The 89,219-nt window shown below is 36.3% G+C and carries 87 protein-coding genes and 1 pseudogene; 22 read left to right on the plus strand and 66 right to left on the minus strand.

The genetic code is table 11. The annotated features are described in order from the left end of the window. Nucleotides 1–199: 199 nt before the first annotated feature. Complete coding sequence (locus tag NR125_RS20465) at nucleotides 200–724, plus strand: DinB family protein (protein ID WP_256816031.1); 525 nt, start codon at nucleotides 200–202, stop codon at nucleotides 722–724. Between the two features lie 559 nt (nucleotides 725–1,283). Here NR125_RS20465 and NR125_RS20470 read toward each other — a convergent pair. Together NR125_RS20470 and NR125_RS20475 are read right to left on the minus strand one after the other, a co-directional pair. Continuing rightward, nucleotides 1,284–1,430: a hypothetical protein gene (locus NR125_RS20470; protein WP_256816032.1), complete on the minus strand. Its 147-nt coding sequence runs from the start codon at nucleotides 1,428–1,430 to the stop codon at nucleotides 1,284–1,286. A gap of 49 nt (nucleotides 1,431–1,479) precedes the next feature. After that, nucleotides 1,480–2,055 carry an HNH endonuclease gene (locus NR125_RS20475; RefSeq protein ID WP_256816033.1) on the minus strand — a complete coding sequence of 192 codons (576 nt, stop codon included), beginning with the start codon at nucleotides 2,053–2,055 and terminating at the stop codon, nucleotides 1,480–1,482. A 461-nt stretch (nucleotides 2,056–2,516) separates the two neighbouring features. Here NR125_RS20475 and NR125_RS20480 point away from each other — a divergent pair, with 461 nt between their 5' ends. The 13 genes from NR125_RS20480 (at nucleotide 2,517) to NR125_RS20540 (ending at nucleotide 13,487) form a co-directional block, all read left to right on the plus strand. Beyond that, nucleotides 2,517–3,317, plus strand: coding sequence for a tyrosine-type recombinase/integrase (locus tag NR125_RS20480; protein WP_256816034.1), 801 nt, complete (start codon nucleotides 2,517–2,519; stop codon nucleotides 3,315–3,317). A 367-nt stretch (nucleotides 3,318–3,684) separates the two neighbouring features. Continuing rightward, complete coding sequence (locus NR125_RS20485) at nucleotides 3,685–4,299, plus strand: tyrosine-type recombinase/integrase (RefSeq protein WP_256816035.1); 615 nt, start codon at nucleotides 3,685–3,687, stop codon at nucleotides 4,297–4,299. Between the two features lie 18 nt (nucleotides 4,300–4,317). Continuing rightward, a complete protein-coding gene (locus NR125_RS20490; protein WP_256816036.1) occupies nucleotides 4,318–5,211 on the plus strand; it encodes a tyrosine-type recombinase/integrase in 894 nt (297 codons plus the stop codon). A gap of 6 nt (nucleotides 5,212–5,217) precedes the next feature. Further along, nucleotides 5,218–6,051, plus strand: coding sequence for a site-specific tyrosine recombinase/integron integrase (gene xerA, locus NR125_RS20495; protein WP_256816037.1), 834 nt, complete (start codon nucleotides 5,218–5,220; stop codon nucleotides 6,049–6,051). Nucleotides 6,052–6,071: 20 nt separating this feature from the next. Further along, the gene (locus NR125_RS20500) at nucleotides 6,072–6,953 is read left to right on the plus strand and encodes a tyrosine-type recombinase/integrase (RefSeq protein WP_256816038.1); all 882 of its coding nucleotides are present in this window, start codon (nucleotides 6,072–6,074) and stop codon (nucleotides 6,951–6,953) included. 110 nt (nucleotides 6,954–7,063) lie between these two features. Next, nucleotides 7,064–7,600 (plus strand): tyrosine-type recombinase/integrase, encoded by a 537-nt coding sequence (locus tag NR125_RS20505; protein WP_483863890.1) that lies wholly within the window; start codon nucleotides 7,064–7,066, stop codon nucleotides 7,598–7,600. Continuing rightward, nucleotides 7,597–7,803, plus strand: a complete 207-nt coding sequence (locus NR125_RS20510; protein ID WP_256816040.1) for a site-specific integrase — start codon at nucleotides 7,597–7,599, stop codon at nucleotides 7,801–7,803. Before NR125_RS20505 ends, NR125_RS20510 begins: the two co-directional genes overlap by 4 nt. Nucleotides 7,804–7,933: 130 nt before the next feature. Continuing rightward, nucleotides 7,934–8,461 carry a Pycsar system effector family protein gene (locus tag NR125_RS20515; RefSeq protein WP_035333191.1) on the plus strand — a complete coding sequence of 176 codons (528 nt, stop codon included), beginning with the start codon at nucleotides 7,934–7,936 and terminating at the stop codon, nucleotides 8,459–8,461. 13 nt (nucleotides 8,462–8,474) lie between these two features. Then, nucleotides 8,475–9,212 carry an adenylate/guanylate cyclase domain-containing protein gene (locus NR125_RS20520; RefSeq protein ID WP_035333189.1) on the plus strand — a complete coding sequence of 246 codons (738 nt, stop codon included), beginning with the start codon at nucleotides 8,475–8,477 and terminating at the stop codon, nucleotides 9,210–9,212. A 259-nt stretch (nucleotides 9,213–9,471) separates the two neighbouring features. Continuing rightward, a complete protein-coding gene (locus NR125_RS20525) occupies nucleotides 9,472–10,395 on the plus strand; it encodes a hypothetical protein (RefSeq protein ID WP_256816041.1) in 924 nt (307 codons plus the stop codon). 86 nt (nucleotides 10,396–10,481) lie between these two features. After that, on the plus strand, nucleotides 10,482–11,564 hold the full coding sequence (gene xerS, locus NR125_RS20530) for a tyrosine recombinase XerS (protein ID WP_256816042.1): 1,083 nt from the start codon (nucleotides 10,482–10,484) through the stop codon (nucleotides 11,562–11,564). A 544-nt stretch (nucleotides 11,565–12,108) separates the two neighbouring features. Beyond that, the gene (locus tag NR125_RS20535; protein ID WP_256816043.1) at nucleotides 12,109–12,765 is read left to right on the plus strand and encodes a hypothetical protein; all 657 of its coding nucleotides are present in this window, start codon (nucleotides 12,109–12,111) and stop codon (nucleotides 12,763–12,765) included. Nucleotides 12,766–12,821: 56 nt separating this feature from the next. Further along, nucleotides 12,822–13,487, plus strand: coding sequence for a hypothetical protein (locus NR125_RS20540; protein WP_256816044.1), 666 nt, complete (start codon nucleotides 12,822–12,824; stop codon nucleotides 13,485–13,487). A 312-nt stretch (nucleotides 13,488–13,799) separates the two neighbouring features. Here NR125_RS20540 and NR125_RS20545 read toward each other — a convergent pair whose 3' ends face one another. Genes NR125_RS20545 through NR125_RS20555 form a run of 3 tightly spaced genes read right to left on the minus strand, consistent with a single transcriptional unit; the run spans nucleotide 13,800 to nucleotide 15,580 of the window. After that, entirely contained in the window at nucleotides 13,800–14,579 is a 780-nt protein-coding gene (locus NR125_RS20545; protein ID WP_256816045.1) for a hypothetical protein, read from the minus strand. 36 nt (nucleotides 14,580–14,615) lie between these two features. Next, the gene (locus tag NR125_RS20550; protein WP_256816046.1) at nucleotides 14,616–14,891 is read right to left on the minus strand and encodes a hypothetical protein; all 276 of its coding nucleotides are present in this window, start codon (nucleotides 14,889–14,891) and stop codon (nucleotides 14,616–14,618) included. Between the two features lie 29 nt (nucleotides 14,892–14,920). Then, the gene (locus NR125_RS20555; protein ID WP_256816047.1) at nucleotides 14,921–15,580 is read right to left on the minus strand and encodes a hypothetical protein; all 660 of its coding nucleotides are present in this window, start codon (nucleotides 15,578–15,580) and stop codon (nucleotides 14,921–14,923) included. A 235-nt stretch (nucleotides 15,581–15,815) separates the two neighbouring features. Between NR125_RS20555 and NR125_RS20560 the strand changes: the two genes are divergently transcribed. Next, nucleotides 15,816–16,166, plus strand: coding sequence for a glyoxalase superfamily protein (locus NR125_RS20560; RefSeq protein ID WP_256816048.1), 351 nt, complete (start codon nucleotides 15,816–15,818; stop codon nucleotides 16,164–16,166). Between the two features lie 154 nt (nucleotides 16,167–16,320). On the opposite strand, the gene NR125_RS20565 is transcribed toward NR125_RS20560, so the two are convergent. Then, nucleotides 16,321–17,145, minus strand: a complete 825-nt coding sequence (locus tag NR125_RS20565) for a hypothetical protein (RefSeq protein ID WP_256816049.1) — start codon at nucleotides 17,143–17,145, stop codon at nucleotides 16,321–16,323. Between the two features lie 423 nt (nucleotides 17,146–17,568). On the opposite strand from NR125_RS20565, the gene NR125_RS20570 reads away from it, so the two are divergent. Then, nucleotides 17,569–17,835, plus strand: a complete 267-nt coding sequence (locus tag NR125_RS20570; protein WP_256816050.1) for a hypothetical protein — start codon at nucleotides 17,569–17,571, stop codon at nucleotides 17,833–17,835. A gap of 183 nt (nucleotides 17,836–18,018) precedes the next feature. Here NR125_RS20570 and NR125_RS20575 read toward each other — a convergent pair whose 3' ends face one another. The 5 genes from NR125_RS20575 to NR125_RS20595 form a co-directional block, all read right to left on the minus strand. Further along, on the minus strand, nucleotides 18,019–19,101 hold the full coding sequence (locus tag NR125_RS20575) for an NAD/NADP-dependent octopine/nopaline dehydrogenase family protein (protein WP_256816051.1): 1,083 nt from the start codon (nucleotides 19,099–19,101) through the stop codon (nucleotides 18,019–18,021). Nucleotides 19,102–19,105: 4 nt separating this feature from the next. After that, nucleotides 19,106–21,058 (minus strand): TRAP transporter permease, encoded by a 1,953-nt coding sequence (locus NR125_RS20580; RefSeq protein ID WP_256816052.1) that lies wholly within the window; start codon nucleotides 21,056–21,058, stop codon nucleotides 19,106–19,108. Between the two features lie 195 nt (nucleotides 21,059–21,253). Beyond that, nucleotides 21,254–22,279, minus strand: coding sequence for a TAXI family TRAP transporter solute-binding subunit (locus NR125_RS20585; RefSeq protein ID WP_256816053.1), 1,026 nt, complete (start codon nucleotides 22,277–22,279; stop codon nucleotides 21,254–21,256). Nucleotides 22,280–22,380: 101 nt separating this feature from the next. Further along, nucleotides 22,381–23,853, minus strand: a complete 1,473-nt coding sequence (gene argH, locus NR125_RS20590; RefSeq protein ID WP_256816054.1) for an argininosuccinate lyase — start codon at nucleotides 23,851–23,853, stop codon at nucleotides 22,381–22,383. A 44-nt stretch (nucleotides 23,854–23,897) separates the two neighbouring features. After that, complete coding sequence (locus NR125_RS20595) at nucleotides 23,898–24,617, minus strand: GntR family transcriptional regulator (RefSeq protein WP_071158707.1); 720 nt, start codon at nucleotides 24,615–24,617, stop codon at nucleotides 23,898–23,900. Between the two features lie 459 nt (nucleotides 24,618–25,076). Here NR125_RS20595 and NR125_RS20600 point away from each other — a divergent pair, with 459 nt between their 5' ends. From NR125_RS20600 to NR125_RS20610, 3 genes are all read left to right on the plus strand, one after another. Further along, nucleotides 25,077–25,298: a hypothetical protein gene (locus NR125_RS20600; RefSeq protein ID WP_071158709.1), complete on the plus strand. Its 222-nt coding sequence runs from the start codon at nucleotides 25,077–25,079 to the stop codon at nucleotides 25,296–25,298. Nucleotides 25,299–26,487: 1,189 nt separating this feature from the next. Further along, on the plus strand, nucleotides 26,488–26,733 hold the full coding sequence (locus tag NR125_RS20605; RefSeq protein ID WP_256816055.1) for a hypothetical protein: 246 nt from the start codon (nucleotides 26,488–26,490) through the stop codon (nucleotides 26,731–26,733). Between the two features lie 254 nt (nucleotides 26,734–26,987). Beyond that, complete coding sequence (locus NR125_RS20610) at nucleotides 26,988–27,659, plus strand: SOS response-associated peptidase (protein ID WP_071158713.1); 672 nt, start codon at nucleotides 26,988–26,990, stop codon at nucleotides 27,657–27,659. 56 nt (nucleotides 27,660–27,715) lie between these two features. On the opposite strand, the gene NR125_RS20615 is transcribed toward NR125_RS20610, so the two are convergent. The 9 genes from NR125_RS20615 to NR125_RS20655 form a co-directional block, all read right to left on the minus strand. After that, nucleotides 27,716–28,696: a 2-hydroxyacid dehydrogenase gene (locus NR125_RS20615; RefSeq protein ID WP_071158715.1), complete on the minus strand. Its 981-nt coding sequence runs from the start codon at nucleotides 28,694–28,696 to the stop codon at nucleotides 27,716–27,718. Between the two features lie 75 nt (nucleotides 28,697–28,771). Next, on the minus strand, nucleotides 28,772–30,091 hold the full coding sequence (locus tag NR125_RS20620; RefSeq protein ID WP_071158717.1) for a TRAP transporter large permease: 1,320 nt from the start codon (nucleotides 30,089–30,091) through the stop codon (nucleotides 28,772–28,774). Further along, entirely contained in the window at nucleotides 30,069–30,584 is a 516-nt protein-coding gene (locus tag NR125_RS20625) for a TRAP transporter small permease (protein ID WP_071158719.1), read from the minus strand. The genes NR125_RS20620 and NR125_RS20625 overlap by 23 nt, the downstream gene beginning before the upstream one ends. Nucleotides 30,585–30,724: 140 nt before the next feature. Continuing rightward, nucleotides 30,725–31,738 carry a TRAP transporter substrate-binding protein gene (locus NR125_RS20630; protein ID WP_256816056.1) on the minus strand — a complete coding sequence of 338 codons (1,014 nt, stop codon included), beginning with the start codon at nucleotides 31,736–31,738 and terminating at the stop codon, nucleotides 30,725–30,727. A 37-nt stretch (nucleotides 31,739–31,775) separates the two neighbouring features. After that, complete coding sequence (locus NR125_RS20635; protein WP_254786606.1) at nucleotides 31,776–33,275, minus strand: aldehyde dehydrogenase family protein; 1,500 nt, start codon at nucleotides 33,273–33,275, stop codon at nucleotides 31,776–31,778. 29 nt (nucleotides 33,276–33,304) lie between these two features. Further along, on the minus strand, nucleotides 33,305–34,489 hold the full coding sequence (locus NR125_RS20640) for an iron-containing alcohol dehydrogenase (protein ID WP_071158723.1): 1,185 nt from the start codon (nucleotides 34,487–34,489) through the stop codon (nucleotides 33,305–33,307). Continuing rightward, a complete protein-coding gene (locus NR125_RS20645) occupies nucleotides 34,489–35,577 on the minus strand; it encodes an Ldh family oxidoreductase (RefSeq protein WP_071158725.1) in 1,089 nt (362 codons plus the stop codon). The genes NR125_RS20640 and NR125_RS20645 overlap by 1 nt, the downstream gene beginning before the upstream one ends. Next, nucleotides 35,555–36,241, minus strand: a complete 687-nt coding sequence (locus NR125_RS20650; protein ID WP_071158831.1) for an RraA family protein — start codon at nucleotides 36,239–36,241, stop codon at nucleotides 35,555–35,557. The genes NR125_RS20645 and NR125_RS20650 overlap by 23 nt, the downstream gene beginning before the upstream one ends. A gap of 1 nt (nucleotide 36,242) precedes the next feature. Beyond that, nucleotides 36,243–37,274 carry a LacI family DNA-binding transcriptional regulator gene (locus NR125_RS20655; protein WP_071158727.1) on the minus strand — a complete coding sequence of 344 codons (1,032 nt, stop codon included), beginning with the start codon at nucleotides 37,272–37,274 and terminating at the stop codon, nucleotides 36,243–36,245. A gap of 603 nt (nucleotides 37,275–37,877) precedes the next feature. On the opposite strand from NR125_RS20655, the gene NR125_RS20660 reads away from it, so the two are divergent. Then, the gene (locus NR125_RS20660; protein ID WP_254786607.1) at nucleotides 37,878–37,973 is read left to right on the plus strand and encodes a putative holin-like toxin; all 96 of its coding nucleotides are present in this window, start codon (nucleotides 37,878–37,880) and stop codon (nucleotides 37,971–37,973) included. Nucleotides 37,974–38,184: 211 nt separating this feature from the next. On the opposite strand, the gene NR125_RS20665 is transcribed toward NR125_RS20660, so the two are convergent. From NR125_RS20665 to NR125_RS20685, 5 genes are all read right to left on the minus strand, one after another. After that, nucleotides 38,185–39,192: a hypothetical protein gene (locus NR125_RS20665; RefSeq protein ID WP_256816057.1), complete on the minus strand. Its 1,008-nt coding sequence runs from the start codon at nucleotides 39,190–39,192 to the stop codon at nucleotides 38,185–38,187. Further along, nucleotides 39,174–40,637 (minus strand): competence protein CoiA, encoded by a 1,464-nt coding sequence (locus tag NR125_RS20670; protein WP_071158729.1) that lies wholly within the window; start codon nucleotides 40,635–40,637, stop codon nucleotides 39,174–39,176. The genes NR125_RS20665 and NR125_RS20670 overlap by 19 nt, the downstream gene beginning before the upstream one ends. A 45-nt stretch (nucleotides 40,638–40,682) precedes the next feature. Beyond that, the gene (istB, locus tag NR125_RS20675) at nucleotides 40,683–41,447 is read right to left on the minus strand and encodes an IS21-like element IS643 family helper ATPase IstB (protein ID WP_071158835.1); all 765 of its coding nucleotides are present in this window, start codon (nucleotides 41,445–41,447) and stop codon (nucleotides 40,683–40,685) included. Next, nucleotides 41,447–42,991, minus strand: a complete 1,545-nt coding sequence (gene istA, locus NR125_RS20680; protein ID WP_256816086.1) for an IS21 family transposase — start codon at nucleotides 42,989–42,991, stop codon at nucleotides 41,447–41,449. Before istA ends, istB begins: the two co-directional genes overlap by 1 nt. A 150-nt stretch (nucleotides 42,992–43,141) precedes the next feature. Further along, the gene (locus NR125_RS20685) at nucleotides 43,142–43,507 is read right to left on the minus strand and encodes a YhjD family protein (protein WP_071158731.1); all 366 of its coding nucleotides are present in this window, start codon (nucleotides 43,505–43,507) and stop codon (nucleotides 43,142–43,144) included. 146 nt (nucleotides 43,508–43,653) lie between these two features. On the opposite strand from NR125_RS20685, the gene NR125_RS20690 reads away from it, so the two are divergent. Continuing rightward, a complete protein-coding gene (locus NR125_RS20690; RefSeq protein ID WP_135148234.1) occupies nucleotides 43,654–43,986 on the plus strand; it encodes a YolD-like family protein in 333 nt (110 codons plus the stop codon). A 1,031-nt stretch (nucleotides 43,987–45,017) separates the two neighbouring features. Here the strand turns inward: NR125_RS20690 and NR125_RS20695 are convergent. The 33 genes from NR125_RS20695 to NR125_RS20855 all read right to left on the minus strand — a co-directional run bounded on the left by NR125_RS20695 (nucleotide 45,018) and on the right by NR125_RS20855 (nucleotide 78,068). Further along, nucleotides 45,018–45,449: a hypothetical protein gene (locus NR125_RS20695; RefSeq protein WP_139266871.1), complete on the minus strand. Its 432-nt coding sequence runs from the start codon at nucleotides 45,447–45,449 to the stop codon at nucleotides 45,018–45,020. Further along, the gene (locus tag NR125_RS20700; protein WP_071158739.1) at nucleotides 45,442–46,047 is read right to left on the minus strand and encodes a TlpA family protein disulfide reductase; all 606 of its coding nucleotides are present in this window, start codon (nucleotides 46,045–46,047) and stop codon (nucleotides 45,442–45,444) included. The genes NR125_RS20695 and NR125_RS20700 overlap by 8 nt, the downstream gene beginning before the upstream one ends. A 1-nt stretch (nucleotide 46,048) precedes the next feature. After that, nucleotides 46,049–46,582, minus strand: coding sequence for a MauE/DoxX family redox-associated membrane protein (locus NR125_RS20705; protein ID WP_071158741.1), 534 nt, complete (start codon nucleotides 46,580–46,582; stop codon nucleotides 46,049–46,051). Continuing rightward, a complete protein-coding gene (locus NR125_RS20710) occupies nucleotides 46,583–46,804 on the minus strand; it encodes a twin-arginine translocase TatA/TatE family subunit (protein ID WP_071158743.1) in 222 nt (73 codons plus the stop codon). Continuing rightward, nucleotides 46,804–47,580 carry a twin-arginine translocase subunit TatC gene (tatC, locus tag NR125_RS20715; RefSeq protein WP_071158745.1) on the minus strand — a complete coding sequence of 259 codons (777 nt, stop codon included), beginning with the start codon at nucleotides 47,578–47,580 and terminating at the stop codon, nucleotides 46,804–46,806. The genes NR125_RS20710 and tatC overlap by 1 nt, the downstream gene beginning before the upstream one ends. 585 nt (nucleotides 47,581–48,165) lie before the next feature. After that, the gene (locus NR125_RS20720; protein WP_256816058.1) at nucleotides 48,166–48,651 is read right to left on the minus strand and encodes a DUF4871 domain-containing protein; all 486 of its coding nucleotides are present in this window, start codon (nucleotides 48,649–48,651) and stop codon (nucleotides 48,166–48,168) included. A gap of 686 nt (nucleotides 48,652–49,337) precedes the next feature. After that, nucleotides 49,338–50,231: a phospholipase D-like domain-containing protein gene (locus NR125_RS20725; RefSeq protein ID WP_256816059.1), complete on the minus strand. Its 894-nt coding sequence runs from the start codon at nucleotides 50,229–50,231 to the stop codon at nucleotides 49,338–49,340. A gap of 103 nt (nucleotides 50,232–50,334) precedes the next feature. Beyond that, nucleotides 50,335–50,676, minus strand: a complete 342-nt coding sequence (locus NR125_RS20730; RefSeq protein ID WP_256816060.1) for a hypothetical protein — start codon at nucleotides 50,674–50,676, stop codon at nucleotides 50,335–50,337. A 74-nt stretch (nucleotides 50,677–50,750) separates the two neighbouring features. Then, the gene (locus NR125_RS20735) at nucleotides 50,751–50,942 is read right to left on the minus strand and encodes a hypothetical protein (protein ID WP_071158758.1); all 192 of its coding nucleotides are present in this window, start codon (nucleotides 50,940–50,942) and stop codon (nucleotides 50,751–50,753) included. Between the two features lie 157 nt (nucleotides 50,943–51,099). After that, nucleotides 51,100–51,660 (minus strand): hypothetical protein, encoded by a 561-nt coding sequence (locus NR125_RS20740; protein ID WP_071158760.1) that lies wholly within the window; start codon nucleotides 51,658–51,660, stop codon nucleotides 51,100–51,102. A gap of 50 nt (nucleotides 51,661–51,710) precedes the next feature. Beyond that, a complete protein-coding gene (locus NR125_RS20745) occupies nucleotides 51,711–52,037 on the minus strand; it encodes a hypothetical protein (RefSeq protein WP_139266872.1) in 327 nt (108 codons plus the stop codon). Beyond that, on the minus strand, nucleotides 52,012–52,491 hold the full coding sequence (locus tag NR125_RS20750; RefSeq protein WP_139266873.1) for a hypothetical protein: 480 nt from the start codon (nucleotides 52,489–52,491) through the stop codon (nucleotides 52,012–52,014). The genes NR125_RS20745 and NR125_RS20750 overlap by 26 nt, the downstream gene beginning before the upstream one ends. Nucleotides 52,492–52,583: 92 nt before the next feature. After that, nucleotides 52,584–53,189 carry a hypothetical protein gene (locus NR125_RS20755; RefSeq protein WP_071158766.1) on the minus strand — a complete coding sequence of 202 codons (606 nt, stop codon included), beginning with the start codon at nucleotides 53,187–53,189 and terminating at the stop codon, nucleotides 52,584–52,586. A gap of 176 nt (nucleotides 53,190–53,365) precedes the next feature. Next, complete coding sequence (locus NR125_RS20760) at nucleotides 53,366–53,860, minus strand: hypothetical protein (RefSeq protein ID WP_071158768.1); 495 nt, start codon at nucleotides 53,858–53,860, stop codon at nucleotides 53,366–53,368. Then, a complete protein-coding gene (locus tag NR125_RS20765) occupies nucleotides 53,861–54,481 on the minus strand; it encodes a hypothetical protein (protein ID WP_256816061.1) in 621 nt (206 codons plus the stop codon). Between the two features lie 87 nt (nucleotides 54,482–54,568). Next, nucleotides 54,569–55,093: a hypothetical protein gene (locus tag NR125_RS20770; RefSeq protein ID WP_256816062.1), complete on the minus strand. Its 525-nt coding sequence runs from the start codon at nucleotides 55,091–55,093 to the stop codon at nucleotides 54,569–54,571. Nucleotides 55,094–55,134: 41 nt separating this feature from the next. Continuing rightward, the gene (locus NR125_RS20775) at nucleotides 55,135–57,345 is read right to left on the minus strand and encodes a peptidoglycan DD-metalloendopeptidase family protein (protein WP_256816063.1); all 2,211 of its coding nucleotides are present in this window, start codon (nucleotides 57,343–57,345) and stop codon (nucleotides 55,135–55,137) included. Between the two features lie 15 nt (nucleotides 57,346–57,360). Then, nucleotides 57,361–59,349: a type IV secretion system protein gene (locus NR125_RS20780; protein WP_256816064.1), complete on the minus strand. Its 1,989-nt coding sequence runs from the start codon at nucleotides 59,347–59,349 to the stop codon at nucleotides 57,361–57,363. A gap of 42 nt (nucleotides 59,350–59,391) precedes the next feature. Further along, nucleotides 59,392–61,917, minus strand: a complete 2,526-nt coding sequence (locus NR125_RS20785) for a hypothetical protein (protein ID WP_256816065.1) — start codon at nucleotides 61,915–61,917, stop codon at nucleotides 59,392–59,394. Nucleotides 61,918–61,929: 12 nt separating this feature from the next. Next, entirely contained in the window at nucleotides 61,930–63,882 is a 1,953-nt protein-coding gene (locus NR125_RS20790; protein ID WP_256816066.1) for a VirB4 family type IV secretion system protein, read from the minus strand. Next, nucleotides 63,836–64,762 carry a hypothetical protein gene (locus NR125_RS20795; RefSeq protein WP_256816067.1) on the minus strand — a complete coding sequence of 309 codons (927 nt, stop codon included), beginning with the start codon at nucleotides 64,760–64,762 and terminating at the stop codon, nucleotides 63,836–63,838. Before NR125_RS20795 ends, NR125_RS20790 begins: the two co-directional genes overlap by 47 nt. Nucleotides 64,763–64,776: 14 nt before the next feature. Beyond that, complete coding sequence (locus NR125_RS20800) at nucleotides 64,777–65,082, minus strand: PrgI family mobile element protein (protein WP_035332896.1); 306 nt, start codon at nucleotides 65,080–65,082, stop codon at nucleotides 64,777–64,779. A gap of 49 nt (nucleotides 65,083–65,131) precedes the next feature. Beyond that, entirely contained in the window at nucleotides 65,132–65,437 is a 306-nt protein-coding gene (locus NR125_RS20805) for a hypothetical protein (RefSeq protein ID WP_256816068.1), read from the minus strand. Between the two features lie 144 nt (nucleotides 65,438–65,581). Further along, complete coding sequence (locus NR125_RS20810; RefSeq protein WP_256816069.1) at nucleotides 65,582–66,001, minus strand: hypothetical protein; 420 nt, start codon at nucleotides 65,999–66,001, stop codon at nucleotides 65,582–65,584. Between the two features lie 33 nt (nucleotides 66,002–66,034). Then, entirely contained in the window at nucleotides 66,035–66,436 is a 402-nt protein-coding gene (locus tag NR125_RS20815) for a hypothetical protein (RefSeq protein WP_256816070.1), read from the minus strand. Nucleotides 66,437–66,723: 287 nt separating this feature from the next. After that, nucleotides 66,724–67,542, minus strand: coding sequence for a hypothetical protein (locus NR125_RS20820; RefSeq protein ID WP_256816071.1), 819 nt, complete (start codon nucleotides 67,540–67,542; stop codon nucleotides 66,724–66,726). Between the two features lie 275 nt (nucleotides 67,543–67,817). Further along, nucleotides 67,818–68,870, minus strand: a complete 1,053-nt coding sequence (locus NR125_RS20825) for a hypothetical protein (RefSeq protein WP_256816072.1) — start codon at nucleotides 68,868–68,870, stop codon at nucleotides 67,818–67,820. Nucleotides 68,871–68,896: 26 nt separating this feature from the next. Then, entirely contained in the window at nucleotides 68,897–70,603 is a 1,707-nt protein-coding gene (locus tag NR125_RS20830; protein ID WP_256816073.1) for an SNF2-related protein, read from the minus strand. Nucleotides 70,604–70,827: 224 nt separating this feature from the next. Then, complete coding sequence (ltrA, locus tag NR125_RS20835) at nucleotides 70,828–72,810, minus strand: group II intron reverse transcriptase/maturase (RefSeq protein WP_256816074.1); 1,983 nt, start codon at nucleotides 72,808–72,810, stop codon at nucleotides 70,828–70,830. 656 nt (nucleotides 72,811–73,466) lie between these two features. Further along, on the minus strand, nucleotides 73,467–74,027 hold the full coding sequence (locus NR125_RS20840; RefSeq protein ID WP_256816075.1) for a hypothetical protein: 561 nt from the start codon (nucleotides 74,025–74,027) through the stop codon (nucleotides 73,467–73,469). A 29-nt stretch (nucleotides 74,028–74,056) separates the two neighbouring features. Then, nucleotides 74,057–74,956, minus strand: a complete 900-nt coding sequence (locus NR125_RS20845) for a hypothetical protein (protein ID WP_256816076.1) — start codon at nucleotides 74,954–74,956, stop codon at nucleotides 74,057–74,059. 190 nt (nucleotides 74,957–75,146) lie between these two features. After that, on the minus strand, nucleotides 75,147–76,994 hold the full coding sequence (ltrA, locus tag NR125_RS20850) for a group II intron reverse transcriptase/maturase (protein ID WP_372675476.1): 1,848 nt from the start codon (nucleotides 76,992–76,994) through the stop codon (nucleotides 75,147–75,149). A gap of 906 nt (nucleotides 76,995–77,900) precedes the next feature. After that, nucleotides 77,901–78,068 carry a hypothetical protein gene (locus NR125_RS20855; RefSeq protein ID WP_160169279.1) on the minus strand — a complete coding sequence of 56 codons (168 nt, stop codon included), beginning with the start codon at nucleotides 78,066–78,068 and terminating at the stop codon, nucleotides 77,901–77,903. Between the two features lie 438 nt (nucleotides 78,069–78,506). Here NR125_RS20855 and NR125_RS20860 point away from each other — a divergent pair, with 438 nt between their 5' ends. Then, nucleotides 78,507–79,106 (plus strand): restriction endonuclease, encoded by a 600-nt coding sequence (locus NR125_RS20860; protein ID WP_256816078.1) that lies wholly within the window; start codon nucleotides 78,507–78,509, stop codon nucleotides 79,104–79,106. Nucleotides 79,107–79,476: 370 nt separating this feature from the next. On the opposite strand, the gene holB is transcribed toward NR125_RS20860, so the two are convergent. The 8 genes and pseudogenes from holB to NR125_RS20900 form a co-directional block, all read right to left on the minus strand. Further along, nucleotides 79,477–80,451 carry a DNA polymerase III subunit delta' gene (gene holB, locus NR125_RS20865; protein ID WP_256816079.1) on the minus strand — a complete coding sequence of 325 codons (975 nt, stop codon included), beginning with the start codon at nucleotides 80,449–80,451 and terminating at the stop codon, nucleotides 79,477–79,479. Then, nucleotides 80,451–80,693 carry a hypothetical protein gene (locus tag NR125_RS20870; RefSeq protein ID WP_256816080.1) on the minus strand — a complete coding sequence of 81 codons (243 nt, stop codon included), beginning with the start codon at nucleotides 80,691–80,693 and terminating at the stop codon, nucleotides 80,451–80,453. Before NR125_RS20870 ends, holB begins: the two co-directional genes overlap by 1 nt. A 295-nt stretch (nucleotides 80,694–80,988) precedes the next feature. Next, nucleotides 80,989–82,749 carry a hypothetical protein gene (locus tag NR125_RS20875; RefSeq protein ID WP_483863891.1) on the minus strand — a complete coding sequence of 587 codons (1,761 nt, stop codon included), beginning with the start codon at nucleotides 82,747–82,749 and terminating at the stop codon, nucleotides 80,989–80,991. Between the two features lie 45 nt (nucleotides 82,750–82,794). Beyond that, nucleotides 82,795–84,582, minus strand: a complete 1,788-nt coding sequence (gene ltrA, locus NR125_RS20880; protein ID WP_256816082.1) for a group II intron reverse transcriptase/maturase — start codon at nucleotides 84,580–84,582, stop codon at nucleotides 82,795–82,797. Nucleotides 84,583–85,280: 698 nt separating this feature from the next. Then, nucleotides 85,281–85,667: pseudogene (locus NR125_RS20885) on the minus strand (AAA family ATPase); the annotation flags it as partial. Between the two features lie 106 nt (nucleotides 85,668–85,773). Further along, complete coding sequence (locus tag NR125_RS20890; protein ID WP_256816083.1) at nucleotides 85,774–86,193, minus strand: hypothetical protein; 420 nt, start codon at nucleotides 86,191–86,193, stop codon at nucleotides 85,774–85,776. 92 nt (nucleotides 86,194–86,285) lie between these two features. Further along, nucleotides 86,286–88,094 (minus strand): reverse transcriptase domain-containing protein, encoded by a 1,809-nt coding sequence (locus NR125_RS20895; protein WP_256816084.1) that lies wholly within the window; start codon nucleotides 88,092–88,094, stop codon nucleotides 86,286–86,288. A 638-nt stretch (nucleotides 88,095–88,732) separates the two neighbouring features. Further along, nucleotides 88,733–89,219, minus strand: a 487-nt coding sequence (locus NR125_RS20900) for a ThiF family adenylyltransferase (protein WP_256816085.1), incomplete at its 5' end; no start/stop codon positions are given.

Genomic DNA, 89,219 nt, shown 5'->3' on the forward strand with positions numbered 1-89,219 from the left:
TAAGACCAAATAAAAAATGGTCAACCAGAAATATCTGGTGACCTTATAATACGAAAGTGGCAGTTTAGTAGAACAATCGCCATTAGCTTTTTTCAACAATCGGGCCAGATTGTGGAATACGGAAAGAATATTTTTATTTAAAAGAAGCAAACATCCATTTCTAATAGAATGTAAGTATTTTAAATAGAGGAGGTTGATCTTGTTGGAGAGAAGAGCTTTACTGGTATCTTCATTACCAGAATATGAAAAAGAGATTGGCCGATTGCTATGGTGTTTAGAGGATGTTCGACGTACTCTTATAACTGAATTAACTGGAATCAGCCAAAGCTTAATTGACAAAAAATTAGGCGAAAGACAATCAATTGGGACCCTTTTGTATCACATTGCATTGATCGAGGCAGATTGGTTATATGTAGAAGTACTTGGAACCGATTGGGATCCTGAAATTAGCGCATTATTTCCTTTAGAACATCGAACTAACGGCAATTTAACTCACTTTGAGGGAGAAAGTATAGAGGAACATTTATATCGCATTAATAAGGTACGTGAAGAATTTCTTTCCCACTTTCGTTCAATGGACCTAACCGATTGGCGTAATCCGAGAGTACTTGAACATTATGACGTCACACCTGAGTGGGTTGTTTACCATTTGATTGAACATGAATCGCATCATAGAGGTCAAATTTTTCAAATGCTTCGGGAATTACGAAATGATAAGTGTTAAAGAGAGGGAACTTATAATTCCTCTTGAATTAACGGACTGGCTTTAAATAATTATAAAATTAATAAATGATGTGCTTTATTCCACATTAAATCGGTAATTCAAGTTGTGTAGTTATTTCATTAAAGGGCGCTTTCTTGAGTAAGAAGGCGTTTTTTTATATGCTCCTAAACAAAATATTGTGAATATTTTCACTTAAACTATAGGGTGCTTTAGTTTAACAAGGGTATAAAATGAAATTTTTAAGATGAATAAAACAGTCGCTTAAATCAAACAAGCGCTGTATTAAGTTCGACTAATCATTAGAGATGCAATACAACGGTAAAACGATAGATCGACTGGAATAGAATAATAAGATTGAATGAAATTTAATACAAATTCCTATAATAAAAATGAGAATCTTGGTTATTTTAAGGTCCTCAATCTAGTGCCTGGTGACTTAAAGGGCAGCTGGAACTCTTATAGAAGTAATCCTACTTACATTGTGGCGATGCAGGGATTGCTTCTTTTTTATTAAGGCAAGTAGCTCCTTTAGGCATTTATTCTAATACCAAGAAATTTTTTAATTATTGGTGATTTTTAAGTTTTTGATGTCCTCCCACATCTTCTTCGCCACTTCTCTAGCCCTCTCAGGATTATTCCAGTGAATATGTTCAAAATCTTTAAGAGCAGGGATGAGGATTTGTCTATTAGGTTCTATGCAATTCATTATTAACATTGCTCATAAGTTTCTCCCACCTTCATTTAATTGTTTATTTCTAGTGTCTAATTGATAGGACATTCCTCGTAGCAACAAACCATTCCTTTAAATTACGGTTATTTAGAAAAGCAGGATGTTCAGCAATCATTTTTATAAACCAACTTAATTTCCCATCCCAATTTTCATTAATGGATGGTGTATATAACTTCCAGTCTAGTTCCTCTAAAGTAAAATTAGACTTTGCACTATTTCTTTTCATTGATGTGGTAACTAAATTCTCTATATTGTTGGTTCCGCCTCTTGTCACCGGCACAATATGATCAATTGTCGGGAATAAATCCCAATAGGCAGGGTGACATTCACTGAACCTCCAGTTAGGGTGAAAGGGAAACTCACTTGGATAGATTTCCGACAATAACCTTAATACAGGCGGAAATATCATCCTTTCACCACTATAGCGATCAATAAAATGATCACGGAGAAAAATAGTTAGCATATCTGCTTTTGTATATGTTCTTTTTACATATTCAATTTTCTCAAAAGGATAGTGGTAATTAATTATTTCTGCACCTGCAGATTTATCCCCTGAGTCAATTGATTCACAAACACGCGAGAGTATACTTGCTCTGTCCAAAGTTGTCACGCTCCTTCTATTATAATTTTATCATCTGTAGACCTGATACCCATTAATAACTTATCCACACTAATAGAAATGAAATAAACATCTTTCTTTTTGGAACGAGGTAAAGTAATTAAGCCAGGCTTTACTAGCGCCTCAATTAAATTCTCATACTCTTTTTCTATAAAAAAATTTTTGTTATAAGTATAAAAACTTAAATACTAGTAAACAATGATATTAACAATAACTTAAGACTTAGAGGAAATTAAAAGGGGAGAAATTAATAGCAAATAAACTTCAGAAAAAATATTGAAGAAGCAATCATGAAGCTTATCCTGGTTCAACAAGAATTGATCTGATAGGTATTTTTTAAACTTGAAGCTGGTAATCAAAGGTGAAGAAACAGACATTAAGTACCATCATTGTATTTGTGAAAAAATTATAACCATGTACACAATTATAAGGAGGATAAAAAAATGAATTCAGAAACATGTAGGAAACAATTTGCACTGGATAACCTAGCTTGGTTAGATCTAAAGACTGTGAAAAATTATAATCTGGCCGTGAAACAATTATTCGAACACACAGGAAAGCCTATAGAGGAGATCAGCAAACAAGATATCTCGTCCTGGATTGCTAGCTTGGAGGAAAAAGAGTGTAAACCTTTGACCATTCGTGGAAAGCTGCAAGGAGTAAAAATGTTCTTTAAGTACTGTCTAAAAGAGGGCTTCGTCTCAGCTGATCCTGCTTCAGCAATTCGGCTTCAGCCTGTGAAGGAAACCCCACCTTCATATTTAACTAAGGAAGAAATCTCACAACTTAGGCAATTAGTAGATGCACGGTTACCTGTAGAGCGAGCCATTGTAGAAGTCTTATTTGCTACCGGCATGAGGATCAGCGAACTGCTCTCCATAAAAAAGGAAGATATCAATTGGTCTGAGCGAACTATTAGCATTCCTCAAGGGAAGCGAAGGGAAGGACGAGTTGTTCTTTTCACACAGACTTGTGAGTCTCATCTAAAAGCATATTTAGAAAGCCGAACAGACGATAGTCCTTATGTGATAGTGAATTCCGGACATAAAATCGGGCCAATGAACATTCGCTTTATTGGGGCTTTGTTTAAAGCGTATTCAAAGAAATTGGGATTTCGTGTAACGCCTAATATCCTGCGCTATACTTTTGCTGCATCACTTGCTCAAAAAGGTGTGCCCATTGAAAGCATCCAGTATCTTCTTGGTCATAAGAATCTGCAGACGAATATACTTATTTCTGATTAGAGAGCCTAGCCCAGGAAAAATACATTTTGAAACACACGAGAGGAGAAATAATAGATTGAAAACCTCAACTAATTATTGGGAAAGCGACCATAATGCTATTTCCTCGAAAACTAAAACGATCATTAATAAATATTTACTATCTTTAAAGCTTAGGAATTTTGCAGAATCAACAGTGATTAAACACCGAAGGATCCTGGAGCGATTCTTCACGGAATGTACTGTTCCATTGGAAGATATAACATCACGTGATGTTTGGATATGGCTTATTGGGTTTTCTTCAGACAAGAAACCAAGAACTATTCGCTAGTTTCTCTCTGTCCTTACTTCATTCTGTAAGTTCTGTCAGGATGAAGGATACTTATATAGGATGGTTATCAAAAAACACTGGTGGCCAAAAATCCATGAGCCAAAGCGAAATTACCTTAATAAACAGGAATACTCCCGTGTTATACAGGCAGCAGAAACACACTCTCTCCAAGACCGTTTCCTCATTCACTTCCTTTTTTCTTCAGGGTGCCGGGGTCTAGAGATTTCAAATTTAAATATTAAAAATGTCAATCTTGAAAACAGAATTGTGGAGTTGAAGGGGAAAGTAAGCAAGAAACGGTATGTTCGTTTTTCGGAAGAGTGTGCCTCTGTATTAGGAGAATATCTGAAAACAAGGTCGGGTGATTCATCAGAACCGCTTTTTATAAACAAATATGGCAAACGGCTTCAATTGAATGGAATTTATAATGTGACAAAAAAACTTGGACATATGGCTGGGCTTTTGCAGGTGCTTACTCCGAGTTGCTGCCGACGTACTTATCTTCGATATGCAGTAGAAGAGGGATTATCCGACCTAAATATACCATTAACGTATGAATTTCAGACCCTTTATGTCGGGCCTCGCTATGTATCAGATTCCTATCTGAGAAGCAGTGGGATCTTATCAGAATTTAAAACCGCATTTAAATGTATTACTAAATCCTTGTCAGAATAGAAAGGAGGATTTAGCAGGTTGGAAAATTCAGCAAAATATTGGCAGAGCAGTCATGCTGGCATCCCCATCAAATCTAGAACAATCATAAATGAGTATTTATTAAGCTTAAAGCTAGCGAAAAAAGCAGAATCAACCGTCATTAAATATCGAAGGATACTGGAGAATTTTTTTAGTTCATGTACTGTTCCTTTGGAATCGATTACATCAGATGATGTTCAGAAGTGGCTTAATGAATTTACACCAGGTAAAAAGCCAAAAACGGTCGATCTGTTTCTTTCTGCTCTTTCTTCTTTTTTTCAATTCTGCCTGAATGAAGAGCATCTGGAATACATGGTTATTAAAAAGAGATGGCGGCCAAAGATTCCAAAGGCTTTACCAAGGTATCTTACGGAACAGGAGTATGCTCGTGTAAAAATAGCTGCGGAGGACCTAAACCTCCGTGACCGTTCGCTTATTCTCTTTCTTTTTACTTCAGGCTGCCGGAGTTCAGAAGCTTCTAAGTTAAACATACAGGATATTAATATGGATCAACGAACAGCAATAGTAAGAGGAAAAGGGGGAAAAATACGAAAAATCCACTTTTCGGAAGAGTGTGCTCTGATATTAATGGATTATTTAAGAACGCGTTCAGGTATTAAGGAAGAGCCGCTGTTTATGAACAAGTTTGGTCAGCGGTTAACTAAAAGCGGAATTTATAGGATAACTATTAAACTTGGTAAAATGGCAGGACTTGCACAGTCGCTGCATCCTCACTGCTGCCGGCATACTTTTGCTACTTACATGCTGGCAAGAGGAGCTGAACTGCAGTTTATTGCAGATGAATTGGGACATACCGATTTGAATACGACACGTGTTTATGCGCGTATTCCGACAGAAGAAATGATTTTAGCCTATCAGAACAAAATGGAGTAATTGCCCATGAATGAGGAAATAAAGCAGTCTTTTTTTAATGATAATTGTAATAGGTTTAGTGCCGAGACCATAAGAAGCTACAAAATTGCTCTTAAACAGTTCTTCCTATTCTCTGGAAAGAATTATACGGAGGTAAAAGCAGCGGATGTCCGTTCATGGCTCGCTTCCTTGGAAGAGAAAGGGCTAAAACCTCGATCCGTTCGCATGAAACTAAGTGCTGTAAAATCATTTTACCACTATTGCATGGAAGAAAAGAAAATCAGGAAAAATCCAATGAGGGCAATTGATAACCCGAAAAAAGAAGACTCTATTCCTTATTACTTAAACAGGAGACAATTGGCCATGCTTCAGGAATTGACAAGGCATGATCCTAGAGACCGGGCAATAGTTGAAACCTTATATGCAACTGGGGTGAGAGTCAGCGAGCTTTTAGAGATTAAGCATGAAGATATCAAATGGGAGAACCGGCAGATTTGGATTCGAAAGGGAAAGGGAAATAAAGAGCGCTTTGTCCTCTTCACACATGAATGTGCTGAGCGGCTTAAAGCGTATCTTGGCTGTCAAAAGAAAGAAAGCCCATACTTATTTCCAAACAATAGAGGCGGACACTTAAGCCGGGTTTTTGTTGAAAAAAGGTTTCAGGAATTTTCAGCGTTATTAGGGTTTAAAGTAGTGCCTCATACAATGCGCCATACCTTTGCAGCCCATTTGGCAGAAAAGAAAATGAAGCCTGCTTATATTCAGGATCTGCTGGGACATGACAATATTAACTCAACACGCATTTATACTAAGTTAATGGATCACGCCCGCAAAAAGCAGTACGACAGTTATCAAATATAGTGATGAAAGAGGAAAGAAAAATGGATAATTACTGGGAGTTAAAGAAGCAGCTGCCAAATGCCGAAAACCAGGAGGCTGTTCGAGAATTTTTGCTGAATTTAAAAATAGCCAACCGCAGCCGATTGACAGTTATGCGTTACCGCTGGTTTTTAGAGCGGTTTTTTGGAGATATGCATGAGTCGTATACTAAAATTACTTCTGACTGTATTCTAGAATGGTTTAACAAAAAGGAAGGGAATCTAAAAGAAGCAACACTCAGGTTTCGTTTTAGTATACTGGCATCTTTTTATAATTTTTGTATAAAGGAATACAATCTAGAGCGTTCTCCTATTAAAAGACGCTGGTTTCCCCGTCTTCCTCAACCCGTTCCGAAGTACCTGGGAAAAGAGGAAATTGCTAAAACACGCCAGCAGATTGAAAAGAATACACTGCGAAATCAAGTGCTTGTTGAATTCATGCTTGCCTCTGGATGCAGGGTTGCTGAAGTTCATCAGCTTGACCGCAGGGAAGTGGATCTTGAAAATCGTACTGCCCGCATCATGGGGAAAGGAAAAAAAGTAAGACAGGTACATTTTACCGACAGATGTGCTCTTCTTCTTGAGAAGTATCTTATTACCCGTAAGGACGATTCTTCCGCTCTCTTTGTCACGAGTACGGGAAGGAGACTTAGTATCCGTATGATGCAGCAGGTGATGAACAATATAGGGAAGGAAATGGGAATGGTTGGAACATTGCATCCTCACCGATTGCGCCATACTTTTGCAACGGAATTTATGGCAAAAGGCGCAGAGTTATCTTTCATAGGAGCTGAACTGGGACACAGTGATTTAAAAACCACTCAAATTTATGCAAGGCTCCCAAAGAAAGAGATTATTTCATTATACCGAAAGTATATGGGATAGGGAGGAGAAATGGGATGAACTCGGATGTCTGTATTCAAAAATTTATCGCAGACTTTTCATTTCGCTTAACAGGGGGGACACTTCGCGTCTACCAAATAGCGGTGGAGCAAATGCTTGCCTTCTGCGGGAAACCTTTTGATGCCATCACCAAAAAAGATATTCGCAGCTGGCTGAATTCATTAGATAAGAGTGGTTATAAATCGTCCACATTGAGAAATAAACTATTTGGCCTGAACCTGTTTTATAAGTACTGTTTGGAAGAAGAGATAATGACTTATAATCCTGTTGCATCCATTACTTTCCCAGATTTAGAAGAAGGGATTCCTCACTACCTTGAACTGAGTCAGTTAACCCAGCTAAGAGAACTTGTGAAAGGCAGCTTACAAGAAAGAGCCATCATTGAAACGTTGTATGCAACAGGAGTTCGGATACAGGAATTAGTGGATATAAAAATGGAGGATATTGATTGGTCTGAACGAATAATCCATATCCCTAATGGGAAACGTAAAAAAGGCCGTATCGTAGCATTTACTAGACCTTGTAAAGAACATATGAAAGCTTATTTGCCGGAACGGAATGATGAACTTCCATTTTTTTTCAAAATTACTCCAAGACAGATAAAGCTTCCAAACGTACGATTAACATGAGATTTGAACACTATGCTAAACACTTTAAATTTCCTATCACGCCACATACATTAAGACACACCTTCGCTGCTCATTTAGCGATGAGGGGAATGCCTTTAGAAGGCATTCAAGGGCTTTTAGGTCATGATGATCCGAACCAAACGGAGCTTTATGCCAGGTTATATAGCCATGCCCGCAAACATATGTACGATGAATGGAGTTGAATGGGCAATTTGGAGAAGCGGATTTATGCGTAAAATACCTATTTTACGAATTATTATATTAGACTATCGAATGAACGTTTGGTAATATTAAAATATGGTAAAATTACCAAATTAATGGATGGAGATTAAAATGGACAAATACCAATTAGCTCAGTATAACCATCAGAATATTCAAGAACTAATTAGATTTATTGACCAGAAAGCTGGAGCAATACTTGTTATTTATGGATTCATAATAACCGCATACATAGAATTTGCTAAAGATTTGAAATTTATAAATCCATTTGAGTTAAATGGATTTAAAGTTTTTATTTCTTTGCTAACCTTTTTGTCCTCTGCTAGTTTAATATCTCTTTTAATATATCAAATTTATATTATTCTCTTTGAGATTATCAGAGCAAAAAAGGCAGAAAACTATACGCAGGAAGAATCATCAGTGCTTTATTTTGATCATATATCAAAAATAAGCAAGGAATCGTTTATAACATTGTACAAAGACCTACCTATTAATAAATCTGATGAAGAATTATTGGCTCAAGTTTACGAGTGTTCATGCATTATGAGTTCTAAATCGGAGAAATTGAATTCAGCCATTATTTATTTATTTATCTCCATATTATGTCTTCTGTTTTTTATTTTTTTAACAACACTTTTATAGGAGCGTGCTATTAGTGGGTTTGAAAGATGATATTATCAAAAAAGTAGAGGAAATTATAGATACTAAATTTGAAATTGAAGAAGTTGATTATATTCCAGATATAGAAAACAGCAAATTAACTTTCGGGAATAAGGGTTTAAAATTTACAGCCACCGTACTTCATATAGATATGCGGGGTTCGACAAAAATACTTAATGATCATAACAGAAGTACAGTTGCAAAGATTCATATGGCTTATTTTCACACAATAGTAAAAATTGCAAGTAGTCTTGGTGGTGCGGTAAGGAGTTTTAATGGGGATAGTATGTTAGTTTTCTTCCCAGGTAAAACAAATATTACTAACGCTGTCCAAGCTGCTATGGAAATGAAGTATATGATAAGTGATAGCAGCGGGATTAATTCAACTTTAGCAAAATACTCCGCTATTGATTTTGGTATAGGTATAGACTATGGAGAAGTCCTATGCACGAAAATTGGTGTTTCTGGAAATCCGAATAATAAAGGTTTGTTCTGGGCAGGAAATGCTGTAAATAAATCAGTAAAAATAAGTGATTTAGCAAAAAATCCTAACCATGTTTATCTATCAAAAATTGTTTATGACAATATTTCAGATCATTTAAAATTTGTTGAAGAAGAATTCTTTCCTGGTTATACACGTACTAAGGAAATATGGACTCAATCCACATTTACTTATAATGGAACATACGACTATCAAAATTGCTACTATACTACTTATCATGTAGAAGTTTAAATAGACTGCTAGTCATTATTCGTAAAAATTGTATTATACAAACATTGCTCATTTTTTAAGTAGGATTATTAAACCTGACAATTGAGTCAGGTTTTCTTTTTGAGTAAAAAAGACACCAATGGTTGGATTACTTATTTTCATGATTGTGATAAGGAGATGGGAGAGGAGTAGCTAAAAATAAATTATTTCCACTCCAACATATGTTCACATAATATTAATTCTGTGAACATATGTTATAATAGAGTATGAGGTGAATATATTGAGTGATAAAATCCAATTAAACATGCTGGAAAATGGCTTTGACTTTATCTTAAAATCCTTTGATGATTTAGAAAATGATGAATTAAAATATACAGCAATACATTTGTTTTCAGGCCTTCTGCTAATTCTCAAAGAGCGGCTTTATCATATTGACGAAAAACTTATATTTGAGAAACCTAATAAATTTAATAAACAGAGTTTAAAAAATGGGAACTTTCAATCCGTAAATTATACTTCGCTCCTGGAGCGGTTATCAGATCATAGTGCCTCTATTTCAGAAGAATTCAAGTCTGAATTAGAATGGTTAAGATCTGAAAGAAATAAAATGGAACATTTTCAAGTCAATGTCCGTGTGGACGCATTAAAATCGCATATAGTAAATATTCTTGTTCATTTTATTCCATATATTAAAACTGAGCTGGTACATAATGATCTCTTAGATGAATACGATGAAAAGCTGCAGCTTATTATTAGTTACCTTCATCAATACGAAGAGTATGTGCAGGTAAAATTGACTACCATTGAAAAAGATGAAGGAATTAAAAAGAAAATTTTTGATGGTTTGGAATGCCCTCTCTGCAGTCAGAAAACAGTTTTTATTGATGGCGGTGAAGCTTATTGCTACTTCTGTGAGACAAAATTCAATGATTTTACAGAAACATACATCAATGAAAATTTTAACCTATATGAAATCATAAAGGATGGTGGAACAGACCCTTGTAACGAATGCCCAGATTGCAGCTCTGAATCAATGATATATTTAGATCAAAGCATCTCTTATATTTGTTTATCCTGCGGTGTTTTATACAGCCATGAACAATTAGAACCTTGTGCAAGATGTGAAGTCAATCTGGCTTACTCTAATGACCCTCACGAAGCGGCATTTTGTGACTATTGCTTAGACTTTTTCAAATCTAATTAACCATAAAATAATTATGTAAACATGTTCACAGGAAAGCATTTCTGTGAACATTTGTCGATTTTTGTCGAATTGATTGGAGGTTTCATATGTCTGCAAATAAAGATAAGCAGCAACAAGATTTAGACAGGAAAATTGAAGGTCTTCCCTATTTTGCTATTAAATATTTTGAAACCTATAGAGGAACACTTCAGGAAAATACTGTAAATTCCTATATAAGTGATATTAAAGAGTTTCTTTTCTGGCTTAGCCGTGAGGGTTTTGCCCCTTCTGAAGATATTAGAGATATGGATGTTACGGTTTTAAATGATTTACACCTTGAAGATGTCTCTGACTATAAGAATTACCTTCTATCTCAAAAAAACAAAGATGATCAACCTCTCGCTGTGACAACTGTAAATCGCAAGTTATCCGCTTTAAAGTCTTTATTTAATTACTTAATTAAGTCCTCAGATAGGAAAACAAGGAAACCATACATCGAAAGAAATGTTATGGCACAGCTGCCTTTATTAAAGGATGGAAATACTGAAGATACCCGTGTGGAAAGTATTCAGAATAACATTCTAATTGAAGAGGAAATTAGCTTATTTAGGAAGTTTGTTTATGACGGCTTTAGTGAATCAGATGAAGCGAAGGATAATAAAAGAATATTAAGCAGATGGCGTCAAAATCGGGAACGTGATACTGCTATCATTTCATTACTATTGGGTACTGGATTAAGAATTGCTGAATTAGAGGGTATTACACTTAAGGACCTGGATACTAAAGCCAGGAAGATTAAAGTCATTCGGAAAGGTGGAGAAAAAAGATCTGTCTCTTACTCCAAAGTTGCCCATAAAGATCTTATGAACTATTTGGAAATTAGATCTCAACGATACGGGGCCACAAAGGATGAAACTGCCCTTTTCCTCGTTTTGTATAGAGACCAGGCTAAATCGATGACAAAGAGGGCTATGCAAAAGATGATCGAGAAATACGCTGAGGCATTTGGAAAACCTCAGGTAACAGCTCACAAACTGCGCCATAGCTTTGCAACGAATCACATAAAAAAGGTTAATAGTATCCCGATCCTTCAAAAAATACTTAATCATAAAGATCCAGCTACAACTATGATATATAGCAAGGTATTTGAGAGTGAAATTCAGGAAAGTATCGACAAAGCGGACAGTTAAGCAATCTATTAACAAGGAAGAATTATTCTTCCTCTATTCCCCTTTTCTTCCAATATTTAAGAAAGTAAATTCATGAGTCACTTTTACATCAGGACGGACCCTAAAACTACAATATCAGCTAGAGAGTTAAAGAAATTACCAAATCAGTTAAGGGTGATTATCAGTTCAAACTTTATTAGACAACTATTAACTAAACACAGTGCGTGCAATAATTCATTATAAAAGCTGAAAAACCCTTGCTCGAAAATATTTAGATTAATTCGTCTTTTATTTGTGTTTAATGCTTTAAGGCAATATCTAGAGCAGATTTATTACTTTGTATAATTTTCATCTATCTTTCATCTAATCACAAAGTTTCTATAGCCAGGAGGATAAATCTTAAATAATGACAAATCCTATGGCTTTAGAACCCTGAAAATATTATTTCCCCTCTCCTCTAGATAAAACTTATTTCAGAAACCTCCGATTATATGACTTTTACACTATACAACCCTTTAAATAAAGGTATAATATACCTAAAAAGTAAAGTATTTCGGAGGTTTATATGTTACAAAGAATGTCTTTTACTATCTCTGGTATTTATTCTCTTTCTGTACTTACAAAGATAAAATTGATATATATAGACGAAGAAGTTAGGATCTTAGCAAGCGGACTTAATTTGGGGACACTTACTGAATCGGACAAAAATCAGTTTCTCCCGCTTTTTAATAATGTAAGAATGATTGAAGGAGTATGCCACCATATAGAGCATATTAAAACCTATAATAATAACACTAAAACAATTCATGTAATCTTTTCGGAAGCTAATCACGAGCATTTAAAGTATATAGCTGCCGGCATGGTACAACATCGTCAGCAACAAGAAGCGGAGTTAAAGAGCCAAGCTGAAGAAAAACGCATACTGGAAGAATCACGTCTCAGGAGAAAACAAGAAGAAAAAGAGCAGAGGATTAAGGAAATAAAAGAAAGAAATAAAAACCATTTACAAATGATGCTAAACAACAAAAGAAATCCCATTGGTAGCTCTAATAACCTATTGGAAATCTTTCTTCCTAAACAAGTACCTCAATCACACAGATTAACCCATTGTTTCGATTGTAAAAGAGAATTAGATTCCCACCATGACATAAAGTGTACCTCATGTCGTTGGCTGCTTTGTCCCTGCGGTGCTTGTGGCTGCACATATAAATTAATGTATTAAATACTTTTTACCATATGGAAATAGGAATGTACCAAAACATACTAAGGAGTCAACCAATGTACACAGATGAAAAATTAAAAATTAATACAGAAGTTGCTCTTAAACAAGCTATTAATTTTACCGTTTGGGAAACCATTAAGTTACTACCATTTTTATGTGGAATAGTATTTTTCATTTATACTTCATATTCTCCAATAATGTTCACATTAAATGAAAAGAAATTTTTATGGACAGGTTTATTTATTTTTATTATTTATAGAACCATAAGCAACTTTAACTTTTTAAAAAAATCCCTAGATCATTATACTTTCGTATCAGAACTAAAAAAAAACCCTTATCCTAGAAGTGAATTAATTACCGTTATAAACTCATACAAGACCATAGCTGACAAGCTAAAACTTTATATTGATATCTTAAAATCTTTCTCACCTGTTCCTATAATAGTATTTATTCTAGGGCTATTATTAAATAATAAGAACTTTTCCTCATTAACAGCAATACAAAGTTTTATAAAAAAATTGAGTCCCAGCAATTCCCTAGATTCCATATATACAATTTTCACCATCCTAGTTGTAGTTCTATATTTTTGGAGTCTTTTTGCTACATATTTTAAGTACAAAGCAGTTCAAGATAGATTATTAGTTGTCCAAAATGCATATGACGAAATAAAAGAGAAAAACGAAGAAACTAAATTATATCAAGAACTTAAAAGTAGAAAATAGCCAATTTACCTAAATTGATATGAAAAGATTAAGTTATAGTACTAATAAGCAGCCATATTATCAAAATAGCATAACCATATAAAATCGCTTCATTTACTCTCTATAATGAAAAAACCCCTCCCTTATATTGCAACCGAGGGGTTTCTCTATGTACAATAATTTAAGGAGGTGAAAAAAAATGGAAAAAGGACCAAGTCAACCACCAATTTCAAGGCCAAGCAGTGTTCCGCCTGATAAGATAAATCATTCTGCTGATAAGCCTTCTTATACCAGTAGCCCATCAAGACCCGTCACTCCTAAGAAGTGATTTCATCAAACTGAAGATGAGTGATCATCGGTGATTACACTAGTAGAGCAATCATCGGTGATTCCATTTGGGAATCTCTCATTAAATAGACTTTGAGCTTCAATAGCTTTTTCCTTTTTATAAATATTAATTATTATTCCGCTTTCTGTGTCAACATATGTAAATTCTATTTCAACGTCATAGTATTCCATTACTTTCCCCCAATGTTCCACTGCTTTTAAACCCATAGCTTTTTTTTCTTCATGCGCCCGCGGTACTTTAATCAATTGGCCAATGATAGATTCTCCATCTTTTTTATATTCTATTACTTGCGCATCATTGCCTAAAAACATGGAATCCCATACAGTTGAATGTAATCCTAAAGGAGCAACATTGTTATTTATTCTTATCTCATTCACCTGATCAATCATTTTTTTGTATCCATATTTAGATATAAGTTTCCCAAGGAAAAAACTAATTATTATTGTGCTTAAAAGGTAGAACAATATAAACCAAATACTACCGGAAAGAACGGTTAAATCTTCCAAACTATCTATGTATTTCCAATTCCTTTTTAATACAGAAACATTAAAACTTGGATGAATTTTCTTCCAATGTGATGCCAACGCTAACAAATTATATATTACTAAGACTACACACAGTATAGGAATCCAGAGTAATATACTTATCGCGGTAACTTCAGTATTATTGCGCTTAGCACTTGAATTAACACCAAATAAATTAATCCAAAAATATGTTAGTAACCCCGGGATGGTAAATAGTATTAGTGAAATTACTTGCTTCATTAAATTAACTCCCTTTAATATATACTTTTCCAATAGTTAAGTTAATCGACCGTTATCCCAATTGTATGTAGTATTTATATATTCACAATCACGAATATGTGCCCTCGTTTTTCCTAATTCACCTGATTCCTTTTTAATAACATGGCCATAGACTCCCTCACCCCTGGCAGCAACCTCGGTAACATAAAACAAGACCTCTTTATCTGCTAAATGTTTCCCTTTGTCCCCAGCTGTTCTGGAAGAGCATCTCCTTACATTCATTACAACTGACCCGGCAGTGGTACTATTTTTTATTCTACATACACTACACATTGCTATCCGCTCCCTAATGAATGGACTGATTAGTTATCCCAGTAATTATCATTGTCTAAATCGCGATCAGATCCTCCAGAATCATAATCCCACATGTTGTCATTATCCAGGTCTCTGTCGGAACCTCCGGATTGATAATCCCACATATTATCGTTATCTATGTCTCTATCGGATCCTCCGGATTGATAATCCCACATGTTATCGTTATCTATGTCTCTATCGGATCCTCCAGATTGATAATCCCAAATGTTGTCATTATCTAAGTCACGGTCTGTTCCCCCAGTTTGATAATCCCATGATCCATCATTATCGAGATCACGATCTAAACCGCCTCTTGAATTGTAATAGTATCTACCGGCAGAAGAATCATCCTGAGTAGATGAATCTTCTGTAGTGAAGTCGTCGTAGGATTCAGAGGATTCAATATCTTCATTTCCATAATCTCTCTCGTAATCAAATTCAAATTCTTCTTCTATTGTTTCTATATCCTCTTCAATCAATTCCTCAGTAATTAACCCATCCTCCTCCTGACTTTCATACTCTTCATAGTAGGAATCAGCCTTTACTCCTCCCTCTTCATAGGATGCCTCATCTAAATTGTCGCTTACATTTTTATTGCTCACTGGTTCACTTGAGCTGCAGCCAGATAAAAGAATAGCAGCAAACGATAAAAATACTAATTTATACACGATTTAACACCTTATTTCCATTTTTTACTTTCATTATAACTTTTAAAGTAGATAGTTAGTAAATACTTTTATTATTTGGTTTCATCTATTTGATCACCCGGTCCTCGTCTTTGAACATTAATTCGTTGTTCCAAACCGCTCATAACATTTTTTTGATAATTTCATCTTGATTTCACATGTTTAGTATATTATTTCTTAGAAAGTCTAATATAAATGAAAGGTAGCTGAATTTAACATGATCACACCAATATTTCGTATTTTTGAGGTAGAGAAAGCTGAAGCATTTTATATTGATTATTTAGGCTTTAAACTGGATTGGACGCATCAGTTTGAAGAAAACATGCCAAAATACATTCAGATATCCTTAAAGAATGCTGTACTACACTTATCCGAACATCACGGAGATTCCACTCCCGGGAGTGCCATTCGAATAAAAATCAGTAATATAAAAAAATATATCTCTACATTGTTAGAAAAAGAGTATGCAAGCGTTAAACCAGATTTGGAAAATACCCCTTGGGACACAATTGAATTTACTATCATTGATCCTTTCTCAAATAAAATTACTTTTTTTGAGGAGATCTAATTAGTCCTGCAGCGCCACATTCAATTGTTTTCTTCTCTTAGTCGATATTCGAGTATGTAAAGAGAAACGCCCCGCACCTATCCGTGATGAATATTGTACTAAGAAGAACCTGGAAACATATTTAAAGCCCCTCTCGAGCGAGAAGGGCTTTTTGTTACTCTGTTATTGAAATGCGAAGTCCACCATATGTATCATAATCATATGTGACCTGAACAGTTAATAATGTATTATGATCATTTGTTATCCAATAAGCACTAAGATTATAACCTCCAGTATCATTCAACCAATCGGTATCTAAACTAACCGGATCTCCATAATAAGGGATTATCTTTTCATACATTGTAACAAAATATGCTTCTAACAAGTTCAAATCATCAACCGATTCCATAATATCATGATAAACATTGACGGCGACCAGTGCATTATTTTCAAATACATGTATAACCATGCCAGTATAACCAAGAATATTCACGTTCTGGTATACCAATCTATCAGAAGTCTCTTCAGAGAGGATACCCGAAGACTGCTCTTTAACTTGTTGTTTACTCATTCCAAGAGTAACTTTGCCTAAGATTGGAGAATATATTTTTTTGCTTTGTGAAGGATGTTTACCGTTGATACAAGCTACTGCATCCAACTTTGTTTTGCTCGGAGTCTCATATTTCACCTTTTCATTACGATCAACGTAAAACCCTCCACCAACACTAAGCATACCAGGCTTAAAAGCATAGATCCTATATGATTCCCCAGCTTTTAAAGTACGCTCAAAGGTTCTTTTATCTCCCTCTAATTTAAACAAAGAAGTATTTTTTACGATTGTTAGTCTTCCTATTTGTCCTAATTTTAACTCTGCTCCATCCCACCAAATTTTACTTTGACCAGAATATTTACTGCATGGGCTAGAAGAAGCTTCTGTTTCACTTGTGCCTGTGAAGGTAAATAGACCTAAGGATAATATTACTACGAGCAACTTTTTCATTAAGTATCCCCCTACATTAAAATAGTAACTAAAGACTAGTATAATGGTAAATTCTACTAATAGATAGTTTTTTACATAATGTTTTCATATTTTTATCAATTTTCTAATTTCTTTTGAGCTAATGAATCAAAGCACTCCATACCTAGTACTGAATACTTCCCGGAAATGATCTTTCCCAAATGTAATCATCGCTTATGCTTGGATTTTTTTTCTTTTGGATTAAGCCCTTTTTCTCCTACCGTTTCTTTCACCTCCATTTAAATTTACTCTGACGCTCTATATGCAAAGAAGTGAAAACAGCTTAATAAAAAGAACTCATTGATACTATTAATGAGCAAGATCTAACACGAATACTTGAATAGGACCTTATGTTTTATGATAGAATACTGAAATACCAAAAAAATAAAAAATGAGTGAGGATTTATGAACGTCGTCATTGAAATAACACTTAATATAGAGGGAAATAGAGGTTCAAGCCGGGGGAGTTTTTTTGTCAAAGATCGTGACTTTAAGGATGATCCAAACTTTGCGGTTGCGGTAGTCTCCTATGAATGGATCCAACAGCTAAAAAGGGAAACTGGCCAAAGAGAAACAATAATCGAAAAAGTTACCTGGAATGAAGTGAATGATATTACAGATATAGTGAAGGAAATCCAACCTCTTTTACCTGAGGATAATTTACCTTTTTAGCTCCCCAAAGGGGAATTATTATAATCACAAAATTGATACAAGGTTCTAAGTATATATTCAATAAAAAACCTTCTTACCAAATTGTCTAAGACTTGCAATTATAAACGACCAAATCTAAAATGATTTGGTCGTTTTATTTGTAACCCACTAAATTAAATAGGAATTTTATAAATATTCAGTAATTTAATTATATGCTTTCTTATTTCCTTTCAGATATTCAACAATCTCTTCTGGTGTTTTATTGTTTAAACCTAAATCAGTTAATTGTAAGGCATTCGCTCGTAAATCCTCTTTTCTAATTAAGGATGCCAAATCAATGAGTAAATTGGATGCAGGAGTTTCTACACCTAATTTTTCACCCAGCTTGACAAATGGATGTAATCCATAAGGAATATCTTCATAAATATACCGATAATTCATCGTGGTCGGTGCTTTACCAGTCTTATAAGCTGGATTGTTTTGAATTGCATCGTATATATTATCTTCATCAATATCATAGAATCTGTTAAGAAGCTCTGGACAAGTAGATAGATTTATATTTAATTTTTTGCCGATTTCTAATCGTTCATTTTCAATTGCTTCAATTACATTTACAACAGACGGGGTTGCACCATCTGGATAAAAGAAGAAATCTCCCTCTGATTCTATTCTGCCAGTATTTAATAACAATATAGGTACATGAAATTGAGGATTCACGTTGTTTAAGGTAGTAGTTAGTACACTGTCAGCTGCAACTAATTGCGGATAAACTTCTTTTAGTCTTTCCTTTACGATTGGAGCGTCAGTTGCTGGGAGAGTGGCAAATTCTAAATTCTCCTTTATCTTTCTGATACGAACATGCCCTGGTTCAATATAGCGGCAAGTATAGATAAGGGATTCCGTCTCAGCAACATAAACTTTTTTATTCATTCCGACTTCGTTAAATATATTTCTAAACTCCAGAGCTCCCCAATAGCCTGGGAATATCATGATAATCTGATTGTCTTTAAGATACGGTGCAATAGAACGAGCAACACTCTTATGTGCAGTTCCAGTAGTTGTCACCATTATTATCTCAGAGTCACTCATAGCAAATTCCAAATCTGTTGTTGCAGTTACGGAAGCAAACCCTTCAAATACGCCCTCTGCCTTAATACCACCATTTTCTTTAATTTTAGCAATTAAATCTGTTTGAATATCATATAATACAACTTCATGATTTAGATGGGTAAGATGCGCAGCCATACTTTGACCGCCATTTCCTGCTCCAATAATAGTAAATTTCATTTTTTTATCCCTCTATTTCGTTTATTTTTTTTGATACTTTTTGATCCTCTTTTTTTGAACTAAAATTCAATTGAACTATTATACCAGCTAAAATTAATCCTACACCTACTGTATCCGTTATTAACCCTGGAACAATAAGAGTTAAGGAGGCTGCAATGAGCAAAATTCTAACGAAAATATTTGCAGACTTACCTATAAACCAACCCTCTACACCGGAGGCTAACACAAATGCCCCAATTAATGCAGTTAAAGTAGAAACAAGAATTTGAATCGGTGTACCTTGTAATAAAATAGCTGGCCCATAGACGAAGACAAATGGAATAATAAATGCTACAATCCCAATTTTCATAGCTGTAAATGCAACTTGCATTGGTTTCGCATCCGCTATACCTGCAGCCGCATATGCTGCCAGTGCTACAGGAGGTGTAAAGGCTGACAAACAAGCAAAATAGAATACAAACATATGTGCACTTAAAGGAGATACGCCCATCTGAATTAAAGCTGGGGCAACAACTGCAGCTGTAATTAAATATGCGGCTGTAGTAGGAAGTCCCATTCCCAATATAATCGTTGCACACATGGTCATAACCAAGGCTAATGCTAAATTATCTCCAGCTATTGATAAAATCAGTGAGGCAAATTTTAGCCCCGCACCTGTTAAATTTAATACTCCGATGACGAGCCCTGCAGTTGCACAAGCCGCAATCATTCCTAGAGCAGACCGGGCACCATCAACTAAACAGTTAATGAGTTTTGAAAAAGTCATCCTTGTATGTTTTTTTACAAAAGATACAATAATTGTCGATGCAATTGCCCAAATTGCAGCTTTGATCGGACTTGTCTTTAAAACAGTCATTGTAAAAATTAGAACCAACAATGGAATAAATAAATGACCTTCTTTTATCAGAACATTTTTTATGTTAGGAAGTTCATTTTTAGGTAAACCCTTTAAGCCTAATTTTGCCGCCTGTAAATCAATCATAATCATGACTGTGAAAAAGTATAATAATGCGGGTACTATAGAAGCATAAACGATATTAAGATAGGAAGTTCCTAACAATTGAGCCATAATAAAAGCAGCCGATCCTAATATAGGAGGCATAATTTGGCCGCCAGTTGACGCTACAGATTCAACCGCACCTGCGTAACGTGATGGATAGCCTATTTTCTTCATCAATGGGATAGTAAAAACCCCTGTTGAAACTACATTGGCCACTGAGTTTCCAGATACCGAACCAAATAAAGCACTCGAAACAACAGCTGCTTTGGCTGGTCCTCCCCTTTTTCCACCAGTTGCACCAATTGCAAAGTCTATGAAAAACCTACTTCCCCCCGTCACTCCTAAAAAAGATCCAAATAGTATAAATAAGAATACAAAAGTTGCGGATGCACCGATTGGCACACTAAAGATTGCATCCATACTATTTAAATAACTTAATATACGATCCCAGCTATACCCCCTGTGTCCAAGATCACCAGGAATATACTTTCCATAATGTGCATACAGGATAAAAATTAAAGCTAGGATCGGGAGTATTAATCCCGTTGTTCTTCTGGTAATTTCCAAAACAGCACCGATTAAAATTATGCTAACTAACAAATCCAAGGCCGTAGGGGCGACACCTATTCTATAAATTAATTCATCCATTTCAATGATGAGGTAAGAACCTGCAAATAAAACTAGCAATATTAAAATATAATCAATAATGGTTGCTAATAAACTTTTATAGGCAGACCTCTTCATTGGGTAAATCATTAAAATCAATATAGTGCCTAGTCCTAAGTGGACCGTGTATAAAACCCATGGTGTAATTGGATAAAATCCTAATACAAAAAGGTGAAATAACGACATAAATACTGCTATAAGGGTGAAAAGCTTTAACTCTATCCCACTAAGGGCTTTCCTTAACCCAGAATTCTCTTGAATCTCCAAATCAGTTATTTTTTCTTCAGACACAGCGAACCTCCCGATACCAGATTCCTTTAGATTGAAATTTCATCCGCATATTTTGTAGAAACATATTATTTGTTAGAAAATTAAGGATTATATATAATTATCATGGGGACTTCTAGGCAATTTTTTTATTTACCCAGAAGTCTCCTTATGGAAAATTGATGGACTCCCTTAACTTCTCTCTAAAGTAAGGAATTTCTATTGTGCTTCAGGAGGCATAAGGTGATCAGGAATTTCAATCCCAACTTCCTTGTAGTATTTAACTGCACCTGGATGGTACGGGATAGTACTATACTTAACATTTTCAACCAGCGTTTCTTTTGCACTTGGGTCCACTGCTAATAAGTCTTCATGTTTTTCAAATGTTGTTTTTACCAGGTTATACACTAAATCCTCTGGCAATTCAGATGATGCAATTGCAATGTTCCAAAAGCCTGGCAGTAAAATATCTTCTTCTTGGTGCTTATAAGTGCCATTCGGAATAGTTGCCTCAGACCAATAAGGATACTTTTCTAGTGCCTTTTTCATTTCATCTTCAGTTAAACCAATGTGCTGAACTTCGTGCGTAGTTTCAAGATCAAGCATGAAAGGCCCCGGTACTCCTGTGACCGCAAAACCAGCATCGATAGTTCCATCACGTAAACCATCAACTGCAGTATTAGTTGGTATTGCATTAACCCTAGCCGGCTCTGATCCTAATACCTCTAAAAGCCCATTTCCTGCTTCAGCACTAGTACTTCCTGGAGCACCGGTACTAACATTTTTACCATCAAAGTCGCTAATGCTAGTAATACCACTATCTTTTAAACTGTACATATGCATGACACTAGCATACATTGGAAAAATCGAACGAATCTTAGTATATTTTTTATCTGCCCAACCTTCTCCATTATAGGCTTCGCCTCCAAGCCAAGCGGTCACAAAGCCTAAATCCATCTCTCCATTTTCAATTAATTGAATATTTGCATTTGGACCACCTGTAACTTCTACAGCAATGTCAGTACCGGGGACATTCTTTCCGATAATATCGGCCCAGCCGCCTCCCCATACATAGTAAGTACCACCTTGACTAGAAGTACCTAAGAGCAATCTATGTTCTTCTGCTTTTTCCTTATCAGTACTTCCGCTATCATTAGTTTCCGAAGTGCTACTTTGAGAACAACCTACAAGAGCAAGAGTTAAAGCAGCAATTAGAATAAATAACTTTGACAAAGTCCTTTTCATATAATTTTCTCCCCCTATCAATATTTTTTTAACTCAATCCTTTCCTTAATAATCTCTAAACCTATTAAATCTTGACTCCCCCTTTAGCTAGGTAATAATTTTCAAACCTGAACTTGTGACAATTGTTGCTTTTTATATTGAAAAATATCTTGATGCTCATTTAACCATTCTTTATCTTGCTTAAATACTTCATTTAATTTTTGTAGCTGTTTTTTAACTTCCTCAGGCGCTGGGCCACCACTTGTATTCTTCGATTCGACATTATTTATCGGATCTAAAGCCTTTTGAATCCCGTCTTTAGATAAAATTATTTCTCTTCCTAATACTAATTTTGATATATCCTTAACGATCTCTGGGTTTATTTTAGAAACTGGTATTTTTTTATCTATCATTTCACTTACTAGGTACCCTACAACCTGATGTGCTTCTCTAAATGAAATATTTGCCTCGCGAACGATTGTATTAGCAAGCTCAGTAACTGTTGAAAAGTTCTCTAATGAGCGAATATACATTTTTTCTTCATTAAATTTTAATGTCTTGATTGTCGCAGTCATAAGGTGAAGACAAGAATCTACCTCATAAAAAGCATCCCAAAGATATTTAAAGCTTTCAGTGACATCACGACTATGTCCATAAGAAGTGTTCTTTAAACAACTAGTTGCTGATACTAAGGCAGCAATTATATGTCCTGATTTTGCCTTGATATGCTCTAATGTAATTGGATTTTTCTTCTGTGGCATGATGCTGCTGCTAGCAGCTACCGAATCCCCTACTTCAACAATTCCAAATTCATCAGTTGACCATATGTATAGGTCATGACTAAAACGACTTAAGTTGTTCATAAATATATTCATGGCTGAAAGTGCTTCTAAAACGTAATCTCTAGACGCTACACCATCAATTGAGTTAGCCATTGCGTTGTTAAATCCTAGTAGTTGAGAAGTTTCTCTGCGGTCAATATTAAAAGATGTTGATGCCATTGCTCCGGCACCTAATGGGGAGATGTTGGTCTGGTTGAAGGATTGTATAAATCGTTTAAAGTCTCTTTCTAATGCAGAAAGAATAGCCGACAGATAATGAGCAAGTGTTACTGGCTCAGCAGGTTGCATATGAGTATAACCTGTCAAAACGGTATAAAGCGTGTTTTCGGCTATCTTAATAATTTCTTCTCTAAGCTTAATTATCTGCTCACAAATGCTCAAAAGATTATCTCTGCTGTTCATTCTTGCCAAGGTGGCATATAAATCATTTCTACTTCGGCCGGTATGAAGTTGACCACCAACTTCGACACCTACTATCTTTATGAGAGCAGCTTCTATATTAAAATATAACTCCTCTAATTTAGGGTCTAATTCTAAACTAGAGGCACCCTTTTGATTTATCTCATCAAGCGCCTCCATGATTTTCTGCCCATCCTCACGTGTAACAATTCCTTTGGAAATTAACATTACTAAATGTCCTTTATTAATATCCATAATATTAGTAAAGGATCTCTTTTGCTCAGCCTCTAAAGCGGGCAAAAGAAGATAATTAATTACCTCTTCTGAAAGATCCACTTTTAATCTTTCTCTCAAAAAAATCACTCCTTTGAATTTAATATCTAAGAAACAATTTAATCTCAGAGTTGAATTTCTGAACTAAATTGGACTTTACATCTGTCTCCCCTAATAATACTAGTAAATAAAATAACTGGGTTTCCTTGAGGGGTCATTAATAACTTTGTTATCTTTAAAGCAGGTTGATTTTGTTCTACTTCTAACACTTTTGCCTCAAAAGAATCTATCAGCACAGGCTCAATAGAATTCTGATATTTTGTCATTATAATTCCATATTTTTCAGTTATTAGATCAATAAGCTTTCCTTCGAGATTATTATCAAGCAAATCTGGAATAAGCCCTACAGGGATATAAGATTTCTCAATTGCAGCAGGCTCATCATTAAAAAATCTTAAGCGAATGATTTCAAATACTTTTTCCTGATCTTTTAAATTAAGCACTTTTAATTTCCCCGCTGTACCCTCTATAACCTTTATACTAATTGGAGTATGCTTTGTTCCTAGTTCTTCAGGAAAAGTAAAGCTAATAAAATTCCCCTCAATTTTAGGCTTAGAAACAAAGGTACCCACTCCTTTCTTTCTTGTTAATATACCTTCATTAACTAACTCCAATATAGCCTGCCTCATTGTAGATCTACTAACAGAAAAGTTCTTTGCTAAATCGACCTCATTCGGAATTTTATCGCCACTTTTCCAATTACCATTTTCTATTTTTTCTCTTATTAGCTCCTTTATTTGGTAATACAATGGAATACCACTATGTTCGTTAATTAAATCCTTCATCTTAATTCCTCTTTATTCAAATTTTGTTTTTTGTTTCTCCGTTTATTACCTTTTTAACATATCAAAACCAATTGCACTATTGAAAATGTTGAATTAATCGAAATATAGGTTTTAATGCATCTGATTAAAGACCATTACCAAGTCTTTGTATGTACGTATGTTCATATGTCTGTACATATTGATATTATAAATTACGATTTTTCAAAAAACAATAAAAAATTTAAATTTTTTTATACTTTTGTTTTCCTTTTAATTTCTGATAACTCTAAATTCCTAACTCTATATAATTAACAAAACCCAAAAAGCCTTATAATAGTAAAAATTATAAGGCTTGAAAAATTTATTCTTCTGCCAACACCCTCTTTTACCTGAGGTTAAGTGAGGGCTTTTAAAATTCATAAAAAAGACACAAGGAGTTTCCCTTTTTACGACAAATAGTTACAAAAAGGAGTTGATATAATGAATGTAAATGATCTTAATAAGAGGTTAAAGAATGTGGATTCTGAAGAGCAGTTGAGCTTACTTTTCTTTAAAACAAACAGAAAAATGCATGGAGTGCTGCATGGAAAGGAAGTTGCAATCATTACAATCAAGGACGGATATGCACGATACTCATATGTAGATTCTGAAATTAAAGGTTATTGCACAATCAATAAATTGTATCAGTACTTAACTTTTTAGCCCCTCTCTTTGAGAAGGGCTTAAAAGAAATATTTTAAAAGTATTTATATCTTGCGTGAACAGCCTTTTATATAATTTCAGCTATAAAAGCTACTACTGTTACATTAATAAATCCATTTATCGATTCAGAATACCAGAATAACAAGAAAAATAAACTTAAAAGCCAAGCCAGATTTAATACCAAAACTGCATATTGAAGCAAAGCATATAATGCGGTGTCTGCTAGACCCCATTTGTACTGATCATATTCATACTTTGGCTTTATATAACAGGTCAAAATGCCGGAACCAAAATGTGGTCTCCAAGATAAAACACTTCTTATGATTGTTTTTACTTGCTGCTGAAATTTATTATATCGTACCTTTTTTTCTTACAGAATAGAGTATTTTGAATCAAACTTCTCTTTTGATACCCCGTTATCATCTAATATTGTATTTTTCATCTTTTTTCTCCCATATGACAATATTAATTACATATATTGTTATTATTGTATATGGTAGAAATCGATAAAACATATCCAATTTATGGTATATTTATTGTTGCCTGACCTAAGTACTTCCCTTCCTCGGTAACATCTTCAAAGTCAACCCTAAGTCAACAGTAGGTGGTAACCCCTAGGTACTACCTCCCCTGCATTTTTATTCCATTTTTATAAGAGGGGAATATGAATGACAGGGGACAAAATGGGACATGAAAAAAACATGAGTCACAACGAGGGTTATTATTAAAGGGGAAGAATGAACCAAAAAAAATCGTAGATGCCTATATAAAAGATTAAAAGGGTAGTTTCCTTCTTCTGTAGTGAAATCAAAAAAATCCTTTTCCTGCTGGATCGTCATGCTAAAGTAAATTAGCTTAAAGTGAATGCTTGAATAATAATATGGTAAGTGTGAAACACTTGAAGGGGATATTTTTCTTTTTTAGGAGAAGTGAAACTGGCAGTAGATGATCATGCCATTGATGCTTAAAGGGTTGGGTATGATCTTTAATATGAGGAATGGAAAAAGAATGGACAACCGACAAATATGAAAATTATTCTTATTTCCCTTCCTATAATGGGGCTACCGCTGACCGGGAAGCTATGAACATTTTAAAAAAAAGCACGCTATCTTCCAGAATATTATCAAGAACATAAATCCAACATTAAAGCAAATGATTGACGAAAGATTACAAGTAGAAACATTCTGGAATGAAACAAAGAAATAAGTTGTGTATAAAGGGGCAGCAAGTAATGGACGGTGACTTAAAAATAAAACTAGAATGCCTGAGCATTGCCTGGGCTGCTGGAAATACAATTGCATGGCCTATAATGTATGTTCTTTCAGGTTATTTACCATCTGGAATTTCCTTAGGATGCATAGCTTTTATTTGGTATACTGTCCTGAAATATAACCAGACAGCTAAAGAGCTGTGGGGAAAATGGACAAAAAAATAGGATCTTTTCGTACCACAGTACAACACAATAATAAACGCAAAATTTGTGATGGTTCGCGATAAAAATGTGAGACTATATAGTGAGATTTCTGGTGATGTCTGTGATGATTTAAGTAAAAAACGTGATATCAATTTCATTAAATACATAAAGCTTCCACACCAGCCTCCTTGCACAAAGTATGGATAGAGGGATTTTTTAGTTTACACCTAATCAATTTTTGGTAATACATGAAAGATGATAAGGAGGTTAATTAGATGTGCGGTCGTTTTTCCCTTGCTGAAGATATTTCAGCTTTGCAGCAATACTTTGACTTTGAAATCTCAGAGGAAATCTCTCCTCGCTTTAACATTGCCCCAAGCCAAAGAATTCTAACGGTAATTTCTGATGGGCAGAAAAGAAGAGCTGGTACAATGAAATGGGGCCTGGTTCCTTTTTGGGCAAAAGATGAAAAGATAGGCTACAAAATGATTAATGCTAGAGCTGAGGGAATCGATGAAAAGCCCAGTTTTAAGCACGCCTTCAAACGTAGAAGGTGCTTAATTTTAACCGACGGGTTTTATGAGTGGAAAAAACAAGAAGACGGTAATAAGCAACCATACCGCTTTATTATGAAAGATAAGAAGCCATTTGCCTTCGCTGGGTTATGGGAAACTTGGAAAAAAGGAGAACAACCATTACACAGCTGCACTATAATAACGACCACACCTAATGAGGTCACTGAGGATGTTCACGATCGCATGCCGGTAATTCTTCACCAGGACAGTTATGATTTATGGTTAAATCCAAAAAATGATGATACTGAGCATCTTAAATCATTACTTGTTCCCTATCCTGCAGAAGAAATGGATTTATACCCTGTTTCTACAATGGTTAACTCACCAAAAAATGATATATCTTATATTCTTTCTCAGTTGAATAGTAAGTAAAGGTAGGTGGGCTAGAAGAATAAAGCCTCAAACATATAGGATTGAGGCTTTTTGCTTTATAAATTTACTATCTCTTTATTTACAATATGATCAGGAATTTCGCCTTTCAGGGCTTGAATTAAGTTATTTACTGCAACGTTTGCCATCTTTATTCGAGTAGCAATACTAGCACTTCCTATATGTGGTAGTGCTACCACTTTTGGTAAGGTTAACAATTGGTGGTTCCTAGGAACAGGTTCTTGTTCGAAGACGTCAACACCTGCCGCCCAAATTTCATTGCTTACAAGTGCATGATAGAGATCCTCTTCATTTACTATGCCGCCTCGGGCAGTGTTTATCAAAATGGCAGTGTCCTTCATTAACTTAAAATGTTCTTTCCTTATCATATTTTTTGTTTCTTCTGTATAAGGAGTCATGATACAGATAAAATCTGACTCTTTTAACAGTTTATCTAAAGGACAATATTGTATGTCCAATTCCTCTTCGGCGTCTAATTTCCTTTTTCTATTATGATATAGGATATTCATATTGAATCCTTTAGCTCTCCTAACTAATGCCTCTCCAATTCTTCCCATGCCAATAATGCCAAGTGTTGAATTATAAATATCCTGTCCAGTAAGGAGCATTGGAGACCAAGTATTCCATTTTCCATCTCTTAGAAATTCAGAGGCTTCAGGAATTCTTCTAGCAGTGGCCATTAGAAGAGCAAAAGTTAAATCTGCGGTTGTTTCTGTTAATACACCTGGTGTATTGGTAACTATGATTCCTTTTTTTGTTGCTGCATCCACATCAATGTTATTGTAGCCAACAGCCATGTTACTTACAACTTTAAGATTATTAGCCTTTTCTAGTAAGTCCGCGTCAATCTTTTCTGTTAACAAACAAAATAACCCATCTATATCCGGTATTTTCTCTTCAAGCAATATACGTGGAACAGGTGTATCTTCGTGGTCCCAAATTGATATGTCGCATACACTCTGCAGTTCTTTTAGCAGATGGGCAGGAATCTTTCTTGTAATAAATACTTTGGGTTTCAAACTATTCACCCTTCTCTCTTTAAAATTTGATAGATGGTAATAGCCTTTTTGTATAAATATGTCCATCTAGGTGGTTTATTTCAAAAAGCTAGGTAACCACAGTGAAATTTGGGGCAAAAACGAAATCAACAAAATATCAACTAATAAAACAATGTAAAATGGAATAAGGGGTTTAAGAATTTGGTCGATACGAAGCTTCCCTATTTGGCAAGCAACAAATAAATTAACTCCAATTGGAGGAGTTAACATTCCAACTGCAAGGTTAACAATCATAATTATGCCAAAATGAACCGGATCAATGCCGAATGAGATAGCAACAGGGGTTAAAATTGGTGCCATTATAACAATAGCTGCCCCAGTCTCTAAAAACATACCTACAATTAATAAAAGTAGGTTCACAAGCAGTAAGAATATTATTGGACTATCAGAGACAGCTATAAACCATTGTGAAACCGTTGCGGGAACCTTTTCTGCCGTCAATACCCATCCTAAAAGCCCTGCGTTCGCGATAATAAACATAATAATTGCTGTTGAGAGTACTGAGTTACGCAATACCTCCATAATGCTATTTATTGTTAAACTGCGATATACGAAAGCACCTAGAATGTATGCATAAGCTACAGCTACTGCAGCAGCTTCTGTTGGTGTAAAAACCCCGCCATATATTCCCCCCAATATAATAACGGGCATGAGTAATGGTAAAATGGCATTTTTAAAAGCATTTAATCTGCCTTTTGTTGTCATCAATAAAGATTCTTCTAAAACTTCTGAATCTGTTAAATTTAATGGGGTTCTATTTCCATATCCCTTAACTTTGCTAATTACATAAATTGTTAACATTATTGATCCGCCAATTAATATCCCAGGAACTACCCCAGCCATAAACAAATCACCAATAGAGATTGATACTCCAGCTGTTAACGCAAATATGATCATTGGAATAGAAGGCGGAATTATAACACCTAGTTCTCCCGATACTGCTTGTATAGATGTAGAAAAATTTCTCGGAAAGCCTCGCTTAACCATAGCTGGTATTAAAATACTTCCAATCGCAGCTACTGTTGCAGCACTTGATCCCGAAATGGATGAGAAGAACATTGCTGTTACTACAGTAACCATTGCTAAACCACCTGTTAGTTTTCCAACAAGAGAATTTGCAAAATCAATCAACCTTTTAGAAATCCCACCAGCTTCCATAAGACTTCCAGCTAAAATAAAGAAAGGGATTGCCATCAATGGAAATGAATTCATAGAGGAAAAAATCTTTTGTACTGCTACTTGAATTAGAATACCTTCATTTGACATTGCCAGAATGGAGGAAAGCCCCATAGAAAATGCGACCGGCACACCTAATGCAAAGAGAATTATTAGACTAATGAATAATAGAAGTGCCATCTTTGTCCACCTCCGAATTTCCCTTGGATGTCAATATTTCAAACAAAACAGCAACACAATTAATCAATGCTAGTATACTTGCAACAGGTATGGAGGCATAAGTCCAAGAAACAGGTAGTTCAAGTGCACCTGTTGTCTGTCCTTGAATCGTATTTAATATTTTGAATCCATATTGCACCAATAGAAATAGAAATACACTATTAATTATGGTAATAAGAACCTGCATTATTTTATTAATAAGTTTTGGTACGATATGTAGTACAATTTCAACTGAAATTAATAATCCTTTTCGCAGAGCAACGGCTGTTCCAAGTAATACAATCCAAATCATGAGATACTTTATTACTTCTTCAGACCAAACTAATGGACTATTCAGGACATACCGTGCAAAAACTTGGTATATTGTAAGTAGACCAATTCCACCAAAAAGAATTGCTAAGAAATTAAGGATCCACTGATTTATAAGATCTACTATCTTAATAAACCCTCTCATAAAAGCTTCCTCCTAGTGCTATTTATTAAAGGAACATACCCTCTGCGAATTCTACATTGCCTATTAGAATATAGAATTCGTAGAAAGGAGAGGGGAGGGAGTTCCCCTCATCACAATCTAGTTTTTAAATTGGATTTAAGTTATTTTGCAACACGAATTTTTTCGAACGTTTCCTTAATTTCTGGAAATTCTTTATCAACAAATCCGTCAAGTTTAGCTTGAAAAGCAGCTAAATCTGGCTCAACTAGCGTCATACCTGCTTCCTGCAGCTTTTTTAGGTATTCACTATCACCTGAAATTATTTCCTCGGCAGCGTAAGTTTTTGCATTTCCATTGGCTGCCTTCTCTAATATTTCTTGATGTTCCAGGCTAAGTTTGTTAAAAGTTGTATCACTGATCACAAGCGTAATCGGTTCACGAACGTGTTCAGTTTTTACTAAAAAGTCAACAACTTCATTAAACTTAGAATTATAAATTAATGAAAGAGGATTTTCTTGACCATCAATGACACCTTGTTGCATAGATGTAAAAACTTCTCCAAATGACATAGGAGTAGGTGCAGCGCCTAATTGTTCGAATGACTTTACAAACACTGGACTTTCAGGTACTCGAATTTTCAATCCAGCTAAGTCTTCTGGTGTTTTTACTTCTTTGTTAACGGTTAACCAACGAGCACCACGCTCCCAATAAGACAATACTTTATAGCCAGATTCCTCTAAAATTTTTTCGGAAACTTCTTGACCAATTTCACCATTAAAGACTTTATCAAAATGCTTTTGGTCATCAAATAAAAATGGAACTGTAAAGATTTTGGCAGTATCAGATGACCCTGAAAGAACACCGGCTCCCCCAACCCATATATCAGCTGTTCCAACTTTTAAACCTTCTAATAAGTCTTTATCCGCTCCTAAAGTACCATCTTCAAAAATGTCAATTTTTAATTGACCATTTGATAACTCCTCAACTTCTTCCGCAAATTTCTCTGCTGCCTGAGCATGGATTTCAGAGTTCGGCCAAACGTGACCCAGTTTTAATTCGACTACTTCTTTTGATCCTGTATCTGAAGACGCTCCGCTTGTGCTATCAGAACCACACCCGGCTAAAACTCCTACAGAAAGAGCAACCGCCGAAAATCCCGCTAACCATTTTTTCATGTTTCCAGCCCCTTTTTCTTTTTTTAATAGCTAACTATTAATACTGAAAATATACAGCTTTAGTATTTGTAAAGAATTCGATATTGGAATGTCCGATAGAGTAAGCTCCAAAACCCGATTGTTTGACACCGCCAAATGGCAAGTGGGCGGCACTGGAGGTCCCATGGTTAATATGAACCATTCCGCTTTCAACATGTTCAGCGAACTCGTAAGCTGATGCTAAATCTTTAGTAAAAAGAGACGCGGCTAATCCGTAGTCAACTTCATTTGCTACTTCAAATGCTTCTTTAGTATTGTTTACTGTAATAATAGATAAAACTGGGCCAAATATTTCTTCTTTTGCTATTCTCATATCTGGAGTGACATTATCAAAAAGTGTAGGTGACAGGTAGTAACCTTCATCGTATAGTCCACCTTCTAACAATTTCCCGCCATATATTAAGCTGGCTCCTTCTTCTATTCCTATTTGGATATATTTTTGCACTGATTCAAGCTGACTTTTGTCAACTAACGGCCCCATTGTTACTCCATTCTCCCAAGCGGGCCCCACTTTAACTTGTCTTACTTCTTCTAAAATTGCCTTTGTTAGATCTTCTTTCACATTCTTATGGACGATAACTCTGCTTATTGCGGTACAACGCTGGCCACTAACCGCAAATGCTGCACTTACAATTTGTTTTGCGACATACTCTACATCTTCATAATCAATAACAACGGCCGGATTTTTCCCTCCCAACTCTAACTGAGTTTTTACTAATCTCCTCCCTGCAGCTTCATTAATTTTCCTACCTAACTCAGTCGAACCAGTAAAGCTAATTCCTTTCACTAGCGGATGATTAACTAAAGGAGTTCCAACTTTTGATCCACCGCCAACAACTAAATTAACAACTCCATTCGGAACGCCTGCTTCCGCAAATAATTCCATTAGTTTCACTGAAGTCCAAGGAGTTGCAGAAGCTGGTTTAAAAACGACTGTACACCCACAAGCTAATGCGGGAGCAATCTTTCTGACAGGTGTAACAATTGGGAAGTTCCAAGGAGCAATCGCGGCAACAACCCCGATTGGTTTTCTAACCGTTGAGTTCCAAACATTTGGTCTCTCCCCAGGTAGAGTGTTTCCATCTATTCTTGAAGCTTCTCCTGCTGCGAATCTAGCTTCCTTTGCAGCACGATAAACTTCACCTATTGATTCACTAAATACCTTTCCTTGTTCCGCAGACAACATAAAAGCCAATTCTTCCGAGTTACTTTCAAGCAAGTCAGCAAATTTAAATAAAATTGCCCCTCTGTCCGGGCCCGGAACTTTTGACCATGATAAAAATGCTTCATTTGCTGCTTCAACCGCCAGATTTGCATCATGTTCGTTTGAATCTTGAAAAGAAGCTAATTGCTGATCCTTTTTGGCAGAATTATAGATGGAAAAAGTCCTGCCACTTTTACTTTCAGACCATACACCCCCAATAAAATTCCCATGCTCTACTGGTTTATTTGATTCAAGCCATTCTTTCATTCCTCTTTTTTCTTTAATGAAAGTCATGATTATACCTCCCTGGTTCTAATGATTGATTAATTGGTAACCGTCTCTCTAACCTCCGAGCCCATTGCTGAGCGACATATATTTTTCAGATCCTCTAATGTAGGTTTCACTGGATTAACTGGGACATTTCCTGATAACATAGCTTCCTCTGCAATCATATCAAGGTGCTTTTCCTCCAAGCCATAATCAGAAAGAGTTTGGGTGATACCCACATCCTTTTTCAACTGTCGTATTGCACTTACAGCCTTTTCAGCAGCTTCCCTTTTTGTAAATCCCTTTGTATTTTCGCCAAATATTTCTGCGATTTCTGCAAATTTATCTACATTCCCTATGATGTTAAATTGCATTACTTCAGGTAAAAGAATCGCATTTACAACCCCATGTGGGATATTAAAATGCGCCCCTAACGGAATGGCAAGTGCATGAGCTAAACCTAATCGTGTAGAGTTAAAAGCCATGGCTGCTATTAAACTTGCTAATAACATTTGATAACGAGCATCAGAATTTTCACCCTGTACAACAGCTAGTCGTAAGTTTTGGGCAATCATTTTCATAGATTGAATTGAAAGACCTTCAGAAATTGGCTGTGTCGATTTATTTACATACGACTCTAAGGCGTGTGTTAAGGCATCCATTCCAGTTGCAGCAGTAATATGCGGAGGCAGAGTTGAAGTTAATTGAGGATCACAAAGAGCTAATGTAGGCATGTTATATATACTGCCAACACTTAATTTCGTTTTTGCTTCTTTATCAGATAGCACTGACCAAATCGTAAGTTCACTTCCAGTTCCAGCAGTAGTGGGTACAGCAATTACAGGTGCAGCTTGATTTGGGACCAAATTAATTCCAACATAATCACGGATATTACCTGGATTAGTAAGCATTAACCCGATTGCTTTTGCTGTATCCAAAGAACTTCCACCGCCAACACCAATTACAAGGTCACAATTCTCTTCCTTTGCTAGATTTAATCCCTTTTCTACTGATTTAATTGCCGGATCCGGTTCAATTTCAGAAAAAGTGACATAAGGAATTTTACTATCCTCTAGTGGTTTTGATAGTTTATCAACTACACCGGCATTAACAACTCCTGGATCACCTACAATTAATACTTTGGTACCCCCTAATTTTCTGACATGTTCAGCTAAATCATTTATCACACCATTTCCAAACTCAATAGCAGTAGGGATTTCATAACGAAATTGATTAACCATTATTTTGTTACCTCCTTGTTTTTCTGATTAAATATTGCTTGTGATAAATCTAGTCCATATTTTTGTGCTATTTCCTGTAGTTCTTTTACGACTTTTGACGGAAGTTCAATACCATTTGCTTTCTTATAAATAACCCTTCTATGTTCAATCTCTCCAGGAATTAAAATTTCATCGACATTAGGTGCTTTCGGTTCTGCTTTTATCTCACTGATATATTGGTCCATTCTTTGTTTAAACAGCTCAATTGGAATAAACTTGTTTATATCAATTGCGATGAAGAAATGGCCAACATTTTGTGGTTGTTCCCAATTTTCATACATGTTATTGACATATTTTCCAAAACCAGCACCAGTCAGAACTCCTGATAAGATATCTATAAACATTGAGATTGCATAACCCTTTGGTCCACCCACTGGAAGAACTGAACCTTCTAATGCAGCTTCTGCATTTGTCGTCGGATTTCCATCCTTATCGATTGCCCATCCCAAAGGAATTTCTTCCCCTTTTTGCGAAGCTACAATAATTTTCCCACGAGCTACTAGACTTGTTGCCATATCCAAAATGTAAGGTACTGCATCACCAGCAGGAACACCTACTGCTAATGGGTTCGTTCCTAAAAAAGGTCTAACCCCGCCAGTTGGCGGCATTGTTTGCGAAGCATTTGACATAACAAGAAGAATCATATTTTGCTCAATTGCCTTTAAAAGGTAATATGCTCCGGTTCCAAAATGATTTGAGTTTTTCACTCCTACCAGTGCTACCCCGTTTTCTTTTGCCTTCTTAAGAGCAACTTTTAATGCATTTACCCCAACTACAGAACCAATTTGATTATTCCCGTTGACAAGCGCTGTAGAATCACTTTCTTTTTCCACTTCAATATCTGCTGCAGGATTAATCATACCTTCCTCAATCCGTTTTAAATAAATAGATGTACGAACAACACCATGTGAATCAACACCTCGTAAATCTGCTTGAATCAGTGAATCAGCGACTAATTCTGCATTTTGTTTTTTTAGACCAGCTTTTTTAAATACATTTGCACAGAATTCCTGAAGCAAAACCCAATCAAATCTTGTCGGCAAACTCAATATATTCGCACCCTTTCTGCTTTAAAGTATTATCAATCCAGGTGCGATCAATTGTCCCTTCTTCAATTTCCTCAAAAATTTCCTTTTCACGGATCTCTTGCTTTTTAACAAGGGCCAATATTTCTTCAGCTTTATCAACTGGAATCACTGCAACTCCATCCTCATCGCCAACAAGGAGATCACCAGGATGAACAACCATACCTCCAATTGAAACTGGAACATTGATCTCTCCGGGGCCATCTTTATATGGTCCTCTATGAGTTACTCCTTTTGCATAAACTGGGAAATCCCCCTTCATAAAGGCACCGGTATCACGAATAGCTCCATCAATAATAAATCCAGTGATTCCACGCTTTTTTGAAATTTCCAACATAATTTCACCGATTATTGCATTAGTCGTGTCTCCACCTGCATCCACAACTATGACATCTCCTGGTTCTGCGACTTCTATAGCCTTATGTACCATTAAATTATCACCTGGTCTTGTTTTCACTGTAATTGCAGTCCCCAGAAGTTTGCCTTCTTTATGATAAGGTCTTAAACTGCTATTAATTGCATGTAAGCGGTTAAGATTATCGCTAATATGAGGTGTCACAACATTTCGGTACTGGTCAATAACAGATTTCTCGACTCTCTTAGTCACTGGTAAAATACGAAATCCCATATTACTCACTAATAAACTCCTCCTTTTTTGTTCCACACGACTCTCTAATAATTAAATTTGGCTGTAATATATGGGTTATTGGTTGCAAATCACCAGTTTTCTCTATTAGCTCTATTACTCTCTTTGCTGCAAGTTCCCCCATGTCATAAGAAGGCTGGTAAACAGTAGTTAATGGGGGATTTAAATGCATTGACCAAACAGTTTCATCATAGCCAACCAATGAAATATCTTTTGGGACATTTAGGCCCATTTCTTTTATTCCTTCTAATATCTCCAGTGTCATCATATTATTTGTCGAAAAAATTGCGTCAGGACGGTTGGTGGTGGAAAGTAGTTTTTTAACAGCCTCTTTCACCCGTCCTTGCTTCTCCTCTACAACATGAATTAATGAGTGGTCAATCTCTATTCCATTACTTATTAACGCTTTCATATAACCCTCTATCCTATCTAGTCTTGGGCTCACATTTTCTTGTGGATACACGAACAATGCGATCGAATTTTTTCCTTGGCCAATTAAATGTTCAACACCCGCCATTGAACCGGCAACATTATCCATAGTTACAAGATCAATATCAAGTCCAGGAATTTTACGGTTAATAGTTACAAAGGGAAATTTTTGATCAATTAACCTTTTATATAAATGATCATTTTTAACAGTCGCATTAATAATGATTCCATCGACTTGCCTCATGAGAAATGCTTTAATATGTTCTTCTTCCAGTAATTCATCCTCATTTGAATTACAAATCATTAAGTTATAACCGTTTTTCCTACAAGTATCTTCTACGCCCTCAAGCACTCTTGCCCAGAAAGGATTCTTTAAATTGGATAAAATGATACCGATTACATTTGTCTTCATGGATTTTAAGCTCTGTGCTAATGCATTTGGACGATAGTCTAGTTCTTTTATTACTTTTAATACTTTATCAACCGTATCTTTTGTGTTTTGACCATAATTTCCGTTTAAAATTCTTGAAACGGTCGATTTGGATACACCAGCTTTTTTAGCTATATCGGAAATAGTAACCTTCATAATTCACCTCTCCCGCTTTAAATTGAGCCGTTTTTTTGGAAATCGGTTTTGGAAACCGGTTTCCGAAATCGGTTTAATAACAATTTATCAGAATCTTTTATTAAATTCAATATTTTTTTAAAATTATTAATTGTCATATTTACATTGAATAACTCATATTAGTATTAAAGTTTAAATAGCTAACTGCCATAAAATTTAACAATCATATCTAATCGTCAGAATAGCTGAATTTAAATTGATTTCTGGGGAAATTGAATCTAAAAAATAGCAATATTAATGCCTAGGGAATTATTATGAAAAGAGAGAAGTTTTAATCAAGTTAACACTATTTAGAGATGAAATCTTTTTTATGAGAAGAAACAAGAAGATAAGGACAAACATGGAGTTTGATTGTAAAATAAAGCTTTTTCCTTCGCTAGGCTTTGGAAGCTTGGAAAAAGGAGATTTTTTATACTAGGTTAAATTAGCCGCTTCAAAAAATCATTAAGGGTACTTTCCTAATATAGATGCTCTCTCCTCCCCTATGATATACTTTTTTTGTACAGCAAACGCAGGGTGGGCAGCGGTCCCCTCCAATCCATGTAAGGAAAGGGGGTGCCGCTGATGGTTACGTACGAAGCAATGAACTTGATGGTGAGTTTTTCTACACTAATTGTTGCCGTAATCGCTCTAGGTATTTCTTCAAACAAAAAGAAGTAGCCTACCCTGCATCGCCACAATGAGAGTAGGACTACTTCTATTCCGGATTGGCCGCTGCACTTCAGGCAGCTTGCTGTACATTGAGATCCTGGTTCCAGCCAGGGTCTCTTTTTTTAATATATGAACTTTATAGTTAAATTATAAACATAAATATAATTTGAAGTAAAGCAGACAATACCTAATTTGGTATATTTCATAATTGGTTAGTCGATTAGTTCCTATTATAGGATTGGCTAATAAATTCTTTTATATACTGTAAATCCGATACCCACTCTAACCTAATATATGCTTCATGTGGATATTTAACTTCTTCATATGGTTTCCGATCATATTTCTTACCTAATAGGGAGTCGATTTTTTCCTGAAGTTGTAATCCAAGTTTTTCGTCTTTCCTTCCTATATGGAGGATTAAACATCTATGCCGGGCTGTGGTTAAAGTAGCAAATTTTGTCCTCCCCTTTTTTCTATAACCAATGCCATCTTTTGTTCCGGCATCTTCTATGTAAGGAGCAAACTCACTACAAATGTATCGGTCAACCTCTCTTGCCAACTTCTGAGCTGCTTCCTTTTCAAAATGAAGAAAAAAGTACTCCTTTGACTTTTGACGGTCCCCTATACTATTCAACAGGCAGAATTCCTCAAACTGCTTTATTAAAAAACAAGTTATCTGTTCTCCCCTTTCCTCGTTCCAGCTAAGCTCACCTTGAAAGAAGTTCCTAATATCCATCCAGGTTAAAATAATCGGCTTCTCTTTGATTTGCTGGCCCGGCGCAAAGCTATTTTTATGCCCCTCTAACTGTTGGTGAGTTAGGTATGAGTTATAACCTATCTTACACTCAAATAGAACAGATACCTCTTCCGATAAAATGGCTCCATCCGGAATCGTAAACGTCTTTTCTTTTCTATTACGTACTTCATCACTCTCTGCTATACCAATAACAGCGCCTATACTTGATACATGACTCAATACATTAGATACTTGATATCGATATTCGAATGACTGTGTAACTTTGGGACTTAACCCTGCAAATTTGAGGAACTTTGATGTCATTTCCGCTGAGGAATGCTGCAGAACATTAAGAAATGCCTTTGTTAAATTATTCTCTATCTGCAGCTGCTTGATTTCTGGCGTTGACCCTTTGGATTGGCCTCGATAATATTGAAAGATATTTTGATATCTAGACATAGTACCTCCACAGTTTAATTTTGTCTTTTCCAATAATCGTTCCAAGAGCTCGTTACCTTCCTTGGAATTTCTGCTGGCAAGTACAAATTAGGAGCATACTTAAAGGAATTCCATTCTACAAAAATACTCTCTTGGAGACTGCTCGAGGGATGTATGTAATCACTAATGATTTCATGAAATTTTGAGTTTTTGATACTACGCCTCTTTGTTACTCCTATTCTACTTAAATAGTCAATAAAATCTCCTGGAGCGAATATATAATATCCTCCGTATTCATCCTTCACCTTTTCAATTCGAAAATAGCCTTGTCTCCTCATCCATTTAAATTTTTCATTAACGGCGGGCACCCATACAGAAGCAATATCCTTTTTATTTTGTATCCGCTTCTGCTTAAAAATAAATTGATCATATATCCATAACTGCCATACAAACGGAGGTGTCTTTATTAAATGGGCATTTTCTATTTCTGGGAAAAACACCCCCGGGAGGGTTTCAAGAGAAAAGCCATGTTTGTTACATAAGTGATGAAATAGCTTTCGTTCTTGGTATGTAAGCATGTCATATTGTTTCTTGCGTTGTTGTACTAAACTCTTATAAAATTCGTTATAAACAGGCCTGTTTTTTTCTTCTTTTTTTCTTCTCTCATCCTCGTCTCTCTCTTCCTTTTCCTTCTCTAAACGCAAAAGATATTCATAAGCCATAGAGTATAATACCGGCTTTTCATTTAGTTGAAGAATTGTAGAGCGGTTTGCGAAATACTTCAAGATCTCCTCATTCCATAGTTCATCTTCCACAATAGAAGTGGAATTTAGATTTAGCTTTGTAAACTCAGCAGCCCCCTCTAAAATGGTTTTGGTTGCGAGCTTGCCCCCTCGTAGAATATTAAAGCAATAATTATTCTCTTGGTCCTTCAATGAATTGGGTCCAAAATAGTAAACATAGCCATAATTATTAAAGATAGCCCGCTCCAAATCTCTTCTCAAATAAATATTTGGACGGTCAGAATCCTTCCAATCATTAAAATGACTTCCCAATATCCAAAAATCTTTTATTCCTGCAGTATTGTATAGCCGATGCCGCTCTTCCCAAACTTCACCCGGGATAGGACTACATTGATACTCGAAGGCCCACCTTTCACCTGAAGGATGTAAAACAAGTACATCTGAACGTTGATTAGTCTCAGCAATCTTATATTCTAACTCCACTTGTGAAGAAGGATATAACTTCTTCAACCAGTAGGCCAACTGTGATTTACCGTTCATATGTTGCTCTGACTCCGGCTCACCATATGGATAGCTGCACTCTCTACTCTTATGAGCAAAGTATGATCGCTGGATTTTCCCAGCACGGAATTCTACCGCTCCCCGGCACTCCGGACATAGCAACTCCTCTTTATTACACATCTCTTTTATTTTATATTGATTCTCCACATCCAAAGAATTAATTCGAGCTCTCAATTTATCCTCAACGATAAACAAGTGTAGACGTCAAGTCGAATTTTACACTTTTTGCTCGTTTCCTTTTTACACTTCTGCTGAAAAAATGCTTTTCCGGTTTTTCATGCGATGACTTTCCTCATTTTCACCACCATGGATGACTTCCACACGATGAAGTAAGCGATCTAAAATAGCTGTCGTGATCCCTTGATCTCCAATTAGATTACCCCATTCATCTGGGCTTTTATTTGAAGTCAGGATGATCGAACTCCGTTCGTATAAATGATTAATTAAATGAAAAAGCAAGGTTGCCTCTCTTTGATCCATGGCCATATACATTAAATCATCAATAATCACAAGGTCGGCATTTCTAATTCTTTTGAGCTGAACTTTAGATTTGTTCAAGTATTCTTCTGATTTTAGAAGCTGCACAAGTTCACCCATTGTAGCGAAATAAACATTGAACCCTCTGTAAGCAGCCTCGAGTCCAAGCCCAATTGCGATATACGTTTTTCCAATGCCAGGCGGCCCTAGAAGAATTAAATTGTATTGTTGTTCTAGCCAGCTTAATTCTCGGAGCTGGGAGAGCTGACGAGCTGTCAGAACGTTTTGGCCTTTCAGCTCAAACTCATCTAACGACTTCACGAAAGGGAAGCGTGCCCATTTCATTCTTTTCTCGAGGCTTTTGGCTTCACGTTTGGCTAATTCATATCGAGTGATAGATTCTAAAAATTCTAAGTAGGTCCATGATGATTTTTCAGCTTCGCGAAGAAGCTGCGGCAGCTCCTCCGCAGTCTCTGCTAAGCGTAGCTGACGAAATTGATCTTGTAATTCATGCACAGTCTTGTTCATCATGCTCTACCTCCTAAAATACTGGTATATGCATTTAGAGAACGTGTAGAAGCTTTGATATGAGAATGTGTTGGTGTGCTTGTATAAAAGGATTGTACCTCTTCCACCGGTTCATCTCGCAATGTATCAAGATGATGAGCGACGTCACGAAAATCATTCGCACTGTATAGTTTCTCTGTCATGCACTTGATCAAAATAGTATCAATTAACGCGGGGTACTGCTGAATGACCTTATAGATAATCGTAAACTGGTCTCGACGATACCTCGGGTATCTTTGGCTAATCTCATCTAAATAAGCAGTTGCCTGAACTTGATCTTCAAAGTAAGAGATGAGGCGTTGTTTGAATTCCTTAAGACCTTTAGAGCGATCACGGGTATGATGACGGTTTTGAATGAGCTTTCCTTTTTCCGAGCTGATAATATGCTCGGCAATGACTTCACCTTTTGCTTCTCTGCGAATGACGAGCGTCTTTCGATCTTCGTCTTCCACTTCAATCCATACAAGGTTCTCACTCATTGTTTGATAAGTCCCAAGTGGGACGGAATAACGGTTTGACTTATACCGGATCGTGTTGTCCTTACTCACACTTCTTGTTATACTTTGGTTAATGGTGCTTTCATATGAAAGTAACGAAGAGACTGGCTGTAAGTGTTGCTTTTCGAGGAGAAACACTTCTGCCGGTCTTTTTTTCGTTGTCTGGTGAACCTGATGGTTTCCAGTACGCTCGAGCCATTGCCTCGCTCGTTTATTCCAATCTTCTATATCGCTAAACACACGACTGTCAGCGAAATTGCCTTTTATGTATTTCACTACATTTTCAATCATGCCTTTAGACTCCGGATCAGCCTTTCTGCACAAATGAACTTTAAATTTACGCTCATTTACATAGCTTTGAAATTCGGCTGTTAAAAGCAGCTGTCCTGCATTTTCACTCACTGCAATTAAGTGATCCTGATCATAAACGATTTCTTCTGCTCGTCCCCCGTAGAACTTAAATGCATTTTCGTGACAACGAATCGCATCTCTTGTGGTAAAAGGACGTGTCTGCCATTCCATATATTTATGTCTGGAGTGAGCGAGTACAAAGGCAATAAAGTACAGTTTGATTTCTTTATTGTCTATTGTTTTCTGTCTTGTTTCACCCCAGTCTACCTGGAGTTGTTTACCCATCGGTTGTTCAGGAACTGCTTCGTATTGACGGACAACCACTTTTTTCTCAATTTGATAGACTTCTCGAATATCCCTCACATAAGTTCTTACCGTACTTCCACCGACCACTAGGTGGGGATATCTCTCCAACAGCCAATCATGGATCTGAGCACTACTCAAGTGAGGATATTCTTCAAGCCAGGCAAGTATCCAGTCTTTATAGTGATCTAGTTTTTTCTTCTTTCCCAAAGGCTGATCAGTATAGGCTCTTGCTTCATCAAATGTCATGTCTAAATACTTATAGAAAGTCGGTCTTGAGACCTTAAGCTCCTTAGCGATTTGTGCTACTTTAAACTTCCTCTTAATTAATTCCTGAACCTTTATATATAACACTAACTTCTCCTCCAAAATCCTAACCTCCAGTAAAATAACGTCACGATCTATTTTACTAAAGTAGTAGGTTGATTGAGCAAAAGTGTAAAATCTTATCGAGCAAAAACTGTCAACTTTATTCTAGCGTTTACAACAAGGTCTTCCCCTCCCTCATTCCGAATTTGGCATAAAATACTTCCTTAAGATTTTGGTGCCTTTATAATCCATTGCAGCCGACCAGAATCTCAGATTGCCTTCGTACCCATGTGCGAAATAATCGTACTGCACGAAATCTTCATTTACCTTCTTAGGACCAACCACCTTAATTTTCAATTCCCTCAATTGCTTCCTAGCACTAACTATATCCACTCTCAGCCTCTTTAGTTGCTCATCTATCAAGGACTCATATACTTCTGGAATCTTAAATGGGATGCTTCTAACAGACAGACGATCTTCCTCCAAGGCTCTTATTAGAAAGTCTAAATAAATATAATCTACAATTAGTTTCTCTTCTCTCTCTGGAATAGGAGCCTTCATAATATCCCTCTCTTTTTATCATAAATAGAAAAAAATTCCTCATCTATTATTTATTTTATCGTTTCCAGGAAAAAAAATTAACTTGTTTAATTACTAATATTGAGGTTATTATAGGAACGAACGTTCTCTTGAGGAGGGATGTAAAGATGGCCATACGCGATCGGGGCATTATGAAGTTTCGAATGGTGGGATTTCAACCTGAATTTATTCATAATCTTAGGCAGCAGCATAAAGAACAAGAAATCATCCCAAAACCTACATTAGATGAACAACAGCTGGAATATTTCAATCAAGTAATATGCGAGAGTATGGAGTTTCATAAAAAAGTGACTATCACTTATTATTCTGGTACTAATTCGGAGTATTTAAAAGGCTTTATACATTACTTCGATGAGAAGAAATTCACACTGAAGATAGTATGCTGCTCTAATCAAAATCACACGATTCAATGCAGTGATATTATCGATATTGAATACTAGAAGTTCGTTATATATAATGATTTTGGGTATATATAACACCATTTATGACATCTATGTCGAACCAGCAATATTTAGAATCCTCACAATCTGACTGTGAGCACAAAACAGAGCCCCTTAAGGGCTCCGTTTTATCGATGTATTTTCTTCCACTTGAACTTCGGCGTCATCTTCTATCTGTTAGGCGATTAGAAGAAAGCTTCCTTTAGCAGCAAGATGGATTGCCCAAAAGAAGGGATACTGTGACGGAAAATATGAATCTATGTGTGAATTTTAAATCCTTAATAATTTCACATTATAATAAATGATACAAATAAAATACATACTGCAATATTGCAAAATTTACTGACTTTTTTTAGTCGCCAGATAATATGGAAATCACTCAAGTCATTCCTCAAATTAGTTTTCCAAAGGACATATATAATAGATGGTAACACTCTACTAAATCCATATACCATTCCAAATAAAATTGCTTCATTGGGTAAATAGAAAAATCCTAAATAAATATATAATAAGTAGAATGAAACATTTGGTATATATGTGAATATTCCAGCACCTAGAATAACTCCCCATATTATCATGTTTTTTTGTGATTTGTATATTAACCAACTAGAAGGTATTTGCCATTGATTCTGGGGAAGTTTCAATTTTATTATCTTAAGCTCATGCAATAAGAGCAACGAAAAGATTACCAAAATAACCAGTTCTTTAATTTGGTTTGGAACCCAGAAGGTTAGTAAGAATATAAAAAGTGTACTTACAAACCCAAATGTTCCTCCAGCTATTACAGCGGATAGTGTATAAGTACTAACACTTTTAAAAAAAGTTGACCATTTACGCCTCTCACCGAGAGACAGTAACTCTAAGGTTACATTTACCCCTCAGTAAGTACAGAATTTCGAACTACCCGCGATAATAGCCAATATAAAAATTAAAGCTATTTCAAGGTTTCCATTACTTATCCAGCTCATTATCAGCCCTCCTTCATTCATAATTTTATAGAATTCTAGATAGCAATAAATATAATCCTAAAATCATGTTAAAGCGTTAGATTTAAATGATCCCTTGCATCCGCAATCACTTGAGTAAGTTTTTGTAACGTCAGCCCCTTTCGTACAGTCGCAACAAGTCCAATCATATCCTGGCCCTCCAGGAAGACACCAACAACCAGTTGAAGAATATCCCCATGCTTTTGATACCTTATAACCTGATGGACATTTTGTAGAGGTTGTACATCCTGAACAAAATTTACCCCACGGTGGTGTACAGTTACTATCAGATCTCCATTGTTCACACCAGCTTAATGCGCCAGCAGAGGTACGATTGAGATTCACAGAAAACACCGCTATTCCCGCAAATGCACTAGTTAAAATAGTTTTCAAAAATGTTTTTCTATTTACCTCTCTAGCAATATTCTCTGATATTAATCTTGAAAACCGATCAATTGCTTCGATTAACTTAAACATTTGTTACTACTCCCTTTCTAATATTAGAGTCATTTCCTTTTAATTCAACGTAATCTTCAATAGACGAAATTAAACCATGGATGTGTTCTTTACCATTATTTAATCCCTTTTCAGTCACCTCCCCTTTTTGGTTTATCATAAATGCAAATGGTGTAACTCTAGCTTTGAAATCACGGAATATTTGCATTTCTTCATCAATAAGGACCTCACTCTTGATAACATTGTTTTCTAGCATTCTTTCATTTTCTTCTTTTCTTCCTGTTGAAATTAAAATAAAGTTGATTTTATTTCCTAAAGTGGTAGTAGCATCATTCCATTCAGGTAGCATATCCTTACAGGCCTTACAGTTTGGAGAAATAAATGTTATTAGGGTAGGTTTGGACAAAATGCTTTCATGATTATAAGTTTTGTTGCTATTTACTGAAGCAGCCTTGAATTTCGGGATTGTTTCACCAATAGCCAAACCGTCTCTTTGAATTGCTTTACTCTCTTTCAAATAAACCTCACCAAACTGCCTGAACACCAAAAACATTGCTAAAATAACAACTATCAGAACAATCCATTGCAATATAACTGAATAAAAAATAAATTGATCCATCTTAATCAACTCCATTTACATTTAATTTACTAATAGTTTCTTGATGAAATGAAAGTAGTTTTTGTATTAAAAGAACTCCAATGGTGACCAAAAGACCCATAAATAGATAAAACACTGAAAATTCAAGGAGAAAAGAGCTTGATTTCATGAGTAAAACAATAGAAAGCAGCATTAACATGGTTATTTTGAGAAGGGTTAAATTATCAACTTTTGAATCCATAAATTTACCATAACAACCGCATGTAATTTTTTTGCCACTTTTAATTACTCTTATTACAGAAATACTAAAACAAAACAATAAGAATATTAATGCCATCAATCCATATATCTTTGTGCTGTCTAACAAGAGACTAATTGACGCTAGTAACTCTATAAACGGTAATAGAGTCCCAAATAATTTAACAGATTTTTCAGGTAACACATCGTATTCCATTACAATATTTGTAAAATGGGATAAATTTATTATTTTAGAAATAGAGGATATCATGAAAAACATTAACAGAAAGTAAATTCCAATATTGTATATTGCCTCCATCTAACCTTTCCTTTCTTCGTTATTAAGTATATGTTCATCAATTATTGATTCTTTTTTTCCTTTATTATCATGATATTTTTCATCTCCGCTAATTGCTCCTTTAAACTCTTTAAGTGACTCTCCGAGGGTTCGACCAACAGAAGGCAAGTTTTTTGTTCCAAAAGCAATTAAACAAACCACAAGTAAAATAATGATGCCTGGAACACCTATTTGACCTAGCATTATGTCACCTCCTTTTCATTAGGTATCAATTTCTCCATATTTCTAGTTCTTATTCTTGAAAAAATATCGCAAATGTATATGCTAATCTCATATATCATAAACAAAATCATCATAACAATGAGATCAGTTACAACATCAGGCGGGGTTACAATAACAGAAAAAAAACATAATAGAGGATAGGCAAATTTTCTATATTGTTTCAACTTTTTCGGTGTTATAACATTGAGTAACGTTAAAAAACTTAAAATAGCTGGTAATTCTAAAATAAATCCAAAGATTAGACAGACAGTAAAAACAAAAGTAAAAAAGTCAGTAAAACTATAAACTGTTTCTACTGAAAGATTTTCAGAAACATTCAGAAAAAATGATAATAATAAAGGAACAAAAATTTTTAGCCCGATAAGAGCTCCTACCATAAATAGCAAAGAGACTACGGGAAGTGTATAAATAGCAATTTTATTTGTACTGTTCTTCAATGCTGGCTTTATAAAAAGATATATTTGAAAGACTAAAATCGGAATAGTGACGCATAAAGACTGGAAGAACATAACTTTCATATAAATACTCACTGATTCAGTAACTTTAAAAATATTTAGGTTAATGTTATAGGTTTTTGCAGATTGTTTTATTAAATCTATAAAATAAGGGGCAGTAAAATAAGAAATCAGAAAAATAAGAAAAAATGAAATTACAGTAAATAATATTCTTGTTCTGAATTCTATTAAATGGTCTAGAAAGGGCCGAGTTTGATCAACTTTATTTTGGTTAATTGACATTTATTCACCCCTTCTTCAAATTAAAATTTTACATATATTATCATTTCTTATATATAATCCCATATTTATACAAAAATTACCTGATACTAAATGACTATTTAAATGAATATTTAGATTATTTTGTTTCTTTGTTTATAAACAAATTCTTTCTATTGAAACAAGATAAATTCTAAAATAGATATATTTAACATGCATAATATGCATCGGCAACTTATAATAATATACGAATATATAAATAAATGATTAAGACCATTGCTTCAAGTAATTTTCTTGGAATCAATGGTCTTAAAAGTATATTAAAGTAATATTTGGTTTTACTTAGTCTTCACTTATTAAAATGTGAAAGGAAGTATTTCTGATAGTACGTATAATTGACTAAAATAAAGAAACAGCAAGAAAGTAAGATTTACAAATATATGCAGGAATAAATACCCAAGAAAAAAACCGATTTCCATTGGACTCTTAATATCTTTCCCAAGCACCACGATATTTTTTAAAAAAAAATGAAAATTAGAGCTACCAAAATAACATTTCAATAAACAGTGTTGAAGAAATGATAAAGAATAACCCACCTTGGGAGCCGTTTTATTCTTTATGAACTTTAACGAATACTGTTCCGAAAAGTTTATCTCCAATATAAGCATCTAATTTCCACATTCCACTCTTTGGTAATGACATATTAGATGGGGCATGTCGGTCTGCTCCGTTATGAGCACCACCTAGTCCGCCTTCTACCACAGTTATTTTCTCTTCTTCTTTCTCATAAGTAGCAATTACTTTTAGGTTTCCATTAAACTCTGCGTCATCTCCCCAAAAATGCCACATATACTTTTGTGTTTTATTTGGATAAAACCTAAGATTCTCGCTGTCATCGTAGATAAAACCTAAACGTCCTTCTTCTCCAATCATAGTGTAACCTCCATATTCAAATAGAGGGCTCTCTTTCCATTTATTTACCTGGTGTTCTGTTTCTGATTTAATTTCATCATTTTTGTTTGCGACATTACTACAACCCACGGTGGTAATGCTTATAATAATTGAAATAATTAATACGAAACTTATTTTTACCATAAAAAAATACCTCCTCTTTATTATCAAACTCAAACCAAAAAATTCAATAATTATACGAATGCGACAGTGTTTGATGCTATCACTGATTAAACCATCATTTTATGTTTTAACCAGCTTAATTAGCTTTCTTCACATTAGATGAAGTATAAAATTCAATGGATTAGTTCTAGTACCTTTACATTAACAAACCTGTTACATTAATGACTTGGCACTTTTACTGATCTTCAATTATCCCTATTAAATTTTAGATTAAATTCTAAAAAGAAGTGAGTTTGATCTACCTTATTTTATGACATTTAACATCCCTTTTTTTCTTAACATCCCCCTTTCATAAAATTAATAATTTACAAATATTATAACTTCTTCTATATAATCCTAGATTTATACAAAAATAACCAGATTCTATATGACTATTTACCGAAATATTTAAAATATTTATGTTGTCCATTCACACATTGACCCTTTTAATTACTTAAAACCTCATGAGGCTAAATACAATTACTCAGATAAGAAGTTTACTCTAGGTTGTACTAATCAAAGTTACACTATTTAAAACTGCTTTATAATTGGAATTCATTAAGGACGAATATAATTAAAATTTTTTGGAAATGATTGATCGTAAAACACCATGACTTACTTCAAACAAAGGACTCTCCCAAAAACAGGAGAGTCCTCTTACTCTTTATTTAGATTAGATCAAAAGAACCTTCAAATGATTTTTTAATACCAAAAGCAAAACGGTCCTTCCAGATTACCTCAGTGCTCCATTCTCCTTCTCCATCCATGGAGATACTATTGTATTCTAATAGAGCAACTGCATGAATACTAAATTGACTTTGCAGCTGTTGGAGAAATTTCTTTATATCATAGTCATATTCTTCCTCAAGGATTGCTAATTGTTCCGGAAAGTCACTAAGATGCTCCGTTTGCTCATTATAATAATCAGCAATGCTTACGATGGAATGATAAAAGGAAGGATTTATATATTCCCTGTCTAGATCTTCGTATTTATCTTCACAGCCACAAACACTTACAATTTTACATTCAGTGTATTCATGATCATCTTCTGCCTTAAGATGAACGATTAAAATTTTAAAGGTTCTCTCTCTGCATGCCGAACATTTCAATTGTTTTTGTAATTCAATAGTTTTTTTATTCAAACCCCATAAATAAGAAAATTCATCACGAGTAGGGTTAATAATTGACTCATCATAAAGTTCCATTAAATTTTCGAAGTTATTATTTGCATTTTTGCTCCAATTGAATGAACCAATAAGCAGCTTCTTATTATCAATAATACAGAATTTGTGATGCATATAATTCCAATGGGACCACATACGTAATAGCTTTATCTTGATGCCTACATTTTTTAACTGTTTGATCCAGGCTTCATGTTGGCTATTCTTTTTATCATCGTTCACAACAATTTTGACCTTAACATTTCTGGCAGCAAGGCTAATAAAAATATCACTATATAATTCAAAATTTAACCAGGCAACAGCTATTAGAACTTCCTTTTGAGCATGCTTTAAGGAATCCATAATAACTTGCTGTTGATTTTGAAAATGTATCTTATTCATTCTGCTGGCGCTCCTGACTTGGAAGAGAACTCTCTTCAAATAATATAAACTAAAAAAGATGGTATGATATTCCATCATACCACCTTCTATTTGAATCATAAATCTAATTAACCACACCTACACTATAAAAATCGTATTCTTCTTTATTTCTTCTTAAGTGAGTAAATACCAAATAAGATCCACCAATAAAGAATAGGGAAATAGATAAAAATTCATTTTTAGTGTTGATGGTTAATAAAGCCACAACAATCAGAGTCTCTAATGCAGCATACAATGTATTTTCAATTCTAGCCATTTTAGGCAACTCGGAAAAGTCTGAATAGCCCTTGAAGTTAGCATACCTATACTGTCTTTTTGTGCTAAATATGTGAAAGATATATGTACCCATGATCATACAACCTAACCCATAAGCAATAATATTGCTCTCGATTAATCCATCAAACATAAAAAGCAAAAAAAGCATGATGAAGCTAATCCAAACTGAACGAAAATACATATACATTTTAGGATTCTCCCTTCTTATCTCACTACTTCAACCTGTTCGAGAAATGGTGTAATATTTACCGGGTCATCATAATTTGCAATTCGGCAATTTATTGCTAATCCCTGTTCTCCTGTAAGGACATTTACTTCTGGGATTCCAACCATAAATCCAACAATCTTAAAATTGGATGGACTCGCTAATAAAAATCGTTTTACCTTTTCATTCATTTGCACTTCTCCCCTTTTAAATTTATATATATGAAAACAACATCGGATATCCAGATAATAAAAAACGCCAAACCCCTAGACGGGGTATTGGCGGTTCTTCCAGCTCAATAGGTATTATATGAAGGTTTCTTATACACTAATATTATCATGTTGTTTATTATCCCTCAATAAACATTTCCATTTTTTTAATAAATTCTTTAAAACTTCCATATTTCTTCTGAACTTTATATAGAGATGGCTGTTGACTTAATCGATATTGCTGATATTCTCTTTGGCTAAATGAATCCTTTCCAGCCTGCTCTTTACAATATTGATAGGCAGCAAAATAATCTCGTTCACAAAACTTAAACTTCTCTTCAAACAGTTGCTGATCAAAAAATGGATGATAATAGCCTGGCTGATTGTGCTGACAAAACAGGTATAGAAAAGTGAGAAGTTTGTAATTAACATCCTTCTCCTTATTAACAATATCTTCAATTTCACTATATTCTGTTATGGGAATGCTAAGAGAAGTATTATGCATCGGATATAGCCGCTTATATTCAATTGCGCTTTTATCAATTATTCGATCGACGCTTATTTCAAATGGAGCACATTTATAAAGGGAAAATCCTATTAATAGACCTTTGGATAAGGTTACATTCCCCTTAATCTTATTTAATTCTTGGTAAAAGTTTTTAGGAATCTTAAGAGGAAGAAGAACTCCTTTTTTATGCAAACTCTATCACGCCCTATACCTTAAGTATCTAGTTTTGGCTGCTTAACCTTCTACATGTTAATTCCTTTATCATATGAGTCATTAGTTACATTGATTTTCAATGTCCGCAGCCAATCATAAGGGATTTGGTAATAGTGTTGGATTTCATCATCCAACATCACCTTATTGTCCTGAACAAGAATGCGATGAGAATTCCCATGGAACTCTAATGTATTCTCACCGTCCCAGGTAAGTATGTTTTTTTCAAACTTATATTTTTTAGCTACAGAAACATTATTCTTATGGATGATAAATAGTTTATAAAATAAATAAATGAGATTAGACCTGATATTATTTACTTCTTCATTCATCTCAGGTCCAGCTTTCAATTGGCTCATCGCTAAGCCATTGATTCTGAGGGTTTCGATATCTTCCTTGCTTCTGAAGATAAGCCTGCTTAAGTTTAGGAACCCCTGGCCAATTCTCTTCTTCAGGTAAAATGGATAATTTCACGCCCACCTTTTTTGCTTCTTCCAACGCAATTTCAGTACCCAGATCAAAGATCATTTCACGCTGCCCCTGATAAGTAAGTATTTTTGGAGAAACGCCCACCAGCATATCGCTGACCAGGTTAACGTTTGGATCGGCAGGCACTGCCCTCTCGTATCCTCTCTTTGTCATTACGAAAAGCGGGTCCCCGTTTTTATCCTTAGGTAGCCGGCTAAAATCTGGCTGCCAGCCTCTTGGGATATTTTCTCCCAATGGGTATATATGATAGCTATCCGGAATAACATTTAGATCTCTGGTAAAGCGGCCGCTTTTTTGACAATCTGCTGCTATATCATATTCCATCGAATTGACCCTTTCTCCATTTAATTTACATGTACTTCTATTTGGATCAAAATGTTGGCATAGATTGCAGGTAGCATAAATTTTTTTCAATTCTATTCCCCTCTCTTCTTCAATAATTGAGCCGGTATATCTTTTCGACAGTATTTTATTCTAATATTGTTTTCTTCCAGGAATTTTAGTTCCTCTAAAGTTAGAAGGTTTCCACATTTAACACACTTCTTGGATGATTCCGCTACTACAGCTGCAGTATTTCCCTTATCAACAGTTAATCCTACAGCCGGGTTATTCGCCCACTTTCTGTATGGAGCTAAATCCTTCCAACCCATCATATATTTATCACACGCTTTTCGAAGCGCATCGCTTTCAGCCGATAATATGGCACTCTTAAGATTTTGGATCTTCCCCGTATCTTGGTAAGTCTTAAAGTTAGAAAAACCAACACCCTCTCTCTCTACATCAAGTATTTTTAGAATACCCTTTACAAGTATTTGTTCATCTTGATGATAAATGACTGGTTCTCCAGATAACCTCCAAGACCAATAGGGCCCCGCTGCTTCTTCTAATCTCTGAATATATGCTTGAACAGGTATAGAAGCTCTTCCAGGAGTATCCGTATTTTCTACCGAACCCATTGGGAAAGGCATAGTAAGTTTTTGGCTAATCGATTTATATAATACATCTCTTTCATCAGATGACATGAGCTCACCCCTATATGTAGGAATTTCGCAATAAAATATTTGGATATTTAGTATCTTAATTGATTCGATTATATATTATAACTTTTTTCAAATCAAGGAATATTATGGGATATTTTCTAAAATTGTTCAAATAAAAAAGGCCTCTTCACTTATGAGTAAAGAAACCCCTTATTATTCTAACTTTGCGGAACAAAAAAGTGATAAATATCTAACGAGTATTGCATAATTACCCAAAAAACTGGTGCTCCAAATACCATAGCCATTCCAATGCGTTTTCTTGGTGGATTTTTGGCAGCTGTTAGCCAGAATATTATGCCCAAAAGTGATCCAATAAAGATCATAGGTTCAAAAAATATTTTAAATAGATGGTGAACATCATGACCTTGGGAGCTTGTGGTATCAATTAAAAACCTAATATCTTGATTATTATCATTCACTTTTAGCAAACTATCGCCTTTCATATAAGCAATGATTAGGGGAAGATAAAGGATTAATAGCATTCCTAATGCTCCACCTATAGAAAATAGGTAAGCTGCCCTCTTCCTAAATGGGTTTTTTCCTGCGTACAGCAAATAAAACAAAGCAAACAAAAATAGGAACCCAAAAGTAGGAACAAATACTAATTGAAGTAACCTTATTCCAGTCCATAGTGCTTCATTAACACCTGTCATTTACTCCCCTCCTTCAATACTTCCTAAGAGATCCCAAACGGAAGAGTCAATATAATAGTAATTTGATTCATGTTCATGGATGTGTTCATCTTCAGAGTGCTGTTCCAGCTTTTTTAATTTCACATTGATTCTTATGGGCTCTTCTAAATCAGAATAATTCAAATCCGCCACCACCCTGAGGCTATCCTTCTCAAAAACCATCATACTCTTAATCATTTCTACAGACTCCAGTTTCTGATTTCTGGATAGACGGCTCATAATTTCTGTAACAAGCTTAATTTTATTAGGTTCTTCATTTCCAAAGATATCTTCATTGTATTGCTCGAGTGTAAAAGCGTCAGGATAGAAGTCTTCCTGACTCAACATGGCCACAGCAAATAAATATTCAACCGCTGACTCTGGTTTTGAATACCTGTCATTTAAGTATTCAACAAACTCTTTACTTACTGGCGAATCAGACCATTTCCTATTTACGGTGTCTTGTTCCTCTTTGACAATGTTTAGTGATTCATCCATTTCCTTAACTACATTTGGAATATCAGGTGTTGTAATCTTTTTATAAATAAAAAGCCCAACAAAGACTACTAACAGAATGATGAACACTATAGCGATTTTTTTCATATAGACCCCTTACTTTCCCATAAAAGTAAAAGAAAAATTAGTACATTATGATTCAAGTGAAATTGCCAATCTATTCTTTAAATCAAGTTATTCTTCTGGATTCTCTCCCGCTGCTACCAGCTGTTGAGCCAGGACCTTCCAATCGTTCGCAATTACTGCTTGTTCTTGTTTGATAGCCAAGAACTCTACTCTAAAAGGATCCTTGGCAATTTCTTGATCAGGATTATTGGCTTCATCAATGGTATTTAAAAGTAATTGATGAGAACGATTGACGAGAGCTAACAATTGTTGATGGACTTGAAAAAGCTCAGGTTTAACGTTCAAGCTTTCAACACTTTTTATAAGATTATTAGATTCCTTAATTTGCTCTTTTAATACTTTTGCAAATTGCTCATTGCTATACTCTTGTGTATAGATGCCATCAAGACCATTGTTATAGACTCCTAGAATGCTATTCATATCTTCAATTGTTCCTTGCAGAGATTTATTGTACTCCTCAAGATACGCCCTATTCTCTTCTGTTACCCTAACCTTTGCTTCATCACCTTTCCCACATGCTGATAGAGTGCCGATAATTACAAAGCAAAGGAATATGAATGCATACTTTTTCATAGATTTCCCTCCATAAGGGGACAGTTATATCCCCTTTCATGTTATTTTTCAGGCGGTGTCGGAATATATAATAGTGGATTCTTAGCATTCGATTTGGCTCCATTCCAACTAGGCTGATGAATCTCAAAGTGTAAATGCTTTCCATATGATTGTCCGGTATTTCCCATATAACCTATGAAATCACCTTTTTTAACGGTTTTCCCTTGGGCTAAACCACGTTGGGCTAAATGAGCGTAAACCGTTTCAAATTCAAGACCGTCAATCTTATGTTTTATATAAACAACATTGCCGTAGGAGCCAGAAAGATATGATCTACTAACCACACCATCAGCAGCAGCTACTACAGGCACCGTCGGCCTTCCTCCGCCACCAATATCCACTCCATAGTGAGTTCCTCCTGATCGATTTCCGAATCCTGATGTAATTCGGCCGGTTGTAGGGAAAGTAAAACTACCTTCAGCAACAGGAATGGAACCACCACTTGGAACACCATTCTTAAACATAATTCCGCGGTTATAAACTTCATTCACATAGGAATTGGAATGGTTATAGCTCCGAATAGCTTTCTTAATTTTAGCTTCATCTTCTTTTTTATAGCCGCTGGCAGCTAAGTAATTCGCTGCAGTAAAAGCGGCATCTTCTAGTTCCCAGGGAGAAGCCTTACCATTGTTATTAGCATCAACCCCATACCCACCATGCTTCTTTATTTGCTGAACACTTGATATTAGATCAACGACCAGATTAAGAGGCCCTTCTATATTTCCTAATCTAGTAACCGAAAGTCCATTTCCACCTTTGTACGACCAGCCGAGCCAAGTTAATCCCATGAACTGAAAGTGGCCTTTAGCCCCAACGCTTGACCCCTTACTTGGGTCTGTTGCGGCCGGGTTTGTACTGAATTCAGTTTCTTGGGCATGAATTGACGCTAATATCCACCAATCCACGTTATATGCTGCGGCCGCTCTTTCATATAGCTCCTTATATTCCTCCGGATACCAGCCACCACCACCGGACCCGACTAGTCCGCTAAATGCCGATCCTTTTAAGTTTGGCCCAATACACGAAGCGGCATTCATCGAATTTTTATAGTAACACTCAATTAATCCTTCAAAATCGATTGTGAATTTTGGGAAGTTATCATCTATTTCTTTTAGCTGTTCTAACACATATTCCAGGTCTTTAGGTTTCACCAACCTGGCAAGTATGCCTTCCGGATTATCGACAATAAGAAAAGAAAGAAGACTTTCTCCGTTGTATGTAACGTTTGGTGCCCCTGAGTCATCAAGTTGATATAGTGTATATTTTTTATACGTATCTACGGTACATTCTTCAGTTGCTTGGGTTCCTTCTTTAACCCAATCACCAGTACTTAACGAATAAGAGAAAAAAGCGGTTGCATACATAGCACTAGCTTCAGTTACAACTTGTCTACTTGGCATGTCTTTCGTCGAAAAAGCCGTGCTGCTTTCAATTTCGTATTCAATCTCATTATTTTCTTCTGGTTTAGCATTTATACCATCTGTGTTCGTATTGACTGGCCTCTTACATGTAGTGACCGTCTTTGTCATTACCTTTTCCCCTGATGAAGTTCCATACTGGTATTCCACTTGCATAGTAGGATCTTTGAAATAATAATCAATTTCCTTATTGATTACATTGTAAAAATAGGTATGCACCTTCTGCCTATCCGCCTTTGTTTTCATAGGTTGATTCTTATATTTTTTATGCCAAGGCACATATGTTTTAGATTTAAGAGACTTATAGGAATATAAAGCTGGAGGAATAGCATCACTCGGTCTAATCATATCTAAAACTTGAGCTATGTATGATTGATTGACAGGCTGATAAGGTGACTTGTTTTGGCTTGCGCTCAAAACGCTGTATAAGTCACTCCCCACTTCTTCAGAGCGGTCGTCAATGACTTCTTTTATGGTTTGATCAAACAGCTTTTCTGCTTCATTCCTTTCGCCTCCTCGGCCAAACGTATCAAACTGAACCACACTTTCCATAATGATCAATAATAGGATAATCAGTAAGATGATAAGGAAGGCGTATGGACCGATAAAACCAACAATCGACTTAATGATAGCAGGGATGAGTTTTTGAAGAACCATCTTTAAAAGCTTGTATTGAGCCTTTAAGCCCTTAACAAACATATTTCTTACCCTCTTGTTCTTAAGGGCACTCTTCCCGATATTAGCCATCTGGCCAGCGGTTTGTTTTCCAATATCATTACTATTTTGATCGTTCAAACTATCCCTCCTTTCTTAAGAGAATCCTTTATGCCGGTTTTGATTAGCAGGAATCCATCCTCCCATTTTTTGTATTCCGTCTGCTACTCTATCACCAGTTGACTGACTAATCGGGTGATTATTTCTATCTATTAAACCCGCCTGGAAGTAGCTATCCGGATTGACCCGGGATGTATCGAAAGATGAATCAACCAATCTATAATTATTCGGGCCGCCTAACATGGCACCGGTGGTTTGCTGTAAATATCCGGTCGGATTGTTTAGCGGATTTTCAGGTAGAGAATACCCCCCAGCTCCATTGGGTCTTAGTCCTTCAGGAGAATTGAAGCGGTAACCGATTTCCCTAAACGATCCATTTTTCAATGAAGGATCTGCTTCTCCTAATGGACTAATTCTTTCAAAGTTTTCGTTACCTTTATCCATATACAGGCCACTGCCTTTGTTATCTTGGATCCATTTCAAATCTGCCCCAGGATACATATCTTTTAACCGGTCTAGACTAAGCCCGCCAAATCCGCCTTGCTCTTGTGAATTAAGCAAGCGACTCCTAGAAACCCCACTTAATGCATGTCCTATATTTCTTCCTGCTTCCCCTTTTCCAACCAATGCCCCAGCTGTTTCACCGAGATTGCCGAAAAACTCTTTCCGCTTCCCAATATCGCTAAAGGTATTTTTTATGCCGCCATTACCTTTTAGCTCACCAATCAATCCTTTAGAATTAACCCCAAAAGCTGCAACATTTCGTGAACCTTGAAGAAGACCGCCGGCTAATCCACTTCCTGCTTTCATTCCCAACATCGCTCCCGATGGACCCAATACCAAGCCCGCGGTCCCTCCAATCACTCCACCTAAACCTCCAACTCCTTTTTTCATCCCACTCCATAGTTTCGAATTTTTCCCATCAGCTAGAGCACTAATTTTAGTCCGCCCTTGTTGACTAATATTATTTCGTTGAAGGGCTGGCGCATTCTTCATATATTTAGAAAGAGCAGCTGCTGTGGCTAATGGTTTAACACCCATCATTCCTGTCTTTTCCATCGCTGAATTTGCATCTGAAAGATGGAGCCAAGATGTGATCATACTCGTTAATGGGATGAACATAATTAACATGACCATTTTAAAAACGGTTCCATTCACTCCGCTTAACAGTGTGGAAAATAGCAGAAAAATAGTTAGTAATAGTCCATGGAAACTTTGTAGAAAGACTATGCCAATTAAATCTCTCACCCAAGAATTGAACATCTTACTCGTAGAACTAAAAAATAATGACATTCCGGCAACCGGGCCCAAAACCAGCAGCATAAGAATCATAATCTTTCTAAAGATATAAATGAAATTCATAAAAAGAGCTAAAATCCATTCAGCAAAAAAGACTACTATATCCGTAAAGGTGAATTTCGAATTGCTTGTCATCATGCTAAGGGAATCAAATTTTAATCCATGAGAATCCATTAATCCTTTAAAACCGCTTAAAATACCTGCATTCAGGGAGAAAAGAGTTTCGATTATAAGATCAAAAGAATAGATAAAGACGGTAACAACCAACCACATTTTTACCTTCTCCCAGAACTCTGATCTTTGAGCGCCCCCTACTCCAGTGAATGCAAGTTTCAGAGATGATATAAGCATGGATAATAGTAAAATGATTGAAAAAACACTTTTGATATAATCAGTGAGAGGGGTAATAATTTTGTCAAATTCCTTCTGAGTAAAAATTCCATACACAAGAGTAGAGTCACTGGTGTCATTCCAGATACAATGAGGATTACCAAATACTAAAGTCGACAATGAATTTATCCCAGCAACTCCTAAGGCTGAATTGATAAAATCAATCGTATACGACTCAACGAGGGATGCATCCTCTTCTTTATACTTTTCAATTTTTTCTTTTGTTGAATAGTTATATATTTCTTTCCCGCAGCTTTGCGAATCATTTGAATTGGCCAGAGCTGGTGTATTCGCAAATGTAAGGATAAATATTAAAAGGATTATGATTTTCTTCATGGATTCACCTCCCATCATTAAAGGAAGAGAAAATCGTATGTGTTATACGATTTCTCTTCTTCTTTCGTTCACTTTTTTTCCTCTAGTACCACTCACGACCCACCCAGTCGCACTCTTCATGGTGCTCTGAGTTCTATTTAATGTCTCTGCCATCCGGTCACTGCCTGTATTCGCATTATGATTAAGCGCTGAATAGGCAACATACGCATCAGGATTTATTTTCGAAGCGTCAAAAGTAGAATCGACAATCCGATTAGGGGATTGCGCCGCCACTAAAGTAGATTGGTCAATTATGCCGTCCCGGTTTCCTCCTCCTACAATATAAGAGTTGCCCGTTCTCATAAGATAAGGAGTTGATCCTGGTAGGCCTACTGTTGTATTTTGAGGACTCCCCTCAAAGCCACCACCTGTTGGGATTCCTGCAGCATGATTAGGACTCTCTTGAATCCCTGCACTTGGAACGGAAACGAGGGTACTGCCTGTATTTTGAATACCTGCGCTTGAAGCGGGACTGAATGTACTTCCTGTATTAATCGGTTGAATGCCTCCTGAAGCTTGTATCGAGTCAGTTCTCATAATTCCTGGCCCCATGGCTGCCCCTGGTGCATTAGCTGTTATATTGGAAGTCATAGTGGTAGTGCCTCCGCTATTGGTATTCATCCCACTATTGAAACCTTGTGTACCATTAGATAGACGATAACTCCCGTTAGGTTGCAGTTGGGGAACCCCTTGTTGTGCATTTCCCAATCTAAAAGAAGTGGCTCTGACTGAACCGTTTTTCAGAGTTGAATCTGCTGCTCCCTTAATCCCTACTTGAGACCATTGCCCACTTTGATCCTTCATATAAAAGGCTGATGATCGATTTGTTTGGACATTCATTACCTCTGCCCCGGGGTTTAGCTTAGAAATCTGTTCCCACGTCTGGCCACCTGCCCCTCCTATAGCTGGAGAAGCATGCGTTAAATCATTTCTGGACACACCGCTTAGCCCATGGCCAATTCTTCTTCCCATCTGGCTTAACGCTTGTGACCCTGTCATACTCCCTAGAGACTCACCAAGATTTCCTGCAAATTCTCTTCTTCGGTCGAGGTTACCCATAAAGGCTCTGAAACCAGCCCCATCAGCGCCGCTGTAGGCAGCTGCTTCTTTTACAGTACTAAATGTGTTCATCAATCCTGCAGCTGTTCCTCTGGAACCTTGTAGCACACCTTCCGCAACCTTCTGTCCAGCTTTTGCACCGGCCATGATTCCTAGGGGGTTCATCGTCACAGCTCCAGCGGCACCACCAATGAATGCACCTACTGCTCCGGTTCCTTTCTTAACTGCTTGCCAAGAAGAGGAGTTTGATCCAGTGGCTAATGAAGATATCCTTGTGGACTGTGAATCACTTCCGCCACCAGCATTTATTAAACTGTTTTCTGCAGATGAAGCAAGCGTTGAATTAGATCCAAAGGTTGAAAGGTTTCCTCCTCTAATGATGTTCCCAGCCTGATTTGCTACCATCATGGTAGTCATAATACCGCCTAATCCTGTCATGGTTAGAGCTTGTCCAAGTTTAGTAGAAGAATCTCCAATGTTTAACCATTTTGAAATCATCCCACTAACAGGGATGAACATCATCATTAACCCTAACTTCATGATTACTCCTGCTCCGAGAGCTGAGAAGGAAGCAAAAGCGAATAACACAATGGCATGGATAGATTGGAGGAATGTATTTCCGATTAATTCTTTGGTCCATACACCGAAAAATCCTCTGGACTTATTGAACATCAATGAATAAGCTGCAATTGGTCCCATAACCAAAAGGACAAGAATAATGATTTTTCTAGATATATAGACAAAGTTCAGGATTGCTGACAAAATCCATTCAGCTAAAAAAGTAATAATCAGGGACATTACACCAAATACATTTTTCATATCCTCGAAACCGGAAATAATAGAAACTCCGTCGATTTCAACACCGCTTTTGGTTAAAACATCCTTAATTCCAATAATGACAGCTGTATTCAAACCGAAAATGATATTGGTAAACTGAGTAAAAAACACCATGAATAATGCAGAGACCATCCACATTTTAGAATCCTGCCAAAAATCAGCCCTCGATTGAGGATTCATGGAATTAAAGCCTAGCTTTAATGCAGAAAGCAGAATCGCAAGTGTCAATATCGCAACATAGGCACCAGCAAACAATTTAAGCATAGGATCAATAATTTTCTCTCTTTCCTGGACCGTAAAAATACCATCATTAGAAAGAGTGTCATTTTTATCCATCCAAACGCAGTAGGGATTACCAAAGACCAAAGTGTTCAGTCCGGCAATTCCTCCGATGTTAAACATGTTTTCCACCTGGCTTACCATGAACTTTTCTGCCATATTTGCATCGTTTTCTTTGAAGTCTTTAATCTTTTCATTTACCTTCTCATCAATTAATGGATTTCCACATGACCAAGTGTAAGAAGGAACGAGATCTGAATTCCCACTTGTCTTTGATTCAGCTAAAGCAGAAGGAGGAAAAATTGAACTAAGAATGCAAAATATCAGGAGAGATAGTAGGATATTCTTTTTCATTTCCTACCTCACTTAACTTCCAACACTGATATTTTGATTCGTGTTGAGGTAAACCCATTCATCAGGAGTCGGCTCACTCCGAAAATAAACGATCTCCTTACCCGCCTTTAAAAGCACATCCCCTGTATCTGCAGTTCGTATCATTTGGCCAACCTCCTCTGAAAAGCGGAAGGTCTCAAGTATAGGTTCTATGTCTTGGTCTGACTGTTTTAGGAAAGCCACTGTATTTAATTGAGCAATAATATCCTGTGCTTCTTGACTGCGATGGAACATTTCATAACGCTGAGAAACGATGGTCATACTTACATTCCATTTCCGTCCCCTCGCAGACAAAAGTTTAAAGAACTCCAACATACTAGGATACTTTAGCTGCATCCAGAACTCATCGGCCACTACCCGCTTTTTTGTTTTAGGATCATTTTTAATAAAACGATTCCAGGTCCAAATATTTAGAACATGTTGCGCTAAGGGTCTCTCAATTCCATTCGAAGATAGCCGTGAGATATCAAAGCAGATAATTGGTGCAGTATCCAAATCAACATCTTGCTCCGTAATTAATTCCGTTTGGCCATCAAACATTCCAAATGCCCGCCCAGCTGTAAAAAGAGTGATAACGCTTTTTAACTCCTCTAGATTAGGGGTTCCTTCCTTCATCCTCTTTTCAATTTCATGTAGGACGTCGGAAATGGTTGGCATCTCAACATATTTCTTAAGCCAGATAATGTTTCCTTGCTCATCTACTTCTTGTTGCTGTATAAACAGGGATTCCGGGTCTTCTGTAATTCCCTTGTCGTGATAGAGTAGATTTAGTATTTCATCTAGAATTCCTAACTCTGTAGGAGTTAAGCTTGCACCTGCTACCCCAGTGGCAGCTTCTTTCATAACTTTAAAAAACTCGATGGCTTCTTTAACCTTTTCATTGATGTTTACTTTTTCCTGGATGTATTCATCTTCTGTATTTTTGTTTATTACTTCTTTTTCAACATATATATCTAATGGGTTGATTCTGCTGCTTTTTCCTTTATAGGTGTCCGATCTTAATTCGATGACACATCCACCTAATGCACGAGTCAATCCTGTGTATTCAGGCTCAACATCAAAAATCACAACTCTGTTTATTCCATCACTGAAGCCACGGCCAATAATTTGCTTAACAAAAACACCCTTACCGGCTCCAGACTCCCCAAAAATGCCCACATTATAATTGTTCAGTTTCTTATCAAAGTTGTTGTAATAAACGTATTCGTTACCATACACACCAATTGGCATCCCACCGGTGTGGTTTAGTTTAGAAGAGGTGTGTGGGAAGATGGCAGTTAAAGCAGTTTGATCTAGATTTCGAGAGGTGTTAGCTAAAAAATTATTTCCAAGAGGCAACGTACAAAGAAATCCTTCCCTTTGCCGGCCATAAGCATTAATTAACTCAATAGATTCACCACCCAGTGTGGTCTCGACATCAACACATTTTTGGTTCAACTCAGTAAGTGAATCTGCATAAACCGTAGCTGTAATACTTGCATAGTATAGTCCGTTTTGATTGTTACGGATTTGGTCCCTTAAAAACTTACTATCTTGAAGTTTTTGCATGGATTCTTCCATTCTTGCACCATTCTCGTTTTTAGCAGCAGAGTGGAATACCGTTTCAAGCTGGTCTATCTTATTTTTCAACTTCCTTACGGCCTCAGTACGATGGAATGGTTCAACAAGCACCGATACATCAATGTCATTTCCCATAAATAATCCTTCTAGCCAATTAATACGAACTGTTCTGGGGTAACCACTTGGTTTCACAAAGATGGTTCTGCCATATTTGATATTCCCTAATCCTGATTGAATGGTGAAATAGTCATCTAAAAAAGTGACTCCATCATTTAAAGCATTATCTATTAAGGAAGGAAACGATAATTCTTTATCGTTATTAACTGGCTTCGGAGACTCCAGCTGTTTCTTCTTGAACAGTTTCATTATTATCCATAACCTCCCCTATATCTTGAACTAATTCATCAAACCCCGGTAAAGTAGTAGGATCTGCAGTAATAAAGCTGGTGATCTTTTCTTTACCACTTTGGACCACAGATTCAATTGGATGAACCAACATACGGTCGCGGTTTAAGGCTCTCTTCAAGACTTCCATCGCTTCCAAAGAATTCAAAATATCACTTTCAATTTTTGCCCGGGCTAACATTTTCTGAACAATAACCGCCTGTTGATAAAGGGTTTCAGCGATTTTCTTTTCTTTTTGGGCGGCGGTTAATTTCCCCATTTTAGACGGTTCATATATGTAGCTCACAACGTAAAAGACGTTTCTGGTTAAACGAAAGTCATTGATCGTACGAGATTTTATATGGCTAATAACCCGCTCGTTGTATTCTCTGGTTTGTGGATTGACGGCTTCTAAATTTTCCTTAAATCGAACTTCCTCTTTTCTTAGATCTTGCCTTACAGCTTGACCTAATATTTGGACTGGGAAATTGATGACTCGAAATAATGATTGATACCCTAAGATAATACTCTGGCGTTCGCTCGCATTAAGAAGGTCAAAGTTAACAAAATCAGTTGCAATGATTAAAGAGTACTCATTTTTTGACTTTTCGAAGATTCCATACTTAATGTCCTTTAATCCAATTAGATCTTTAAGCGACTCTCCGCTTGGTTTCTCTGGTTTAGATTTTTTCTCAGCAACCTCTGCGTAACCATTTTCCGCTTCCTGTTGTTCTTTTAGATATTGTTTTCTTTTCCATCCAGCGATCGGCTCATTATTATCCATTCTCTTTTTTGCAACAACCAAGAAACCTAAAACAGAAAGAGTAAAAACAGTGGAAATCATTATGAAAATATTAAACATTTTACCCTCCTTTTTTAGGGATGATAGATTTTTTGAGATCGATGATATTTAATTTTGACAAGGATAAATTCTGATAAATACATCTCATATTTATCAAGTTTTACATAAGCAAGGGCAATGGCTGTTCCGAGCATAAAGACAGAAAAGGAAAAACGTAAAATCCCATCTAGAATTCCTACAACAAAGGGGATATTACCAAATACGAAGTTAGCTAAAGCCAAAAATATAGTGGGAAATACAATCATGAACTGCCTTTTGGAAAAGATGGCTAAAATTTCTTTCTCCTCTTCTGTCAGGTCTATGGGTACGATAATTTCCAATTGTTCATACCTCCTTTAAAAAAGAAGAGTGGAAAACTCCACCCCTCCCTTACTTTGTTGCTATACCTGCAATAGTGTCTGATAGATAATAGGCCGCGTAAAAAACAAAGGCTCCACAGCAACAGCTAATTAATGAGATCCATACAGTACGCATCTTCGCTGCACTAATTGATCCAAAAATAATGAACAACGTAATAATTAATATTGCTAAAGTAAACAACAAACCGCCAATACCACCTACTAGCTCAACAACTTTCTTTACAGCATTGTATAGGTTATTACTTTTATTTGTTGAGTAAATTGCATTAGTTAGACCTAAATACGCAATGTTATTAAACAAGCTATATAAGTTCATTCCTTCACCTCCTTTTAACAAAAAAAACGGAAGAACACACAAACAGGTTTCAAGCCTGAATGCGGTTCTTCCGCTTTTATTTCAATATTTAATTTCTACTATGATTCTATAAGAATTTGACATTTATGTCAATATATTCTTATGTTATCTGTTGCCGAAATGGCGTGTCATATCGCGGTTGAAATGAACGGTAAATACTTTTCCTAATTCATTATCTGCCTTATAAGTATAATATAGCGTAGTATTCCCCAGGAACTCGTGGTTATACCTTAGGTTTTGGATCACAAGTGTAATAAATAATTTATATTGTGATTCATCAAGCAGCGCTTTATCGTTCTGTACCTTCGGATCTATACCTTGCCCATCCACCATAATTTCCTTATCTGGAACCTCGTAATTCATTCTCTGTAATGAATAATTTCGAGTATGAAAACTGAAAGTACCTTCTAACGTTTGTGTGAACTTCCTTTTATACTCCAAATCATTCGATAGTTCTAACTTAATTTGTTGAGCCAATGCGATGTTTTCTTTTTGATACGATTTAATATTAGTTTTATTATCCATAACGTCCTCCTGTAATATCCTATTATTCGTCTTTTAGTTCGGAATCAATGTCTTGCGAAGCGAGGTTAACAATCCACTATCTTCGTCCCTTATGTACGAAAAGCTGGCTACTTTATCCTGAAAGTCGTCATTACTGTATTTAATAAGATGGGTTAATAGTTTTACAAAGTTATAAAACGATTTCCCATTAACGTTATTTTCAATACTTTTATTAACTTTTGGATATTTTTCGGATTGACGGATTTTGAAACTCTTTATTCCATCGCAAGTCTCGATATTTATTTTGATTAACTTGTAATTACGGGTATGAAGGTGAATTGTACCTTCTGAGTTAAAATTAAAAAAGCTTTGTAAATCGTGATCAGATAATAGCTCGTTCGATAACTTGTTTGCTAAAGCGGCATTCTCTAGCAAAAAGGTGTTGATATTAGACAATTTGTAAATCCTCCTTATGATTTTTAGTGCTTTTTGCCTACCCGAACGGATTATCCTTATTAATCTCATTTTTTTAAAAAATTTTTCTCTATTTTTTCATGAAACTAAGAACATTATAATACAAAATATTCCTTTTGCACTATGTTTTAGTAAAATTTCCATATATTTTTTTAAAAAAATTCGACAATCCTCTTCAAAATAAGCGCTACCTGCACCCCTCTCTACATTTTCATCGCTATAAAAACATAGAGAGGGAAACAGATACAAAGTATCTTTTCCCTTTTTCATTACATCACTGCAACTGTTGCATTTTCCTCAATATCTTGGTGATAACCAAGAGCCTCCAATTCTGGGTCCAAGTATTCTTCAACATGAAACTTGTCCGCTGTAATAAAATGTCCTGATACTATAACGACATCCCCATAATATCGAGGGACCTTAGGACCAACCATCTCAACTGAATGGTCTCCGTACTTTAAGGTAAACCCATTATCGTTCACATCCACTTTCCCAATCATGGTATGTATCCCTTCAATCATGGTTTTAGAGGGAGTAGCAGTGATCATCCTGGCTACTTTATCTCCGTACTTTTTAGAAATAGCTCTAAACTGATGGTCAGGCAGAACACTCTCCTGAGCTGGATGTTCATCTGTAAAGACGTTTACTTGTTCAAAATTAACCAGATTGTGCATGCTTTCATAAATCTCTGCAAGGTCCACGCTTTCTTCTTCAGATGTCAGCGCAATTAGCTTATCAACATTTGCTAAAGTATCCTCAGTAGGGATACTGTATTCTACCTCTGGGTTAAAGCTATCAGCTGAGAATACCGGGATATCCGATGTTGTTTCCGGTTTTTCAGGCCCAATGGTAGATATAGCTGCTTCTCGGATCAAATCCCCATATTCACTATCATCTTCAAATAAAGAAGTTTGAACGGACGGGGTTTGAATGGAAACTGGCTGCATATTTACATCCCAAGTAAATTGCTGCGGCGTGTTCCATTTCCTTGCTTTTCTTTCGTATGCTGCTTCGGTAAATACAGGAAGCATGCCAATTGCGACAATAATCCCGAAAAAGATCAGAATTGCATGTACACCATTAATCATTTTTTCTTCCTCCTTAAAAAAGTTAAGCTTATATATAAAAAAGCCCATTAAGGAAATGAACGCAAATTGCATCACTTCCCTAATGGGCTTGAATATTATTTAAACTGTCTTCAGTAATTAGTATATACGTATCTCCCGAATTGGAGCTTAAAAGTAAAACGACGAACTCTCCTTCCGCATGGAAAAAGATAAAAAATCAAAAGAAATATATATACCTATATTAGCAAAGTTATCCAAGTTTTTCAATAAATGATCGGGTAAATATAACTTTACAACTAAAATAGTAACGTTTGACCAGCCAAGACTTTTGATTTTTTGTCATCTCGCTCTATCACTTTTCCACTGAAAGATGGAGTACTCTCAGTAGAACTGATAGACTCAACTATTGGTGAAGAGGTATCTTCGTGAATGATATCTATTTTATCCACTTCATCGGAAAAATTACCGGCTTCCTCAATTTCGTTCATCAGTTCATTTTCAGTAATATTTATCACTGTCTCATCATCTTCCAACAAAATAATATCCTCATCATCCAACAATACAACTTCTCCCTGATAAAAATCTTCTGCAACTTCCTCTAAAATAGGAAACTCTAAAGATTCAACATCAAGGGTATCTAAGACAATGACTTCTTCGTTCCCTTGTATTTCAATGACTTCCTCATTTTCATCTATTTCTATATCAATTTCTTCTAGGTGCTCTATGTTCTCCGCTATAGATAGTGATTCTGGCAAAGGAGATGTAATTTCCCACACCAACTCAGCTAATTTCCCTTCAGCTTCAATTCGATTCTTATAGTCTTCATCCGTATCTCTATCTTGTCTTAATGGTATGACGTCCTCTTCTATCAGAAGACATCCACCTTCCTTTTCAAAGGTTTCAGGTTCAAAGTATAAACCAAAAGATTGAAAAGCAGCAGGATCAGTTAAAAGGTTATTTTCAATAACTTGAAGATTATCATTAATTTTTTCTTTTAAATCCGCACAAACATTTGGAACCTGTTCCAACAGTTGTCCGATGGCCCCCTTTATGGTTGGTGATGATAAAGGATTTTCTAAAAAACCACCCCATCTTGCAATCCACCAACCAGACTTTCCCTCATGCGACAGTACTTGCACTTTAAAGTTATGATGATCAGCATAGCGTTTTAGCCAGGCAGGCATCTCGCCTGTAAAGTATGCACGCACTAACTTACTCCTCTCCTTAGGATGGAATTGAAGTTTTAGCGGTTTTTTTTCGTAATAATTACGCTTGGGTGATTCCCCCTTTTTACTCTCAATCCACTCAATAATTAGTTTTTCTGAAGCTGGATTAAAAATGGGTTCCATTATACTTCCTCCTAAAAAATATGTTATTATGAAACAAAAATTTCTTCTCTTTTAGTGCCTGAAGATAACATGTCAGCAGCAAAAGCCTCATAGTCAATTTCATCTGGCTCTATACCCTCGTCACCTTCAAATTCCTTAGCGATTTCTTTAAAATCTAATTCTTTCCGATCAATGGCCAGATCAACACCTGATTGCTTGGATAAAACCAACCCGTGCATATTGGCATCTATAGTCCCGACCGAAATTAGCCAATGAATATCCACTTCAAAACGCTGCCCCCATCTGACGGCACGTGAATAACATTGCTCGATCTTTTTGGAATTAAATTCTAAATCATACAAGAAGACAGCACGTGCTTCAGTTAATGTGTATGACTCCGCCCCGGTTTTAGTCGTCATGATTAAAATTGATAGATTATCATTTGGATCTTGAAATCGATTCATCAGTTCAAACCGGTACTTCATATCAACAGAGCCATGAATATATCCTGCAGACTTACCAGGCAGTATTTCATCTAGGAGGACACCTAATTGTTCGGCGGTTGCTTTATGAGAAGTAAAGACCAGCATTTTCTTCCCTGCTCTTAGATAGTTTTTTGCTTTATCGATTAGATATCGAATTTTGGTAGGCTGCTCTGTCTTAGAAGGCTTGTATTCCTCGAATGTCCATGGACAGCTCGCTGCTTGACGAAGTTTTGTTAACCACGAACATACCTGTATGGCATTTATTTTATATTTTTCGCCTCTAAATTCCGCGGCCTCCCTTTTTGCAAGCTCCTGTTTATACCACTCTTTGAATTGAGTGAGGATATTGTCATAAAGATCTTTATCTGCTTTAATCATGTCAAGATGCCTACGTATATGTTTTGGCTTAGGCACCTTTATATAAGAATTAACGTCTTTGTCTTGTTTGGTCTTTCTTAGCATTAAGGTATCTAATAGATTCCATAATTCCTCTTGATGAGAAACACGTGATTGAATAGAATCTGTCTCAAGCAAAGTCTTGGCATGGCCCCCACCGTAATAAACACCAAAGTGTTCTTCTCCTACTTTTCCATGTCCTTGAAAAGGTTCACGGAAGAGAGGATCTTCAAAATGAGAACCACAACCTGTTAACCAAACTAACTGCCAAAACAGATCTGAAGATCCATTTTCAGCTGGAGTGCCTGTCAATATTGTCCGCCGTTTAGTTTTCACTCTGCGAACGACTGACTTACTCCTTTGAGAATCTCCATTTTTTAAATAGTGGCCCTCGTCTACAATGGCGGCATCATATCCTCTATGAAAGTAGGAGGATAAAGACTTTTTTCGCTCTTTAATAACGGTAAATCCACATTTACAAAAGAGTGCTTTATTCTTCCAATCATTATGGCAACAAGGGCATTTTACCGGGAGTCTATCCATCGAATAGCGCTCACTTTTCGGTACCGCTTTCTCGTTGCAAATATGGCAATATTGTAAGCTTTTATTAAAGTTCAAAGCACTTGTACAAGTCGGACAGGATTCATGCTTTATTGGTGCAAACACAATTCTTCCCTGAGACCATTTTTCATAACTGACAATATGAATCCTCTTTGTTGAGTGAAGATCTGCAGGGTTTTTAAGTTGTATATACTCTTCTTCCAAACCGAGTACCTTTATTTCACGGATCCAGTCATTTAAGTTACGGCTCATGCTTATAATTAAAATCTTGTCATTATCCGGATTAGCAGTCGCTCCAACTAAAGATGTCAACGTTTATGTGTAGCATCCCACTCCGTAGAGTGGGGTAGCTACTACCCATTACGGGTGCGATAGGTAAGTGTTTGAGGTTATCTCCGACTTTTCCCCCGCCTCACACCGTACGTGCAAGTTTCCCTGCATACGGCGTTCCATCGGATACGTAGGATAATAAAATCCCGAACTAATATGAGCCTTGCGACTCAAATAGTCTTAATTTTGCTTTAGCAACATGTTAATTACTTCACTCTACCCATTTTATTAATGCGTACATTTCTATATTTTAATATCTTCTTAGATGCTTTCTCGTCTACATATTTTCTTGGTTCTTCATGTGAATGAATCAGTTTATGACATCGATAGCACACTGAAGCTAGGTTAGAGACTTTATTGACCTTATTAATAGGCAAAATTGAGTTGATATGGTGACATTGATAGTTGCTCCATAGGGTTAAACCACAACATTTGCACTTCCCCTTGTCTCTGATGTATGCATATTCCTTATTCATAACATACTCAAAGTTATACAGCCTTTTAGGATTCTGATGCATATTTGCTATGCGGAGTTTTAGCTCCTCATACTCAAATATAGTACCCATCCTCAATAGCGGAAGCTTCTTATCAGTTTTGTTCTCATATTTCTTCCTACCTTCAGCTGTATAAGGAGAAAGAGTATCAGAAGCTCGAAGGGCCTTAGTACTAGGGGTGAAGGAGAATTTGGTGATACCAATCTTCACTCCATGTATCTTCAGATAGTAGAGCCTATCCCTTCTTTTCTCGTGTCGTGTAATCCTATTGTCTAATTCGTTAGCCCTCATGGTCAGCGATTTCCAACGTCCTTTACCTCCGTTAATTCTCTTGAAGGTTTTGTGCGTCTGGAAAGCCAGCCTCCCATCCCAAGCTTTGAAAAAGTTGGAGCAATTTGCAATGCTATAGTATTCTGCTAACCCAACAATAATTGAGTTAATCTTCTCAATTTGAAGTCCTCTATCTTCAGCTTTCATTTTATGATTACTCGCCAGTTTCCTGATTTCTTTCTTTATGCGCCTAACTTTCTCATTAGTCTTCTTGATGTTAGGAATCAATTTCCCAACTATTTTCTTTGAAGTATGAGACTTCTCGGCAAAGAATTCGAAACCTAGGAATTTTGCTCGCCTTTCACGTATGTTTGTAATAAGAGTTTTTTCCTCTGACAAATTAAGAGAAAGCCTATGTTTAAAATATTTGGTTATTTCATTTAAACATTTTGTAGCCTTTTCTTTGGTTTCACAGAATATTACCCAATCATCCGCATATCTCACTAGAATTACTCTTTCATGTCTTTTCCTGACATATTTTAGTCCGTGGCTCCGATGTTTATGTTTCGGATCCTCGGCAGACGGATGGTGTAAGTATTTTTTAGCAATCATCCAGTCAAAATGGTTTAGATAAATATTTGCAAGTAGCGGTGAAATGATTCCGCCTTGCGGAGAACCTTTCTCCGAGGGATATAACTTACCGTCTTCTTCAAATATTCCCGATTTTAACATTTTTTTGATGATTGATAGAATTCTCTTATCTTTAATCCCAATTTCCCATAGCATAGTAATTAACTTGTTGTGATTGATGTTATCGAAGAATCCTTCAATGTCACCTTCAATCACCCAATAGGTTTGACTCCTGTTTATTCTATCTAAGACTTCTGCCATAGCTTGCTTGGCATCCCTCATTGGTCTAAAGCCAAAGGAATGTTTGAAGAATTTTGCTTCTGCTATTGGTTCAATTACTATACGAGTAACTTCTTGGATAATCCTATCTAGTACAACAGGGATACCTAGAGGTCTTAGTTTATTGCTATTTTCTTTTGGGATTCTTTTACGTTTAACAGGCAATGGATTGTAATTTTGTATGCTATTTTTGATTTCCTGCATTAATTCCTCATAAGGTTTTTGAAGGTAGTCGTCAATGGTCTTCCCATCAATTCCCGCCGTTTTACTTCCTTTATTGGATTTAATGTTATGAATTGCTGTCATGATAGTCTGTTCGTTGCACATGAGTTCTACAAGATTGTAGAAAGGTTCTTTGTTTTCTTTAGCTAATGCGTGCATTTCATCTAGGGTATTTTGTAAGTCTTTTTCAGTACTCACACTACATGCCTTAACCTTCACTCTATCAACTCCCTTCTTACTAATAGAAGGTCGTGAGTGAATTAACTGTTTTACTCCCACATGGTTCGTTTCCATGTAGCGTCTGCAAAATTAACATATCCGACTAGAGCCCTTCGCTACGTTGGTTTTTCCTCTCAATACCACTTCCACAGCTTTTCGTCTGCTTTATAGGTACGTCAATGAGCCAACGATCATAGCTACTACGACTCTGCTGCCACTTTCTACATTTCATAGATTCCCAAATTCTCCATGTAGAAAGCTTCAAACGTTCCATTATTCTTATCCCTTATTTTGCTTCCCTTAGAAGCCCTCTATACACCGTCAGCGAATCAAATCGATAATAACCATAACCGATAAGATTGGGTTACTTATATGTTAGGAAAGCACATAAGACCCGATTCCGAGATTAGGTAATGCTCTTCATCCATTGCTGAAAATCATCCTTTTAATTAGGGTAGAATGACACATGGGTTACGATGCGTACATATCAAGGGTTCGATTTCACTCTTCATAGGAAACTTTTAAGGACACCCGCCTTATTACTTACCATCCTAACTAGGCAAGCAGAGTGACGACTTCACCTGGCTCTCAGACCCCTAACCTTTTGGGAGGATAGGCGCATGCAGGAGTATTAGCAAGAGTTTTATTGGTTATTAACTCTTAATAGGATTTTCACCTATTGATTCAGAATAATAGTTAGGGATATTAACTTCCCCCATCATTTCCCGTTTTTACGCGGTTATAGATGAACGTTTCGCACTTCCCAACCCCATGTCAAAGCACAGGAAAAGTCTTTGATTCGCAATCATTAGAGCGGCTCCTTCTTTTTGGTATGGAGCTAATTGCTTCCCATCTGATAGGATGCCACCATATTGACTTTCCACTAAACCAAAGGCTCTTTTATACCGTTCCGAAGCTTTAACGTCCTCTAAGGATTTACTATTCCAATGGAATTTTTTCAATTTAGCATTTAGGACATTTTGCACGTGCCCAATTGAATCACCAGCTATATTTAAACCCCATTCATTTAAGGCACTCACAGCAGGATTATCCACGAGCTCTTTATTCGCATACTTTACCTGATGGTGCCAAGAAAGTGGATTAGTGGTTCTGTAATGAGTCTTTTCTTCCCCATTTCTATTTGTTACGGTAAAACTAAACCGTAGTTCATGATTATTTGAACAAAATAAACATTCATTCTTCGTAAGCTCTTCTTTCATTGAATTGGTTTTAAAATCGATTCCCTTATTGGTATAGAACATTTTTGTCATAATAGAAAAAGCACCACGCAAGTAGCGCAGTGCTTTTCACCCCCTTCAGATTATTTCTGCATTTGCCCAACAAGTGCTCGAATGTGATCCGTTTGTTCACAGGCGATGGTAAGTGGAGAAGTTTTATCCTTAAACAGAATTAAAATTTCCTCTGTTCGGAATAAGCTTGCTGCTAACTCAACATATTCAGCGTTAACCGCGAACTCAAACTGTTCACCCTCACACATTGCTCCTAGCTGCTGAGTCAGAATACTCTCTAGATCAATTTTTGTTTTAGCTCCTTCTGTTCTAAAAGTAATGACCGGGCGACTTGGTGCCAAACGTCTGGCTCTCCTACATAATTCAATTAATTCCATCCGATCAAACGTCCATTTCGTACCTGCCGTATCTTTATCACTGTAAGATCGATCAATATCAGGAAACTTCCCTGCCAATAATCTGCTCACAGCTGTTGTTAATCCAGCCTGAAATACTAAAAGTGTCCTGGCCTCATTGATACCAATTGATATTTCACTATCTGAAGGCAACAAATCTGCTAATCCGCAAATGCTTTCTGTAGGTATTGAGAATTGCATACCCTCAAACCACTTTACTTTTTCTGAGCGCAATGTGACTGCTCTGGCACCATTGCTGGCTCTTATCAATACTTCCCCCGTATCATCCATAGCAAAATATAATCCTTGAAGACAAGGGTTTGCTTTCGCCATTTGGGAATTGCTTAATGCTGCAAAGGGCGGCATTGAACGGGAGAAGGAATGTAAGATTCCAGGTTCCCAGGTAACAGTCTCAATTGTTTCCGGAATATCAATTAACGGTGCTGTCTCAGCTAAGGTTTCACAAGCAATTTTTGAAGATCGGCCCCAGCGTAAATTTAGAAGGCTACCTTCTAACTCCACAATGATTTCTTCATCCGAAGGCAGAGCTGAAACCTTTAAATCAAGTTCCAACATAGAAGTAGCAATATCTAAATTTCCTGTGATCTCTGCTTCAATCTTTTTCTCTGCGCGATAGGTAACCTTTTGATATTATCTCCAGGTTTTCCCCCGCCTCACACCGTGCATGAGACTTTCGAACTCACACGGCGTTCCATCTTTCTCCAAATACACTTTTTCTATAAGTTAATGTATGATTTGTTGTTTCCTAAATGGCAACCTTACCGATAAGTGGCATACCTTCGAACTTTCTAAGGAAGTTTATCTTATCGATTTGTTCCTTATTCAGTGAGTATTTTTGTATGACCTGCATGAGTTTTGCCTCACTTTTTATTCTTATCATTTTGTGTATCTCATCCACTAAGATAATTAGGTTTTGGTATCGGTCATCTCCCGTTTCCCTGAAAGGGATGATGTGATGACATTCCCATCCTTGCTTACCTAATACCTCTTTAGTGATTGCACATTTTCCGTTCTGTGAAATAAACTTTGAAATCCGATTGTCGTTATATTCAATGGATTTCTCCGGATTGTACTTTGACATAACATAATGAAGAATATTAGGGTCAATTTTTATTAACCGTTCGTGTATAGCCTTTCTTCCTTTGACTGTGAAATCACAGATATCTTTTCCGATGTTCATAGGGCTTACATGTCTCTGGGCGAAAATTGGAGCCAAAATTTTGTTTTGGATCGCTTTCTTCTTCCAATTGTATCCCTTATACCTTTCGGCTAGATATTTGTCGTATTTCAAATCGTTTTGGGAAGACCACCTATCTTTAAGGCGATTTTTCAAGGTTTGACGACAAAGAAAGTCAATATCTTGTAAATCTTCGGTTATGTTTGTTGCCATGTTGTAATAGTTTTGTATACCATAGATAACCGAATTATAGTTACTTACTTTCTGCCTATTAGGATTCCTTTGAATTATCTTAATGGCATCTTTAATTTTAAGTACTGCATTATTCTTAGCCTTTTCCGTCATATTACTGGTTACAACCCATTTTTGGTCATACTCGGTGCTGAGTCGAGTTAGTTTTCGACATCTCCCAGTTGTTTTGACTCTTTTAGGATTGTCGACTGCCGTATCTGATACCTTGACCTTTTTGGCTACTGTTCTTTTACTCTTCAGCTTGACCCTCAGTTTAATTCCTAAGAATTCTGAGTATCGCTTTTTAAGGTTGACAATCTTTGACTTCTCCTCAGAACAATCGAGCTTGAGCCGAGTCTTAAGAAAGTCTTTAACAGCGAGTTGGATCAATTTGGCCTGGCTAGCAGTTCGACATAGTATTTTGAAGTCATCTGCATATCTTACAATGAATAATTCCTTTAGTTTGGAATTGGTTCTTAGTGCCCTATATTTCTTATCATTTACGCTATATGGTTTTCCTTTGTTAACTCCTCTGATACATTTTGCGGGAAAGCTTTCCCACTGGCTACTAACCCACCAATCCAGTTCGTTTAGAACTATATTGGATAGCAGCGGAGATAGAATTCCACCTTGAGGAGTACCCTTGGTCGGCTTTCCTTCTCCAGAGATTTCTGCTTTTAACATAGCAGAGATAATAGATAATAATCTTTTATCTCTTATCCCCATAGCCCACATTTGTTTAAGTAGTTTGCCATGGTTAACGTTGTCAAAGAAACCCTTTATATCAACGTCTACACAGAAATGAGTCCCTGTAATATTTATCAGTTGTGTTACCCTAGCAATAGCATGTTTAGTACTACGGTTAGGTCGGAAACCATATGAATGAGGGTGAAATTTTGCCTCACAGATAGGTTCTAAGATTTGTAAGATACATTGCTGAAACAGTCTGTCCCACATTGTAGGAATACCTAGAGGTCTTTCCTTGCCATTGGGTTTCGGAATCATTTTCCTCCTAACAGGCTGTGGCCTGTAGAATTGAAACATGTTCCTAATTTTCGTGACTACTTCTTCAACATTCAACTTCTCCAGGTCCTTAATGGTAATACCATCAGTTCCCTTCGTTTTGCTACCAGTATTTCTTTTGATATTACGGTAAGCAAGTCTAATGTTTTCCTTTGTTGCCATTAATTCAATTAAATTATAGAATTTTTCCCCTTCTTGACTTTGCGAATATAGGTTATCAAGTAATTCCTGAACCCCATAGTATTCGTTATGCCTCAATTTCTTCTTCGAATTCAAGTCGGTACCTCCTTGCAAACGTTTTTGTTTGCTCAGATAAACCTTTCTTAGTCTTATTCGAACCTTGAGCCGTTTTAGAAATCTTTAGAAAGTGTGTATCCTTCTGAAAGACTAATGGCTATTCCTCCCTCGCTTATTATCACGAGTTCACTGGTCATGCCATCACGATCACGGAATATGAAACTGAGTTATCCTTTATCGGCTAATCTCACCTTAAGTATTTCTCAGTACCGCTTCACAGGATGTAAGTCCTCCACGTTATCCGCTTCCCACGTTGAAATATACCTATCTTTTACTGAACAATAATGCATCATTGTTCAGTGCCTATTTTAGGTGCTTCCTATGAACCTGATGGTCATCCAAAGCCTGTAACTTTGTAAGGATTTTCATAAAGTAGATTCTTACTCATCCTCAACCATCGTAGCTAAAATGCTACCCACCACCGCTTAGATGGTGTTCTACTATAGATTCGTACATTCGGAAGTTCGTCAGTGCCTCATTACCTTTCCAAGTTTAGAGGTACATTCTCACCATGACAGGCAGACACAAGCAGCATGAACCGCACCGACCCCCTCGGGCTGGCTTTCCAACAATCTGGGCGGTTTCTTCCACCTTGACATCGAGCTTAGTGACACGCTAATTCTTACAAATTAGTTCGTGCCCATCGACCTCGCGGATTCCCTTCGGGGCGTTACTCCCTCATTTGAAATCTCGGTATATTCCTTAGCTTCCCCTGAAATGCAGAAGCCCCTAATCTTTACGATTGTGGTAGCGCATGCCACCCAATCTTAATTAGGAACGTGTCGCACCAACCTGAAGATCATCTCCGTTGAAATAAAAAGAAACAAAACTGCCTTCTGTTTTAATAAAACAAGCCTTTTCTCCCAATCTTGCTTTCTTTGCACCTTTCACCAATGATGTTACGGTATTTTGCAGCACCTCTCCATTAACTTTAAACATTCAAAAATCCTCCTTAAAAAGTTTATAAAAATAAAAAACGCCTCAGATCGCGATTGAATTAAAACAATCACCATCTGAGGCGTATTTTTTAAAAGATAAATTATCCTCTCGCATGAGCGGATAGTAAAGAAAGAAAGTTTATAGGTTAATATTACCTTTAATCCCTTTTTAATTCAATAATTATCCAATAAAACTTTTCCTCTCAAGTTACTTTGATTAGAGACGCTACCTTAATACTCATCCTGTCTAAAACAGCTTTCATAAATGAATTAAGCAAACTTAATTATTCACAAAGGCCTGTATTCAGATATTTTTTCTTTTTGGTCTTGATCTAAAAAATTTATCGGATTAATTTGTTTACACATGTGTTCACATGTGATATTATAAATTTGTAATCACATGTGAACACAAATTCTTCCGAAAAAGGTGATATGTAAAATGAAAGTTAATGTTTGGTTAGTACGCCCTCTTCCACATGGAACGAACCACATGCAGGATTTCTTAAAACACAATCGAATCGCTGTAGGATATCCTGTAGGAAAAAATTTAACTAACTTAGATTACAGTCAAATTCGTCAGCTCCTAGAACAACATAGTTGGGAAGAAGGCATTGGAAATGTTAATACATTGGTAAATGTTATGAATGACGGGGATATCGTAGTGGTACCAGATGATAATAAAAAAGATGTCTATTTCGGAGAAATTGATAGTGATTATATTTATGAGCCTTTATTAGACAAAAATAAAGCTGGAAGTGGATACCCACATCAAAGAAGTGTGAAGTGGTTCTTTAACAAAAAACCACTATTGCGTTCTGAGTTACCAGATGAGCTGAAGGGCTCTATGCGCTACCCTGGTACAATTGCCGATTTAACTAAGCATTATGAAATAATAATGAATGTTATTTATGGGGATAAGGTGAAAAATGAAATCCATGAAACATTGGAACAAAAGGCACTATCGGTTATTGAAGAATTGTTAGATAGCACAGATCCAGAAATTCGCTTAAAGGCTGCTGAAGTCATTTTAAAAAGATAAAACTAAAAACTCCCTTTACTTATTAATAGTAAAGGGAGATTTTTTATCAGTAGGAAGTTATATTCCATTCATTTTTGAAAGAAACCAACATCTTCTATTGGTAAATTAGGCTTTTTCTAATACCATATCTACATACACTTTTGCTATTTGGAGTCTTCACTTATACGAACAACTTCATCTCCGCTTTCACATTTAGGACAATAACTTAAGCCCATATCAGTCTTCTTACTAACAGCAAAGTCTACCTCACATAGGCCGCAAAAATATACATTCCAATTATTCATTACCTCACCCCTAATGTCGTGCTTTTTTGTGTTTATCTCATATCAATTTCATAATATGTTTCAATTGTTAATCATAAAAGTTGTAATTAGGCAGCTACTGAAACTTTTTGCAAAAGTTGTTCCAATACTAAGACATAGTTAGTGTTGGAACGTAACTTCTCTTTGGCAGTTAGAATCTCTTCAAGAATAGTCACCAAGTCATTAGTGAGGAACCGGTTTCGAAAATGTTCAATCAATTGAGTATGCTCAATTAAAGAAACCTTTCTTCCTAATTGGTAGTAAAGGACCTCCTGGAACCATATAGCAAAGAGCTGCATGCTTATCTGTTGCTTCTTTTTATCGGAAAAAACCTCCGGCCATTCAGTCTGTATTTTCACTACAGCTCTGAAGGGGTTATTAGCAAACTCTTCTAGAGTATTGAAAAATAGATCTTTAGCATTTAAGAACCATTCCTCTTCAAGCAACTCTTTTCCTCTTGTCACACTCTTAGTAATATTAGATAACAGATATGCTGCATCAGAGTCTAATCCTTCATTCAATAAATTTTTATATAAAACGTCACTTGATACTTGTTGAAAGTTATACACTTGTACACGGGATATTATCGTATCAAGCATACGATTCTTGTTTTCTGTTAGAAGAATAGCCAAGGATATTCCATTGGGCTCTTCCAAAAACTTTAATAAGCTATTAGCTGCCTGGACAGTCATCCTATCAACATGCTCAATGATATAGCATTTCCTATCAGACTCTACTCCTTTGAAATGAAACTCTCTTTGCAAGGAGCGAATCTGCTCAATTTTTATACTTTGTCCATCAGGTTCTATGAAATGTAAATCAGGATGGTTGGTCGAATCAATTCTTTTGCACTCTGTACACTTCATACATGGTTCATTGTGAATAGTATTTAAACAAAAATATCTTTTGGCCATCCAAAACGCGACATCCTTTTTACCTGCCCCAGGTTCACCGCTAAATAAATAGGCATGAGTAAGTTTTTGGTTTAAAAAAGCCTTTTGAATAAGTGAGGTCACTTTAGGTTGAATAGCTTTAATATCCATTAAGCTGCTGCCCCCTCACCTAGTGCGATTTCTAGTCCTTTAACAATGACATCATAAGGAAGTGCTTTTCCATATTTTGATATGTCTTGAATAATAGAAAAAACACCTTCATCATAATTACCAATAGACATTAACTGTTCGGCCTTTTCCCAGGCTAGTTTTGCTTGCTGACTGGAGCAAAGCCTGTTTCTCCTAGCTGCAGCAATATACCTTTTAAAATAATTTGTAGTTTTTTCAAACATAATAACTTCCTCCTTAAAAAGTTAATGAGTGCTGAAACAAAAAAAAAACACTCTAGTAACGTTCGACTGAATTTGTGCTGGAAAGGAGCACAGTCGATCACTACTAGAGTGTTTCTTATAATACATAATTAGTCCCGCTTGGGTCTAATAAATCATTAACAAGTTTTATAGATATATTCTATCATATTAAACTTACAGAATACACCAAAAAAAACCAAAAAGCCTTGAATTATTCAAGGCTTTTCTTTTAAAATTATTGGCGATCCTCTTCTGTGGAGAATAAGTATTCGAATGGTTACTTCTTAAACTCATTTTTAATAAGATTCCATTCTTCTTCATCAATTACGATAAGCTCAAGTGATAGTCCTAACACTTCTTCTATAACACTTTGAACAATACTTCTGTTCATTACTTTTTCAAGCAGTTTTACTTTTGCCTTTGTAGGCATTGTGACGACTATGTGTTGTGAACTAATTGCACGCACAGTTGCCTCTCTATATAGAGCCATTACCTGCATACGCTCCGCCTTTAATGTTGACAGGATCTCTTCACGATTTTGGTTATACTGTTCTCTATACTCTTTCTTTGCAACTGAACAGATACCTAAAACCTTTTTTAGCTTTGGAGATTCATTGACGGTTCTTTCCTTCTGTTGTGTCTCTGGTAAGTCAATTGGATTTTCAGGAGGAACTAATTCATCAGATGCTAGGTTGTCTTCATCCATCACCTGAATATAATCAGCACCTTCTTCCATATCTTTTTTAAATTGGTCAAAGAATGGAGCTGGTTCCTCAATAGTATTTGGATTAAAATTGTCTTCTTCCTGTTTTGAATTCTCCTGTAGAAGTTCAGATTCTTGCTCCGTGGAGGACTTTTCATCCATACCGTTCAAATCATTTTCAATCATTGAAAGTAAATCCAATGGATCCATATCTGCTACAGTAGGTTCATCTGCAGGCTCAGAAAAAGTGATCTCTTTCTTTAGGTTCTCTGGTTCCTCTTGAACTTCTAATTCCCCAGAAAGTTCCATGATTTCTTTCTCCAGATTAGACGGTTTGTTCTCTTCTTTGGATGGGCAGGTAACGCTTTCCCCGTCCATTTGCCGTACAAAAGCTTCAACCTCATCCTCTACTAGGATTGGTTCACTCAATTTAGAAGTCTTTTCCTGAAACTCAATTTTTTGTTCTGGTTCATTGTCCACTGCATTAGAGACTGCAACCTCTTCAGCCATTACTGAGAATTGACCACTTGCCAGCATTCTCTTTAGATTTTCTACTTCCTGTTTCAAGGATTCCAACTCATCAAGTGGATTATCTGCAGCTGCCTTAATTAAAGCTACCTCGAGAATAACTTTGTCTTGGCCGCTGTATTTTATTTGAGACTGGCACTTCGAAAGGATTTCAATAATACCATATACCCTTCCTATATTAACCGAGCTAGCAATCCCTTTAAACGATTGGTCTGTCAACGCTTTGGTTAAGTTCGCCTTGTCCCCCACCCTGCGATAAACAAGGATGTCCCGGTAATAGGCTAATAAATCTTCTAACAAAAACTTAGGCTCTTTACCTGTTTCAATGGTTTTATCTAATAGATCCAAAACAACTGAAATATTCTTTTGTTCGATTGCATTAACCATTTCTCCAATCATTCCGATATCGACAGACCCAGTTAGGTCTATTACATCATCTGCAGTTACCTTTTCATCAGAATGGGAGATTGCTTGGTCAAGCATACTTAACGCATCCCGCATCCCGCCTTGAGCAACTCTTGCTAGGATTTCCAGAGCCGGTTCATCAACCTTAACATTTTCTTCTTTCACTATATATTTCATTCTGTCCATTATCGCTTTATCCGTGATCCGTTTAAAGTCAAAACGCTGACAGCGTGAAAGAATAGTTAATGGGATTTTATGAGGTTCTGTTGTAGCAAGAATGAAGATAGCATGCTTAGGTGGTTCTTCAAGAGTCTTCAATAATGCATTAAAGGCTCCTATCGTAAATAGCAATAGGTAAGACTTTGAGGTTATCTCCGTCTTTTCCCCTGCTCCGCACCGCACGTGCAACTTTCATCGCATACGGCGCTCCATCTAACTCTATGTCAATTAAATACTTTCAAGTTTACAAAGGGCTCTTAATTGATTTAACTTACGTATTTGTGCTGCATTAAGGCTCAGAATTTTGATGTATTTGTTAATCGTTTCTGGTTTGATAGCATGGATTAGTCTGTGCACCGTTTTATGTACAAAGACCAGATTAGCAAAGCTATCCGTACCACCTAGAGAAACGGGTAACTTATGGTGACAGTGGGCTACGTCAGCCGTGAGAAGCATATTTGTAATCGCACATTTACCTTTTTGCATTGAGTATTTTGAAAGTCTGTTATCAAGATATTCAATGGAGCGATTTGGAATGTTTGCTTTCATTAGCTTTACTAGTTCCAGGTCCCATGAAAAGACGTTAGGAGTGTCGTATGGATTTAAACTTTGTGAAAAGTTAAGGTTGTTTTGTGTTTTAACACCACAGATAGGAAATAGATATCCTGCCTTTTTAAAGGAGTAAGTCTTTTTCCTTCTGTAACCATACAACCTATAATAAGTCGATGATTTCTCAACCTTTATATATCCATAACTTGCGACATTCTTTAGTTTTCTTCTGAGTGTTTTAAGTAAGTTAAATTCAATTTTCTCGAAGTCTTTATTTACGTGAGTAGCATATTTGAAGAATTGCTGACTTCCTAATACTACTGAGTTATAAAGAGCTACGTTTTCGGGAGTTGGGTGCTTCTTCAGCCTCTTAATTTGTTCTCTTAGTCTAGTTTTGATTTGCTCAACGTTTCTATCGGCAATATTTGTTTTAGCAACAAATTTCTTTCTCTTAGGGACGACTTTAATTTTGTAGCCCAGAAATACAGAACTGCGTTTTCTGAGGTTAATAACCTTAGATTTTTCTTTGGAAATGTCGAGTTTAAGTCTATCTTTAAGATAGCCTTTAACTGCATAAAACCATTTCCATGCAGTTTTGTGGTCTCTAGCCATTATTCTAAAGTCGTCTGCGTATCTCACAATGTACCCCTCTTTTAGTTGTGATGCTCGTCTTAGATTGTAAATCTTAACATCGTTACCAGCGTATTTATGCTTAGTTTCGAAGGATTCCCACTGATTTGCAACCCATTGGTCGAGGTCATTTAGAACAACATTTGATAAGAGTGGAGATAGAATTCCTCCTTGCGGTACTCCCCTTGATGGAATACCTACTCCTTGTATTGGGGCTTTTAACATTTTCGAGATTATTGCTAATACTCTTTTGTCTTTTACTCCAATATTCCAAAGTTGTTTAATGAGAAGATTGTGATTCACATTGTCAAAGAAACCTTTTATATCAATATCGACTGTATAGTGTAACTTATTGATGTTGATAAGAGTTTGCACTCTTGCTATAGCATGTCGAGTTGATCGTAAGGGTCTAAAACCGTAAGAGTGATTGTAAAACTTTGCTTCACATATGGGTTCAAGAACTTGTAAGAACATTTGTTGGATGATTCTATCCTTAATAGTAGGAATACCCAAAGGGCGTTTCGTACCATCGTGTTTAGGGATATAAACTCTCCGAATGCTCTGTGGCTTGTAATTGGTTAAGGTTCTTCTGATTTCGGTAAGGAAAGATTCCTTATCTTTCTCAGCAAGATGAATGATGGTATATCCATCAGTTCCTTTCGTTTTGGAGCCAGAGTTCTTTTTGACGTTCCTATATGCAAGCATTATGTTTTCATCCGATAGGATAATTTCGAGTAAATCCTTGAAGTTGCCTCCAGTTTTACTAGATTCAAAGAGTTCTTTTTGAATTTCCCCAAACTCGTAATATTGCTTGTATCTTACGCCATTTGCGCTCATAGGTGCATCACCTTCTTTCAGTGATTAACTCACCTTCCTACCCGAATTATGAGCTTCTACTTGTTTTGTCGTATTTATTGCTAGTAGTCAGACTTGGGGCTATCCCTCCATTATGTTTCCATAACTTCAGCGGTACTGTACCCCTACTCTCACAGAGACAAATGCATTTCGTTCGTAGTTGAACTTATAGCAAACTCCTGATGATAGTCATTTTGTGGAGTTCTCTGCTTTCCACGTTCCGATAAATGTAGCTGTGCATATACTTTTAGGTGTCCGCTTTGAGCCTGTAAGTTTATAATCTCGTCGCTGATTATCCCGAATTTCATAACATGCAATCTTACTTTTCGGTAACTTACCTTGCACTTGCAAGACCTATCTTTCGATTAGGTTAGTCCTCTAGACTCTTTCATTCGCGGGTTTCGTCAGTCTCTCTATAGAGACATTCTCACCATGAGTATTTTGTAGCACTCCGGCCTATCTCTCTCCATATCACTTTAAAAGTGACTTAGGTTCGATTCGGCCGACTTTACCTGGCTTCACACTAAAACGATTCTATCTATCGCTAAAGCATGCAGGAGTATCAAGTTGTTAGTTTCAATCAGCATGATGATATCATTCCTAACATCCATTTATCAGTTGTAACTTGATTTAAAATCAAGCCCACTCTTTTCCTAGCAAGAGCTAGTTATAGAATAACGTGTCGCACGCATGTGTACTTCATCAATTATATAAACTTTGTATTTTCCATATACAGGTGTATAACCGATTTTGTCCCTTAATTCTCGAATTTCATCGACTCCATTGTTTGAAGCGGCATCAATTTCAATAATATCCGGATTATTATCAGAGCATATATCACATGCTCCACAAGGCTCTCCATTTACTCCACTGATACAGTTTACAGCTTTTGCAAATAACCTAGCTGAGCTGGTTTTACCAGTACCTCGTGGACCGGAGAAAACATAAGCATGTGAAATTGAGTCTTGATTTAATGCGTTTAGTAAAGTTTTTTTGATATGGTCCTGACCAATTAGGTGATCGAATCCTTTTGGACGATACTTTCGATATAAAGCTAAGTGTGCCATTCTAATCTCTCCTTAAAAAGTTAATTTTACATTAAAGCGTTATATTCTCTCTGAATGTCCTTTGAGACATAAGTAGGGTTTGCCCCACACATTTTTGCATTGAAATCTAATGAATTCCAATTTCATTGGTATGAAACAGTGTGTTCATAATATTATTTGCAATTTGAGCGGCAAATTTATTTGTCGCACATCTTTGAGGATTATTGATGATTGCTTCCCCGCATGATTGACCAGGAAAAGCCGTTTCTTCATCCGTCAAGATATCCTCAAAAACCCTTCCAACTGGCGGCAAGAATACTTGGCCGTTCCTTTTGTAACCCACCACGATCTGACCGCTGAAACCTGAGTTGGCCGCAATTTGTTTTTCCATTTGACTATACTGGCGTTCCTCTTTTCCTGGAACAACGTATACACCTTCTACTCCCGCATCAATGTAGATAAGATCATCTAAATAATTGCTGTGAAAGAACTCATCCATCAGCTGCCGGCTTCGATTGTAGGATAAGGGCCCAGCGCCTTTCCACATTTCTGTGGCAGGTTTCCAAACCCTCTCCCCAGAACCGTGCTTACACCTTTCAGCGTACACGGCTCGCCAAGTAACTCTAGTCTTGATAACTATTAGTCTAATTGTCCAGCATGAAGGTCAACATGACACTTCTTGCAAAGAACCATAGTCTTCCTTTGACGTGCAATCATCATCTTTTCCCACATTTTTTTACCTTTTAGGTCTTTTATTTTCTTAACATGGTGGACTTCCATGTTTCCATCCTTATTTCCACACCATTCACATTGATTAGCTCTAAGTCTATCTTCTAGTTGAGTTCTTCCATGGTATTTGTGCCAAGCAGGAGGTATATCGATGTTTTTATCGAATACAAGTTTTTTAGTTCTAGAGAATGGTCCATTAAATAGACTCACTGTCTTAGTTTCGTTATGTTTATTCTTGTAGTTAACATGTAACTTACCATCCATCATGTATCTTTTTCTGACTTCAGCAGTGCTTGTTTTGTATTTGTTTGCAAGCGTCTTCTGAATGCTTTGGTGAATTAGGAAGAACGGATTCTTAAAACTATGGATGTTATTAGCTAAATTATAATAGTTGTAGAATCCTCTAATCTGGCTGTTGTAAGTCTTGATAATTTCAAGGTCCGAGCCGTTAATATATAGGGGATTGTGGATTGCCTTCCAGGTTCCGTCTTTCATGATTTTCATAAATCTATTCTTAAGCATGAAATCTCTTATTCTATCGTGGGGAAGAGCAAGTAAGACATTACCGCTTAATTGCCTGACTTTCCCTTTCACCGTATCAAGGGTGTCCTGACTCTGATTGATTTTGATTTCATATCCTAAAAATCTCGCTGATTTACTATTGTGGGTGATGAGAGTTTTTTCGTCATTTAATTCCAGCTTCATCGTATCAGCTAAGTATTTCTTCGCCTTTTCTTTAATGTACTCCGCGTCTTCTTTGTCACCGATAACACTAACAATGAAATCATCTGCGTATCTGAAATATTTCAACCTTTTAAAACTCTTATCCATTGGGTCTTTTGAAGGCATTTGCCTATATTCTTTCTCTAGTTGCTTAATTTCTTTCAGCAAGGTTTCTTTTCTGGTTTCATCATTAGATAACTTACGCTTTTTACGTCTTTGGCGGACCATATTGGTTTTGTTCATGTATTTGTTGTTGTGCGTCCTACCAGTACCCGTGTTAAAATCCTCAATTAATCCTTTCATAAACTCGTCGAATTCATTTAGAAAAATGTTCGCAAGTATCGGACTGAGGATTCCACCTTGGGGAGTCCCGCTGTAAGTTCTATGATATGTCCAGTCTTCGACATATCCTGCGTTAAGAAATTTTCTGATTAGACTTAGGAACCTTTCATCCTTTATTCGTTTTCTAAGAACCCCAATGAGTATTTCATGGTCGATGTTATCGAAGAATCCTTTTATGTCTCCTTCAATCCACCATTTGGTACTCTTACACGTGTCTTTAATTTGCATTAGACATGTGTGGCAGCTTCTATTAGGTCTAAAACCATGGGAATAATCTGAGAACGAAACCTCGTAAATAGCTTCGAGAATTGCCCGGACGATTTCCTGTACGATTTTATCGTCTGTAGAAGGAATGCCTAGAGGTCTCTTTTTATTTGAATTTCTTTTTGGGATATATTCCCTTCTTGCTGGTTTAGGTTGATAACTTTCATTTTTGATACGTTCTATTAACTTGTTGATTCTTTCATTGCCGAAACCATCAAGCGTTTCGTTATCAGTTCCAGGTGTCATGTTACCTTGATTAGGAGCAATTTTTGTATAGGCTTTTACATAGAAGTCTGGATTAAAGAGATTACGGTATAAATCCTTAAATACGTAACCGTCTTTTTTACTTTTATCATTCAAGACTCCTAAAACTACTTCTGGTCTTTGCATGGTATTTCACCACAACCTTTCTTAAGTTTTAGGGCAAGTTACTCTGTCTCCCTTTGCCAACCCTGTTATCGCAACAGTGTTTCAGCAGTAAATTGCAAAAAAACAGTGAACTTCCCAATTTCTGAACAATACTGTTCTTTCTTACCTTTCACTAACTGATGTGCTAGGCTTTCCCTAACTCTGACTACTACGGAGACTCCGTTACCATGTTGGATATTCAGACGCTAACGTCATAGCCCAAGGGCGTTCCAATTTAGGTAATCCCCATTTAGTACATGGAATGGTAATAGCGGAAATGGTTAGGTTTCCCGTTCGTTCCTTTAAGCGCTTATTGCACCTGGTATGGCTATAAGTGACGAAAATCAGGGATAACAAACCTGACTTTCTAAGCCAACCTACTCTCTTTCCCACGGTTACGAGTAGGGAGATGGTTATACCCACCTTGGAACTAGGATTCAGGCAATCAAGCTTTAACCGTACATTCCCTTTCGCTCTTGGAACAACAAGGTACAGCGTGGTTCATTCCCTTAAGTCCGTTGACACCATGCTACACTCCCCGATTAGTTTCCCTTTCGGATAAGGTGTTGAGCGGTAGAGAGTCACTGTCTCTAGCGTTATTCACGCATCATTCCATGCCCTTATGGGCGCACGTTATCAACCATCCCTATTAATACCGGAATAATCCGCTTATTTTCTTTAGGGAAAGTAAATAACTTTTGAATGAACTCCAAGTCCGTCACATACTGAGGGACTGATGAAAACGGTACATTATAATGCTCCGAATATCTTTCTCTTAAAGCATCTACTTTAAGTGTTCCTACATCCTCTTCATCAAAAAGCTGATTTTTGAGATTTTTCTTTTCTACTTCATCAGCATCACAAACATACATGGTATATTCGAAGGGACCGACATGATGATAAGAGAACGTTTTTTGGACACCATATGTAGCAATATCTTGGCAGAGAGAACGAATAAAGTGGCTGCCATTTGCGCCTGCACCGACCTGTACTATGAAATAGTGAGGCTTTACATTACTCTCTTTAAACAACTTTAAACCCATTATGATAATTCCTCCCTCTATAAATGTTGATTTATCAACGGTTTGACCCGTTGGTGAGGTGTCA

The organism is Cytobacillus sp. Bac17, assembly GCF_024519925.1.
In the GTDB taxonomy this organism is placed as follows: domain Bacteria; phylum Bacillota; class Bacilli; order Bacillales; family Cytobacillaceae; genus Cytobacillus; species Cytobacillus pseudoceanisediminis.

Coding starts and splice junctions, on each gene's coding strand:
- NR125_RS20470 (WP_256816032.1), bottom strand. CDS start 1,430: ATGAATTGCATAGAACCTAATAGACAAATCCTCATCCCTGCTCTTAAA.
- NR125_RS20480 (WP_256816034.1), top strand. CDS start 2,517: ATGAATTCAGAAACATGTAGGAAACAATTTGCACTGGATAACCTAGCT.
- NR125_RS20485 (WP_256816035.1), top strand. CDS start 3,685: ATGGTTATCAAAAAACACTGGTGGCCAAAAATCCATGAGCCAAAGCGA.
- xerA (WP_256816037.1), top strand. CDS start 5,218: ATGAATGAGGAAATAAAGCAGTCTTTTTTTAATGATAATTGTAATAGG.
- NR125_RS20500 (WP_256816038.1), top strand. CDS start 6,072: ATGGATAATTACTGGGAGTTAAAGAAGCAGCTGCCAAATGCCGAAAAC.
- NR125_RS20505 (WP_483863890.1), top strand. CDS start 7,064: ATGCTTGCCTTCTGCGGGAAACCTTTTGATGCCATCACCAAAAAAGAT.
- NR125_RS20510 (WP_256816040.1), top strand. CDS start 7,597: ATGAGATTTGAACACTATGCTAAACACTTTAAATTTCCTATCACGCCA.
- NR125_RS20515 (WP_035333191.1), top strand. CDS start 7,934: ATGGACAAATACCAATTAGCTCAGTATAACCATCAGAATATTCAAGAA.
- xerS (WP_256816042.1), top strand. CDS start 10,482: ATGTCTGCAAATAAAGATAAGCAGCAACAAGATTTAGACAGGAAAATT.
- NR125_RS20535 (WP_256816043.1), top strand. CDS start 12,109: ATGTTACAAAGAATGTCTTTTACTATCTCTGGTATTTATTCTCTTTCT.
- NR125_RS20540 (WP_256816044.1), top strand. CDS start 12,822: ATGTACACAGATGAAAAATTAAAAATTAATACAGAAGTTGCTCTTAAA.
- NR125_RS20545 (WP_256816045.1), bottom strand. CDS start 14,579: ATGAAGCAAGTAATTTCACTAATACTATTTACCATCCCGGGGTTACTA.
- NR125_RS20550 (WP_256816046.1), bottom strand. CDS start 14,891: ATGTGTAGTGTATGTAGAATAAAAAATAGTACCACTGCCGGGTCAGTT.
- NR125_RS20560 (WP_256816048.1), top strand. CDS start 15,816: ATGATCACACCAATATTTCGTATTTTTGAGGTAGAGAAAGCTGAAGCA.
- NR125_RS20565 (WP_256816049.1), bottom strand. CDS start 17,145: ATGAAAAAGTTGCTCGTAGTAATATTATCCTTAGGTCTATTTACCTTC.
- NR125_RS20570 (WP_256816050.1), top strand. CDS start 17,569: ATGAACGTCGTCATTGAAATAACACTTAATATAGAGGGAAATAGAGGT.
- NR125_RS20575 (WP_256816051.1), bottom strand. CDS start 19,101: ATGAAATTTACTATTATTGGAGCAGGAAATGGCGGTCAAAGTATGGCT.
- NR125_RS20585 (WP_256816053.1), bottom strand. CDS start 22,279: ATGAAAAGGACTTTGTCAAAGTTATTTATTCTAATTGCTGCTTTAACT.
- NR125_RS20595 (WP_071158707.1), bottom strand. CDS start 24,617: ATGAAGGATTTAATTAACGAACATAGTGGTATTCCATTGTATTACCAA.
- NR125_RS20600 (WP_071158709.1), top strand. CDS start 25,077: ATGAATGTAAATGATCTTAATAAGAGGTTAAAGAATGTGGATTCTGAA.
- NR125_RS20605 (WP_256816055.1), top strand. CDS start 26,488: ATGAAACAAAGAAATAAGTTGTGTATAAAGGGGCAGCAAGTAATGGAC.
- NR125_RS20610 (WP_071158713.1), top strand. CDS start 26,988: ATGTGCGGTCGTTTTTCCCTTGCTGAAGATATTTCAGCTTTGCAGCAA.
- NR125_RS20620 (WP_071158717.1), bottom strand. CDS start 30,091: ATGGCACTTCTATTATTCATTAGTCTAATAATTCTCTTTGCATTAGGT.
- NR125_RS20625 (WP_071158719.1), bottom strand. CDS start 30,584: ATGAGAGGGTTTATTAAGATAGTAGATCTTATAAATCAGTGGATCCTT.
- NR125_RS20630 (WP_256816056.1), bottom strand. CDS start 31,738: ATGAAAAAATGGTTAGCGGGATTTTCGGCGGTTGCTCTTTCTGTAGGA.
- NR125_RS20635 (WP_254786606.1), bottom strand. CDS start 33,275: ATGACTTTCATTAAAGAAAAAAGAGGAATGAAAGAATGGCTTGAATCA.
- NR125_RS20640 (WP_071158723.1), bottom strand. CDS start 34,489: ATGGTTAATCAATTTCGTTATGAAATCCCTACTGCTATTGAGTTTGGA.
- NR125_RS20650 (WP_071158831.1), bottom strand. CDS start 36,241: ATGGGATTTCGTATTTTACCAGTGACTAAGAGAGTCGAGAAATCTGTT.
- NR125_RS20655 (WP_071158727.1), bottom strand. CDS start 37,274: ATGAAGGTTACTATTTCCGATATAGCTAAAAAAGCTGGTGTATCCAAA.
- NR125_RS20660 (WP_254786607.1), top strand. CDS start 37,878: ATGGTTACGTACGAAGCAATGAACTTGATGGTGAGTTTTTCTACACTA.
- istB (WP_071158835.1), bottom strand. CDS start 41,447: ATGAACAAGACTGTGCATGAATTACAAGATCAATTTCGTCAGCTACGC.
- NR125_RS20685 (WP_071158731.1), bottom strand. CDS start 43,507: ATGAAGGCTCCTATTCCAGAGAGAGAAGAGAAACTAATTGTAGATTAT.
- NR125_RS20690 (WP_135148234.1), top strand. CDS start 43,654: ATGGCCATACGCGATCGGGGCATTATGAAGTTTCGAATGGTGGGATTT.
- NR125_RS20695 (WP_139266871.1), bottom strand. CDS start 45,449: ATGTTTAAGTTAATCGAAGCAATTGATCGGTTTTCAAGATTAATATCA.
- NR125_RS20700 (WP_071158739.1), bottom strand. CDS start 46,047: ATGGATCAATTTATTTTTTATTCAGTTATATTGCAATGGATTGTTCTG.
- NR125_RS20705 (WP_071158741.1), bottom strand. CDS start 46,582: ATGGAGGCAATATACAATATTGGAATTTACTTTCTGTTAATGTTTTTC.
- NR125_RS20710 (WP_071158743.1), bottom strand. CDS start 46,804: ATGCTAGGTCAAATAGGTGTTCCAGGCATCATTATTTTACTTGTGGTT.
- tatC (WP_071158745.1), bottom strand. CDS start 47,580: ATGTCAATTAACCAAAATAAAGTTGATCAAACTCGGCCCTTTCTAGAC.
- NR125_RS20720 (WP_256816058.1), bottom strand. CDS start 48,651: ATGGTAAAAATAAGTTTCGTATTAATTATTTCAATTATTATAAGCATT.
- NR125_RS20725 (WP_256816059.1), bottom strand. CDS start 50,231: ATGAATAAGATACATTTTCAAAATCAACAGCAAGTTATTATGGATTCC.
- NR125_RS20730 (WP_256816060.1), bottom strand. CDS start 50,676: ATGTTTGATGGATTAATCGAGAGCAATATTATTGCTTATGGGTTAGGT.
- NR125_RS20735 (WP_071158758.1), bottom strand. CDS start 50,942: ATGAATGAAAAGGTAAAACGATTTTTATTAGCGAGTCCATCCAATTTT.
- NR125_RS20745 (WP_139266872.1), bottom strand. CDS start 52,037: ATGAGCCAATTGAAAGCTGGACCTGAGATGAATGAAGAAGTAAATAAT.
- NR125_RS20750 (WP_139266873.1), bottom strand. CDS start 52,491: ATGGAATATGATATAGCAGCAGATTGTCAAAAAAGCGGCCGCTTTACC.
- NR125_RS20755 (WP_071158766.1), bottom strand. CDS start 53,189: ATGTCATCTGATGAAAGAGATGTATTATATAAATCGATTAGCCAAAAA.
- NR125_RS20760 (WP_071158768.1), bottom strand. CDS start 53,860: ATGACAGGTGTTAATGAAGCACTATGGACTGGAATAAGGTTACTTCAA.
- NR125_RS20765 (WP_256816061.1), bottom strand. CDS start 54,481: ATGAAAAAAATCGCTATAGTGTTCATCATTCTGTTAGTAGTCTTTGTT.
- NR125_RS20770 (WP_256816062.1), bottom strand. CDS start 55,093: ATGAAAAAGTATGCATTCATATTCCTTTGCTTTGTAATTATCGGCACT.
- NR125_RS20780 (WP_256816064.1), bottom strand. CDS start 59,349: ATGAAGAAAATCATAATCCTTTTAATATTTATCCTTACATTTGCGAAT.
- NR125_RS20785 (WP_256816065.1), bottom strand. CDS start 61,917: ATGAAAAAGAATATCCTACTATCTCTCCTGATATTTTGCATTCTTAGT.
- NR125_RS20790 (WP_256816066.1), bottom strand. CDS start 63,882: ATGAAACTGTTCAAGAAGAAACAGCTGGAGTCTCCGAAGCCAGTTAAT.
- NR125_RS20795 (WP_256816067.1), bottom strand. CDS start 64,762: ATGTTTAATATTTTCATAATGATTTCCACTGTTTTTACTCTTTCTGTT.
- NR125_RS20805 (WP_256816068.1), bottom strand. CDS start 65,437: ATGAACTTATATAGCTTGTTTAATAACATTGCGTATTTAGGTCTAACT.
- NR125_RS20810 (WP_256816069.1), bottom strand. CDS start 66,001: ATGGATAATAAAACTAATATTAAATCGTATCAAAAAGAAAACATCGCA.
- NR125_RS20820 (WP_256816071.1), bottom strand. CDS start 67,542: ATGATTAATGGTGTACATGCAATTCTGATCTTTTTCGGGATTATTGTC.
- NR125_RS20825 (WP_256816072.1), bottom strand. CDS start 68,870: ATGGAACCCATTTTTAATCCAGCTTCAGAAAAACTAATTATTGAGTGG.
- ltrA (WP_256816074.1), bottom strand. CDS start 72,810: ATGGAAACGAACCATGTGGGAGTAAAACAGTTAATTCACTCACGACCT.
- NR125_RS20845 (WP_256816076.1), bottom strand. CDS start 74,956: ATGTTGGAACTTGATTTAAAGGTTTCAGCTCTGCCTTCGGATGAAGAA.
- ltrA (WP_372675476.1), bottom strand. CDS start 76,994: ATGGCAACAAAGGAAAACATTAGACTTGCTTACCGTAATATCAAAAGA.
- NR125_RS20855 (WP_160169279.1), bottom strand. CDS start 78,068: ATGTTTAAAGTTAATGGAGAGGTGCTGCAAAATACCGTAACATCATTG.
- NR125_RS20860 (WP_256816078.1), top strand. CDS start 78,507: ATGAAAGTTAATGTTTGGTTAGTACGCCCTCTTCCACATGGAACGAAC.
- holB (WP_256816079.1), bottom strand. CDS start 80,451: ATGGATATTAAAGCTATTCAACCTAAAGTGACCTCACTTATTCAAAAG.
- NR125_RS20870 (WP_256816080.1), bottom strand. CDS start 80,693: ATGTTTGAAAAAACTACAAATTATTTTAAAAGGTATATTGCTGCAGCT.
- ltrA (WP_256816082.1), bottom strand. CDS start 84,582: ATGAGCGCAAATGGCGTAAGATACAAGCAATATTACGAGTTTGGGGAA.
- NR125_RS20890 (WP_256816083.1), bottom strand. CDS start 86,193: ATGTGGAAAGGCGCTGGGCCCTTATCCTACAATCGAAGCCGGCAGCTG.
- NR125_RS20895 (WP_256816084.1), bottom strand. CDS start 88,094: ATGCAAAGACCAGAAGTAGTTTTAGGAGTCTTGAATGATAAAAGTAAA.